This window comes from Amycolatopsis lexingtonensis, from assembly GCF_014873755.1.
Classification (GTDB): domain Bacteria; phylum Actinomycetota; class Actinomycetes; order Mycobacteriales; family Pseudonocardiaceae; genus Amycolatopsis; species Amycolatopsis lexingtonensis.
On sequence record NZ_JADBEG010000001.1, the window covers coordinates 5,238,534 to 5,350,730 of the forward strand.

The window sequence follows — 112,197 nt, forward strand, 5'->3', positions numbered from 1 at the left end:
GGCCACCAGGTCCTCCAGCGCGACGACGCTGGTCAGCTGCAGCTGACCGTAGAAGTCGCGCAGGTCGTCGAGGCCGATGCCGAGTTCGGCGGCGAGTTCCGCGTCGGTCGGGGTGCGGTGCAGGCGGGCGCCGAGGCGCTCCATCGCGCGCTCGGCCTCCTTGGCCTTGCTCCGGACCGCGCGCGGCACCCAGTCCTGTGAACGGAGGTCGTCGAGGATCGCGCCGCGGATGCGCTGCATCGCGTACGTCTCGAACCGGAGGCCGCGCTCGGGGTCGAACTTCTCGATCGCGTCGACGAGGCCGAAGATGCCCGACTGCACGAGGTCACCGACGTCGACGTGGGTGGGCAGGCCGGTGCCGACCCGGCCCGCGACGTACTTGACCAGCGGGGCGTAGTGCAGCACGAGCCGATCGCGCGACGCCTGGTCCGGGCTGTCGGCGAACTGCCGCCACAGCGCCGCGATCCCGGCGTCGACGTCGTAGCCGGCGCGGGTGTCCGCGGGCGCGGCGACCTCACCGTGAGTGGTCACTCCGGCGGTTTCGGTCACGTGCGGTCCTGCGGTCATTGCACAGTCGTTCTCGGCATGCGGCTCAGTGTCGTCTCCGTGCTCGTGCGGATGCGCGTGCGCCGCCGGGCCCGCTGCTGGCGACCCCGGCGAGACCCCCGGGGCCGCCTCAGGCCCTGGGGTGCGCTCGGTCATGGATCGCTTTCAACCGGTCGACGGTCACATGAGTGTAGAGCTGCGTCGTGGCAAGCGTAGCGTGACCAAGCAGTTCCTGAACGCTCCTGAGATCGGCGCCCCCTTCGAGCAGATGCGTCGCGGCGGAATGACGCAGGCCGTGAGGCCCCATGTCGAGCGCTCCGGGCACCGCCGAGACGGCGTCGTGCACGACTCGCCGCACCGCCCGCGGGTCGACTCGTTTGCCCCGGACACCGAGGAAAAGCGCGGGCTCGGCGCCGTCACCACCGCTTTCCGCGACGATCTTCGGCCGCCCCTCGTCGATCCAGTCCGTCAGCGCCGCCGCCGCCGGGACGCCGAACGGGACCACTCGTTCCTTCGCGCCCTTGCCGAGCACCGTCACGACACGACGGGAGAAGTCGGCCCCGCCGACGTCCAGCCCGCACAACTCGGACACGCGGATGCCGGTGGCGTAGAGCAGCTCGACGATCGCGCGATCACGCAGTGCGACCGGATCACGTTGCTCCGCACCCCCCGCCGACGCCTGCATGACCTCCCCCGCCTGCCCGGCGCGCAGCACCCCGGGCAGGGTGCGGTGCGCCCGCGGGGCGGCGAGCCGGCCACCCGGGTCGGTGGCCAGGACACCGGTCCGGTGCGCCCAGGCGGTGAACGTCCGGGCCGAAGCGGCCCGCCGCGCGAGCGTCGTGCGGCTCGCCCCGCCGGACTGCTGCGCGGCGAGCCACGCCCGCAGCCGCGCGAGGTCGAGGTCGGAGAGGCCGCCCCCGCCGTCCACGACGAAGCCCAGCAGCGACACCGCGTCGCCCACGTACGCGCGGACGGTGTGCGCGGACAGTCCCCGTTCGAGCCCGAGGTGCCGTTCGTACCCGGTGACGACGGCCCGGACGGGCTCGGGCAGCGCGGCCCGGAGCGCGCGCAGGTCGGGACGGCGGGCCCGGCCGGAGCGTGGTGACGGCATGGCTGTCACGCTGCGCGAACTACCGCCCGCGGTCAAGGATCGCCACGCGGGCCCACCGGACCGGCCGAATCCCGTCGACGATTTCTCCCGGATTTCGTGGCGTTCACGCGCTTTCCCTCCGTCGTCGCCACCCGGCCTCCCCGCGGACGGCGAATCCGTCGATCTCCAGGGCCGGCAGCAGGGCCCGCACCCGCCGCAGCGGGATGCCGGCTTCGACCGCGATCTCCGCGTCGGACCGCTCCGCGCGCACGGCCAGTGCCTCATACGTACGCAGCGCTTCGGGCCCGAGCCGGTCGGTGGACCGTTTCTGCCGGCCTGCCGCGGTGTCCTCGGCGATGCCGAAGTGGCCCACCGTTTCGAGGACCTGATCGATCGTCGAGACCAGCGTCGCCCGGGAGTCGCGGATCAGCTCGTGGCAGCCGACGGACATGGCGGACGAAACCGGCCCCGGCACCGCCATCACGATCTTGCCGAAGGCGCCGGCGGTGCTCGCGGTGTTGCGGGCGCCGCTGCGCTGCCCGGCCTCGACCACCACGGTGCCCTCGGTCAGCGCGGCGATCAGCCGGTTGCGGACGAGGAAGCGGTGCCGCGCCGGCGGGGTGCCGGGCGGGTACTCGCTGACGACCGCGCCGCCGGAGCGCACGATCCGGTTCAGCAGGCCGACGTGACCGGCCGGATAACCGGCGTCGACGGCGCAGCCGAGCACCGCGACGGTGACCCCGCCGGCGGCGAGCGCGCCGCGGTGCGCCGCGCCGTCGATGCCGTACGCCGCTCCCGAGAACACCGGCACGCCCCGGCCGGCCAGCCCGTACGCGAGTTCGGCCGCGTGGTGCTCGCCGTAGTCGGTGGCCGCGCGGGCCCCGACGACGGCGACGGCCCGATCGGTGGCTGTACCCAGCGCGACCTCGCCGGCCACCCACAACGCCAGCGGCGGCACGGCCTCGGTCACCCCGCGCCGCGCGGCTTGCTCCACGGCGAGCAGCGGCCAGCCGGGCCACTCGTCGTCCTCGGGGATCACCAGCCGGGCGCCGGCTTCGGTGGCCCGGGCGAAGTCCTGGGCGACTAGGTCGTACTCCCGCCGGGCTTCGGTCGCTTTCAGCACCTCGGGCGGGCAGTCCCCACCGCGGACCCGCTCGGCGGCCGCCACCGGCCCGTGTTCGGCCACGAAGGCGACCAGGGCCGGCGCCGGTGGTTCGGCCACTCGCAGCAGGTAGGCGCGGGCCTGGCGCACGTCGTCGGGACTCATGCCGCCACCCGCTCGCGGAAGTCCAGCGCCGCACCGACTTGTTCGGCGCCGGGGCGGGCCTCGCCGTCGAGATCCGCCAGGGTCCAGGCGATCCGCAGGCAGCGGTCGGCACCGCGGCCGCTCAGGAAGCCGCGGTCCATGGCGCGGTCCAGGAGGACCGTCGCGTCCGGGGGCAGCGCGAACTCGCGGCGCAGCGCCGGGCCGGGCACCTCGGAGTTCGAGCGCCAGCCCTGCTCCTTCCACCGGTCGGCGGCGCGGCGGCGGGCCTCTAGCACGCGCTCACGGACTCTCTCCGTCGGCTCCGCCGCGTCGGTGTCGTGGGCGCTGAGCGCGCTCAGCGGGCGCAGGCGGACGGACAGATCGACGCGGTCGAGCAGCGGTCCGGAGAGGCGGCTGAGGTAGCGGCGGCGGGCCATCGGCGTGCAGACGCAGTCGGTGTCCTTCGGCGGCGCGCACGCGCAGGGGTTGGTCGCCAGCACCAGCTGGAATCGCGCCGGGTACGTGATCGCGCCCTTGACGCGCGCGATGCGCACTTCGCCTTCTTCGAGGACCGTCCGCAGTGATTCGAGGCGCTCGCCACCGAACTCGCAGACTTCGTCGAGGAACAGCACGCCGCGGTGGGCGCGGCTGATCGCGCCCGGGGAGGCGAGACCGCTGCCGCCGCCGATGAGCGCCGCGACCGTGATCGAGTGGTGCGGGGCCACGAACGGCGGCACGGTGATCAGCGGCGACGACCTCGACAGCGAGCCGTCGACCGAGTGCACCGCGGTGACCTCCAGGGATTCCTCGGGCGACAGCCGGGGCAGCAGGCCGGGCAGGCGTTTCGCCAGCATCGTCTTGCCGACGCCCGGCGGGCCGGTGAACAGGATGTGGTGCCCGCCCGCGGCGGCCACCTCCAAGGCCCAGCGGGCTTCCGGCTGTCCGACGACGTCGGCGAGGTCCGGCACGGCCGGCGGGACGGCCGGGCCGGGTGGTTCCGGGTGCGCCAGCTCGCCTTCGCGCTTCAGCCACGCGACGAAATCCCGCAGGTGCGGCGCGCCGGCGATTTCGATGCCGTCGACGAGCGCCGCCTCGACGAGGGAGTCCGCCGGGACGACGGCGCGTTCGTAGCCGGCCGCGCGAGCCGCCAGAAGGCCGGGGAGGACGCCCCGGACCGGACGGACGCGGCCGTCGAGGGCGAGTTCGCCGAGCAGGACCGTGCCGAGCAGCCGCGTCGACGGCACCGCGCCGGTCGCGGCGAGCACCGCGGCGGCGATGCCGAGGTCGTAGGCCGAGCCGACCTTCGGCAGGTTCGCCGGGGACAGGCCGAGGGTCACCTTGCCCTCCGGCCAGGGCTGCCCGGAGTTGCGGACGGCGGAGCGGACGCGGTCCTTGGCTTCGCGCAGCCCGGCGTCGGGCAGGCCGACCAGGGTGACACGGCTGAGACCGCCGCCGAGGTCGGCTTCGATCTCGATGAGCCGGCCGTCGATCCCCAGCAGCGCGACGCTCCACGTCTTGGCGATGGGCATCAGAACGCCGCCTCGAGGTGCTGGAGGCGGGGGCTGGTGCCCGGTTCGGCGAGGATGGTGACGACGTCGTAGCGGACCGGGCACCACCTGACGCGGTACTCGCGCAGCCAGCGCTCGGCAGCTCGGCGGACGCGGCCGGCTTTCTCCTCCGTGATCGTCTCGGTCGGGAGGCCGAATTCGGTGCTGGTGCGGGTTTTCACCTCGCAGACGATGACGCGGGTGCGGTCGGTGAAGACCAGGTCCAGCTCGCCTTCGCGGCAGCGCCAGTTGCGGGCCAGCAGGACGAGGCCGCGCTCCTGCAGGTAGCGGAGGGCGAGGTCCTCGCCCCAGGCACCCAGGTCGCGGCGGTGTCTTGCGAGCTCGTCGGTGCCCGTCATCGTGTGCGCCCCCTCGTCGGTCCCGCGCCGGTCACCGGGGCGGTCCCGGCGATCACGGTGCGTGTGCGTTCGACGATGCCAGGGCGCGGAGACGGTCGGCCAGAGCCGATTCGCGGACCTGTGGACAACTGGGGTGCTGGGGACAACTGGTCCCGAGCCGGGGCGAAACGCGCCCGGATTGTCGGTGCGGTGTGCTAGGGGCCGAGGGTGCTCCAAAAGAACCGCGCCCCCTCACCCGGGTAGGTGAGGGGGCGCGGTTCTTCGGAGATCGGGGTCAGCCCGAGAACGGGCCGTCTTCGGGGAGGCGCAAGTCGGGCTTGTCGAGTTCCTCCACGTTCACGTCCTTGAACGTGATGACCCGGACGTGCTTGACGAAGCGGGCCGGGCGGTACATGTCCCAGACCCACGCGTCCGACATGCGGACCTCGAAGTACACCTCGCCGCCGCCGTCGCGGACCTGGACGTCCACTGCGTTGGCCAGGTAGAACCGCCGCTCGGTCTCCACCACGTACGAGAACTGACCCACTATGTCGCGGTACTCGCGGTACAGCGAGAGCTCCATCTCGGTCTCGTACTTCTCGAGATCCTCTGCGCTCATGAAATCCGCGCCCCTCCTCGGGATCGTGCTGCTGCTCCGCCGGCGGAGCGTTCATTGTGACCCACACCCGCGGCCGGGGCATGCAGCGGCAGGCTGAGTTGTGGCTCGAGTGCTTCGTCGAGAGCCGCGGACAAGGTCGCCGTCGTGCCGGCCTCCATGGCTTTCTCCAGGGCCGCGTACGTCAGCAGGACCGGCCTGGTGGGGCGCACGCCGTGCTTGACGGCCACCGTGGCCACGTTCGTGTACGACCAGCGGTGGACGTCGCTGGGGCCGTGTTCGCGCAGGGCCGCCAGGTGGTCCGACGTGCTGTACCCCTTGTGCACGTCGAATCCGTAGTGCGGGAGGTCGTCGTGGTAGCCCGCCATGATGCGGTCCCGCGTCACCTTCGCCAGTACCGACGCCGCCGCGATGCAGGCCACCGAGCGGTCGCCCTTGATCACCGCCGTGTTCGGGGCCGTCAGGCCCGGGACCCGGAAACCGTCGGTGAGGATGTAGCCCGGGTGCACGCGCAACGCCGACGCGGCCCGGCGCATGCCCTCGAGGTTCATCACCCGGATGCCGTAGAGGTCGACCTCGGCCGTGGGGATGACGATCACCGAATAGTCGACGGCGCGCTTGAGGATCAGGTCGTAGACCCGGTCGCGCGCCTTGGCCGTCATCAGCTTCGAGTCGGTCAGCTCGGTGAGCTTCGCGTCGCCCTGCTTGAGCACGCAGGCCGCGACCACCAGCGGCCCCGCGCACGCCCCGGCGCCGGCTTCGTCCACACCGGCGACCGGGCCGAGGCCACGGCGGTCGAGCGCGCCCTGCAGACCCCAGAAGAGGTCGCCGCGCACCACGGCCCGCGGTGGCCGGATCGGCTCGGCCGCGGTGAGGGGAACGGGAAGAGTCAAGGCAGGATCACCCGTCGGGGGTGGTTAGCGTTTCCGGCGCAGTCCGGACTTCAGCTTGCGCCCGAGGAACAGCGTCGGCCAGGCCGCCGCGATCCCGGCGCCGAGCGGGAGCCCGCTCTGCCACGCCGGCGCGCCGAGCGCCACCGGCTGCGCCGTCTCCTGCGGGTTGTGGTCGCTGATCCCGCCCCAGCGGCTCGGCGGGAGGACGATGATCCGCGCCTTGCCGATGATGTTGTCCACGGGCACCGCGCCGTTCACGCCGCCGCCGCCCTGGAACCGGGAGTCGTCGGAGTTGTTGCGGTTGTCGCCCTGGACCCAGACCATGCCGGCCGGCACCTTGACCGGCTCGAAGGTCTTCTGCTCCTGGACCGACGGGTCTTCCCAGTGGATGTACGGCTCGTCGAGCGCCTTGCCGTCCACGATCATGCGGCCCTGCGGGTCGCAGCACTGGACGGTCTGGCCGCCGACCGCGATCACCCGCTTGACGAAGTCGCGCTCGTCCGGCGGGGCGAACCCGACCAGCGAGCCGAGCCCCTGGATCGCGCGGACGACGATGTTGCCCGACTCCTGGGGCGCGATCTCGTTGTTGATCCAGGCCGGCGGGCCCTTGAACACGATCACGTCACCCGGGGAGGGCTCGGTGAAGTCGTAGGTGACCCGGTCGACGAGGATCCGGTCGCCGTGGCAGCCGGGACACCCGTGCAGCGTGGCCTCCATGGACCCCGAAGGGATCATGAAGACTTTCGCGAGGAATGTCTGGATCAGGATCGTGAGCACCAGGGCGATCACGAGCAGGATCGGCAGTTCCTTCCAGAACGACCGTTTCTTGGCGGGCTTGGCTCGCCGCCGACGGGATCCCCCGCGCTCCTCGGAACGGGACAGCCGCGGCTTGTCCTCTTCGGAGCGATCGGGGTCATCCTCGGGAGCGTTCTGGGACACGGGTTCGGCCACGTCGTCAGGCTACCGGTAACCGGGTTGTGACTCAGTTAGCCGAGGCCGTCTCGCGGTTCTCGCGGCGCTCCTTGATCTTGGCCTTCTTGCCGCGGAGGTCGCGCAGGTAGTAGAGCTTCGCGCGCCGCACGTCACCGCGCTTGTGGACCTCGACCTCGGCGATGTTCGGCGAGTGCACCGGGAAGGTGCGCTCCACGCCGACGCCGAAGGAGACCTTGCGGACGGTGAAGGTCTCCCGGATGCCGCCGCCCTGACGGCGGATCACGACGCCCTGGAAGACCTGGTTGCGCTCGCGGTTGCCCTCGATGACGCGGACGTGCACCTTGAGCGTGTCGCCCGGGCGGAAGTCCGGGATGTCGGAACGCAGCGACTGCTTGTCCAGCGCGTCCAGGGTGTTCATCGGTGGTCCGTCCTCGTCTTCGTATGGCTTGCGTACACGTCCCCGGGCGCGCAACGGTGCCGCTGCGGGCGACCCAGGGGGCTGCTGGCGGGCTCGTGAACGAGGAGGTCCACTCACGCCAACCTGTCAAGTATCGCAGACGCCGGCTCCGGTCGAGCAACCGGCCCTAAGCCTGCTCGGGGTCCAAGCCCTCCAGGACCCCGCGATCGTGCTTGTCGAGACTACCTTCCGGCAGCGCGGCCAGGAGATCGGGGCGGCGCCGGGCGGTGCGTTCGAGGGCCTGGTCGCGCCGCCAGCGGTCGATCAGCGCGTGGTTCCCGGACCGCAGCACGTCGGGCACGGCCAGCTCGCGCCACACCTCGGGGCGCGTGTAGCTGGGCCCTTCGAGGAGGCCGTCGGAGAACGAGTCCTCGGCGGCCGAACGCGCGTTGCCGAGCACGCCGGGCAGCAGCCGGACGACGGCCTCGACGATGACCAGCACCGCCGCCTCGCCGCCGACCAGGACGTAGTCGCCGATCGACACCTCGTCGACCGGCATCCGGTGGGCCGCGTCGTCGACGACCCGCTGGTCGATGCCCTCGTACCGGCCGCAGGCGAAGACCAAGTGCTTCTCTTCGGCGTACGCGTGCGCCAGCTCCTGGGTGAACGGCCTGCCCGCCGGCGTGGGCACGACGAGGCGGGTTTCCGGACCGCAGACGTCGTCCAGCGCCGGGCCCCAGATCTGGGGCTTCATGACCATGCCGGGGCCGCCGCCGTACGGGGCGTCGTCGACCGCGCGGTGCACGTCGTGGGTCCAGTCGCGCAGGTCGTGCACGCCGACCTCGATGAGGCCGCGGTCGATCGCCCGGCCCAGCAGCGCGGCGCGCAGCGGGTCGAGGTATTCGGGGAAGATCGTGACGACGTCGATGCGCATTTCAGGCGTCCAGGAGCCCTTCCGGCGGGTCGAGCACGACCCGGCCGCCCGCGACGTCCACGGTGGGGACGATCGCACGGACGAACGGCACCAGCACCGAGCGGCCTTCGACGTCCAGTTCCAGCAGCTCGCCCGCGGGCGAGTGGACGACTTCGACGACCTTGCCGACGACCGTGCCGTCGGTCAGCTCGGCCCGCAGGCCGGCCAGTTCGTGGTCGTAGAACTCGTCCGGATCCGACGTGGGCGGCAGCGTGTCGGTGTCGGCGAGCAGGAGCGCACCCCGTAGCGTCTCGGCGACGTCGCGGGTCAGCACCTCCTCGAAACGCACCAGCAGCCGCCCGCTGTGTTCGCGGGCGGCTGCGATGGTGAGTTCCCTTTTGCTGCCGTCACGCAGCTTCGTCGTCACGGCCGCACCGACGCGGAACCGCTCGTCCGGCGAGTCCGTGCGCACGTCCACCGCGAGTTCCCCGCGGATTCCGTGCGCCTTGGCGATGCGGCCGACTACGACGTCCATCCTGACCGTGCTTCCGAAATGCTCAGCGGTCGGTGTCGACGACGTCGACGCGGACGCCGCGGCCACCGATGCCGCCCATGACGGTGCGCAGGGCGGTCGCCGTGCGACCACCCCGGCCGATCACCTTGCCGAGGTCGTCGGGGTGCACGTGCACCTCGAGCGTGCGGCCACGGCGGGTGGTCAGCAGCTCGACCCGGACCTCGTCCGGGTTGTCGACGATCCCGCGCACCAGGTGCTCGAGGGAGTCAGCCAGAAAGCTCACTCGGCCTTCTCACCCTCGGCGGCTTCGGCCTTCTCGGCCTCGGCCTTCTTGGGGGCCGACTTCTTCTTCGGCGTGGTGGCCTCGGCGGAGGGCTCCTCGCCGGCCGCGGCGAGCGCGGCGTTGAACAGGTCCTGCTTCGACGGCTTCGGCTCGGCCACCTTCAGGGTGCCCTCGGCGCCCGGCAGGCCCTTGAACTTCTGCCAGTCACCGGTGATCTCCAGCAGGCGCTGGACCGGCTCGGTCGGCTGCGCGCCGACACCCAGCCAGTACTGGGCGCGCTCGGAGACGACCTCGATCAGGCTCGGCTCTTCCTTCGGGTGGTACTTGCCGATCGTCTCGATGGCCTTGCCGTCCCGGCGGGTGCGCGCGTCGGCGACGATGATGCGGTAGTACGGCGCACGGATCTTGCCGAGGCGCTGCAGCTTGATCTTGACGGCCACGGGTGTGGGTTCTCCTCGAGTCTCTCTGGTGCTGGGCTGGGCGCACGCGGGCCGAGTGGGGACACGGACGCGGGCACCCGAAGGTCAGGAGCTTTCGCACGGTGAGAGGGTCCGGCGGAAGCAGGCAGTGCACCATTCTGCCAGACGGCTCGCGCGGACCCGGAAAGAGGCTCAGAAAGACGCCACTCCGAGGGCCCCGAGCAGGATGGTCAGCGCCGGCAGGAAGTTGTTCACTTGGTGCGCCACGATACTCGCGGGCAGCCGCCCGGTGACCAGCCGGGCCAGGCCGATCGGCACCGCGATGACCAGCAGCAACGTCGTGCGCAGCGGCTCGAGGTGGCTGGCCGCGAACACCGCCGTCGACAGCAGGAACGCGGCCACGCGGCCCCAGCGCTCGCTGCGCCACTGCAGCTGCTCGGCGGCACCCCAGAGCAGGCCCCGGTAGATGACCTCCTCGCAGATCGGGCCGAGCAGCCAAAGGTAGACGAACATCACCACCGCCGCCGACACCGACATCCGGCGGTCCTCGACCAGCGCGCTGATCGCCGACGTCGCGTTCGCGTCGCCGACCAGCCGCGTCCACAGGTAGGCGGCGAGGGTCGTGAAGACGAGCCCGACGCAGCCGTAGCGGAAGCCGGTCTTGACGTCGGCCCAGCGCCACTCGATCTTGAAGTCGACGACGGGCCCGTTCCCGCGCACGTACGTGATCAGCACGGCGACGCCCGCGGCGATCATCGTCGGCAGCATGGTGCCGAGCAGCACCACGCGCATCGGCAGCGGACCGGGCCCGGTGTCCCCGACCAGCACGGACACGAACGCGGCGGTGGCCAGCAGGACGGCTTCGACCAGCAGGAAGGCCCCGAACCCCCACCGGTGCCGTGGCGCGGACGAAAGAAAGGCCGGCTCGTCCGGTTCGGGCAGGGGTGTGGCGTCGGCAGCCGGGTCCCGGGGCTGGGAAGTGGTCACGCCTTGCCCTCCGCGTCGCTCGGCTCCTGCTTCGAGCCTAGCCGCCGGGCGGTCATCACACAGTATCCGTCCGACTACTGTCCATCGATCTTCGCAACGTTCAGTGCGCGACGAACAGCAGGACGGCGGGCGGGAGGTTGTTGGCGGCGTGGGCGATCACGCCGGCGCTGACGCGGCCCGACAGGTGCCGGGCCAGGCCGATCGCGATGCCCTGGCCGATCAGCGCGAGCGTGCGCGTCGGCTCGCCGTGGAGCTGGGCGAACACCACCGACGTCAGCAGCAGCACCACCCACGGCGGGACGCGGTGGAAGGACAGCGCGTTCCAGAGCGTGCCGCGGACCAGCAGCTCCTCGGTGATCGGGGCGCCGGCGATGACGATCACCGCGGCGAGCACCAGCCACACGGTGTCGCCGTCGAAGGTGTCGGCGAGGTCGGTCAGCGGGCTGTCGGAGACGTCGTCGGCGCCGTAGACCGCGATCAGCACCAGGTTGAGCAGGTAGCCGACGACCAGCGCGAGCACCCCGCAGGCGAGGCCGATCCGGACGTCGCGCCAGGTCGGCTTGAGCCCGAAGTCGGCGCGCAGCCCGTGGCCCCACAGCCACGAGCCCGTCGCCGGACCGAGGCCGAGCAGGAGGTTGGGGACGAACGCCAGGAGCAGGAGCGGGCCGACGTCGCGCAGCTCCAGCGGGTCGAACTCGCCGACGTTGCGGTTGACCGCGGCGGCGATGATCAGGTTGGCGAGGTAGTAGCCGCCGATCCCGATGAAGAACGCCACGAAGCACCAATGCGCTCCCAGTACGCGCCGTGCGCCGTCGTCGTCCGTCACGGCCCCCACGCTAAAGTGCCGTCCCCGCAAGGAAAACGGCGGGGGTCTACGCGTAGACGACGCCGCCGAGCACGATGTGCGAGGGATGCCGCAGGACGCCCAGGTCGTCGCGCGGGTCGCTCGGGTAGACGAGCAGGTCGGCCGGGGCGCCGTCGGCGATGCCGGGCCGGCCGAGCCAGTCGCGGGCCGCCCAGGACGCGCTCGCGAGAGCCTCTTCGCGGGTCATGCCCGCGCGGTGCAGCGCCTCGATCTCGTCGACTAGCCTGCCGTGCTCGACCATGCCGCCGGCGTCACTGCCCGCGAAGACGCGTACGCCCGCTTCGATGGCCGACGCGACCATGTCGCCGACACCTGCGTGCAGCGCCCGCATGTGGTTCGCGTACGCGGGGTACTTGCCCGCCTTGTCGGCGATGCCCGGGAAGTTCTCGATGTTGATCAGCGTCGGCACCAGGGCGACGTCGTTCCGCGCGAGTTCCGCCAGCTGATCCGCGCTCAGGCCGGTGCCGTGCTCCAGGCAGTCGATGCCCGACGCGATCAGCCCGGGCAGGGCGGCTTCGCCGAACACGTGCGCGGTGACGCGGGCGCCGTTCTCGTGCGCCACCCCGACCGCCTCGGCGAGGACGTCGTCGGGCCACAGCGGGGCCAGGTCGCCGACGCCGCGGTCGATCCAGTCCCCCACGAGCTTGACCCAGCCGTCGCCGTCCCGCGCCTGCTCGGCGACCGCGTCCGGCAGCTGTGCGGGGTCGTCCAGCTCGATGCCGAGGCCGGGGATGTACCGCTTGGTGAGCGCGAGGTGCTGCCCGGCGCGGATGATCGTCGGCAGGTCGGCCCGGCGCTGCAGCGGCCGGACGTCGATCGGCAGCCCGCAGTCGCGGATCAGCAGCGTGCCCGCGGCCCGGTCCTGGAGTGCCTGCTCGGTGGCCTCTTCCAGCGAGACGGGCCCGCCGACGCCGATGCCGGGATGGCAGTGCGCGTCGACCAGGCCGGGCACGAGGAAGACGTCCCGGCCCAGCGTTTCGGCGTCCGGCACCGGCTCGAACGAGATCCGGCCGCCGGTGATCCAGAGGTCGCGGGACTCGCCGCCGGGCAGGACCACCCCGGCGGCGTGGAGCGCGGTGCTCAATTGTCCTTCGGGTTCTTCGGCAGCTTGAACTTCGACGGGTCGAAGCCCGGGACGTCGTTCATGCCGCCCAGCTGCGAGAGGTCGGGCATGCCGCCCGGCATCTGGCCGCCCGGGGGCAGCATCGGCATGCCGCCGGGGAAGCCGCCGCGGACCTTGGGCTGGGTCGGGCCGCGCCCGCCCTTCTTGCCCTTCTTGCCCTTGCGCTTGGAGCTGCCGCCCCCGCCGCCGAAGCCGAACCGGCCGGCCATCTGGGCCATCATCTTGCGGGCCTCGAAGAACCGGTTGACCAGGTCGTTGACCTCGCGGACGGTGACGCCGGAGCCGTTGGCGATGCGCAGCCGGCGCGAGCCGTTGATCAGCTTCGGGTCGTCGCGCTCGGCCGGGGTCATGCCGCGGATGATCGCCTGCAGCTTGTCCAGGTGCTTGTCGTCGACCTGGGCCAGCTGGTCCTTCATCTGGCCGGCGCCCGGGAGCATGCCGAGCAGGTTGCCGATCGGGCCCATCTTGCGGACCGCGAGCATCTGCTCGAGGAAGTCCTCGAGGGTGAGCTGGCCGCTGGACAGCTTCGCCGCGGCCTTCTCGGCCTGGTTCTGGTCGAAGGCCTGCTCGGCCTGCTCGATCAGGGTGAGGACGTCACCCATGCCGAGGATCCGCGACGCCATCCGGTCCGGGTGGAAGGTGTCGAAGTCCTCGAGCTTCTCGCCGTTCGAGGCGAAGAGGATCGGCTGGCCGGTGACCTCGCGGACGCTCAGCGCGGCGCCACCGCGGGCGTCGCCGTCGAGCTTGGTGAGCACGACGCCGCTGAAGCCGACGCCGTCGCGGAACGCCTCCGCCGTGGTCACGGCGTCCTGGCCGATCATCGCGTCGACGACGAACAGGACCTCGTCCGGCTCGACCGCGTCGCGGATGTCCGCGGCCTGCTTCATCAGCTCTTCGTCGACACCCAGGCGGCCCGCGGTGTCGACCACGACGACGTCGTGCTGCGCGTGCTTGGCCTCGGCGATGGCGCGGCGGGCGACGTCGACCGGGTCGCCGACGCCGTTGCCGGGCTCGGGCGCGAAGGTGACGACGCCGGCGCGCTCGCCGACGACCTGCAGCTGCGTGACGGCGTTCGGGCGCTGGAGGTCGCAGGCGACCAGCATCGGCGCGTGGCCCTGCTTCTTCAGCCACAGCGCGAGCTTGCCGGCCAGGGTCGTCTTACCCGCACCCTGGAGGCCCGCGAGCATGATCACGGTCGGCGGGTTCTTCGCCAGGTTCAGCCGGCGCGTCTCGCCGCCGAGGATCGCGACGAGCTCCTCGTTGACGATCTTGACGACCTGCTGCGCGGGGTTGAGCGCCTGGGAGACCTCGGCGCCCTTCGCCCGCTCCTTGATCTTCGCGATGAAGGTCTTGACCACGCCGAGGGCGACGTCGGCCTCCAGCAGCGCGATGCGGATCTCGCGCGCGGTGGCGTCGATGTCGGCGTCGGACAGCCTGCCCTTGCGCGTGAGCGTCTGCAGGGCGGCGGTGAGCCGATCGGAGAGGGTGTCGAACACGGGTGTGCACGCTCCAGCTGGGTCGAGAGTGGCGCGCCGGACGAGGCCGGCCCCTTCGAGGGTAGTCGCTCCGGCTGGTTCTCCTCGCGGGTACGCACCAGTACTACGCATGTACGTACTAAAACGAGGTCGACTTCCGGAAAAAGACTGGAACTTGGCCGCCGATTCGGTAAACATACGTGTATGACTTCCGTCCCCGTCCTCCGTGAACCGGCCACCGACGCCGACGAGCCGGTCCCGCTGCGGCGGATCGCCGGCCTGTTCCGCCCGCACCGCGGGCCCCTCACCGCGCTGTTCGCGCTGATCGTGGTGCAGGCCGGCCTCGGCGTCGTCTCGCCGTTCCTGCTGCGCGAGATCCTCGACGACGCCCTGCCGCACCGCGACACGCTGCTGATCAGCCTCCTGGCCGCGGGGATGATCGCCTGCGCGGTCGGCAGCGGCTCCCTCGGCGTGGCCACCACCGGGCTGTCCAACACGATCGGGCAGCGCGTGATGAACGAGCTGCGCGTCTCGGTCTACGGCCACCTGCAGCGGATGTCGCTCGGCTTCTTCACGCGGACGAAGAGCGGCGAAGTGCTCTCGCGGGTGTTCAACGACATCGGCGGGGTCGACAACGTCATCACCACGACCGCCGGCTCGGTGGTGCAGAACGCGACTACGACGATCGCGATCACCGCGGCGCTGATCGCCCTCGACTGGCAGCTGGCGGGACTGTCGCTGATCGTCGTGCCGCTGTTCCTGCTGTTCACGCTGCGGCTCGGCAAGAAGCGGCGGACGCTGGCCCGCGGCCGGACCCGGCGGATGGCCCGGCTGACGACGATGGTCGAGGAGTCCCTGTCCGTCACCGGCGTGCTGCTCGCCAAGACGATGGGCAACGAGCGGGCTGTGCGCGAACGGTTCGGCGCCGAGTCGCGGGAGATCGCCGCGCTCGAGCGCGCCGCCGCGCTGGCCGGGCGCTGGCAGACGGCGTCGCGCGGGATGAGCCTGACCGTCATCCCGGCGCTGGTCTACTGGATCGCCGGGCTCGCGCTGGCCGGTGGCGCATCGCCGTTCTCGCTCGGCACCGTCGTGGCGTTCACCAGCATGCTCAACCGGCTGGTCGCGCCGGCGACCGCGATGCAGACGATCGGCCAGAACGTGGCGACGTCGAAGGCGCTGTTCGGGCGCATCTTCGAGGTGCTCGACCTGCCGGTGGAGATCGCCGACAAGCCGGGGGCGCGGGAGCTCGAGGTGCGCCGTGGGGACGTGTCCATGCGCGGGGTGTCGTTCCGGTACTCGGAAGACGGGCCGCTGACGCTGCGCGAGATCGACCTCGACGTCCCGGCGGGCACCACGACGGCGCTGGTCGGCTCGACCGGGTCGGGCAAGACGACGCTCGCCTACCTGGTGGCCCGGCTGTACGAGGTGGAGTCCGGTTCGGTGCGGATCGACGGCGTCGACGTCCGCGACGTCACGCTGGCCTCGCTCGCGGCGGGCGTCGGGCTGGTGTCGCAGGAGACCTACCTGTTCCACGACACCGTGCGGGAGAACCTGCGCTTCGCGAAGCCGGACGCGACTGACGAGGAGATCGAGCTCGCGGCGAAGGCGGCGCACATCCACGACACCCTCGCCGGGCTGCCGGAGGGGTACGACACCGTCGTCGGCCAGCGCGGCTACCGGTTCTCCGGCGGCGAGAAGCAGCGGATGGCGATCGCCCGGATCCTGCTGCGCAACCCGCCGGTGCTCATCCTCGACGAGGCGACCAGCGCGCTCGACACCCGCACGGAACGCTCGGTGCAGGCCGAGCTGGACCGGCTCGCCGCGGGGCGCACGACGCTGACCATCGCGCACCGGCTGTCCACTGTGGAGCACGCGGACCAGATCGTGGTGCTGCACGAGGGCCGGATCGCCGAACGCGGGACGCACGAGGAGCTGCTGGCGCGCGACGGGCGGTATGCCCGGCTCGTGCGGGGTACCGCCTAACCTGGGGCCCATGCAGCCGGACCCCGACACCGCTTCGCGCGTGAGCGACGACGCCGAGCTCGCCGACCTCGCTTGGCGGGTCCGCGAGGGCGTCGGGCGGCTCAGCTGGCGGATGCGCGCCGAGCGCGACCCGAGCGGCCCCGGCCCGGCGGTGCTCGCGGTGCTGAGCCGGCTCTACCGGGCGGGCACGCACACGCCGACCGAGCTGGCCGAGGCGGAGCGGCTGCAGCCGCAGTCGCTGACGCGGATCCTCGCGTGGGTGTCCGAGCGCGAGCTGGTGACAAGGACGACCGACCCGGAGGACGGGCGGCGGTCGCTGATCAGCATCACGCCGGCGGGGCTGGCGGTGCTGCGGGAGTACAGCGTGCAGCGGGAACGGTGGCTGGCGGCGGCGCTGGAGTCGACGTTGTCGCCGACCGAGCGGCAGCTGTTGAAGCTGGCGGCCGATCTGCTGGTTCGGGTGGCGGACGCCTGATGGTCAGTCCGCGACGTTTGCCCTGGTCTCGACCCACTTGGACACCGCAGAGTCGCCGAGACCGGCGTACTCGGTGACGATCCGCTCGGCGGGGAAGATCCGTTTGAGGTTGCTCACGACTGCGTCGCTGTAGTCGACGGGGACGATCGTTGCGTTGGGGTTCAACTCGGTCGCGAGCATCGAGCTGACGATCAGGTCTGATGGCGGCAGGCTGAAGCCGATGATCACCAGTTCATCCGCTTGACTCAGTGCTTCGGCTGCCTGGCGCCACAACGCCCGGATCGTGTTGTTCACGTAATAGGGGCTTTTGACGGCCGCGGGCGGAACGATCATCGGCACCTTGTCAACGCTGAGCTCGTCGACACCGACGATCGGGGGTGCCGAGTCCGCCGGCCCCCACCGATCGACTCGCGTTCCATACAGCTGATCGCCCGGCGGGCTCGCCGGCCCGGAATACCACCAACCGAGTGATCCATGCAGCTTCAACAGACGAAGTCCGCCCGAGTTTCTCCTGCCGCCGTGAACGCCGCTTATGCGGATGCCCAACGGTGCAATAGGAACCGGGTACATTTCGGTCCACCTGGTACCTGGAACCTCGGCAATCAGCGCCTTCTCGACCAGAAGATCGTAATTGAAGGTGATCACAGTCGTTCCGGCATCTTGCCAATGGCGAACCAGCTGGGACAGCCAGTCAGGCGACGCACCTTCAGTAGCCCGAGCCTGAAGTGCCGACAGGACTGAATACAGGCTCCCGGCCACGTCGCTGAAGGCGCCGCGATTCCGACACTTCTGTCCCTCGGCCAGCCACGGAGGCTCCTCGATGAGGTAGCTCAGCCACTGTTCGAAATTGTCCGCCAGCGGCGACTCTTGCCCGGGAAGGGGCGGCAGTTCGCTCTCAGCCAGGTCGTTTCGGATGGCCGCCGAAAGCCCGTCCATGGTGAGCATGTGCTCGCTGATCGCGCGGCTGAAACCAGACCCGAGCAAGTAGACCGAACCCGCCACCATGCCTCCCGCAGAACCAGGCTGCCAGCGTAACTCCGCAGATGGCCGACGCCTGAAAGCCGCCGCGGAGACCCCTCGATCCCTCCACGGCGGCTTCAAGCTCCCCTCCGTCCGCGCCGCCTCCCCGCGGTGCGGACACGGGTTCCGGAGACGGGCCGCTCCTCCATCGGCCCGCTCCGGAACCCTGGTCCCCGGACGGCTCACCTCCCCAGGGGCCGTCCGGATTCCCCCCTTGCCAGCGATCCGGTATCCGCTGACAGGAACGAAGTCTGCCGCTCGCGAGGGGGCAGGTTGAGTGTGAGAACCCTCAATTACCCGTGGGTAGTAATACTCAAGACGTCTTCGCGCGCCCTCGGCCCGCGGCCCGCTTCGCCGTTGTACGCGCCTTCGCCGCCCTGGACGCGGCGGCCTTGGCCTTCACGACGGCCGCGGCGGGTTGGGCCTCCGCGGCGGTCTCCTGCAGCGCCGCCAGCAGGCGGGTGACGCCGTCCGCCTGCTCGGCGGCCGTCGGCTGGACGACCTCGGCGCCGTCGATCTTCGCCTGGATCAACGCTTGGAGCGCCTCGCGGTAACGGTCGGGTACGCGACCGGGGTCGAAGTCGCCGGTCAGCTCCTCGATGAGGTTCACCGCGCGGCGCAGCTCGCCCGGGCGGATGTCGACGTCGGCGTGCCGGAACGGGAAGTCGGGTTCGCGCACCTCGCCGGGCCACAGCATGGTTTCGAGCACGATCACCTGGTCGCGCACGCGCAGGGCGCCGAGCGTTTCGCGGCGGCGGAGCGCGACCGTCACCAGCGCGATCCGCCCCGACTGCTGCAGCGCCTCACTGAACAGCACGTACGGCTTCGTGCCCGCCGGCTCGGGTTCGAGGTAGTAGCTGCGCGCGAACCAGATCGGGTCGACGTCGGCGAGCGGGGCGAAACCGCGGATGGCGATCGTGCGCGAGGGCATCGGGAGCGACGCCAGCTCGTGGTCGGACAGCAGGACGACATCACCGCCCGGGACGGGGTAGCCGCGGACCATCTCCGCCGGCGGGACCTCTTCGCCGTCGACCTCGCACACGCGCTTGACCCGGACGCGGCCGCCGTCGGTTTCGTGGACCTGGTGGAGCGGGATCTCACGCTCTTCCGTCGCGCTGTACGCCTTCACCGGAACGGCGTAACTCCCGAACCCGATCGTGCCCGTCCAGACCGCCCGCATGCGCGCCACCTCCGCAGGTCCCAGGCTAGCCAGGCGGTCCCGCGGCCCGACAGCTACAAACGGGTGTCAGGCGCGACGGATTCGCTCACACATTCGAACGACGGCGTGACTTCGTCGAGCGCCTCGGCCGAACAGCGGGACGCGATGGCGGCCGCGCGGAGCACCTCGGTGACCACCTCGACGTCCAGCGGCGGGGCCGCGGCGAGCGCGGCCGACCCGGCCTCGACGCGGGCGGCGAGCCCGGCGAGCGCGTGCGAAATGGCTTCCTGGCCGGCGACGAGCTGGGCGACGACGTCGGTGAGCTCGGCGGTCGTCGCGCCCGGGCCGCCGCAGCGCAGGCCCGCGGCGAGCTCCTCGGCGCACGAGCGCAGGTGGGTGGCGACGACGGTCGGCGGCAGCGTCAGCCGGTCCTGCATCGCTCACCCCCTCCGGTCCGAGCAGTCATCGTGCCACCGCACGCGCCGTCACCGGAGCCGACACACCGCTGCCCGCTTATTTGACCGCTCGTTCTAGATACGGCTAAGGTTTCGATCATGTCCCGGGTCAAGGAGTTCGACGTCGACGAAGCCTGCGACGCCGCGCTCACGCTCTTCCGGCGGCAGGGGTACGAGGCGACGTCGGTCAGCGACCTCGTCGCGCACGTCGGTGTCGCCAAGGCCAGCCTGTACGCCACCTTCGGCTCGAAGCACGACTTCTACGTGACGGCGTTGAAGCGCTACGCGGACCGGACCGACGCGCGCGTGCTGGCCGAGCTGTCGAGCCCGGGCTCCGGCGTGGCCGCCGTCCGGCGGCTGTTCGACGGCTACCTGGCGGAAATCCTCGGCGACGAGACGAAGATGGGCTGCTTCGTCGTCAACTCGGCGGTCGAGCTGCTCCCCCACGACACCGAGGTCGCGCGGCTGGTGGAACGCAGCTGGGACACCCTCGAAGTCGCGCTGACCATGGCGTTGGAGCGCGCCAAGGCGCAGGGCGAACTCGCCGGCGGCAGCGAGCCGGCGGCCTTGGCGCGCTTCCTGCTCACCGTGCTCCAGGGCCTGCGGGTCCTGGGCAAGGGCACGGACGCGGCACGCCGGCTGGACGCGGCCGTTTCGCAGGCGATGCGGCTTATTCAAGACTGATCGGACCAGAAAGAAGGCACACGATGGGGGCACGTTTCGCGGGCAAGGTCGTCCTGGTGACAGGCGGCAGCTCGGGCATCGGGCGGGAGACGGCGCGGGCGTTCGCGGCCGAAGGCGCGACGGTGGTCGTCGCCGGGCGCGACGAGCAACGGCTCGCGGCCGCGGTGAAGGAGATCGGCGGGGACGCCGTCACGGTGGACGTCACGGACTCGGCGGACGTGGCGCGGATGGTCGGGACGGTCGTCGCGCGGCACGGCGGGCTGCACGTCGCGGTCAACAACGCGGGCATCCTCGGCTCGCCGGCGCCGGCGGCGGACATCGACGAGGACGGGTTCGGCGCGGTGCTGGCCACGAACGTCACCGGGACGTGGCTGTGCCTCAAGCACGAAGTCGCGCACATGCGGGCGCACGGCGGCGGCGCGATCGTCAACATCTCGTCCAACATCGGCGCGCACGGGCGGCTGCCGAACATGGCGGCCTACGCGGCGTCGAAGGCCGCGGTGAGCGCGCTGACCCGCACGGCGGCGCGCGACCACATCGCCGAGGGCGTCCGCATCAACGCGGTCAGCCCGGGCGCGACCGACACCGAAATGTCGCGGCGCCCCGGCGAGACGGACGCCGATCGCGCCGAGCGGCTCAAGGGCGCGATTCCGCTGGGCCGGGTGGGTGCCACCGCCGAGGTGGCGGCCGCGGTGCTGTGGCTCGCTTCGGAGGAAGCCGCCTTCACCGTGGGGCACGACCTGGTGGTCGACGGCGGCGCGACCGCCTGAGCGGCCCACCCGGGCCCGCGGCTCCTTCAGGACTCACGGTTGCGCATGGTGACGTTTCCCTTCTCGTGCCGGGCGGTACGGGATGCGGTGGGGTTCAGGACTCGCGGTTGCGCACGAGGCTCTCCTTCCGGGCGGCGCGGGCTGGGGTCGCTGCGGTTCAGGACTCGCGATTGCGCACGGCACAGCTCCTCTCGCGGGTGCGGACGGATGGCGGGGGGCTCAGGACTCGCGATTGCGCACGGGGCTCTCCTTCCGGGCGTGCCGACGGATGGGCTTCGGTTCAGGACTCGCGATTGCGCACAGCACGGCTCCTCTCGCGGGTGCGGACGGCTGACAGCGGCTCAGGACTCGCGGTTGCGCACGACGGCCTCCCTCCGGTGGTCCACGGCGGAAATCGGACACTGGGGCTCAGGATTCGCGGTTGCGCACGGCGGCGGCCTCCCTTCGCTGCTCCGATCGTGTGGCAATCGTCGATCGCGGCCGCCCGGTGTGGTGGGGTGGACGCGGATCGTCGGCTCACCCAGGGGAGTTGGACCGCCTTGAGTATGGACGGCGCCCGTCCGGCCGAACGGCACTCGGCCCGGATCGGAGGGGCGCTGAACCCTGCTCGCTGGACGCTCTGGCGGCAGCGCCGGCCGCTCGTCTTCTACTGCTTCCTCGTCGAGTCCGTGGCGCTCGTGGCGACCGTCTGGACGGCCGCCGTGGTGCCCGTGCGGGCGTGGGACCTGGCCGTCTTCGGGGTGCTCGCCGGGCTCGGGGTGCTGCAGGCGGAGCTGGGCCGGCAGGTCGAGCGCGTCCGGCGGCTGGTGTCGGACACCCCGCACATCAACCTGACGTCGGTCTGGACGTTCGCCGGGGTGCTGCTCCTGCCGCCGGCGCTGGTCACGGCGCTGATCGCGATCCTGTACACGCATCTGGCGACGCGCAGCCTCGCGCGGATCAAGCGCGTCCCGCCGTTCCGGACCACGCTGAACGCGACGCTGGTCGTCGTCACCTGCTACTCGGCCGTGTTCGTGCTGCACCGCCTCGGCGTGCCGGACATGTACACGGCGCTGACGTCGGGCTGGCGCGGCGTCACGGCCATCGCGCTCGCCGCGGGGGCGTACTTCCTGGTCTCGGCGATCACGATCCTTCCCGCGCTGACCATCACGACGCGCTCGGTGAAGGCGTTCTTCGGCGGCCTCGGCGACAACCTGCTCGAGGTCGCGACGCTCTGCCTGGGCCTGCTCACGGCGCTGACGCTGGCGACGCTGCCCGCGCTCGCCGTCGCGATCGTGCCGCCGCTGCTGGTGCTGCACCGGGCGGTGCTGATCAAGCAGCTGGAGATCGCGGCGACGACCGACGAGAAGACCGGCCTGTTCAACACGACCGGCTGGCACCTGCTGGCGTCACGCGAACTGGCGCGCGCCCAGCGCAACACGCGGAGCACGTTCGGCGTGCTGATGATCGACCTGGACCACTTCAAGCTGATCAACGACGAGCACGGCCACCTGGCGGGCGACGCGGTGCTGCGCTCGGTCGCGGCGACGATCAAGTCCGCGGTCCGCGACTACGACTCGGTCGGCCGCTTCGGCGGCGAGGAGTTCGTGGTCCTGCTCCCGGACATCGGCCCGGCCGCGGTCCTGGCGGTGGCCGAGCGCATCCGCTCGGCGATCGAGACCCTGAAGGTCGAGTACTTCGACGGCACCGCGTCCCGGGTGATCGGCGACCTGTCGGCGTCGATCGGCGTGGCCACGTACCCGGACGGCGGCACGGCCGTCGACCGCCTGCTGCAGGCCGCGGACAAGGCCCTGTACCGGGCCAAGGACGCGGGCCGCAACCAGGTGGTCGACGGCACGGCGCCGGCTTAGGAAGCCGCCACCTCCAGCCGCCAGAGGTCGCCGAGCACCTTCAGCAGGGTTTCCTGGCGTTCCTCGAGGACGGCCGGGGTCCAGCCGTCCGTCGCGAGCACCTGGGAGGTCAGCACGAACGGCGGCCAGCTCGTCTTCTCGAAGTACTTGGTCTTCTTCGCCTCGAACTCGAGGTTGCTCGCCGCCGAGTTCTTCCGTCGCGAAAGCAGGACGAGGTTCGCCAGCCGATGCACCCAGTAAGCCCGTTCCTGCGCGGTGAAGGTGCCGGTCCACCCGCTGCCCGCGGCCGGGGACTGCGGGAGGACGTGCTCCACGCTGATCAACGGGTAGCCGTCGTAGCCCGTTCCGCCGTCCGACAAGGCCGAGTCGAGGCGCAGCAGCACGTACAAGCGGATCCTCGTCACCGTGTAGATCTCCGAGCCCAGCTTCGCGAGGGTTTCCGCCTGTTCCTCCGCGGAAAGCTGCAGCGGGGACTCCGGGGCGTAGAGGTCGAGGCCCTTCTCCATCCAGTCCAGGACGCGGCCGTACCGCTCGACCCGGCGGGTGATGTCCACCCGGCGGACGAGCATGCCGGCGGCGAGCCGTTCGAGGTCGACGAGGAAACGCAGCAATGACGCGGAGTCGGCGGTCGGCCGGCTGAAGTAGCTGATCGCCGGCGGAACCCAGTCCGTGTTGTCCAGCTGTTTCAACCAGCCGAGGAGCCGGTTGATCTCCTCGGCGCCCGGTCCCCCGGCGTAGCTGGCGCGCGTGACCACCTCGAAAGCGTCCGAGTAGGGAACCAGCACGTCGTCGATGAACTTTTTGCCGTCGGGCACCCGGTGCAGCACCGACGCCCGGAATTCCTTCAGGATCGACTCCCGGGCTTTCGTCTTCGCGTACACCATCCGGATGTGGGAGAAGAGGTCGCCGAAGTCGCTGCGGCCGAGGTCGTCCTCTTCGTGCGACCACTTGTTCGTGTAGGCGTCCTGGTCGGCCTCCGGGATGTTGCCGATGATCTCCGACTTCAGGATGTCGGTGTGGGTGAGGTCCAGGCCGCGCTCGTTGAGCACCGAGAAGATCCGGTAGGCGGACTCGAAGTCGACAGTCGCCACGACGACGAGGTAGGTGTACCCGTCGATGAACGAAACCAGCCGTTCGCACTCCGAGATTTCCAGAGCGCTCAACCGGTCCTTGAGCAGGAGTGCGTTCTCGACCAGCCGGAGGCGGCTGTCCGGCTTCACGTCCTGGAGCGCGGACAGCAAGTCGTTGCCCGAACGCTCCTGGATGTACTTCTCGAAGAATCCCTGGTCCTGATCCCGGAGCCGGAGGCGTGGCTGATCGGCGGTGCCCTTGATCGGATCGCCCTTCTGGAAGATGCGCTTTTCCAGGGACACGGCGAAGCCCGGCGAAACGTAGTCGCGGAGGACGCTGAGGAGCACTGTCAAGGTCGTGAGGCGTTGCTGACCGTCGACCACGTCCGCGAGTGGCTGCTTCTCGGCTTTGACGAGGACGATGCTCCCCAGGAAGTACGGATCCGACTCGGACAACGAGTCTTTCGCCTGGGAGGCGGCGAGGAGATCGTCGAACATCTCCCCGGCCTGCTCCGTCGTCCAAGCGTAGGGACGCTGGTAGCGAGGGATGGTGAACTGGTAGGCGTCGTCGAAGATCTCGCCGACGGGGTGCTCCGCTGCTTGGATTTTGGTCCCGGCCATGCGGGAGATCTCGGTGCGCGGGCACCGGTTGTTACAGCCGTTACCGCATCGTTCGGAGCCGCGAGTCGCGCCTGCGGCTCCGAACAACGCGTTTAGGAAGCCGCCGCCAGGACGGCTTGCTCCACCTCTCGGCGCCAGCCCGGTTCGATGCGGCCGCTTCGCGGGGTCACCGCGAACGAGTCCACCACCGCGCCGCCCAGGGTCGATGCCTTGGCCCAGCGGACCTCCGCGTCGCACCTCCGCAGCGCGCCCGCTACCCGGAACAGCAGGCCGATGCGGTCGGCCGCGCGCAGTTCCAGGACCACTGTGTCCGGGCCGCTCGTCTCGTCGTCGAACCACAGCACCTTCGGGGCGACCGGGGCCGGTGAGCCGTAGTCGCGTTCCTTCGCCGCCAGGCGCTGGGTCAGCGGGAGCGTGCCCGCGACCGCCCGGGCGAACTGCTCGCGCAGCAGCGTCGCGTCCGGCAGGGAGCCGAACTTCGGGGACGCCGTGAACACACCGGCTCGGCCGCCGTCGTGGCCGCGCAGGACCGCCGAGTGGACCTCCATCGAGTTCAGCGCCAGCACGCCCGCCGCCGGGGCCAGGAGTTCCGCGCGAGCCGGGACCGCCAGCAGGACCGTGACGACCTTGCCCTGGGAGCTGATCCGGATTTCGCCGGTGCCCGAGGCCACCGCCGCCGCGACCAGCTCGCGCTGGTCGTCGTCCATCGGTTCCGGGGCGGTGAAGCCCTTGCCGTGCAGGACTTCTTCGCAGCCGGAGACCAGTTCGGCGAGCAGGCGCGCCTTCCAGTCCGTCCAGACGCCCGGTCCGGTGGCCAGCGAATCGGCCTGGGTGAGCGCGTGCAGCAGCTCGACCAGGACCAGGTCGCTGTCCAGCGTCTTCACCACCCGTGCCACGGTGGCCGGCTCGCTGATGTCGCGCCGGGTCGCCGTGTGCGGCAGCAGGAGGTGGTGGCGGACCATCGACGACACCGTCGCGGCGTCGGCCGGGCTCAGCCCGAGCCGGGTCGCGACCTGGGCGGAGATCTTCGCGCCCAGTTCCGAGTGGTCGGCGTCGCGGCCCTTGCCGATGTCGTGCAGCAGCGCGCCGATCAGCAGCAGGTCCGGCCGCGCCACCGTGGTGGTCAGCTTGGCCGCCTCGACGCAGGTGCGCACGAGGTGCCGGTCGACCGTCCACTGGTGCACCGGCGAGCGCGGCGGCAGGTCGCGGACCGCGCCCCACTCGGGGAACAGCCGGGACCACAGGCCGGTCCGGTCGAGCGACTCGACCGCGTCGACCAGGCCCTCCCCCGCGCCCAGCAGCTCGACCAGCGCGTTCAGCGCCTCCGACGGCCACGGCGCGCGTAGTTCCGGCGCCGTTTCCGCCAGTGCCTTGAGCGTGCCGAGCGCGATCGGCTTCCCGGTGCGCGCCGACGCCGCGGCGACCCGCAGCAGCAGCGCCGGGTCCTTCGCCGGGACGGCGTCGCGGGCCAGCGCGACCTCGTTCCCGTGCAGCACCACGTTTTCCGCGAGCGGCGTCCGCGAAGGACGGCGCCCGAAGCGCGTCTTCGGCGGGTCCACAGTGGACCGGAGCGCGACGTCCAGCGCGTACGCGATGGTGCGGCCCGCGCCGGAAAGCTTGCGCGCCAGCGTGAACCGGTCGCCGAAGCCGAGTTCGGCAGCCACCAGCTCGGCCTCCGGCGCGGCCAGGACGTCCCGTTCGCGCCGGATTTCGCGCCGCAGCTCGGTGCGGACGTCGAGCAGGAGTTCCTTGGCCTCCAACAGCTCTTCGCCCGGACGCGCGGTCAGCTGCGCCGCGGCCAGCGCTTCCAGGACGGCGAAGTCCCGCAGCCCGCCCCGCCCGTGCTTGAGGTCGGGTTCGGCGGACTGCGCGATCTCGCCGCTGCGGGCCCAGCGCTGCCGGACCGACGCCGTCATGTCCGGGATCTGCTTGCGCGCGGTGCGGCGCCACTGGTCGCGCGCCGCGGAAACCAGCCGCCCGCTCAGCTCGGCGTCCCCGGCGAGGTGCCGGGCGTCGAGCAGGCCCATGGCCACGCGAAGGTCCTCCGAAGCGACCTTCAGCGCTTCGCCGGGCGTGCGGACCGAGTGGTCCAGCCCGACTTTCGCGTCCCACAAGGGATACCAGAGCGCGTCCGCGATCTCGCCGATGCCGCTGTTGCCGTTGTGCACCAGCAGCAGGTCGAGATCGGAGAACGGCACCAGTTCCCGGCGGCCGAGCCCGCCCACGGCGACCAGCGCGACACCCGGTTCCGCGGTGTCGACGCCGGCCGCCGAGGCTCCCCTGCCCAGCCAGAATTCATAGAGGTCGACCAGGGCCGCCCGCAGTGCGGACGCCCCCAGCCTCCCGTGCCTGCCCTCGAGCAAGCGCTCGGTGGCCTTGACCAGTTCGCCCCCGTCGGCCATCCCAGACGCCTATAGCGCGTCCGTGCCGCGCTCGCCGGTCCGTACCCGGATGACGGTCTCCACGGGCGTCACCCACAGCTTGCCGTCGCCGATCTTGCCGGTGTGCGCCGCCGTGGTGATGGCCTCGAGGACCTTCTCCACGTTCGTGTCGTCGGTCACGACCTCGATCTTCAGCTTGGCCACGAAGTCCACCGAGTACTCCGCGCCGCGGTAGACCTCGGTGTGGCCCTTCTGCCGGCCGTAACCCTGGACCTCGCTGACCGTCATGCCCAGCACGCCCAGCTGTTCCAGCGCGGAGCGGACGTCGTCGAGCGTGAACGGCTTCACAATCGCCGTGATGAGCTTCATGCCTTGCTCTCCTCGAGTTTCGCGGCCGGGGTGGACTTGACCGGAAGGGTGGACGGGGCGCCACCGCCGGACAACCCGGTGAAGTCGTAGGCGCTCTCCGCGTGCTGGGCTTCGTCGATGCCGCTGACCTCGTCCTCGGTGCTGACGCGGAAGCCGCCGGCCTTCTTGATCACGAAGCCGATGATGAAGGACAGCACGAAGGAGTACGCGAGCACCGCACCGGCGGCCGCGGCCTGGCGACCCAGCTGGGTGAACCCGCCGCCGTAGAAGAGGCCGTCCGCGCCGAGGGAGTTGACGCTGGTGGTGCCGAAGAAGCCGATCAGCAGCGTGCCGACGATGCCGCCGACCAGGTGGACGCCCACGACGTCGAGCGAGTCGTCGAAGCCGAACTTGAACTTGAGCGAGATGGCGAGCGCGCAGAGCACGCCGGCGATGAGGCCGATCGCGATGGCCCCGAGCGGGCTCACGAAACCACACGCCGGGGTGATGGCGACCAGGCCGGCGACCGCGCCGGAAGCCGCGCCGAGGGTGGTCGGCTTGCCGAACTTCAGCTGCTCCACGACCAGCCAGCCGAGGACGGCGGCGGCGGTGGCGACGGTGGTGTTGGTGAACGCGACGGCGGCGAGGTCGTTGGCGGCCAGCGCCGAACCGGCGTTGAAGCCGTACCAGCCGAACCACAGCAGCGAAGCGCCGAGGAGCACGAACGGCACGTTGTGCGGGCGGCCGGTGTCCTTCGGCCAGCCCTTGCGCTTGCCCAGCACGATGGCGAGGGCGAGACCCGCGGCACCGGCGTTGATGTGGACCGCCGTACCACCGGCGAAGTCGAGTGCCTTCAAGTTGTTGGCGATCCAGCCGCCGACGGCGTTCTCGCCGACGAAGCCGTTGAAGGAGAACACCCAGTGCGCGACCGGGAAGTACACGACCGTCACCCAGATGACGACGAACAGCGTCCAGCCCCAGAACTTCGCGCGGTCGGCGATGGCGCCGGAGATCAGCGCGGGGGTGATGATCGCGAACATCAGCTGGAACATGACGAAGGCGAGGACGGGCAGGCCGTCCGAGCCCGGCCACGCGACGGCGGGGCTGGTGTCGGTGGCGGCCGTCGCGAACCCGGCGAGCTTGCCGAAGGTGTTCTCGAGGCCGGCGAAGTGGAAGTTACCGAGCAAACCGCCGAAGGCGTCGTCGCCGAAGGACATCGAGAAGCCGTACAGGGCCCACAGCACCCCCACGACGGCCAGCGCGATGAAGTTCATCATCAGCATGTTCAAAACGCTCTTCGCGCGGACCATGCCGCCATAGAAGAACGCCAGTCCTGGGGTCATGAGCATGACCAGCGCGGCGCTGGCCAGTACCCATGCGGTGTCTCCTGCGTTCAGCACATCGTCCTCCCGTGCCCTGGGTTGGTGCGTTGGCAGTTTTGGCGCGCGGTGTTTCACGGGGCGGCGCGTGAGGTTTCACCCGCGTGAACTGTCCGCGCCGAGTTGTTACGGGGAGGTTTCCGGAGACCTGTGCTGAAGTGTCCGGTTGCTTTACGCCGTGGTCGAATAGCCCCATGAGTGCGAGCGGCCACGGGAATGACCCACTGCCACCCCGAGTCGTGGAGGCATTGCGGTGTTCGGTGTGCGGTGACCCGATCGGACTAGCCGATCGCACGCTGCGTTGCGGGAACCGCCACTCTTTCGATCTAGCGCGACAGGGTTACGTGAACTTGTTGCACGCGCGAATCCCATCCGGCACGGCGGACACCGCGGACATGGTCGCGGCGCGCGCCGACTTCCTCGCGTCGGGTGCGTACCGCGGGCTCGCCGACGAGCTGGCGCGGGTGTGCGCGGAGGCCGACGACCTCGTCATCGACGCGGGCGCGGGCACCGGCTACTACCTCGCGCGGGTGCTCGACGCGTCCGGGGCCTTCGGCCTCGCGCTGGACGTCTCGGCGGTGGCCTTGAAGCGGGCCGCCCGCGCCCACGCCCGGCTGGGCGCGGCGGTGTGGAACCTGTGGGAGCCGTGGCCGGTCGGCGACGAGGTGGCGTCGGTCGTGCTGAACGTCTTCGCGCCGCGCAACGGGCCGGAGTTCCACCGCGTCCTGCGCCCCGGCGGCCTGCTGGTCGTGGCGGCCCCGGCCCCGGACCACCTGCGCGAGCTGGGCGACCTCGTGCTGGCGGTGGACGAGCGCAAGGACGAACGCCTGGACGGCACCCTCGGCGAGTACTTCGGCCGGACGGGCCGCACGGAGGTCCGCCAGGAGGTCGAGCTGTCGCCCCAGCAGGTGCGCCAGGTGGTCGGAATGGGGCCTGCGGCGTTCCACCTGGACCGGGGCGACCGCCGGGCGCGGCTGGACGCGCTGAGCGAGCCGCAGGTGGTGACGGTGTCGTTCACGGTGTCCACCTACCGGCGTCTGGGAGGGTGAAGGGGTGAAGCCCGACTGGACCGCCCCCGCGACCCGGCTCGCGGACGCGGAGTGGGTCCGGGCCCGCATCGGCGGCGCGGCCAAGCTGTACGGCTGCGCGCGGCCGGAGGTGCTGGGCACGATCTGGTGGTACTCGCTCTCGTCGGTGCTGGTGGCGCCCGCGGTGGAAGGCCTGGTCGCGGGCAGGCTCGCCGACCCGTCGCTGGACGCGGTCGAGATCGACCTCGTCGCCGACGGCCGGTTTCTCGGTGCCCGGTCCACCCGCGCGCTCGACGGCGGGCTGCCCGAGCTGGGCGCGGCCCTGAAGACGGCGCTCGGCACCGCCATCGGCACCATCGCGGCCGTCAGCGGGGCCCGGGAGCGCGCGCTGGGCGCCATCGCGACCGACTCCATCGGCAACCGCCTGCTCTGGACGCCCGAGCCGGAGCGGGCGCTCGCCCTGGCCGAACCGCTGGTCGCGGCGATCGGGCTCGACCTCCCGAAACCGCGGTTCGTGCGCGTCGGGCGCACTCCCGCCGTGCGGCGGGCGTCGTGCTGCCTGATCTACGAGGTGGGCAACCCCAAGTGCGTGAGCTGCCCACGGCAGACGCCGGCCGAGCGCGACGCCCGCCTTCGCGCCGCGCTCAGTCCATGACCGCCAGCTCGAGCTTCGCCAGCCGCTCGGGGTCGGCGATGACCTCGATGCCCGCGATCCGGTCGTCCTCGACGCGGAACGCCAGGACCACCGCGAGCCGTCCCTCGCGGACCATGAGCAGGCCGGGCGCGCCGTCGACGAGGGCGAGTTCGCTCGCGCGGGCCCGTTCGGACGCCAGCACCGCGCCGCGGCGGACGCTCTCGACCCCGCGCAGCACGATCGGCGCCGGGCTCGGCCCGACGAACCGGTCGGCGTGCAGGACGACGTCCGGGTCGAGCAGGGCGAGCAGCGCCTCGAAGTCCCCGCCGCGCGACGCCGCCAGGAACGCTTCAACGACCTTGCGCCGCCGGGGCAGGGTCGCGTCGGCCGCGGTCCCGCCCTTGACGCGGCGACGGGCGCGGCTCGCGAGCTGCCGGGTCGCGGCCGGCGTCTTGCCGAGCATCGGCGCGATCTCGTCGAACGGCACCGCGAACATGTCGTGCAGCACGAACGCGACCCGCTCGGCCGGGGCCAGCGCGTCGAGGACGACCAGCAGCGCCAGCCCGACCTCGTCGGCCAGCTCGGCCTCCTGCGCGGGATCGCGGCGCTCGTCGTCCGGCTCGGGCTGCCCGTCGAGAGGCTCCTCGGGGTGGTTGCGGCGCGCCCGCAGCGCCGAGAGGCACACGCGCGCGACCACGGTCGTCAGCCACGCGGGAACGTTGTCGATCTCGGCGGCGCCGGTGCGATCGAACCGCAGCCAGGCCTCCTGGAGGGCGTCGTCGGCTTCGGCGGCCGAACCCAGCATCCGGTAGGCGACCGCGCGCAACCGCGGCCGCTCCCGCTCGAACCGCTCGGTCAGCGCGTCCACTTCGTTCCTCTCGCCCGGGTATTCAAGGAGTAGACCCCGGCGCGGCCGGCGATGTGACCGGAATGAGCGTGATCCGGGTCATCCCCGGCGGTGGACGGCCCGCCGTGGCTCGTACCAGGTCTCGCCCACGGGCTCGCCGGCCATGTTCCAGCTCCACGAGACGCGCGGCGTGACGCGGGCGTAGTGGCCCGGCCCGACCAGGCCGGTGCGCTCGACGGGTTCGTCCGCCTCGCCGTACACGCGGATGGCGCGGGCGATGAACGGCTGCATCGAGACCAGGTCGTCCACCAGCAGGGCGACCCTCCGGCGGCCGGCGCCGACGTTGCGGAACTTGCGGGTCGCCAGCACCGCGGCCCCGACGCCGCCGACCCAGAAGGCCTCGCCGTCGAACTCGAACGCCAGCGGGACGAGGTCGGGCTGCCCGCCGGCACCGAGGGTGGCGACGCGGGCGAGCGGCTGGGAACGCAGGTAGGCGATCTCTTCCGCGGTGAACGACATGGCGGCTCCTTCGTGGTCGGGTCCCCCCGGCTACACGAACGGCGCCGGCCCGGATCGACAGCTCACAGCACGCAGAACTCGTTGCCCTCGGGATCCGCCAGCACGAAGTGGTCCGGACGGCCGTCCAGGGTGTGCTCCTGCAGCACCGTCGCACCCGCCGCGGTGAGGCGGGCGATCGCTTCGACGACCCGTTCCCAGCGCCGCTCCCAGGGGACCTCGCGGCCGCCGCCGGCCTGGACGTCCAGGTGGAGGCGGTTCTTCGCGGTCTTGCCCTCGGGGACTTTGAGGAAGCTCAGGTTCGGCAGGACGCCCTCGGGGTCGCTCAGGTACGCGCCGTCGTCCCACTCCGGCTCGGGTACGCCCTGCTGCTCGAACCACGCTTCCCAGCTCGCGAACCCCGGTGGGGGCGGGCGCTCGATGTAGCCGAGGGCCACCGCCCAGAACTTCGCCAGCTCGCGGGGTTCCGCGCAGTCGATCGTCAGGCTCCAGCGCACCGTCACGCACGAAGAGTAGCCTCGCCCACGCGCTGGGAAACTTGACCGGCCGGCCGAACCTGCGATTACGGTGAGCACCGATGAGCGAACGCACCTGGGGCTTCCGCACCCGCGCCCTGCACGCCGGCGGCACTCCCGATCCGGCGACCGGCGCGCGGGCCGTGCCGATCTACCAGACCACCAGTTTCGTCTTCGAGGACGCGGCCGACGCCGCCAGCCTCTTCGCGCTCCAGAAGTACGGGAACGTCTACAGCCGGATCGGGAACCCGACCGTCGCCGCGTTCGAGGAGCGGGTCGCCAGTCTCGAAGGGGCCATCGGCGGGGTCGCGACCGCGAGCGGGCAGGCCGCGGAGTTCCTCACGTTCAGCGCGCTCACCGAGGCCGGCGACCACATCGTGTCCGCGAGCGGGCTCTACGGCGGGACCGTCACCCAGCTCACCGGGACGCTCCGGCGCTTCGGCGTCGAGACGACGTTCGTCAGCGGCGGGATCGACGACTACGCCGCCGCGATCACCGACCGGACGCGGCTGCTCTACACCGAGGTCATCGGCAACCCCGGCGGCGGCATCGCCGATCTCGCCGCACTGGCCGATCTCGCGCACGCCCACGACATCCCGCTGGTCGTCGACGCCACGCTGGCCACGCCGTACCTGTGCCGCCCGATCGAGCACGGTGCCGACATCGTGCTGCACTCGGCGACGAAGTTCCTCGGCGGCCACGGGACGACGCTCGGCGGGATCGTCGTCGAGTCCGGGAAGTTCGACTGGGGCAACGGGAAGTTCCCGCGGATGACCGAGACCGTCGACAGCTACGGCGGCCTCCGCTACTGGGAGAACTTCGGCGAGTACGCCTTCTGCACCCGGCTGCGGGCCGAGCAGCTGCGGGACATCGGCGCGGTGCTCTCGCCGCACTCGGCTTTCCTGCTGCTGCAAGGGATCGAGACGCTGCCGCAGCGGATGGACGCGCACGTCGCCAACGCCCACGCGATCGCCGCGCACCTCGATGCCGACCCGCGCGTGGCCTGGGTGTCCTACGCCGGACTGCCGTCGCACCCGCACCACGAGCTGGCGAAGAAGTACCTGCCCGCCGGGCCGGGCGCGGTGTTCTCCTTCGGCATCGACGGCGGCCGCTCGGCGGGCGAGAAGTTCGTCGAATCGGTGGAGCTGCTGTCGCACCTGGCGAACGTCGGGGACGCGCGGTCGCTCGTCATCCACCCGGCGTCGACGACGCACGCGCAGCTGTCGGAAGAGCAGCTCGCGGCCGCGGGCGTCGGGCCCGACCTGATCCGGCTGTCCATCGGCCTGGAGGACACCGACGACATCCTCTGGGACCTCGACCAGGCGCTGGGCAAGGCGGTGGCCGGATGAGCTACGACGTCGGCGCGGTCGAGCGGCGCGCGATCCTCAACCGGACGAAGTCGGTGACGCTGGTCGGCGCGTCCGCCAACCCGGCGCGGCCCAGCTACTTCGTCGCGACCTACCTGCTCTCCTCGACGCGCTACGAGGTCAACTTCGTCAACCCGCGGCTGGACACGCTGTTCGGGAAGCCGGTGTACGCCTCGCTCAAGGACGTCCCGGGCGAACTGGACCTGATCAGCGTGTTCCGCAAGCACGACGACCTGCCGCAGGTGGCCGAGGAGGTCGTCGACGCCGGCGCGCGGACGTTGTGGCTGCAACTCGGGTTGTGGCACGAGCCGGCGGCCGACCGGGCGCGCGAAGCCGGCCTCGACGTCGTGATGAACCGGTGCGTCAAGATCGAGCACGCCCGGTTCGCCGGCGGGCTGCACCTGGCCGGGTTCAACACCGGCGTGATCAGCTCGCGGCGGCAGTCGGCACCCTAGGCGCCGCGGGAAGAGAACGGGCGTTCCCGCTGTTGGCCCGGATATGACTCTGGGGATCACGTTTTCCGGCGGCCCGACCGCCCTGCTGGAGCTGGGCGGCGTCCGGCTGCTCACCGACCCGACCTTCGACGCGCCCGGCGACCACCCGGTCGGCGAGCGCGTGCTGGTCAAGACCGAGGACTCGGTGCTCTCCGAGGACGCGGTCGGCGTGGTGGACGCCGTGCTGCTGTCCCACGACCAGCACCCCGACAACCTCGACGACCGCGGCCGCGCGTACCTCGCGACGGTGCCGCTCACGCTGATCACGCCCGCCGGCGCCGCGCGGCTCGGCGGGACGGCGAAGGGCCTGGCGCCGTGGGAAGAGACGCGCGTCGGCCCGTTGACCGTGACCGCCGTCCCGGCGCTCCACGGGCCCGAAGGCGCTTCGCGGCTCACCGGCGACGTGACGGGGTTCATCCTGACCGGCGACGGCCTCCCGACGGTGTACGTCAGCGGCGACAACGCCTCGGTCGACCTCGTGCGCGAGATCGCCGCGCGCTTCCGCGTCGACGTCGCGGTGCTCTTCGCCGGCGCCGCCCGGACGGTCTTCTTCGACGGCGCTCCCCTGACGCTGACCAGCGAGAACGCCGTCGAAGCCGCGAAGGTGCTCGACGCGGCGAAGATCGTCCCGCTGCACTTCCGCGGCTGGCAGCACTTCAGCGAGGGCCCGGACGTGCTCCGGAAGGAGTTCGAGGCGGCCGGCCTGGCCGACCGGCTGGTGCTCCTCGAACCCGGGCAGCACGCGGACGTCTGAGCAGGCCGTGAGAGGCTGGCGGCATGGCCAAGCCGACCCCGCTCCAGTTCCGCAACCTCCTCGTCGCCCTCCTGGCGGCGGCGGGCTTCGTCTGGAGCGTCGTGACCGGCCTGCCGTGGTGGGTCAGCGCGATCGTGGGCTGCGCGTGCGTCCTGTCGCTGGCCTCGGCCTACCTCAACCGCCCGGGCGCGAACGGCTAGCGCGTCTTCGCGAACCGCGCCTTGAGGTTCGTGCGGCCCGCCTCCGTGAGCCGTCCGAAAAGGCGCAACCGCGCGAGGCCGCCGTCCGGGTAGATGTCCAGGCGGGCTTCGGTCACCTCCGGGCCGTCCTTGAGGGCGAAGCGGTGGCGGGTGTCCGGCTGCAGGCGGGTCTTCGGGAGCAGGTCGACCCACTCGCCGTAGGTGTCGCGGCCGCTGACCGAGGCCCAGCCCGGGGCGTTGCCCTTCAGGTTGCTCGTGTCCAGCTCCGCGAACCGGACGTGGCCGGCGCCGGCCAGGCGCAGCGTCACCCAGTCGTTGCCGTCGTCGCGGCGGCGGGCCGTCTCCCAGCCCTCCGCCTGGTGCGCCGCCAAACCCGGGGACAGCAGGTTGTTCGGGGATGAGTAGAACTTGTTGCTGCAACCGGTGACGACGGCGCCGTTCTCCAGCGCCGCCAGGTCGAGCGCGTCGAGGTCCAGCAGGTCGGGGTCCGGGATCGGCAGCCCGTGGACGCGCAGGCGGGCGACGCCGCCGTCCGGGTGCTGCGTCAGCCGGACGTGCGTGTAGCGGCGGGAACCGTTGACCGCGTAGAAGTTCTCCGTGTGGCCCGCCGCGGGGGCGCGGTCGACCAGGACGTCCCAGTCGGCCGACGCCAGCTCGGCCGCCGACGGGTAGCCCGGGACCGACGTCGCTTCGACCGAGACGAACGGCGGGTAGTTGCCCTTGAAGAACGCCGTGTCGACGATGACGCCGGTGACCGTGCCCGCCAGGCCGAGCCGCAGCACGGCCTGGTCGTCGCCCGGTTCGCGGTGGCGGCGGGTTTCCCAGCCGTCGTAGACCTGGCCCTTGGGTCCGAACGTCTCCGCGCGGTGCGCCGGGACCCACGGGTTGACCAGGTTCTCCTTCTCGGCGAACAGCTCGTCGGTCGCCCACATCACGGTCCCGCCGAAGCGCCGGGAAGCGAGATCGGGCAGTTCTGTCCACTCAGGACGGTCGGACACCACAGCCTCCATTTCAGCAGTTCCCCCGGGTCAGCAGCTCGCCGTGCGGCGCGTCGCCGGTGATTTCGGTGCCCCGCAGCCACGTCGAGCGCACGACGCCGGCCAGCGGGCGGCGGTCGTAGGCGCTCACCGGGTTGCGGTGCTTCAGTTTCGCGACGTCGACGACGAACGCCTCGTCCGGCGCGAACACGCAGAAGTCAGCGTCGTACCCCACCGCCAGGTGGCCCTTGCGCCGCATCCCGGCCTGCGCCGCGGGGCGCTCGGCCATCCAGCGGACGACGTCGGTGAGCGCGAACCCGCGCTGGCGCGCCTGCGTCCAGATCGCCGGCAGGCCCAGCTGCAGGCTGGAAATGCCGCCCCACGCCTCGCCGAAGTCCCCGCTGTCGAAGCGTTTCAGCTCCGGCGTGCACGGCGAGTGGTCGCTGACGATCGTGTCGATCACGCCGTCGGCGAGCCCCTGCCAGAGCTGCTCGCGGTTGGCCGCCTCGCGGATCGGCGGGCAGCACTTGAACTGCGTCGCGCCGTCGCGGATCTCCTCGGCGACGAAGCTCAGGTAGTGCGGGCAGGTTTCCGCCGTCAGCGCCACGCCGTCACGCCGGGCCGCGGCGATCAGCGGCAAGGCGTCCGAAGAGGACAGGTGCAGGATGTGCGCCCGCGCGGAGTTGCGGCGGGCCGCGTCGATCACGTGCGTGATCGCGAGGTTCTCCGCCTGCCGCGGCCGCGAATGCAGGAAGTCGACATAGCGACCGCCGTGCGGTTCCGGCGCCGAGTCGATCTCGTGCGCGTCTTCGGCGTGGACGATCATCAGCGCGTCGAAGGAACTCAGCTCCCGCAACGCTTCGTCGAGCCCGGCCGGGTCGAGCGGCGGGAACTCGTCGACGCCCGAGTGCAGCAGGAAGCACTTGAACCCGAACACGCCGGCGTCGTGCAGCCCGCGCAGGTCGCCGGCGTTGCCCGGGATCGCGCCGCCCCAGAAGCCGACGTCGACGTGCACCCGGCCCGTTGCCGCCTTGCGCTTGACCTCCAGCGCCGCGACGTCGACGGTCGGCGGCAGGCTGTTCAGCGGCATGTCCACGATCGTGGTCACCCCGCCCGCGGCGGCCGCGCGGGTGGCCGTCTCGAAGCCCTCCCACTCGGCGCGGCCGGGGTCGTTGACGTGGACGTGCGTGTCGACGAGTCCGGGCAGCAGCACGACATCGCCGCCGAGGTCGACGACGCGGTCGCCGGAGAGCGAAGCGCCGCCGGGTTCGACCGCGACGATCCGGCCGCCGTCGACGCCGAGCGTCACCGGGACTTCGCCGTCGGCCGTCACGGCCCGGGCGGCGCGCACCACAAGATCCATCCGAAAGCCCTTCGCCGGGAGGATGAGCACCATCGATTCCACAGAACGGAAAGACGGTTTCGCACAACGACAGTAACCACGGCGCGCGCCGCTCGTCAACGACAGACGTCGCACGTCGCCGATCGGGCCGAAAGCAGGCGGAGACGGACAGGTACCAGCCGGCTCACCGGCACCCGTTCCGCCGTGACTGCCGGTCGGATCGGCGACAGCGACACAGTACGGTCATCCTTGTGCGGCTTGAAGCGGAGTTCACCAGCGAACCGTTCCACGGCGAAGGTTCGCCGCCCGAGCACGCGCTCGCCGCGCGGGACGCCGCCGCGGAAGCGGGACTGGAGACCGACTTCGGGCCGCTCGGCACCCTCGCCAGGGGCGAGGCGAAGGAGCTGTACGACGCGCTCCCGGCGATCGCGAAAGCCGCGCTGGAGGGCGGCGCCACCCGCGTCACGCTGCAGCTGCGCCGGGCCGACGACGAGCGGAGCGCGCCCACGGTCGAGCTGAACGACGCGCTGGCCCGGCTGATCGCCGACGTCGAACGCGAACTGGGCGCCAAGCTCGGCGAACTCGACCGCGCCGGCAAGCAGCGCGCGGTCCGGCTCCTGCGCGAACGCGGTGCCTTCGGCCTGCGGAAATCGGTCTCTTCGGTGGCCGACGCGCTGGGGGTCACGCGGTTCACGGTCTACAACTACCTCAACCGGGAAGCGGACTGACCAACGCTTTCAACAAAATGTTGACGGAACTCCGGGGTCGACGTACGGTCAGGCCGTGCTGCTCACCGAGTTCAACACCACCGACGTCCGCCCGCTGCTGACGGAGTGCCTCGCCGTGCCCCGGTGGGTCGACGCCGTGCTGGCCGGGCGCCCGTACGCCGACCTGGACGCGCTCAAAGCTGCCGCCGACTTGCCGCTGAGCAGCGACGAGATCCGGCAGGCGATGGCCGCGCACCCGCGGATCGGGGAAAAGCCGGCGGGCGGCTTCGCGCGCTCCGAACAGTCCGGTGTGGACAACGCCGAGGACTTCGCCGCCGCGAACGCCGAGTACGAAGCCAAGTTCGGGCACGTCTACCTCGTCTGCGCGAGCGGCCGCAGCGGCGAAGAGCTGCTGGAAATCCTCCGCGCCAGGCTGGCCAACGATTCCGCGACCGAACTGGCCGTCGCCGGGCGCGAACTCCTCAAGATCGCCGAACTCCGAGTCGCGAAAGCGGTGACCGCGTGAGCCTCGTGACGACCCATGTTCTCGACACGGCGAAGGGGCGGCCAGCGTCCGGGATCGCCGTCCGCTTCGAGACCGCCGACGGGAAGCCGATCGCCGACGGCCGCACCGACGACGACGGCCGCATCCGCGACCTCGGCCCGGAAACCCTCGAGCCCGGCGTCTACCGGCTGGTCTTCGACACCGGCACCTACCTGGGCCCGGACGCGTTCTTCCCGGAGGTCACCTTGACCTTCCGGATTCTCGACGGCACCGCGCACCACCACGTGCCGCTCCTGCTCAGCCCGTTCGCCCATTCGACCTACCGAGGGAGCTGACCGTGGCCATCACCCTGGGCCCCAACCAGTACGGCAAGGCGGAGGTCCGCCTGGTCACGGTGCGCCGCGACGGCCCCGTGCACCACCTGAAGGACCTCACCGTTTCGACGTCGCTGCGCGGCGAGCTGGCCGCGACGCACCTGACCGGCGACAACGCCGGCGTGCTCGCGACCGACACGCAGAAGAACACCGTGTACGCCTTCGCGAAGGAGGCGCCGGTCGGCGAGATCGAGGACTTCGGCCTGCGGCTGGCGCGCCACTTCGTCGGCACGCAGGAGAACATCACCGGCGCGCGCGTCAAGCTCGACGAGCACGGCTGGGACCGGATCGCGGTCGGCGGCGCGCCGCACGACCACGCGTTCAGCCGCTCCGGAGACGAACGGCGCACGACCGCCGTGACGGTCCAGGGCGAGCGCGCGTGGGTGGTGTCCGGCATCGACGGCCTGACCCTGCTCAAGTCCACGGGTTCGGAGTTCCACGGCTTCCCGCGCGACCACTACACGACCCTCGCCGAGACCGGCGACCGCATCCTCGCGACCGCCGTCACGGCGAAGTGGCGCTACCAGGGCGTGGACGTCGACTGGGCCGAGAGCCACCGCGAAATCCGCCGCCTGATGCTGGAGACGTTCGCGACGAAGCACAGCCTTTCGCTGCAGCAGACGCTGTACGCGATGGGGGAAGCGGTGCTGGAAGCCCGCGAAGAGGTCGCCGAAGTCCGGCTTTCGCTGCCGAACAAGCACCACTTCCTGGTGGACCTGAGCCCGTTCGGGCTGAAGAACGACAACGAGGTGTTCTACGCCGCGGACCGGCCGTACGGGCTGATCGAGGGCACGATCCTGCGCGACGACGCCGAGGACCCGGGCCCGGCCTGGGACCTCCACTGACCGTCGCTTTCACGTGAAAGCTACGCCCGTAGCTTTCACGTGAAAGCGACTGGATAGATCGCTCTATCATGGGGTTGTGGCAGGGACCAAGGAACGCATCATGGCCGCCGGCGCGGAGTTGTTCCGGCGCAACGGCTACACCGGCACCGGGCTCAAGCAGATCGTCTCGGAGGCCAACGCGCCGTTCGGGTCGCTCTACCACTTCTTCCCCGGCGGCAAGGAGCAGCTCGGCGCCGAGGTCATCCGTACGTCCGGGCTCGCCTACATCCAGCTCTTCGACCTCTTCATCGCACCCGCCCCCGACCTGATCAGCGGGATCGAGTCCTTCTTCGCCGCCGGGATCGCGACCCTCGAAGCGACCGACTACGTCGAGGGCTGCCCGATCGCGACCGTCGCACTGGAAGTCGCGAGCACCAACGAGCCGCTGCGGCAGGCCACCGCCGAGGTCTTCACCGCGTGGATCGACGCCGGCACCGAGAAGTTCGCGAAGTTCGGCATCGGCCGTGCAGCGGCCCGGACGCTGACGATCACCGCCGTCAACAACCTCGAAGGCGCGTTCGTGCTCTGCCGCGCGCTGCGCGACACCGAAGCGATGGCCGTCGCCGGGGCCGCGACCGTCGACGTCGCCCGTCGGCTCCTCAACGAGAACGCACAACTTTAGTCGGGAATCCAACACGAATACTCAAGATGGCGCTTGACCGCACAGCAAGGGACACGGAAGCTGCTCTTCTCCTCCCCCAACGCCGTCGGTTGGAGCTGCCATGCGCCGTGCCCTCGCCGTCCTCGCCACCGCCGTAGCCGCCCTCGGGCTCGTGTCCCCACCCGCCGACGCCCTCGAAAACGGGCTCTTGCGCACGCCGCCGATGGGCTGGAACACCTGGAACACCTTCGAGTGCAACATCAACGAGACGCTGGTCAAGCAGACCACCGACCTGATGGTCAGCTCCGGGATGCGCGACCGCGGCTACACCTACGTCAACCTCGACGACTGCTGGATGACGCGCAGCCGTGACGGCGCGGGCAACCTCGTCGCCGACCCCGCCAAGTTCCCCAGCGGCATGAAGGCCCTCGGCGACTACATCCACGCGCGCGGGATGAAGTTCGGCATCTACGAGAGCGCGGGGACCGAAACCTGCCAGCACTACCCCGGCAGCCTCGGGCACGAGCAGACCGACGCGAACAGCTTCGCGGGCTGGGGCGTCGACTACCTCAAGTACGACAACTGCGGCAGTCCCGCCGGCGAGACCCAGCAGGACTACGTCCGCCGCTACTCCGCGATGCGCGACGCGCTCAAGGCCACCGGCCGCCCGATCGCCTACAGCATCTGCGAATGGGGCAACTTCAGCCCGTCGACGTGGGCGCCGGACGTCGGCAACCTCTGGCGCACCACCGGCGACATCACCAACAACTGGGGCAGCATCGACTCGATCTACCGCCAGAACGTCGGCCTCGCGTCCGCCGCGAAACCCGGCGCCTGGAACGACCCGGACATGCTCGAAGTCGGCGACGGCATGGACTTCCAGGAGGACCGCGCCCACTTCACGCTCTGGGCCGCGATGGCCGCGCCGCTGATCGCCGGCGCCGACCTCCGCAGCGCCAGCGTCGCCACCTTCTCGACGTACCTCAACTCCGACGTCATCGCCGTCGACCAGGACTCCCTCGGCAAGCAGGCCAAGCGGATCTCGTCGTCCGGTGGCCTGGACGTCCTGGCGAAGCCGCTGTCCGACGGCGACGTGGCCGTGGTGCTGTTCAACGAAAACAGCACGATGAAGACCGTCTCGACGACGGCGGCCGCGGCCGGGCTGCCCGCCGCGTCGAGCTACCGGCTGACCAACCTGTGGTCGAAGGAGCAGACCACGAGCACCGGCGCGATCAGCGCCGCCGTGCCCTCGCACGGCACCGTGATCTACCGCGTCAAGCCGAACGCGAGCGGTAGCAGCACCGCCCGGCCGCTGCAGGGCGCGTCGTCGGCACGCTGCATCGACATCAACGGCGGCGCCACGTCCGGCGCGAAGGTCGACATCTGGGACTGCGACGGCGGCGCCAACCAGTCGTGGACGTTCACGAGCGCCGGTGAGCTGCAGGCCGGCGGCCTCTGCCTCGACGCCAGCGAAGGCGGCACCACCGCAGGGACCAAGCTCATCGCCTGGACCTGCCACGGCGGCGCGAACCAGAAGTTCAAGCTCAACCCCGACGGCTCGATCACCGGCACGCAGACCGGCCTGTGCGTCGACGTCACCGGCGGGGACAAGCCCGCCGGCAACGTCAACGGCACTCAGCTCGAACTGTGGGGCTGCAACGACGACGCCAACCAGAACTGGCAGCTCAGGTAGCGGTCAGGTGCTCCGGCCGGACCGGGACGCGGGTGAGCGCGAGCCCGGTCGCGGCCCGGATCGCCGCCACGATCGCCGGAGTGGACGAGATCGTCGGCGGCTCGCCCACCCCGCGCAGGCCGTACGGCGCGTGCGGGTCCGGGCGTTCCAGGACGTCGATGCTCATCGGCGGCATGTCCAGGACCGTCGGGATCAGGTAGTCGGTGAAGGAGGGGTTCCGGATCTTCCCGCCGGAGGTCTGGATCTCCTCCATCACCGCGAGCCCGAGGCCCTGCGCCGACCCGCCCTGGATCTGGCCCAGCACGGCCTGCGGGTTGAGCGCCTTGCCGACGTCCTGGGCGCAGTCGAGCGCGACCACCTTCACCAGGCCCAGCTCGGTGTCGACGTCGACGACCGCCCGGTGCGCGGCGAACGCGTACTGCACGTGCGCGGTGCCCTGCCCGGTTTCCGGGTCCAGCGCGGACGTCGGCCGGTGCCGCCACTCCACGGTCTCGTCGTAGACGTCGTCGCCGAGGACGTCCGCCAGGCCGGCGAGCACCTGGCCGTCGGCCGCGACGAGCTTGCCGCCGGCGATGCGCGTCTTCCGGTCGAACCGCGACAGCAGCTTCGCCCGCACCGCGCCGCAGGCGGCCTGGACCGCGCCGCCGGTGACGTAGGTCTGGCGCGACGCCGACGTCGAGCCGCCGTTGCCGATCGAGGTGTCCATCGGCAGGATCGTCACCTGCTCGACGCCCAGCTCGGTCCGGACGATCTGCTGCATGATCGTCACCAGGCCCTGGCCGACCTCGCAGGCCGCGGTGTGCACGGTCGCCGCCGGCTCACCGCCGACCAGCTGCAGGCGCACGCGCGCGGTCGAGTAGTCGTCGAAACCCTCGGAGAAGCAGACGTTCTTGATCCCGACGGCGTACCCGACCCCGCGGACGACGCCTTCGCCGTGCGTCGTGTTGGAGACGCCACCGGGCATGTGCCGCAGGTCGAAGGGCCGCTCGGGCGGCATCGGCTTGTCCCGCACCAGTCTCAGCAGCTCGGCGACCGGGGCGGCGGAGTCGACGGCCTGGCCGGTCGGCATCAGGTCGCCTTCGCTCATCGCGTTGCGGACGCGGATCTCCACCGGGTCCAGGCCGCAGGCGTCCGCGAGCTTGTCCATCTGGGACTCGTAGCCGAACGCTGCCTGCACCGCGCCGAACCCGCGCATCGCGCCGCACGGCGGGTTGTTCGTGTACGTGCCCCAGCAGTCGACGGCCACACTGTCCACTTTGTACGGACCGACGCCGAGGGTCGCCGCGTTCGCCACCACCGCGCCCGTGGAGGAGGCGTACGCGCCGCCGTCGAGGCACAGCCGCGTGCGGACGTACACCAGCCGGCCGTCGCGGGTGGCGCCGTGCTCGTAGTACATCTTCGCCGGGTGGCGGTGCACGTGGCCGTAGAAGGATTCTTCGCGGTTGTAGACCATCTTCACCGGCTTGCCGGTGTGCAGGGCCAGCAGGCACGCGTGCACCTGCATCGACAGGTCTTCGCGGCCGCCGAACGCCCCGCCGACGCCGCCGAGCGTGAGCCGTACCTTCTCCACCGGCAGGCCCAGCGCGGCGACGATCTGCTGCTGGTCGACGTGCAGCCACTGCGTCGCGACGTACAGGTCGACGCCGCCTTCGGTGTCCGGCACGGCGAGCCCGGACTCCGGGCCGAGGAAGGCCTGGTCCTGCATGCCGACCTCGTAGACACCCGAGACGACGACGTCGGCCGGGACGTCCTGGGGCCCGCGGCGGATCTTCACGTGCCGCACGACGTTGCCGCCGTCATGCAGCGAAGGTCCTTCGCCCGCGACGGCCGCTTCGGAGTCCGTGACGGGCTCCAGTTCCTCGTAGGAAACGACGATCCGCTTCATCGCGCGGCGTGCGGTCTCCGGGTGGTCGGCGGCGACGAGCGCGACCGGTTCCCCCTGGTACCGCACGACTTCGGCCGCGAGCACCGGCTGGTCGGCGTGCTCCAGGCCGTACCGGTTGAGGCCCGGGACGTCCTCGTGCGTGAGCACGGCGTAGACGCCCGGCACGGTGAGGGCGTCGGTGATGTCGATCGCGGTGATCCGCGCGTACGGGTGCGGGCTGCGCAGCGTCACGCCCCACACCATGTCCTCGTGCCACAGGTCCGAGGAGTACGCGAACTCGCCGCGGACCTTGACCGTGCCGTCGGGGCGGCGCGGGGACGTGCCGACGCCGTCGACCGCCTGCGTGCTGACGGTGGTGGTCATCTGGTCTCCCTCAACCGGGCGCTCGCGGCCGCCAGCTCGCGGGCGATGGCGGACTCGTCGGCTTCGCGCAGGGTGCCGTCCTCGACCACGGCCTTGCCGCCGACGAACAGCCGGCGCAGCGGCGGGGTCGTGCCGAGTACCAGGGCCGCGACCGGGTCGGTGATGCCCGCGTAGTTCAGGCCGGTCAGGTCCCAGACGGCGAGGTCGGCGAGCTTGCCGGGCTCGATCGAGCCCAGGTCGTCGGCGCGGCCCAGGCAGCGGGCGCCGCCCAGCGTGCCCATCCACAGCGCTTCCCGCGTGGTCAGGCCGCGGGGCCCGCCGCGCTGGCGGGCCTGCAGGAGCGACTGGTGCAGCTCTTCGCCGAGCCCGCCGGATTCGTTGGACGCGGCCCCGTCGGCACCCAGCCCGACCGGGACCCCGGCGTCGAGGAGGTCGCGGACCGGCGCGATGCCGGCGCCGATGCGGCCGTTGGACGTCGGGCAGTGCGCCGAGCCGGTACCGGTCGCGCCGAACCGGCGGATCGCGTCGGGCGCGAGGTGGATGGTGTGCGCGAGCCAGACGTCGTCGGCGAGCCAGCCGAGCTTGTCGGCGTACTCGGCGGGCGTGCAGCCGGCTTCGGCGAGGCACTGCTTCTCCTCGTCGAGCGTCTCGGCGAGGTGGGTGTGCAGCCGGACGCCCTTGCGGCGGGCGAGCTCGGCCGCGCCGGACATCAGCCGCTCGGTGACCGAGAACGGCGAGCACGGGCCCGCGGCGATCTGCAGGTGGGCTTCCGGCGAGGCGTCGTGGAAGCGGTCGATCGCCGCCTCGGTGCCGGTCAGCGCGTCTTCGGTCGCCTCGACGAGGTTGTCCGGCGGCAGGCCGCCGTCGGATTCGCCGCGGTCCATCGACCCGCGCACGACGTGCAGCCGGACGCCGATCCGCTGGCGGGCCGCGGCCAGCGCCGCGACCTGGTCGCCGCCGTCGCGCGGGAAGACGTAGTGGTGGTCGGCGACGGTCGTGCAGCCGGTCAGCGCCAGCCGGGCCATCCCGGCGGTGCCTGCGGTGTGGGTGATCTCGTCGTCGAGGCGGCCCCAGACCGGGTAGAGCGCGACCAGCCACTCGAAGAGCGTGTGGTCGGCGGCCATGCCCCGGGTCGCCCACTGGTAGAGGTGGTGGTGGGTGTTGACCAGGCCGGGCGTGACCAGGCAGCCTTCCGCTTCGACGCGCTCGTCGAACTCGCCGGTGTAGACGCCTTCGCCGACTTCCGCGATCCGGTCGTTCTCGACGACGACGTAGCCGGACGCGTGCTCGGGGCCGCTGACGGTGGCGATCGCCGCGTTCGCGATGAGGGTCTTCACGCGACACCGCCCTTCGCGACCGCGCGGACCGCGTCGAGGATCTTCTCGTAGCCGGTGCAGCGGCAGAGGTTGCCGGCGAGCGCTTCGCGGATCTCCTCGTCGGACGGGTCGGGGACGCGGTTCAGCAGGTCGTGCGCGGCAACGACCAGGCCGGGCGTGCAGAACCCGCACTGGACCGCGCCCGCGTCCACAAAGGACTGCTGGACCGGGTCGAGGGTGTCGCCGTCGGCCAGTCCCTCGACCGTGCGGACCACGCGGCCCTCAGCCTGCCCGGCCGCGACCAGGCAGGCGCACACCGGGACCTCGTCGAGGTAGACCGTGCAGGAGCCGCATTCGCCCTGCTCGCAAGCGTTTTTCGAGCCCGGGAGGCCGAGCCGCTCGCGCAGGACGTAGAGCAGGCTTTCCCCTTCCCAGACGTCGTCCGCCTCGCGGTGCTCACCGTTGATCGTGACATTCAGGCGCATGCGCGCTCCCCCGTCCGGTGTTCGTCCCAGGCCCAAGTCAACGTACGCCGCGCTAGTACCCCCAACGCGTGCTTCCGATACGCGGCGCTGCCGCGGACGTCGTCGATCGGCGAGGTCGCTTCGGCCACGAGGTCGCCGAAGCGGCGTTTCAGCGAGTCGGGCAGCGCGTCGGGCAGCGCGTCGGACGAGCCCCACGGCAGCTCGGCGGCCAGGAACTCTTCGGCTTCGCGGGCGCGGCGCGGGGTCGGCGCGGCGGACCCGATCGCGGCGCCCACCCGCCCCTCGCCCAGGGACAGCGCGAAGGAGCAGACCGCGATGACCATGGCGTTGCGCGTCCCGACCTTGGCGAACTGCTGCGGCCCTGCGTGCGCGGGCAGGTGGACGGCGGTGATCAGCTCGTCCGGGGCCAGCGCGTGGCGTTTCACGCCGACGTAGAAATCCTCCGCGCGGAGGATCCGGGTCCCCCGCGCGGAGGCCGCCTCGATCCGCGCGTCCAGGGCGAGCAGCACCGGGTGGGTGTCGCCGGCCGGGGACGCGGCGCCGAGGTTGCCGCCGACCGTGCCGCGGTTGCGGATCTGGGGCGAGCCGACCGTGCGGGACGCCATGGCCAGCGCGGGGACGGATTCACCCACTTCGGCGATCACACGGGTGTACGGGACGCCGGCGCCGAGCCGGACGGTGCCGTCCGATGTGGACCACTCCGTCAGCTCGGGGACCGTGGTCAGGTCCAGCAGCGCTTCGGGGCGCCGGTGGTCGAAGTTCAGCTCGACCATGACGTCGGTGCCGCCGGCGATCGGCACGGCGTCCGGCCGCTCCGCCTTGAGGGCGAGGGCCTCGGCGAGCGTCGTGGGACGCAGGAACTCCACTGGCGGCTCCTTCGTGGGGCGATAGACCAGTAGACGCCGAAGGAGGCACGAGCGGCAACGGCACGGCGCATGAAACGCACAGCAGCGAAACCGGGGGCGTTTGTGCTTTCCTACAAGCCTGATGACGACCGTGAAAACTCTGCTGGGCCTCCCCGGCCTGCGGCTGCGCCCGCGAGCGGGAGCCGACCTGCTCGACCGGCCCGTGACGCGCATCTACGTCACGGAGCTGCCCGACCCCGGACGGTACCTGTCGGCGGGCGAGCTGGTGCTCTCCGGCCTGCTCTGGTGGCGGCGCCCCGGGGACGCCGAGCCGTTCGTGGCCGCGCTGGCCCGCTCGGGCGCGGCGGCGCTGGCCGCGTCCGGCGCCGATTCCGGCGGGATCCCGGCCGACGTGGTCGAGGCCTGCGAGCGGCACCGGATCCCGCTGCTCGAAGTGCCGGCGGACCTGTCGTTCTCGGTGATCACCGAGCAGGTGGTGCTGGCGCTGGCCGCCGCGTCCGACAGCGCGCGCAAACGTTTGCAGGCCGCCGCGGACGCCCCGGTCGAGACCCTGCTGGAGCGCGCTTCGGCGGAGCTCGGGCTGCCGTGCTGGGTGCTCTCGGGGCTCGGCCGGGTGATCGCCGGGACCGCACCGCTGCCGCTGCCCGCCGCCGACGTCGTCCGGCGGCACGCGGCGCGCGAGTCCGGGCCGCTGACGGTGATCCCGGTCGAGGGGCGGCACGCGGTGCCGTGGCTGATCGCCGCCGGTGGCCCGCTGAGCACCGCGCAGACCGAGCTGGCCGAGGAACTGGCGGGGCTCATCGGCGTCACGCGAGCGCGGTCCTTGCCGGTCGCGGCCGAGTTGCCCGGCGACGCCCGCGTCGTCGCACTGCGGACCGAGGGCAGCGACGAGAGCCGGGACGTCCTGCGGGAGCTGCTGCCGGACGGGCTCCTGCTGGAGTCCACCGGGGACACCGCGTACGCGGCGACGACAGCTCAGCCGTCCACAGTGGAGTTGTCCACTGTGGAGCCGCTGCTCCGGGCGACGCGGATCCTCTGCGGGGTCGGCGATCCGGCTCCGCGGGCCGAGGCGTGGGAGACCGCGCGGTACGCGCTGGGGGTGGCGGCCCGGCGTCCGGGCCGGGTGGTGGTCGTCCCGGCCGCCGAGGTGGCGGCGCACCGGCTGCTGCTCGCCGGGGCTCCGGACGGGCTGCGCGCGGCGTTGCGGCGCCGGGTGCTCGGGCCGCTGCTGGCCTACGACGCCGAGCAGCACACGGACCTGGTGCACACGGTGCGGGTGTTCCTGGAGTGCTCGGGCTCGCCGACGCGGGCGGCGAAGGCCCTGCACGTCCACGTCAACACGCTGCGCTACCGCATCGGCCGGGCGGGCGAGCTGCTCGGCGCGGACCTGACCGAGTTCACCGACCAGCTCGACGTCTACCTCGCGTTGTGCACGGAGGAGTGAAGTGGAGATCACGTCGGCCGAGCAGGCCGGGCACGACCCGCGGATCCTGGCCTTCGGACGGCTGCAGGGCGCGGCGAACCGCCTCGAGTACCTGCTCGGGCGGGCGCTGGAGCGGGAATGCGGGATCACGCACCTGATGTACGAGGTGCTGCTGATCGTCGGCCGCGCGGGCCCGGACGGGCTGACGATGCGCTCGATCGCGCAGGAGCAGGTCCTGACCACGGGCGGGGCGACCCGGCTGGTCGACCGGATGGCCGCGCTCGGCCTGGTGACCCGCACGCCGTCCCCGCGCGACGGCCGCGTCCAGCTGGTCCGGCTGACACCGCTGGGCGAGGAGACGACGGTGCGGGCGAGCCGGGTGCACGTGGAGAACATCGAGCGGTTCTTCTTCCGGCCGGTGCCGCCCGAGCACCGGGAGCGCTTCGCCGAGGACCTGCGGGCACTGAGCCAAGCCGCCCGCGACGCCCTCCCCCGCCTGCGCTGAAGCGCCCCAATGTGGCGTTCGGTGCGTCCAGCGCACCCAATGTGGCGTTCGGTGCGTCAGACGCAACCAACGCCACATTGGGACGCTCGGGGCCCGGCGGACCGCTGCGGCACACTCCCAGCGTGGGCAAGAAGAACCGCCGTCAGCGCGCGGCCGTCGAGGAAGCCGTCCCGTGGGCCGGGGCGTCGCCGACGGCCGAGGAGGCACGCGACACGCTGCTCGCCGCCGGCTACGAGACCGCGCGGGGTGTCCCGGGCGCGGCCAAGAAGCACGCGAAGAGGCTCGCGCCCGGCCTCGAACTGACCGCCGAACTGGCCAGCGGCGCGCACCAGGCCGGGCAGCAGCTCATCGCCCGGGTCTGCCGGGGCGGCTGGCTGCCCGAGGACATCGACCAGGCGGCCCGCCGGCACGTCGACGAGTTCGCCCGGTCCTACGTGCTCGACACCCTCGCCGCCCACGTCGAGCGGTTCGCGCCGGAGACGGTGCACCCGCGCTGGCGGGAGCAGCTCGCCGAGGTGGGCGCCACGCACTGGTGGCCGGAGCCGCACCTGACGCAGTGGGCGGCCAAGCACATCCTCACTCCGGCCGAGGCGCTGACGACGGTGATCGAAGCCCTCGGCTTCCTGCTGCCCCTGCCGGAGGTCACCCTCGTCCTGCCCGTGCCGGGCACCGCGAGCCCTGGGCGGCCCGCGCCCCACGCCGTCGACGAAAAGAAGCTCGGCCGGGTGCGCGCGCTGCTGGCGAAGGCCGAGTCCAGCTCGTTCCCGGAGGAGGCCGAAGCCCTCTCGGCGAAGGCGCAGGAACTGATGACGCGGTACGCCCTCGACCGCGTGCTGGTCGAGGCCGGCGAGGCCGCGCCCGACGTGCCCGCCGCCCGCCGGATCTGGCTCGACACGCCGTACGTCGACGCCAAGTCGCTGCTGGTCCACGTCGTCGCGAAGGCCGACCGCTGCCGCGCAATCTTCGACCCGCGCTGGGGGTTCGTCACCGTCGTCGGCGACGAGGCGGACCTGGACTCCGTCGAGCTGATGACGACGTCGCTGCTCGTCCAGGCGACGCGGGCGATGATCGCCGACCCGGCGGGCCGGTCGCGGGCGTTCCGGAAGTCGTTCCTCGTCGCCTACGCCACCCGGATCGGCGAGCGGCTCGACCAGGCCGCCGCGACGGCGGTCGCGGAGTCGCCGGACGCGGCCCGGCTGCTGCCGGTGCTGGCGTCGCACGAGCTGAAGGTGGAGTCGGCCTTCACCACGCGGTTCCCCGAGGTGGTGCACAAATCGGTGACCGTGCGCAGCCACGAGGGCTGGGGCGCGGGCCGCGAGGCCGCCGACCGCGCCCGGCTCGGTGAGTGACCTTCAGACTTCGCGCCGCGCGTACTTCTCCAGTTCCGGCCGCCCGAACGACAACTCGCCTTCGTCGAGCGCGCCGCAGTCGAGCCCCCGCAGCAGGTACACCGCCAGTGCCTGCGCCGTGGCCGGTTCGTCGAGCACGCCGCCGGCTTTCTTGTCGGCGTACGCGCGCAACCGGTCCACTGCCGCGGGGAAGCCCGACCGGTAGAACGTGTACGTCGCCGCGAACCGCGTCGGGAGCTGGTGCGGGTGCAGGTCCCAGCCCTGGTAGAAGCCGCGCTCCAGCGATCGCCGCACCAGGCGCAGGTGTTCGGCCCACGCCGACGGCAGCGCGTCGCCGACCGGGAGCTTGTTCGTCGAGCCGTCCGACAACCGGACGCCGGTGCCCGCCGCCGAGACCTGCATCAGGCCCTTGGCGAGGTCCGCGACCGGGTGCTCCATGCTCTGGTACGCCGCCGCGATGCCGAGGCCCGCGCTGTAGTCGTAGGTCCCGTAGTGCAGCCCCGAGCACCGGCCCTCGGCCGCCTGCACGATCCGCGGCACCGCGAGCGTCCCGTCGAGGTCCACAATGGACTGGGACGTCTCGATCTGGACCTCGAAGCGCAGTGTGTGCTCAGGCAGGTCATACGCGGATTCCAGGCGGGCCAGCACTTCCGCCGCCACCGAGACCTGCTCGATCGCCGTCACCTTGGGCAGCGTGACGACGAACCCGGGCGGCAGCGGCCCGTTGTCCAGCAACGACCCCAGGAACAGGTCCAGGGTGCGGATCCCGCGCCGGCGCGTCGCCGCTTCGAAGCTCTTGAACCGGATGCCGCAGAACGGCGTCCCGCCGGTGGTGGCCAGCGTCTGCCCGGCCGCCAGCGCGGCGGCGTCCTCGACGTCGTCGGGGACGCGGCCGTAGCCGTCCTCGAAGTCGATTCGCAGGTCCTCGATCGGCTCGGTGAGCAGCTTGGCGCGCACGCGTTCGTACTCGTCCGGGGCCAGGCCGAGCAGGTCTTCGTGCTCGACGAACACGCGCATCGCCTGCTTGCCCCAGTCGGCGACCAGGCGCGTCCGGTACTGCGACGCCGGCACGTACACCGTGTGCACGGGCTGGCGTCCCGGCCGCTCCCCCGGGTACGCCGCCGCGACGCGCGCGTCGGCCGGAGCCAGGCGCGCGTCGGCGGCGGCGTAGACGTCTTCGGGAAGACGCACCTACTTGATCCGCTCGTAAGCGGGCAGCGTCAGGAAGTCCGGGAACTCGTCGGCCAGCGCGACCTGCTCGAACAGCTCCACGGCGGGCTCCAGCAGCTCCGGCTTGAGCTCGCCGGCCAGCTCGCCGCGGACGTCCGCCAGCACGCCCCGCACCAGCTCCGAGGTGACGGTGTCGCCGGTGTCCAAAGTGGTCCCGTTCTTGACCCACTGCCAGATCTGCGAGCGCGAGATCTCGGCGGTGGCGGCGTCTTCCATCAGGTTGTGGATGGCCGCCGCGCCGTTGCCGCCGAGCCAGGACGCGATGTAGCGGACGCCGACGTCGACCGCGGCGCGCAGGCCGGCCGCCGTCGCGCCACCCGGCGTCGAAGCGACGTCGAGCAGCTGGTCGGCGGTGACGCTGACCTCGTCGCGGGTGCGCCCGAGCTGGTTGGGCTGGTCGCCGAGGACCTTGTCGAACTCCTCCTTGCAGAGCTCGACCATGCCCGGGTGCGCGACCCACGAGCCGTCGAAGCCGTCGCCGGCCTCGCGGGACTTGTCCGCGTGCACCTTGTCGAAGGCGCCCTTGTTGGTCTCGGGGTCCTTGCTCGGGATGAACGCGGCCATGCCGCCGATCGCGAACGCGCCGCGCTTGTGGCAGGTGCGCACGAGCAGCTCGGTGTAGGCGCGCATGAACGGCGCGGTCATGGTGACGGAGTTGCGGTCCGGCAGCACGAACTTCTCGCCCGCGTCGCGGAAGTACTTGATCACGCTGAACAGGTAGTCCCAGCGGCCGGCGTTGAGGCCCGAGGCGTGCTCGCGCAGCTCGTAGAGGATCTCTTCCATCTCGAACGCGGCCGGGATGGTCTCGATCAGCACGGTCGCGCGGACGGTGCCGTGCTCGATGCCGAGCGCCTTCTCGGCGTGGGTGAAGACGTCGTTCCAGAGCCGCGCTTCGAGGTGGCTCTCCATCTTCGGGAGGTAGTAGTACGGGCCCTTGCCGCGCTTGAGCAGCTCGGCCGCGTTGTGGAAGAAGTGCAGGCCGAAGTCGACGAGCGCGCCGACGCCCTCGCGGCCGCCGAACTTCAGGTGGCTTTCGGGCAGGTGCCAGCCGCGCGGGCGGACCACGATCGTGGCGTGCTCGACGTCGTCCTTGAGCGCGTAGCTCTTGCCGCCGCTCTCCAGCGTGATCGTCTCGCGGATGGCGTCGTACAGGTTCACCTGACCGGACACGACGTTCACCCAGTGCGGGGTGTTGGCGTCCTCGAGGTCGGCGAGCCACACCTTGGCGCCGGAGTTGAGCGCGTTGATGGTCATCTTGCGGTCGGTCGGCCCGGTGATCTCGACGCGGCGGTCGCGCAGCGCGGCGGGCGCGCCGGCGACCTGCCAGTCGCCTTCGCGGATCTCCTTGGTCTCCGGCAGGAAGTCGAGCCTGCCGGTGGTCCGGGCCTCCTCGCGACGCTTGCCGCGCGCCTGGAGCAGCTCGTCGCGGCGGCCGGCGAAGGCGTCGTGGAGACCGGCGAGGAAGGCGAGCGCCTCCGGCGTGAGGATCTCGTCGCCGCGCTCGACCGGGTCGCCCAGCACCTGGACTTCAGAAGACATGGGGAAACACCTCGAGGGTTCGGATCTTTGGATAACGGCCCTACGGTTTTCTACCAGCCGGACTATAGTTTCTGCATAGCGGAAGCTCAACGCCGACGTAAGGAGGGCCACCGTGCCGGCGGAGAAGAACGGTCGCGACGGCGGCGTCCAGTCCCTGCAGCGTGCCTTCGAGCTGCTGGAACACCTCGCGGACACCGGCGGCGAAGCCAGCCTGTCGGAGCTGGCGACGCTGTCCGGGCTGCCGATGCCGACGATCCACCGGCTGATCCGCACCCTGGTCGACCTGGGGTACGTCCGCCAGAACACGAACCGCCGCTACGCGCTGGGCGCCCGGCTCATCCGGCTGGGTGAGAACGCGAGCATGCAGTTCGGCGCGTGGGCGCGGCCGCTGCTGGCGGAGCTGGTCGAGGAGGTCGGCGAGACGGCGAACCTGGCGGTCCTGGAGCGCGACGAGGTCGTGTACGTGGCGCAGGTGCCCTCGAAGCATTCGATGCGAATGTTCACCGAGGTCGGGCGGCGGTTGCTGCCGCACGGGACCGGGGTCGGGAAGGCGATGCTCGCGCACCTGCCTGCTTCAGACGTCCGGGAGCTGCTTTCGCGGACCGGGATGCCGGCGTACACGGAGCACACGTTCACGGACGCGGACGCGCTGGCGGTCGAGCTTTCGCGGATCGCTTCGCAGGGGTACGCGCTGGACGAGGCGGAGCAGGAGCTGGGGGTCAGGTGTGTGGCGGTGGCGGTCCCGGGGGCACCGGTGCCGGCGGCGGTGTCGGTTTCGGGCCCGTCGGGGCGGCTGACCGCCGAGGCGGTGGCACACATCGCCCCGGCGGTACAACGGGTGGCGGACGCCCTGGGAGCGAGCCTCTCCCAGGCCCCACTATCAGTGTGACAGAAAGTGATATTCAGTGACTGAAAGTGACCCCGCCGCGGAGGGCTCGAACCCCGCCGGTAAGATCGACGACATGGCAAGACTCGAAGATCTCGAAGCCCGCGTGACCGCTTTGGAAGAGCAGGTGCGGTCAACTCGACAGGACGCCGCGGCCGCACGCATTCTCGCGGGGACGGCGGATCGGGATGTCTCCGACTTCAAGCAGACCTTGAACGGCCACACCAAGGTGCAGAACGCGATGCGCGAGACGCAGATCGAGCATGGTCAGCGGCTCGACGCGATCGAGTCCAAGATCGACAGCGGGTTCACCAAGATCAATGTCGGCATGGAGCAGATGAGCCGGTTGCTTCAGCAGGTCATCGACAAGGACTGACTCCTCACTTCAGTTCCCCCGCCAGCAGGTCCATCAGCAGGCCGTCGTGCCAGCTGCCGTCCGCCGCCCGCTCGTACCGGCGCAGCACGCCGACCGGCCGGAACCCCACCTTCGCGTACACCCGGATCGCCGGCTCGTTGGCCGCCGCCGGGTCGATCGTCAGGCGGTGGTGGCCCTGGGCGAACAGGTGTCTCGCCAGGGCGCGGAGGGCGTCCGTGCCGAGGCCGCGGCCGTGGAAGCCCGGGTCGATCGCGATGTCGATGCCCGCGCTGCGGTACTGCGGGTCGAGCTCCTCGCAGCTCTGGATCAGCCCGACGACGGCGCCGTCCGCTTCGATCACGTAGCAGCGGAAGCCGTCCTCGACGGTGTAGATGCTTTCGGTTTCCGACTCCGGCTCGCCCCACCAGCGGGCGACCTCCGGAGTGGCCAGGATCTGGTGCGCGCGGGCGCGGTCGGCTGGGCCGATCGGGCGCAGCAGCACCCGTTCGCCGTGAATGGCGGTCATGATGGGTCCTCTCTCGTAGCGAATGACGGCTTCGGGACGTCTGTACGAGGAGGGGCACGAGCGGAAGTGCGTCAACCGGGCATACCGGGAGTGTGCGCCGCCGCGCGGGAGCCCGTCATCCGAATATCGCCGGAGGCCTCATGGACGTGCACACCGGCGCGCTGACCTGGCTCGCCCAGGGCGCCGCTTCGAACCTGGTGGACCGGCTGGTCGACCGCGCGCTCGACGGCTCACCGCAGGCACCGGCGTGGCCGCGGCCCGGCGGGATGCCCGCGGGCACCGTCGAGATCTCCGTGCGCCACTACACGACCGCGAAGGTCCGCACGCCGGTGATCCTCACGCTGCAGGAGGACGGCAGCCGAACGGGCACGGCCTTTTCCCTGGTCCTGGGCCACACGGCCCGCATCGCGGTCCCGGGCGGCGCCTACTTCGGCGCGGCGATGGTCGTCGACCCAACCCGCCGCACCCTGCAGGGCATCGGCTGGTCGCGGCTCACGGTCGCGGCCCGCCGGACGTCGCCGTGCCTCATCCCGGCGAGACGCCCGTCGGCGCCGGTGATCCTGCAGCTGGGGTTGCGGAAGGCGGACGGGACACCGTTGTTCCGGCTCTAGCCCAGCAGGGCGTCCACGAACGCGCCGGGCTCGAACGGCGCCAGGTCGTCCGGCCCTTCGCCGAGCCCGACCAGCTTCACCGGGACGCCCAGCTCGCGCTGGACCTGGAACACGATGCCGCCCTTGGCGGTGCCGTCCAGCTTCGTCAGCACGATGCCCGTCACGTCGATGACCTCCGCGAACACCCGGGCCTGCATCAGCCCGTTCTGGCCGGTCGTCGCGTCCAGCACGAGGAGCACCTCGTCGACCTTCGCCTGCTTCTCCACGACGCGCTTGACCTTGCCCAGCTCGTCCATCAGGCCCGTCTTCGTGTGCAGCCGGCCCGCGGTGTCGACCAGGACCGCGTCGACGCCGGTGTCCACGCCGCGCTTGACCGCGTCGAACGCGACCGCCGCCGGGTCCGCGCCTTCCTTGCCGCGGACGACCTCCGCGCCGACGCGTTCGGCCCACGTCTGGAGCTGGTCGGCCGCCGCCGCGCGGAAGGTGTCCGCCGCGCCCAGGAGCACCGTCTTGTCCTGGGCGACCAGGACGCGGGCGAGCTTGCCCGTGGTCGTCGTCTTGCCCGTGCCGTTGACGCCGGCCACCAGGACCACCGCGGGCTGCTTCTTGCCGTCGACGATGTGCGGCAGCGCCCGCACCGCGCGCTCGCTGTCGGTGGACAGCTGGGCGGTCAGGACCTCATGCAGCACCTCGCGGGCCTCGGCCGACGAGCGGATCGCGCGCCGCGAAAGCTCGTCGCGCAGGCGCTCGACGATCTGGGTCGTGGTGGCCGCGCCGAGGTCGGCCATCAGCAGCGTGTCTTCGACGTCCTGCCAGGAGTCCTCGTCGAGGTCGCCCGCGCCGAGCAGGCCGAGCAGGCTCGTGCCGAACACCGAACGCGACTTCGACAGCCGGCCGCGCAGCCGCTCCATGCGGCCCGTCGCCGGCTCGATCTCTTCGACGATCGGAGCGGCCTCCGAAGGCGCTTCGGGCAGCTTGACGTCGCGGACCGTGCGCTGCGCCGAATCGCGCGGCACGGCGGCGTCGTCGCCGACCGCGGGCTGGCCGTCGGTCTCCGGCCGGTCTTCGACCGGGTGCTCGACCGCGGGAGCCTCGCCGCCGGGCGCGAGCGCGATGCCCCCGCTGGCCGCGTAGGAGCCGCCCTTCGGTTTCTCCTCGACCTCGCGCTTGGCGTCCAGGCTGATCCGGCGCTTGCGCGCGACCAGCAGGCCGGTCACCAGGAGGGCGACCAGCACGACGACGGCGAGGACTACGAACAGGAACCAGGTGCTCGACACGGGACCCATCCTTTCATCCGCACCCGCGCCCGCCGGACACCCCGTCCACACAGGCAATTCGCAACAACGTGGATCCCGATTGGGCCAAGACTTCACCAAGTGGGTTGCGTCACACGCCGGACCTGCACTAAACCCCTCCGGATGGGGATTCGCGCCAGCCACGGCTTCCGGGTGATCGGCCTGATTTCGGGCACGTCGGTCGACGGCATCGACGTGGCCGCCGCCGACCTGCACGCCGAAGACGACGCCGTGGTGCTGACGCCGCTCGGCGAGCTCGACGTCCCGTACCCGGAACCGCTGCGCGAAGCCCTGCTCGCCGCCCTGCCCCCGAACCCGTGCACGGCCGGCGAGCTGACCCGGCTCGACACCGGCGTCGGGCAGGCGTTCGCCGACGCGGCCGCCCGCGGCGCCGAAGAACTGGCCGGGGGCAGCGCCGACCTCGTCGCGTCGCTCGGCCAGACGGTGTTCCACTGGGTCGAGGACGGTCACGTCCGCGGCACCCTGCAGCTCGGCCAGCCCGCCTGGATCGCCGAGCGGACCGGGCTGCCGGTGCTCGCCGACCTGCGGGCCCGCGACGTCGCCGCGGGCGGCCACGGCGCTCCCCTGGCGAGCACGCTCGACCAGCTGTGGCTGCGCGGCCTCGCGCAGGACACCGGGCGCCCGGTCGCCGCGCTCAACCTGGGCGGCATCGCGAACATCACCGTCGTCGCCGACGGGGAACCGGCCGTCGCCTACGACACCGGGCCCGCCAACGCCCTGCTCGACGTCGCCGCCTACCGCGTCACCGGGCGCCGCAGCGACGTCGACGGGCGGCTCGCGCTCGCCGGCTCGGTGCGCTCCGACCTGCTCGTCCGGCTGCTCGCCGACCCCTACTTCGCCGCCGCGCCGCCGAAGTCGACCGGTAAGGAGCACTTCAACGAGACCTACCTCGACGCCGCGCTGGCCGGCGTCGGCCCGGTCGACCCCGCCGACCTGCTCGCGACACTGACCGAGCTGACCGCCGTGACCGTGGCCGACCAGTGCCTGCGCCACGGCGTCACGATCGTCATCGCCTCCGGCGGCGGCATCCGGAACCCGGCCCTCATGACGGCGCTGGCGCGGAACCTGCCGTCCGCGGTGCTCAAGACCAGCGACGACCTCGGGCTGCCCGGCGCCGGCAAGGAGGCGTACCTGACCGCGCTGCTGGGCTGGCTCACCTGGTGCGGCGTGCCGGGTACGGTGCCGTCGGCGACCGGTGCGCGCGGGCCGCGCCTGCTCGGGTCGCTCGTCCCGGGTGCCGGGCCACTGATCCTTCCCGCCCCGCTGGGGGGCACCGTGACGCGGTTGCGAGTCGCGGAGAAGGCCGGATGACAGTAGGAGAACTCCATGCGCGGTGTTGACCTCGCGATCATCGTGATCTATCTGGCGGCGATGCCGCTGATAGGCGTGCTCGTCGGCCGGAAGCAACGGTCGGCGGCCGACTACTTCGTCGGCGAGCGCAGCCTGCCGTGGGGCGCGGTGATGCTGTCCGTGGTGGCCACGGAGACCTCGACGCTGACCGTGATCAGCACGCCGGGCCTCGTCTTCGGCAACGCGTTCCTGTTCCTGCAGCTGGCCTTCGGCTACATCATCGGCCGGACGGTCGCCGCGTTCGTGCTGCTGCCGCGGTACTTCCGCGGCAACCTCGTGAGCGCGTACGCGTTCCTGGGCAAGCGGTTCGGCTCGGGGCTGCAGGGCACGGCGTCGGTGACGTTCGTGATCACCCGGCTGCTCGCCGAGGGCGTGCGCCTGTTCGCCGGTGCCATCCCGATCAAGGTGATCCTCGGGCACTACAACGTCCACCTGGACTACTGGGTGATCGTGGTCATCCTGACCGCGCTCACGCTGATCTACGCCTACATCGGCGGGATCAAGGCGGTCGTCTGGGTCGACGTCATCCAGCTGTCGCTGTACCTCGGCGGCGCGGCGGTGGCCGCGATCGTGCTGCTGAACAAGCTGCCCGCCGACTGGGCCACGCAGGCGTCCGCGGACGGCAAGTTCATGCTCGTCGACTTCACGAAGAACCTGCTGACCAGCCCGTACGCGTTCATCACGGCGGTGCTCGGCGGCGCGGCGCTGTCGATGGCCTCGCACGGTGCCGACCAGCTGATCGCGCAGCGGCTGATGGCCACGCGCAGCCTGCGCGACGGCCAGAAGGCGCTGATCGGCAGCGGCATCATCGTCACCATCCAGTTCGCGCTGTTCCTGCTGGTCGGGGCGATGCTGTGGGTGTTCAACGGCCGCAAGTCCGTGGCACAGCTGGGGCTGCAGAGCCCGGACGACGTGTTCTCGCGGTTCATCATCGACGACCTGCCGGTCGGGGTGTCCGGGCTGCTCATCGCGGGTGTGCTCGCCTCGACCATGGGCGCGCTGGCGTCGGCGCTCAACGCGCTCTCGACGTCCACTGTGGCCGATCTCTACCAGCGTTTCACCAAGCGCTCGCCCGAGGATTCGAAGCTGCTCCAGCACGGTCGCATGTGGACACTCATCTGGGCCGTCGTGTTCGCGGTGTTCGCCTCGCTGTTCTCCACCACGAAGAACTCGGTCATCGAGCTGGGCCTGGCCATCACCGGTTACACCTACGGCGCGCTGCTCGGGTCGTTCCTGCTCGGCCTGCTGATCAAGAAGGCGCGTCAGGTGGACGCGATCATCGCGTTCGTGGCCACGGTCGTCGTGATGGCGTTCGTGATCCTCGGGGTGAAGTTCAGCGCGAAGACCGGCGGGTTCATCGGGATCGACTTCAGCAAGGCGGCCGGGGACAAGGTCGCGCTCGCCTACCCGTGGTACACGCTGCTCGGCGTGGTGATCACGCTGGTCGTGGGCGGGTTGCTGGCGCTGCGGCACCGCACGCCGGACCCGAAGGCGGCCGAAGCCGAGGCCGTGGGCGAGAGCGAAGAAGTCACCGCCGCCTGATCCTTTTGAACCGTTTCCGGCGGGCGCCCGTGTCGGTCAGCGGGAGCCCGCCGAGAAGCGGCGGGAGGACATCGAAGGTGGACTTCATGAAGCGGATGACGGTGGCGCTCGCGATCGGCGCCCTGCTCGTGGGCGGCGCGGCGACGGCTTCGGCCACCCCGGCGGCCCCGAAGGTGCCGGACGCCATCAAGGTCCCGGACGGCAACCGGGCGCTGGCCTCGTACCCCGCCGAGGGCGTGCAGATCTACGGGTGCACCGCCGGCGCGTGGACGCTGATCCAGCCCGCGGCGGTGCTGTCGAAACACGGCAAGCCGGTGGCGCTGCACAGCAAGGGCCCGGTCTGGACGTCCATCGTGGACGGCAGCACGGTCGGCGCTTCGGCGCAGGCCAACTCCCCGCGCGAGGGCGCGATCCCGGAACTGCTGCTGAAGGCGAACCTGAACACCGGTGACGGGATCTTCGGCAAGGTCACCTACGTCCAGCGGCTGAACACCCGGGGCGGGGTTGCCCCGGCGGGGACCTGCACGGACGGTACGCAGACCGCGGTGCGCTACTCGGCGGACTACGCGTTCTGGGTCGCTGGATAAGTGGCTGTGAAAGCCCCCTCCCGCTCCCGTAGCCTGGGCGTGGGAGGGGCTTTCACATGGGGTTCTTGATCGGAATCGGTGCCGTGCTCGCCGTGGTCCTAGTCATCGCGCTGGTCATGGACCGCGCCGACCGCAAGCGCGGGGTCAAGCACGGCATGCTCCGGCCGCGGGGACGCCGGCCGCAGCTGGGCGACGCCGGCAGCATCGGCAACGACTTGCGCCACTACGAACCGCGGGTGCGCGGCGAAGACCGCCGCGCGCCGCGCGAGGACGAGATGTGAGCCGGGTCAGCTGACCGGGACCGGCTCCTCCTCGGCCGTGCGCAGGCGCTGCGAGATCACCTTTGTGATGCCGTCGCCCTGCATGCTCACGCCGTAGAGCGCGTCGGCGATCTCCATCGTCGGCTTCTGGTGGGTGATGATGATCAGCTGCGACGAGTCGCGCAGCTGCTCCAGCAGGCCGATCAGGCGGCGCATGTTGGTGTCGTCGAGCGCCGCCTCGACCTCGTCCATGACGTAGAAGGGTGAGGGGCGGGCGCGGAAGATCGCGACCAGCATGCCCACCGCGACCAGCGACTTCTCGCCACCGGACAACAGCGACAGCCGCTTGACCTTCTTGCCCGGCGGGCGCGCCTCGACGTCGACGCCGGTGCTGAGCAGGTCGTCCGGCTCGGTGAGGACCATCCGGCCCTCGCCGCCCGGGAAGAGCACGCTGAACACCGTCTCGAACTCGCGGGCGACGTCCGCGTAGGCCCCGGCGAAGACCTCGAGGATCTTCTCGTCGACCTGCTTGATGACGGCTTCGAGGTCCTTGCGGGTGTCCTTGAGGTCTTCCAGCTGCGTGGAAAGGAACTTGTACCGCTCCTCCAGCGCCGCGAACTCCTCGAGGGCGAGCGGGTTCACCTTGCCCAGCAACGACAAGTCCTTCTCGGCGCGCTTGGCGCGGCGGGCCTGGGTGTCGCGGTCGTAGGGCATGGGCGGCGGCGGGGTGACGTCCTCGCCGCGCTCCTTGGCCGCCTCGTACTCGGCCATCTCGCCCGCGCTCGGCGGGACCGGGACGTCCGGGCCGTACTCCTGCACCAGATCCGTGAGGCCGATGCCGAAGTCCTCGGCGATCTTCGCTTCGAGGGTCTCCAGCCGCAGCCGCTGCTCGGCGCGCAGGACCTCGTCGCGGTGGACGGCGTCGGTCAGCTTCTCCAGCTCGCCGGTCAGTTCGCGGACCTTGGCGCGGACGCCGGTCAGCGCCTGCTCGCGGGTCTGGCGGCGGGCCTGGACCTCGTCGCGTTCGGTGGCCGCGCGCTGGACGGAGTGCTCGATGCGCTCGAGGGCCAGCTCGCCGCCGTTGACGACGGCGTTGGCGATCTCGGCGCCACGCTTGCGGGCCGCGGCGGCGCGCTCGGCGCGTTCGCGGGCCTGCTGCTCGGCGTGCGCGGCGCGGCGGAGCCCTTCGGCCTTGCCGGCGATGCTGCGCGCCCGCTCTTCGGAGGTGCGCTGCGCGAGCCGCGCCTCCATCTCCTCCTGCCGGACGACGGCCAGTTCCTCGACGGCGGCGTCGCGCTCGGCGGTGTCCGGGTCGTCCTCGACGGGCTGCTCGGCGACGGCGGCGAGCCGTTCCTCCAGCTCGGCGAGCTGGGCCAGGGCCTGGACGCGGCTCTGCTCGACCTTCGCGCGCTGCCCGGAGACGCGCTCGACCTCGGCCTGGGCCTGGCGGGCGGCCTGCTGCATCCGGTTGAGCCGCTCCGACGAACGCGCCTTGCGGACCTTCGCCTCGCCGAGCGCGTCCTTGGCCTGGGAGACCTCTTCGCGGCGCGCCTGCTGCTCGGCGCGGGCGCCTTCCAGTTCGGCCGCGTACCGCTCCAGCGAGCGTTCGGCCAGCCGGAGCCGCTCGGCCGCCTCGTCGACGGCGGCCTGGACCTCGATCACGCTCTCGCGCTTGCCGGAGCCGCCGATCGCCCAGCGGGCGCCGAAGACGTCGCCCTCGGCGGTGACCGCGCGGACCTCCGGGTGCACCGCCACCAGCTGACGGGCGGCGTCGAGGTCGCGGACGATCGCCAGCTTGTCGAGGGCCTGCTCGACGGCGGGCCGCAGCTGCGCGGGCGCCGTGACGACCTCGCGGGCCCAGCGGGCGCCTTCCGGCAGCGACGGCCAGGAGTAGGTGTCCACAGTGGACTCGGGGCCGCCGAGCAGGATGCCCGCGCGGCCGGAGTCCGTTTCCTTCAAGTACTTCAGCGCGCGCAATGCGTCTTCGCCGCCCGCGACGGCGATCGCGTCCGCGACCGGGCCGAGCGCCGCGGCCAGCGCGACCTCGTAGCCGGGCTCGACGGTGAGCAGCGCGGCGACCGAGCCGAGCAGGCCCGGCAGCTCGTGGGACGCGCCGAGCAGCGCGCCCGCGCCGTCCTTGCGCTTGAGGCCCATGGACAGCGCCTCGACGCGCGCCTTCTCGGACGCGATCTCGCGCTCGGCCGCACGTTCGGCCTTGACCAGCTCTTCGACGCGGGCCTTGGCGGCGTTGTTGGCCTCGACCGCACGGTCGTGACGGTCCATCAGGCCGGCGTCGTCGGACTCCTCGACGCCGCCCTCGGCCTTGGCCATTTCGAGTTCTTCGACGGCGAGTTCGGCGCGCTCGGCGGCCTCTTCGAGGGAGACGCTGAGGCGGTCGATCTCGTCGGAGGTGGCGCCGTTCTTGCTGCGCAGCGCCTCGACCTGGCCGGTCAGCTTGGCCATGCCCTCGCGGCGGTCGGCGATGGCGCGGACGGCGGCCCAGTGCGCGCGCTCGGCGGCCTGAACGCGCTGTTCGAGGTCTTCGCGGCGCAGCACGGTCTCGGCGAGCAGCTCCCGGGCCTCCATGACGGCCTCGTTGAGCTCCTCTTCCTGCTCGGCGACGCGCTCGGCCTCTTCGAGCAGCTCTTCGGGGTCGCGGCCGCCGGTCGACGTCGAGACGTCGGCCGAGAGGTGCCGCTGGCGCTCGACGGCGAGACGGACGGTGCCGCGGAGGCGTTCGGCCAGCGCGGAAAGCTTGTACCAGGTCTCCTGCGCGGTCTGCAGCAGCGGAGCGTCTTCGGCCAGCGAAGCCTCCAGCTCGGCTTCTTCGGCGGAGACGATCTCGAGGTGCTGCTCGACCTCGGCGCGGCGCTGGCGGGCGGTCTTCTCGTCGGCTTCTTCGCGCGCGATCGCGTCGCGCTGGGTGACCAGGTCGTCGGCGAGCAGGCGCAGGCGGGAGTCGCGCAGCTCGGACTGGACCGACTGGGCCTTGCGGGCGATCTCGGCCTGCTTGCCCAGCGGCTTGAGCTGGCGGCGCAGCTCGGTCGTCAGGTCGCCGAGGCGGTCGAGGTTGCCCTGCATGTTGGCCAGCTTGCGCAGGGTCTGTTCCTTGCGCTTGCGGTGCTTGAGGACGCCGGCGGCCTCTTCGATGAAGGCGCGGCGCTCTTCGGGCTTGGACTCGAGGATCGCCGAGAGCTGGCCCTGCCCGACGATGACGTGCATCTCGCGGCCGATACCGGAGTCCGACAGCAGTTCCTGGACGTCCATCAGGCGGCAGCGGTCGCCGTTGATCTCATACTCGCTCGCGCCGTCGCGGAACATCCGGCGGGTGATCGACACCTCGGAGTACTCGATGGGCAGCGCGCCGTCGGCGTTGTCGATGGTGAGGGTGACCTCGGCGCGGCCGAGCGGGGCGCGGCCCGCGGTGCCGGCGAAGATGACGTCTTCCATCTTGCCGCCGCGCAGGTCCTTGGCGCCCTGGGTGCCCATGACCCAGCGCAGCGCGTCCAGCACGTTCGACTTGCCCGAGCCGTTCGGGCCGACCACGCAGGTGATGCCCGGCTCGAAGCGCAGCGTGGTGGCCGAGGCGAAGGACTTGAAGCCCTTCAGCGTCAAGCTTTTCAGGTGCACTGGGTGCTGACCCCTCTGGCTGCCGGTACTGGCGTTTCAATCGTCCCAGGCTACCTGGGGGCCTCCGGGGTCCGCCGGACGCGCCCCCTCGTCGGCGCGCCCTAGCACATCCGACGTGGTCGCAGCAACCTCATGAGCCACACCCGTCACCGCTCGACGAAGCCGTCGAGTCCCCCTTTCGGGTCAGACCAGCGCTCGGCGACGTGCTCCACACTTCCGGGTGATTCTCCCGACCGCAGCACCTCCAGCAGCCGCGCACAGTGGTCACGGCTACCCTCCGCTATGACCTCGACACGGCCGTCGGCCAGGTTGCTCGCACTCCCGACCAGGCCGAGTTCGAGCGCACGGCTGCGCGTCCACCAGCGGAAACCGACACCCTGGACCCGGCCGCGCACCCACGCCGTCAAGCGCGTGTTCGTTTCTTGCTCACTCACGCTGTTCCTCCCTTCCGGGTCAACCGACAGCGCACAGTAACGGATCAAGCCCACTACCTGGGCGAATACCCGCACGCCGGTGATAACCTCCCGGCCGAGGTCGCTCCCCCGCCGTCGGGCTTCACGCCCGGTTCACGACCTCGCCCGCGCCTCCCCGAAATCCCCAAGGAGCCTGTATGCCCCGCCCCGACGGGCCGGATTCGAGCTCTCGGATCACCAGGATCGACACCGCGCCGCCCAAGAGCAGCAAACCGAACCGCACCGGGTACGTCGTGCTCGGGGTCGCCGGCCTGGTGGTCGCGACCGCGTTCGCCGCCGTGGCGGAGCTGGCGGGCCCCGGCCCGGCCACGACCGCGGGCGGCCCCGGCGGCATCGGCGGCCAGGGCACCTCGCAGGCCGGCCTGCAGACCGCGCCGAACACCCCGTCTCCGTCCGGCCCGTCGACCGTCGGCGCCCCGACGACCGAATCGGCCGCGACGTCCTCCTCGAGCGCCCCGACCACGGTCGTGTCGGTCAGCCCCGACGGCAAGACCACGACGACGCTGGTGACCCAGCCCCCGCCGCCTCCGCGCAGCGACACGGGCGACAACCCACCGCCGCAGACGACGACGCCGAAGCCCCCGACGACCACCCCGAAGCCGCCGTCGACGACGCCCACGACGCCGCCGACGACCACGCCGACCACGGACCCGACGACGCCGACCTCCGGCGGCGGCACGAGCACCGGCGGCGCCCCGACCTCGGCGCCGACCGACACGTCGTCCGGCGTCACCGGCAGTACCACTCGCGCTCAGTAGCAAATCCGTGAAGGCCTCCTTCCCGGCGGAAAACGCCGGTAAGGAGGCCTTCACGGCGTTCAGTCCAGGATCGCGGTGACGACCGCGTCGCGGAGGAAGTCGCCGTAGCGGGCCGGGGGCCAGCCGCGTTCCAGGCAGAGCAGCTCGTACTGCTCCGGGCCGTGGTAGGTCCACAGGATGTCCCGGACGTCGACGTCGGTCAGGCCCGGGCGGACCTGGCCGGTCAGCATCAGGTCCGACGCGAAGTACGTCATCGCCGTCAGCATCTCGGCGCGCATCTGGGCCCAGACCTCGGCCGCCGCCGGGTCGGCCGCCGCCGCGTCGCGGGCCAGGAGCTGGACCGGGACGACCGCCGGGGAGACCGAGGCGAGGTGGCCGAAGTACAGCGCGATCTTGCGCGCCGCGTCGGGCTCGGCCTGGATCTCCGCGATGAAGTCGCGGCCGGCCATCGGCACGTCTTCGTCGTCGCCGGCGAGGGTCACGTCGAAGACCGCCTTGAGCAAGGTCGCCTTGTTGGCGAACGCCTTGTAGACCGTCTGCACCGCCACGCCCGCCGCCTTCGCAACCTCCGGCATCGACGTGGCCGCGTACCCCTTCTCCCGGAAGAGCCCCGACGCCGCCGCCAGGATCCGGCGGCGGTTCTCCCGCGCCTGCTCCTGGCGCCGGGACGTGTCGTAGCGGCGCTTGACAGGGTCGGCCATTTAGGTAGAGACTCCTCTATCCAATAGATGTCCAGCTATCATGACACCCTGAGGGGGCGCTGACCATGATGGGACAAGCCACCACCGACGCCGTGACCGCCGCGCGGGAGATCGCGCCCGAGCTGAGCGCCCGCGCCACCGAGGCCGAGGAGCTCAAGACCCTGCCCCGCGACCTCGTCGAGCGGGCCCGCGCCGCCGGGCTCTTCCGGCTCGCGACGCCGCGGTCGCTCGGCGGGCTGGAGCTGCCGCCCGCCGAAGTCGTCGAAGTGGTCGAAGAACTCTGCCGCGCGGACGGCTCCGCGGGCTGGACGATCATGATCGGCAACGGCTCGGCGTTCCTCGCCTGGCTCGACCCGGCCGCCGCGGCGGACCTGCTCGCGGCCGCCCCGGACCCGATCGGCGGCGGCGTGTTCGCCCCGATGGGCCGGCTGACCGGCGACGGCGCCGGCAAGTTCGCCCTCACCGGCCGCTGGGCGTTCTGCAGCGGCAGCCCGCACGCGGACCTCTTCTTCGGCGGCGCCTTCGCCGACGGCGACCCCCGCGACTGGCGGCTGGCGTTCGTCCCCGCCGCGGAGGTCCGGGTGCTCGACAACTGGGACGTCACCGGCCTGCGCGGCACCGGCAGCCACGACGTCGAGATCGAGGCGGTGGTGCGCGCGGAGCACACCGCGTCCCCCTTCACGAACCCGGCGCGCCACGACGGCCCGCAGTGGCGGTTCCCGTTCTTCACGCTGGTGGGCACGATGATGGCGGGCGTCCCGCTCGGCATCGCGCGCCGGGCGCTCGACGAGTTCACGACGTTCGCCCCGGCGAAGTTCCGCCCGCCGGGCCCGGGGCCGATCGCGGAGGACGGCGACGTCCAGATCGCCCTGACCCGCGCGGAGGGACAGCTGCGCTCGGCCCGCGCGTTCGTCTTCGACGCCCTCGGCGAGCTGTGGGAGACGGCGTGCGCGGGCGACGTCCCGGATGCGGCCCGGCGCGGGCAGTTCCTGCTGGCGACCCAGCAGGCGATGCGAGCGGCACTGAGCGCGGTGGACACCGCGTTCGGCTTCGCGGGCGCGGGAGCGCTGCACGCGGACCAGCCGATCCAGCGCTGCTTCCGCGACCTCCACGCGGCGTCCCAGCACATCTACTTCTCGACGGCGGCTTCGAAGCGGTACGCGAAGCTGCGGTTCGGGATCGAGCAGCCGACCTTCTGGTTCTAGCCGCGGGATCGCCGCCGCAGCGACGCCGCGGCGGCGGCCCCGAGCACCAAGGCGGCCCCGAGGAGGCCACGGACCCACGGATCTCCGAGACCGAACACGGCCGCCACGCCCACACCCCCGAGGTAACCGAGGGCCACCGGGACGAGCAGCCCCAGCGGCCGCGCCGTCCGGCCGCGCCGCCGCGATTCCGGCCCGGTCAACCCCGGCTCCGGGCGTACCGGAACCAGTAGCACGCGGCCAGGACCAGCCAGGCCACCGCGACGACGGCCTGCAGTGCGCGCCGCCACCCGGCCACTCCCTCGCCGAAGACGAAGGCGAGCAGGCCGGTACCGAGCGCGCACCCGGTCAACACGATCGCCAGTCCCAGGGCGGCCTTCGCGGGCAGACGGCCGCTGGGAACCCACTTTCCCCAAGCCATCCCGATCAGCCGCCGCGGCGCAGGCGGTGGGCGAACAGCCGCCACAGGTAGACCGTGAGGAGGACTCCGGCCGCCGCCGCCGCGACGCGCAGCCACCTCGTCCCGCCGGCCGCATCACCGGCGAAGGCCGTCAAGATCAGACCGAACGATCCGAACGTCGCGCCGACGGCCAGCGTCAGCACGATCACCGCCGGAATGCGCTCACCGCCGAGCAGCCACGTCTTCGACCCGTCCATGCCGGGTTGGGTACCCAGCCGCTCAGACCTCGAAGCGGTAACCCATACCCGGTTCGGTGAGCAGGTGCCGGGGCCGGGAGGGCTCCGGCTCCAGCTTGCGCCGCAGCTGGGCCAGGTACACGCGCAGGTAGTGGGATTCCGTCTCGTACGACGGGCCCCACACCTCGTGCAACAGCTGCTTCTGCGCCACCAGCCGGCCGCGGTTGCGGACCAGCAGCTCCAGCACGCCCCACTCCGTCTTCGTCAGGTGCACCTCCGAGCCGTCGGCGAGGCGGACGCGCTTGGCCGCGAGGTCCACGCTGAACGACGACGTGTCCACCACCGCATCGGCGCCGTCCGCGCCGGCCACCGCCGAGCGGCGGACCGCCGCCCGCAGCCGCGCCAGCAGCTCGTCCATGCCGAACGGCTTCGTGACGTAGTCGTCCGCGCCCGCGTCGAGGGCCTGGACCTTGTCCGCCGAGTCGCCGCGGGCGGACAGGACGATGATCGGGACAGTCGTCCAGCCGCGCAGGCCCGCGATGACCTCCGTGCCGTCGAGGTCCGGCAGGCCGAGGTCCAGCACCACCACGTCCGGCTTGGTCTCGGCCACCGCCTTCAACGCGGCCGTGCCGTCGTGCGCGGTGATCACCTTGTACCCGCGGGCGTTGAGGTTGATCCGCAGTGCACGCACGATCTGCGGCTCGTCGTCCACCACCAGCACGGTGGCACCCGGGTCGCTCATCGCACCCCCTCTTCCTGGAACTCGACGGTGAACGCGGGCAAGGAGACCACGATCGTGAGGCCGCCGCCCGGGGTGTCCTCCGCGCGGATGGTGCCGCCCATCGCCTCGGTGAAGCCCTTCGCCACCGACAGCCCGAGGCCGACGCCCGGGGTCGCGTCGCGGTCGCCGCCCAGGCGCTGGAACGGCGCGAACGCCGAGGCCGCCGCGCCCTTGCGCAGGCCCTTGCCGTGGTCGGTGATCCGCAGCTCGACCTGGCCGGAGTGCGCCGACGCGCGCGCGGACACCGGTGCGCCGCCGTGCCGGAGCGCGTTGTCCAGCACGTTCGCCACCACCCGTTCCAGGAGACCGGGGTCGGCGAGCACCGCCGGGAGCTGGTCGTCCACCGCGACCCGCACCGCGTCCGAGGCGTCCACATTGGACAAGGCGTGCGCGACGACCTCGTCGTACCCCACCGGACGCAGGTGCGGCTTCACCGCGCCGGTGGCCAGCCGCGACGAATCGAGGAGGTTGTCGATCAGGCCGGCGAGCCGGTCGGCGGACAGCTCGATGGCCTCCATCAGCTCGGCGGTGTCCTCTTCGGACAACTGCAGGTCGGGCGCGCGCAGGCTGCCGATGGACGCCTTGATCGACGTCAGCGGCGTCCGCAGGTCGTGCCCGACGGCCGAAAGCAACGTCGTGCGCAGCTCGGTCGCCTCGGCCTTGCGTTCGGCGCGGGCCGCCGCGGCCGCCGTGCGCTGCTGGCGCAGGGCGAGCAATGCCTGGCCGGCCACGGCTTCCAGCACCCGCCGGTCGGCCGCCGGCAGCGCGCGCCCGCGCAGGGTCAGGTGCACGTCCGCGGTGACGGCGATGTCGACGTCGGCCTCGTCCGGGTCCGCGCACGGGTGCTCCCCCGCGCACGCCACCGCCCGCCACTCGCCTTCCTGCTTCTCCAGCAACGTCACCGACGTCAGCCCGAAGTTCTCGCGGACCTTCTCCAGCAGCCGCTCGATCGGGTTCGCGTGGGTCAGCACGGTCCGGGCGTACGACGCCAGCAGCGCCGCTTCCGTCCGCGCCCGCGCCGCCTGCGTGGCCCGGCGCGCCGCCTGGTCGACGACCAGCGCGACCAGCACCGCGACCACGACCATCGCGATCAGCGTCACGAGGTTCTGCGGCGTGTGCACGTTGAGCGTGTACAGCGGCGGGGTGAAGAAGAAGTTGAGCAGCCCGGCGCCGAGCACGGCCGCGACGAGCGCCGGGCCGAGGCCGCCGACCAGCGCCACGACGACCGTGGCCAGCACGTAGGAGATCACGTCGGTGGCGAAGTCGAGGCCCGTCGGGACGAAGATCCCGACGACGGTGACCAGCACCGGCAGCACGACGCTCAGCACCCAGCCCGCGACCAGCCGCGAGAACCCCAGCGGGCTCGCCCCGAGCCGGGCCCGCAGCCGTCCGCCTGCCTCGGAGTGGGTGACCATGTGCACGTCGATCGGCCCCGACCGCTGGACGACCGACGCGCCGATCCCCTCGTCGAACAGCCGCGCCACGCGGGAGCGCCGCGAGGTGCCGATCACCAGCTGGGTCGCGTTGACCCCGCGGGCGAAGTCCAGCAGCGCGGCCGGGACGTCGTCGCCGACGACGGTGTGGAAGGTCGCGCCGACCTCCTCGGCCAGGGTGCGGCAGCGGGCCATCGCGGTCGGGCCGATGCCGGACAGGCCGTCGCCGCGCAGGATGTGCAGCACCTGCAGCTCGGCGCCGGCGCGGGTGGCGATCCGGCTGGCGCGGCGGATCAGCGTCTCGCTCTCCGGCCCGCCGGTGATGGAGACGACGACGCGTTCGCGCGCCTCCCACGTGTCGGTGATCCGCTGCTCGGCGCGGTAGCGCTGCAGGGCGACGTCGACCTGGTCGGCCACCCAGAGCAGCGCCAGCTCGCGCAACGCCGTGAGGTTGCCGGGGCGGAAGTAGTTGCCGAGCGCGGCGTCGATCCGCTCGGCCGGGTAGACGTTGCCGTGCGCGAGGCGCCGCCGCAGGGCCTCGGGCGTGATGTCGACCAGCTCGAGCTGTTCGGCGCGGCGGACGACCTCGTCGGGCACGGTCTCCTGCTGGGTGACGCCGGTGATCCGCTCGACGACGTCGTTGAGGCTCTGCAGGTGCTGCACGTTGACCGTGGACAGCACGTCGATGCCGGCTTCCAGGAGCTCCTCGACGTCCTGCCAGCGCTTGGCGTTGCGCGAACCCGGCACGTTCGTGTGGGCCAGCTCGTCGACGACGGCGACCTCGGGCGCGCGGGCGAGGACGGCGTCGACGTCCATCTCGTCGAACGCGCGGCCGCGGTGGTCCGCGTGCCGCCGCGGGACGATCTCGAGGCCGTCGAGCAGCACCGCGGTCTTCTCGCGGCCGTGCGTCTCGACCAGCCCGACGACGACGTCGGTGCCGCGGTCGAGCCGCCGCCGCGCTTCGCCGAGCATGGCGAAGGTCTTGCCGACGCCCGGAGCCGCGCCGAGGTAGATCCTCAGTTCTCCCCGGCGCGGCTTCGAAGGCGTGTTTTCGGTGGTCACGCTGTCAGTGTGCCCCTCCGGCCGCGGCTTGCACGGCCAAGTTGAGCGGGAGCACATTCACGCCGGGGACGCCGATCCCCGCGCCGCTCGTGTTCTGGTCGATCAGCTGCTTCACCCGGTCGAGGGGCAGCCCCGTGTTCTTCGCGACCCGCTGTGCCTGGAGGTCGGCGTAGGCGACGCTGATCGCCGGGTCGAGGCCGGAAGCGGACGCGGTGACGGCGTCCGGCGGCACCTGGCCGGGTGACACGCCTTCGCGCTGCGCGATGGCGGCCCGCCGCTCCTGGATGGTCTTCACGAGGTCCTCGTTGTACGGGCCCTTGTTGGACGCGCCGGACGGCATCTCGGGGGTGGCCGCCGACGGCCGGGTGTGGAACCACGGGTCGCGCGCCGGGTCGGCGGGCACCGGGTCGACGCCGATGAGCGACGACCCGACCGCTTGACCGTGCTGCGTGACGATCGAGCCTTCGGCGTTCGACTCCAGGCCGGGGATGCGGGCGATGGCCCACACGGCGAGGGGGTAGAGGATCCCGAGCAGGACCGTCATCACGATGAGGACGCGCAGCCCCGCCCAGGTCTGCTTGACGAGCGTGGTCACTTTCGTTCACCCAATTCCGGGGATGAGGCGCACGAGCAGGTCGATCAGCCAGATCCCGAGGAAGGGGCTGACGATCCCGCCGAGGCCGTAGACGAGCAGGTTGCGGCGCAGCAGGGCCGAGGCCGACGACGGCTTGTACCGCACGCCGCGCAGGGCCAGCGGGATGAGCACGACGATGATCAGCGCGTTGAAGATGACCGCCGACAGGATCGCCGACTTCGGCGTGGCCAGGTGCATGATGTTCAGCCCGCCCAGCTGGGCGTAGATCCCGGTGAACATCGCGGGCAGGATCGCGAAGTACTTGGCCAGGTCGTTGGCGACGCTGAACGTGGTCAGCGCGCCGCGGGTGATCAGCAGCTGCTTGCCGATCTCGACGATCTCGATCAGCTTCGTCGGGTCGCTGTCGAGGTCGACCATGTTCCCGGCTTCCTTGGCCGCCGAGGTGCCGGTGTTCATCGCGACGCCGACGTCGGCCTGCGCGAGCGCGGGGGCGTCGTTGGTGCCGTCGCCGGTCATCGCGACCAGCCGGCCGCCTTCCTGCTCCTTCTTGATGAGCGCCATCTTGTCTTCGGGCTTGGCTTCGGCGAGGAAGTCGTCGACGCCCGCGTCCGCGGCGATGGCCTTGGCGGTGAGCGGGTTGTCGCCGGTGATCATCACCGTCTTGATGCCCATCGCGCGCAGCTCGTCGAAGCGCTCCTTCATGCCCGGCTTGACGACGTCGGACAGCCGGATCACCCCGCGCACCACGGCGTCCTCGGCGACGACGAGCGGCGTGCCGCCCTGGGCGCTGATCTCGTCGACCACGCGCTCGGTCTCGTCGGGGAAGTCACCGCCGTTGTCGCGCACCCACGCGCGGACCGCGGACGCGGCGCCCTTGCGGATCCGCCGGGTGCCGATGTCGATACCGCTCATCCGCGTCTGGGCGGTGAACGGGACGAACTCGCCGTGCTCGTCCTGGGCCGCGTAACCCGACGTCAGCTCGACGACGCTGCGGCCCTCGGGGGTCTCGTCGGCGAGACTGGCCAGCCGGGCGGCCCGCGCGAGTTCGTCCGGTGTGGACGTTCCGACCGGGATCAGTTCGGTCGCGCGGCGGTTGCCGAAGGTGATCGCGCCGGTCTTGTCGAGCAGCAACGTCGAGACGTCGCCCGCCGCTTCGACCGCGCGGCCCGACGTCGCCAGGACGTTGCGCTGCACCAGGCGGTCCATGCCCGCGATGCCGATCGCGGACAGCAGCGCGCCGATCGTCGTCGGGATCAGGCAGACGAGCAGGGCGGTCAGCACGATCACCGACTGCTCGGAACCCGAGTAGCGGGCCATCGGCTGCAGCGCGACGACGGCGAGCAGGAAGATGATCGTCAACGTCGAGAGCAGGATCGTCAGCGCGATCTCGTTCGGCGTCTTCTGCCGCGAAGCGCCTTCCACCAACGCAATCATCCGATCCACAAAGGACTCGCCCGGTTTCGTGGTGATGCGCACGACGATCCGGTCGCTCAGCACCGTCGTGCCACCGGTGACGGCGCTTCGGTCGCCGCCGGACTCGCGGATGACCGGCGCGGACTCGCCGGTGATGGCCGACTCGTCGACGGTGGCGATGCCCTCGACGACGTCGCCGTCACCGGGGATCACCTCGCCCGCTTCGACGACGACCAGGTCGCCGATCGTCAGCTCGACGCCGGGCACCTGCTCCTCCGAGCCGGTCGCGGTGAGGCGGCGCGCGACCGTCTCCTTCTTCGACCGCCGCAGGGATTCCGCCTGCGCCTTGCCGCGCCCTTCGGCGACGGCTTCGGCGAGGTTGGCGAACAGGACCGTGAACCACAGCCAGACGGCGATCAGGATGGTGAACACGCTCGGGTCGGTGACCGCGAAGACCGTGGTGAGCGCGGATCCCACCCACACCACGAACATCACCGGGTTCCCGAGCTGGTGCTTCGGGTTCAGCTTCCGGAACGCCTCCGGCAGCGACGTCCAGAGCTGGCGGGGGCTGAAGATCCCGGCGCCGACCCGGCTCGTGGTTTCGACAGGTGTCACCTGGGGTCGTTCTTCGGTGACGGTCATGCGAGTGCCTCCGCGATGGGCCCGAGCGCGAGCGCCGGGATGAACGTGAGGGCCGCGACGAGCACCACCGTGCCGGTGAGCATGGTGGCGAACAGCGGCCCGGTGGTGGGCAGCGTGCCCGCGGTTTCGGGCACCTTGCGCTGCGCGGCCAGGGAACCGGCCAGGCAGAGCACGGCGAGGATCGGCACGAACCGGCCGAGCGCCATCGCGACGCCGAACGAGGACTGGAACCAGTCGCTCGTCGCGGTCAGGCCGCCGAACGCGCTGCCGTTGTTGTTGCCGGTGGACGCGTAGCCGTAGAGGATCTCGGACAGGCCGTGCGCGCCGCCGTTGCCGAGCGCGCCCGCCGTGTCCGGCAGCAGCAACGCGATCCCCGAGCCGAGCAGCACCACGGTCGGCATGGCCAGCATCGCGATGGCCGCGCAGGTGACCTCGCGCTTGCCGAGCTTCTTGCCCAGGTACTCCGGCGTGCGCCCGACCATCAGGCCGGCCAGGAACATCGCGATGATCGCCATGACGAGGATGCCGTAGAGGCCGGTGCCGACGCCGCCGGGCGAGATCTCGCCGTAGAGCATGTTCAGCAGCGGTCCCCCGCCGCCGAGGCCCGAGAGGCTGTCGTGCGCGCCGTTGACCGCGCCGGTCGAGGTGCCGGTGGTGGTGTCGGCGAAGATCGACGTCAACCCGATGCCGAACCGCTGTTCCTTGCCCTCCATGCTCGCGCCCGCGGCCAGGGCCGCCGGGTTGCTCGCGTTGGCTTCGGAGAACCAGATGATGGCCAGCGAAGCCGCCCACAGCAGGCCCATCACGCCGAGCAGGACGTACCCCTGCTTGGGCTTGCCGACGAGCTTGCCGAACGCGCGGGTCAGGCTGACCGGGATCACCAGGATGAGGAACAGCTCGATCAGGTTGGTCCAGGCGTTCGGGTTCTCGAACGGGTGCGCGGAGTTGGCGTTGAGGATGCCGCCGCCGTTCGTGCCCAGCTCCTTGATCGCCTCCTGGCTCGCCGCGGGAGCCAGGGCGATGGTGCTCTGGCTGCCGTCCGGGTTGGTGACGGCGACGCCGGCCTTGAGGCTCTGCACCACACCGAGCGCGACCAGCACGATCGCGAAGACGAACGCCATCGGCAGCAGGACGCGGATCGTGCCGCGCGTGAGGTCCACCCAGAAGTTGCCGAGCCGGTCGGTCTTCGCGCGGACGAACCCGCGCGTCACGGCGATCGCCACGGCCAGGCCGACGCCCGCCGACAGGAAGTTCTGCACGGTCAGCCCGGCCATCTGCACGAAGTGGCCCATCGTCGTCTCGGGGACGTAGGACTGCCAGTTCGTGTTGGTGACGAAGGAGATCGCCGTGTTGAACGCGACGCCGGGGCTCACCGAACCGCGGCCGAGGTTCCACGGCAGGACCGGCTGCAGCCGCTGCAGCAGGTAGAGCAGGACGACCGAGACGAACGAGAACCCGAGCACGCCGGCGGCGTAGGTCGGCCAGCGCTGTTCGGAGTCGGGGTTGACCCGGAAGAGCTTGTAGAGGCCCTTTTCGAGCTTCAGGTGCTTCTCGGTGGAGAAGACGCGCGCCAGGTAGTCGCCGAGCGGTTTGTAGACCGCGGCGAGGGCGGCGAGGAGCAGGCCGAGCTGGATGAGCCCGGCCGTCGTGTCGGACATCAGAATTTCTCCGGCTTGATCAGCGCGACGAAGAGGTAGACGAGCAGGCCGAGCGCCAGCAGCCCGCCGATGACGTTGGCTACGGTTCCCGCGCCGCTCACAGCTTCTCCAGTCCGCGCAGCGCCAGCGCGAGCACCACGAACACGCCGATCAGCAGGACGGCGTAGAGCAAGTCGGCCACAGGCACCTCTCAAGACGGGTCACCGGGTTCGGTGACCGGACGCGTTCACTCTGCGGCTCGGGGACCACGTCCCGACCTGCGGCTGACGGCGCCTTGATGCGTTCCTGACACGCATTTACGCCGTCTTTATGGCTGGTGGCGGCCATCACGCAAACGTTTGCCGATTAATCACGCAATGCAGTTGGTCAGTGACTCGCGACACAACGCGTGACGGAACAAGTGCGGAACGTGCAATTCGGGCAGACAAGATCTACAGCCCGTGTTACACCTGTGTTACCGATAGTTGTATCGGCTAAGCAAATCTTGGGAGAGGGGATCACCTATGTGCGGTATCGCCGGCTGGGTTTCCTACGACGCCGACCTCACCCGCCGCCAGGAAGTGGTCGACGCGATGACCGCGACCATGTCCTGCCGTGGCCCGGACGACGTGGGCACCTGGGTGCGCCGCAACGTCGCGCTCGGCCACCGGCGGCTGGCCATCATCGACCTGCCCGGCGGCCGGCAGCCGATGTCGGTGCACACGCCGAACGGCGACGTCGCGATGGTCTACAGCGGTGAGGCCTACAACTTCACCGAGCTGAAGGAAGAGCTGACCAAGCTCGGCCACCAGTGGGAGACCGACAGCGACACCGAGGTCGTGCTGCACGGCTACCTCCAGTGGGGCGACGCGGTCGTCGACCACCTCAACGGCATGTACGCCTTCGCGATCTGGGACGAGCGCGACGACCGGCTCGTGATGATCCGCGACCGGATGGGCATCAAGCCGTTCTACTACTACCCGACGCGCGACGGCGTCCTGTTCGGGTCGGAGCCGAAGGCCATCCTGGCGAACCCGCTCGCGAAGAAGGTCGTCGACCTCGACGGCTTCCGCGAGCTGGCCGGCTTCACCAAGCGGCCGGGCTGGTCGCTGTGGAAGGACATGGAAGAGGTCCAGCCGGGCACGATCGTCACCGTGTCCCGCGAGGGCATCAAGACCCGCACCTACTGGAAGCTGGACGCGAAGAAGCACACCGACGACCAGGAGACGACGGTCGCCCGCGTGCGCGAGCTGATGACCGACATCGTCAACCGCCAGCTCGTCGCCGACGTCCCCCGTTGCGTGCTGCTTTCCGGCGGGCTCGACTCGAGCGCCGTCACCGGCCTCGCCGCCGCGCGGCTGGCCGAACAGGGCGAGCAGCTGCGGACGTTCTCCGTCGACTTCTTCGGCCAGGAGGAGAACTTCAAGCCGGACGAGATGCGCGACACCGCGGACTCGCCGTTCGTGCGGGACGTCGCTCAGCTGGTCAACTCCGCGCACGAAGACGTCATGCTCAACCCGGGCGACCTGACCGACCCCGAGGTCCGGCGCGCGGTGCTGCGGGCCCGCGACATCCCGGCCGGCCTCGGCGACATGGACACGTCGCTGTACCTGCTGTTCAAGGCGATCCGCGGCCAGTCGACGGTGGCGCTGTCGGGCGAGTCGGCCGACGAGGTGTTCGGCGGCTACCGCTGGTTCCACGACGAGAAGGCCGTCAACGCGGACACGTTCCCGTGGCTGGCGTTCCGGACGTCGATGATGGACGAGCGGGCGTCGCTGTACACGCCGGAGCTGGTGAAGAGCCTCGACGTCGAGTCCTACGTCGCCGATCAGTACGCTTCGGCCGTTTCCGCGGTCGAGCACCTCGACGGCGAGTCCGAGCGCGAGGCGCGCATGCGGACGATCTGCAACCTGCACTTGACCCGGTTCGTGCGGATGCTGCTCGACCGCAAGGACCGCGCGTCGATGGCGGTGGGCCTGGAGGTCCGGGTGCCGTTCTGCGACCACCGGCTGGTCGAGTACGTCTACAACACGCCGTGGTCGCTGAAGACGTTCGACGGGCGGGAGAAGAGCCTGCTGCGGCACGCTACTTCTCATGTCCTGCCGGAGTCGGTGGCCCAGCGGGTGAAGAGCCCGTACCCGTCGACGCAGGACCCGGGCTACGCGGCGGCGCTGCAGCAGCAGGTCAAGGAGGTACTGGCCGAGCCGAAGCACGACGTGTTCGGCCTGGTCGACCGCGCGTGGGCGCACCGGGCGTCCGAAGTGGACCCGGCGACCATGGACCCGGCCATGCGCATCGGCCTGGACCGGGTGCTCGACTTCTACCACTGGATCGAGATGTACTCCCCCACGCTCGAACTGTCTTGAAGTCCGTGAAGGCCTCCTTACCGGCTTTTTTGCCCGGTAAGGAGGCCTTCACGGCACTTGACCTCAGGTGCGCTTGAGGTGTGAGGCTCGGGGCATGAAGGTGCTGCTGTTCGGCCGCAACCCGGCCACGGTCTCGAGGGTGACGGCGGCGCTGTCCGCGGCGGGTCTCGCCGCGGACGGCGTCGTCTCGGAGGAGTCGGCGCTCTCCTGGCTCGGTGTGGTGGACGCCCTGGTGCTGGGCGCGGGGGTGGTGGGCCCGCTGCGGGAACGGGTGACGGCCGCCGCGGTCCGGCACGGGGTGGTGTGGGTGCAGGGGCCGCACATCCTGCCGGAGCGGGACGCGCTCGAGTACGTGCGGACGGAGATCCTGCCGAAGCTGCGGTCAGCTCAGCGGTAGTTCCGCCCGCACCTCGTCGCCCTCGGTGGTGAGGTGCGCGCCCAGCCCGGCCAGCAGCGACCGGGCTCCCGCGTTGCCCGCCGTGGTCGACCCGATCATGCGGGCTGCTCCGGTCGTGCGGGCTTCGGCCAAGAGCAGCTTCATCACCTCGCGGCCGATGCCGCGGCCCCGGACGTCCCGGCTGAGCCAGATCCCCGCCTCCACGGCGTCGCCGTGGTGTTCCAGGCGGGCCGCTCCCACCGCGGTGCCGTCCGCGTCGACCACCCACGTGCGCTCCACCGCCGTGGCCGGATCGAGGCAGCGGCCGCGGTGGAACTCGAGAAACGCCGCCCGGCGCGCGGGTATCCAGCCCGGTGGGCCCTCGACCGGAGGCATGACGTCCAGGGGGTCGGCTCCGGCGACGGCGGCGTCGAGCAGCCGCGCGAGGGCGCCCTCGTCGAGCCCGGTCAGGGCGATCATGCCCGGAGTCTGCCCGCCGGGCGCCCGGGTGCGCGACCGGGTTTCAGCGCCGGACCTCCGCCAGCTTCACCGGACGCCGTTCGCGGCGGGAGACCTCGCACGCCTCCGCGATGTAGAACGCCTCCAGCGCGTCCGCCGCCACGCACGGCGATGGCGCCCGGCCCGCGACGACGTCCAGGAACGCGCGCAACTCGGTCGTGTACGCCGGGCGGAACCGCTCCATGAAGCCCGGGTACGCCGGGCCCGGCAGTGGTGCCACGCCCGGCTCCACCGAACGCAGCGGGGACCGGTCGTCCAGGCCGACTACCACGCCGGACACCGAACCCAGCACGTCCAGGCGCACGTCGTAGCCCGCGCCGTTGTAGCGGGTCAGGGACACCGTCGCCAGGGTGCCGTCGTCCAGGGTGAGCGTCGCCGCCGCCGTGTCGACGTCGCCCGCGTCGGCGAAGAACCGCTCGCCGCGGTTGGCGCCGATCGCGTACACCTCTTCGACCTCGCGGCCGCTCACCCAGCGGATGACGTCGAAGTCGTGGACGCCGCAGTCACGGAACAGGCCGCCCGAGTGGGCGACGTACTCCGCCGGCGGGGGCGCCGGGTCGAACGTCGTCGCGCGCAGCGTGTGCAGCCAGCCCAGTTCGCCCGACGCGACCGCCGCCCGCGCCGCCGCGTAGCCCGCGTCGAAGCGGCGCTGGAAGCCGATCTGCACCGGGACGTCGGAAGCGCCGATGCGGTCGATGACGGCCAGTGTGCCGGGGATGTCCGCGGCCACCGGCTTTTCGCAGAACACCGGGATGCCCGCGTCGACCGCCGCGATGATCAGGCCCGGGTGCGCGTCCGTCGCCGCCGTGACGACCAGGCCGTCGATCCCCGCGGTGAACAGGTCGTCGAGGGCAGCCGTCTCGACGCCCAGCTTCGCGGCGGCCGCGGCAGCGCGTGCCGGGTCGACGTCGGCCACCACGACCGACTCGACCTCGTCGAAGCCCTTCAGCGTCTCCGCGTGCGCGGCGCCGATCCGGCCGGTGCCCGCCAGTCCCAACCTCATCGTGGTGCTCCTCCTGTAGCAGCGGAAACTTCGGTGGTGGTCGCGCGGACCACCAGTGACGGGTGCAGCAGGTGCCGGACCGGCTCCGTGCGCTCCCCGCGGACGCGCTCGAGCAGCGCCGCGAAGGCCAGCCTCGCCATGTCGGTGCGCGATTGGTCCACTGTGGTCAGCGAGAGGTGCCGCAGCGCGGCGAGCGACGTGTTGTCGTAGCCGACGACCGACACGTCCTCCGGCACGCGCAGCCCGGCTTCTTCGAGGGCCGAAATCGCGCCCACGGCGTTGAAGTCGTTGCCGGAGACCAGCCCCGTCGGCAGGTCGGCGCGCGAGTACGTGGCGAGCAGCTCCCGCACGGCGGTCTCGCCCCCGATGTCGGTGTGCTCGCTGCGCACGACGATCGGCTCCAGGCCGTGCTTCCGCATCGCGGCCTCGAAGCCGCGCCGCCGCTGGGCCGCGCCGGCCGCGCCGCCGCCGTCGAGGTGGGCGATGCGGCGGTGCCCGAGGCCGGCCAGGTGGTCGACCGCCAGCGCGGAGCCCGCCTCGCCGTCGTCGTTGACGGTGTCCACTGTGGACGAGCGGATCGTCCGCGAAACCAGCACGACCGGGCACTGCTTGGCCGCTCTCTGGATCGATGCCGCCGGGACGACCGGCGAAAGCAGGATGATCCCCGCCGGGCGGAAGGAAAGGAGGTTGTGCAGGGCGTTCCACTCGCGCGTGGGACTGCGGCCGCCCGTGTTGAGGATCAGGTCGAAGCCCGCGGCCTGCGCGGCGCTGTCCAGTTCCTCGACGATGTCGGCGAAGAAGGCGTTGCGCAGGTCGTTCACCATCACGCCGAGCACCGTCGACGTCCGGCTGGCGAGCGACCGCGCCATCACGTGCGGCTGGTAGCCGAGTTCCTCGGCCGCGCGCAGGACCGCCGCGCGCCGGGCGTCGGACACCTTCGGCGAATTCCGCATCACCAGGGACACCAGCGCGCGCGAAACGCCCGCCCTGGCGGCGACGTCCTCCATCGTCGGACGCACGTGACACCCCCTGATCTCGGAAAACTCGGCCTTGACTTGCTGTGACCGACGCTACAAGATTAGAGCGCTCTAATCAATAGAGCGCTCCAACGGACCAACGGAGGCCCCTTGTGACAGCGACGATCCGAGTAGCCGCCGCGCCGATCTCCTGGGGTGTCTGCGAAGTCCCGGGCTGGGGCCGGGTGCTGGACGCGGGAACCGTGCTCGGTGAGATGGCGGCGCTCGGCGTCCAGGCGACCGAGCTGGGCCCGCCCGGGTACCTCCCGCGCGACCCGGCGGAGCTGCGGGAACTGCTCGGGCGGTACGACTTGACGCTCGTCGGCGGCTTCCTCGCCGTCGTCCTGCACGAGAACCAGGAAAACGCACTGAAGGAAGCCGAAGAGTCGGCCGCGCTGTTCGCTGCGTGCGGGGGCGACGTCCTGGTGCTCGCCGCCGCGACCGGGCTCGACGGCTACGACGAACGCCCGAAGCTCACCGACGCCGAATGGGCGACGCTCGTCGAAACCGCGAGCAAGATCCACGACATCGCCGCCGCCCACGGCCTGCACACCGTGCTGCACCCGCACGTCGGGACGCACGTGGAGCAGCAGGCCGAGGTCGAGCGGTTCCTCGCCGATTCCGATCTGGGCTTGTGCCTCGACACCGGGCACTTGATGATCGGCGGGACGGATCCGGTGGAGCTGGCGAAGCGGTATCCCGAACGGGTGGGGCACGTGCATCTCAAGGACGTCCGGGCGGACCTGGCGGCCGAAGTCCGCGCGGGGCGGCTCGGCTACACCGACGCGGTCGGGCGGGGCATCTACACCCCGCTCGGCGAGGGGGACGTGGACGTGGCGTCGATGGTGCGCTCCGTCCAGGCGGCCGGCTACGACGGCTGGTACGTCCTCGAACAGGACACCGCCCTCGGCGCGGAGAGCCCCGACGACGTACCCCGGCGGGACACCGAGCGCAGCCTGGCCCACCTCGCGAAGATCCTCGACTCCCTGTAATCCCTGGTCCCAAAGGAGTGACTGTGTTCTCAATCAAGAAGCTGGCCGGCGTGGCGGCGATCGCCGCCGCCGGGCTGGTCCTGTCCGCCTGCAGCGGCCCGTCCGCCGACAACTCGTCGAGCGGCAGCCCGAGTTCCCAAGCCGCGGCGCCGAGTTCGGGCGGCCCGCTGAAGGTCGCCGTGGTCACCCACGGCACCGCCGGCGACGCCTTCTGGAACGTCGTCAAGAACGGCGCCGAGCAGGCGGGCAAGGACCTGAACGTCGGCGTCGACTACTTCGCCGACGGCGACCCCGGCAACCAGGCCAAGCTGATCGACAACGCGGTCGCGCAGAAGGTCAGCGGCCTGGTGGTTTCGATGGCGAACCCGCAGGCCCTGCAGACGTCGATCCAGAACGCGGTCAAGGCCGGCATCCCGGTCGTCACCATCAACTCCGGCGAGGACTCCAGCGCCGCCTTCGGCGCGATCGCGCACGTCGGCCAGAGCGAGGGCCTCGCGGGCCAGGGTGCCGGGCAGCGGCTCAAGGCGGCCGGCAAGACGAAGCTGCTGTGCGTCATCCACGAGGCCGGCAACATCGGCCAGAACCAGCGCTGCGACGGCGCGAAGCAGACCTTCGGCAACGTCTCCACACTGCAGGTCGACATCTCCAACCCGACCGACGCGCAGGCCCGGATCCGCGGCGCGCTGCAGTCCGACCCGTCGATCGACGCCGTGCTGGCGCTGAACTCGCAGGTCGCGGCGCGCGCGGTGGACGCGGCCAAGGAGGCGAGCTCCAAGGCGCAGGTGGCGACCTTCGACCTGAACGCCGACGTCGTCGCGGCCATCAAGGCGGGCACGATCCTCTTCGCCGTCGACCAGCAGCAGTACGAGCAGGGCTACCTGCCGATCGTGTTCCTCAAGCTGTACAAGGAAAACGGCAACACCATCGGCGGCGGCAAGCCGGTCCAGACCGGCCCGGGCTTCGTCGACAAGACCAACATCGACACCGTGGCCCCGTACGCGGAGCGCGGCACGCGATGACCGCGGCGATCCAAGCCCAGCCCGACGAGCGCGTCGGGAAGAAAAGCTTGACCGATCGGCTGGTGGTCCGCCCGGAGATCGGCGCGCTGCTCGGCGCCGTGCTGGTGTTCGTCTTCTTCTCCGTCGTCACCGGCCAGTTCCTCAGCCCGCTGGGCGTGGCGACCTGGCTCGACGACTCCTCGACGCTGGGCATCATGGCCGTCGTGGTCGCGCTGCTCATGGTCGGCGGCGAGTTCGACCTCTCGGCCGGCGTCATGACGGCGTCGACGTCGCTGGTCACGGCGATCCTGGCGACGCAGGCAGGCTGGAACGTCTGGCTCGCGCTGGCGGTTTCGCTCGTTTTCGCGCTCGGCGTCGGGGCGTTCAACGGCTGGCTGGTGATGAAGACCGGGCTGCCGAGCTTCATCGTCACGCTCGGGTCGTTTCTGGCGCTGCAGGGGCTCAACCTCGGTGTGACGCGGCTGGTCACCAACACCGTGCAGGTGTCGGGGATGCGCTCGACCAGCGGCTACGAGTCGGCGGGCGCGCTGTTCGCGTCCACCTTCGCCGTCGGCGGCACCGAGTTCCAGTCGTCGATCATCTGGTGGATCGTCGTCACGGTGATCGCGGCGGTGCTGCTCGTGCGCACCCGCTTCGGCAACTGGATCTTCGCGGTCGGCGGGTCGCAGGTGTCGGCCCGCTCGGTCGGCGTGCCGGTGGTGCGCACGAAGATCCTGCTGTTCATGGGCACCGCGCTCGGCGCGTGGCTGGTCGGCTCGATCAACATCCTGCGCTTCGCGAGCGTGCAGGCGAACCAGGGCATCGGGCTGGAGTTCCAGTACATCATCGCGGCGGTGATCGGCGGCTGCCTGCTCACCGGCGGGTTCGGCTCGGCGGTGGGCGCGGCGATCGGCGCGCTGATCTTCGGCATGGCGCGCCAGGGCATCGTGTTCGCGCAGTGGAACAGCGACTGGTTCATGCTGTTCCTCGGCATCATGCTGCTGGCCGCGGTCCTGGTGAACAACGCCTTCCGGCGCCGCGCGGAAAGGGTACGCCGATGAGCCTGCTGGAAGTACGCGACATCGGGAAGACCTACGGCAGCGTGATCGCGCTGCGCGAGGTGTCCACTGTGGTCAACGCGGGCGAGGTCACCTGCGTGCTCGGCGACAACGGCGCCGGGAAGTCCACGCTGATCAAGATCCTGGCCGGGGTGCACCAGCACGACCAGGGCGAGTTCCTCGTGGAAGGCGAGCCCGTGCGGTTCGCCTCGCCGCGAGAGGCGCTGGACCGCGGCATCGCGACCGTGTACCAGGACCTCGCCGTGGTGCCGCTGATGAGCGTCTGGCGGAACTTCTTCCTCGGTTCCGAGCCGACGACGGGATTCGGGCCGTTCCGGTTCCTCGACCGGAAGAAGGGCCGCGAGACGACCAAGAAGGCGTTGTCCGACATGGGCATCGACCTGCGGGACGTCGAACAGCCGGTCGGGACGCTCTCCGGTGGCGAACGCCAGTGCGTCGCGATCGCGCGGGCGGTGTACTTCGGCGCGAAGGTGCTGATCCTCGACGAGCCGACCGCCGCGCTCGGCGTCAAGCAGGCCGGGGTGGTGCTCAAGTACGTCGCCCAGGCCCGGGACCGCGGGCTCGGCGTCGTGCTGATCACGCACAACCCGCACCACGCCTACCCGGTCGCCGACCGGTTCCTGCTGCTCAAGCGGGGTGCGCCGCTCGGGTCGTACGAAAAGGCGGAGATCGGCATCAACGAGCTGACCCGGCAGATGGCGGGCGGCGCGGAACTGGAAGCCCTCGAACACGAACTGCGGCAGGTGGAGAAGGCGTGAGTCTCGAAGCGCTGACGATCGGGCGGGTGGGTGTCGACCTCTACCCGGAGCAGAGCGGCGTCCCCCTGGCCGGCGTCAGCACTTTCGCCAAGTCGCTCGGCGGCACCGCGACCAACGTCGCGGTCGCCGCCGCGCGGCTCGGCCGGCGCACGGCGGTGCTGACCAAGGTCGGGCCGGACGGCTTCGGCGACTACGTCCGGCAGGCCCTCGACGGCTTCGGCGTCTCACCGGCCTTCGTGGGCACTTCGCCGGAGCTGCAGACGCCGGTAGTGTTCTGCGAGCTGAACCCGCCCGCGGACCCGCCGCTGCTGTTCTACCGCTCCCCCATCGCCCCCGACCTCACGCTGACCGACGACGACGTGCCGTGGGACGTCGTCGAGTCGGTCCCGCTGCTGTGGGTCACCGGTACCGGCGTCTCCGCCGAGCCCGCGCGAGCCACCCAGCGGAAGATCCTCGAAGCCCGTGGCCGCCGTGCGCACACCGTCCTGGACCTCGACTACCGGCCGATGTTCTGGCCCGACGTCGAAAGCGCGCGGACCGAGATCGGCGGGATGCTCGACCACGTCACCGTCGCGGTCGGCAACCGCGCCGAGGTCGAGGTCGCCGTCGGCACCGCGGATCCCGACACCGCCGCCGATCGCTTGCTGGAGCGCGGGCTGCACCTGGCCGTGATCAAGAAGGGCGCCGAGGGTGTCCTGGTGGCGACGCCGGAGGGGCGGTCGACCGTGCCGCCGCAACGCGTCGAGGTCGTCTGCGGGCTCGGTGCCGGTGACGGCTTCGGCGGGGCGCTGATCCACGGGCTGCTCTCCGGCTGGGACCCGGTGCGCATCGCGGAGTACGCGAACGCGGCGGGCGCGCTGGTGGCGTCCCGGCTCGCCTGCGCCGACGCCATGCCGACCGCGGCCGAAATCGAGGAGCTGCTGTGATCCTCACCGACGACCGCTGGCGCGAACTCCTGCACACCCGCGCCACCGACCCGGGCGCGGTCCGGCAGGCCTACGCGACCCGCAAACGCCGGGCGAAACTGCTGTCCGACAGCGGAACCCTGTTCCTCGTCGCGGCCGACCACCCGGCCCGCGGGGCACTGGGCGTCGGCGAGGATCCGCTCGCCATGGCCGACCGGCGGACGCTGCTGGAGCGGCTGCTCGTGGCGCTGGCCAACCCGGCCGTCGACGGCATCCTCGGCACCCCCGACGTCGTCGAGGAGCTCCTCCTGCTCGGCGCGCTGCACGACAAGGTCGTCTTCGGCTCGATGAACCGCGGCGGCCTCGCCGGCGCGGACTGGGAGATCGACGACCGGTTCACCGGCTACGACGCCCGCACGCTCGTCGACTGCGGGCTCGACGGCGGCAAGATGCTGCTGCGGCTGGTCGACGCCGACCCGGGCACCATCCCGACGTTGCAGGCCTGCGCCGACGCCGTCACCGAGCTGGCCGCGTACGGCCTGGTGGCGATGGTCGAGCCGCTCCCCTACCGCCGGGACGGCGGGAACCTGGTGCTGCAGAAGGATCCCGTGTCCCTGGCCCGGGCGGTCACCGTCGCTTCCGGCCTCGGCGCGACGTCGGCGCACACCTGGCTCAAGCTGCCCTCGACCGACTCGCCCGAGGTCCTCGGCGCGACGACGCTGCCGGTGGTCGTGCTCGGCGGCGTGCCGTCCGGCGATCCAGCCGCCGACCTGGCCTCCTGGGGCCGGACGCTGCGCCACGACGTCGTCCGCGGCCTGGTCGTCGGCCGCACCCTGCTCTACCCGCCCGGCGGCGACGTCGGTGCGGCCGTCGAAGCCGCCGCGAAAGTACTGGAGGCCGCGAAGTGAGCAAGCTCCACCGTCCACTCGGGACACTGTCCGACGATACCGACCCGGTCCGGCTCACCCCGGACAGCGCGGGCTGGACCTACACCGGGCTGCGGGTCCTGACCCTGGCACCCGGCGAGACACGGATCCTGCACACCGGCGAGTTCGAGGCCTTCGTGCTGCCGCTGGCGGGGTCCGCGACCGTCCGCGTCGACGGGCAGGTCTTCGAGCTGCGGGGCCGCGAGTCCGTCTTCACCCGCGTGACGGACTTCGCCTACGTACCCCGCGAAGCCGAAGTCGAGTTGTCGACCGCGGACGGTCTCACGGTCGCGCTGCCGATGGCCCGCTGCACCCGCCGCCTCTCCGCGAAGTACGGGCCGGCCGAGGACGTGCCGGTCGAGGTCCGCGGGGCCGGGCAGGCGACCCGGCAGGTGACCAACTTCGGCGTGCCCGGGGTCTGGGACCACGCCGACAAGCTCAACGCGTGCGAGCTGATCACGCCGGGCGGGAACTGGTCGTCGTACCCGCCGCACAAGCACGACGAAGCGTCCGAGTGCGAAGTGGTCAACGAGGAGATCTACTACTTCCGCATCGCCGGGCGTGATGGCGTCACGCCGTCGCGCGAGGGCTTCGGCCTGCACCGGACCTACACCGCCGACGGCGAGCTGGACGAGGACGTCGCCGTGCGCGACCACGACGTCTTCCTGATCCCGCGCGGCTACCACGGGCCGTGCGTGGCCGCGCCCGGCTACCCGATGTACTACCTGAACGTCCTGGCCGGACCGGCCGAAGAGCGGTCCATGGCGTTCTGCGACGACCCCGCGCACGGCTGGGTCCGCGACACCTGGGCGGCGCAGGAGCTCGACCCGCGCTGCCCCGTCACGAGTCACGAAGGGCTTGTCCAGTGAAGCTGACGACGGCTCAGGCGCTGGTCCGCTGGCTCCTCTCCCAGCGCTCGGAAACCCTGGACGGCGCGGAAGTCCCGCTCTTCCCCGGGGTCTTCGCGATCTTCGGGCACGGGAACGTGCTCGGCCTCGGCACGGCGCTGGAGGAGCACCGCGGCGAGATCCCGGTGTGGCGCGGGCACACCGAGCAGGGCATGGCGCTGGCCGCGGTCGGGCTGGCGAAGGCCACGCACCGGCGGCAGGTCGGCGTCGCGACGTCGTCGATCGGACCGGGCGCGCTGAACATGGTCACCGCCGCCGGGGTCGCGCACGCGAACCGGCTGCCGGTGCTGCTGCTGCCGGGCGACACGTTCACCGGCCGCGCGCCGGACCCGGTGCTGCAGCAGATCGAGCCCTTCGGCGACGCGACCGCGACGGTGAACGACGCCTTCCGCGCGGTCTCGCGCTACTTCGACCGGATCAGCAGGCCCGAGCAGCTGATCTCGACGTTGCCGCAGGTGACGCGAGTGCTCACGGACCCGGCGGACAGCGGGCCGGTGGTACTGGCGCTGCCGCAGGACGTCCAGGCGGAGACGTACGACTTCCCGGACGCGCTGTTCGCGCCGGTGACGCACCGCCCGCCGCGCCCGCGCCCGGACCGGCGTTCGGTCACCGAGGCGGCGGGTGTCCTGCGGGCGTCCCACCGCCCGCTGCTGGTGCTCGGCGGCGGGGTCCGGTACTCGGGTGCCGCGCGCCGCGCCCTCGACTTCGCCGAACGGCACGGGATCCCGGTCGTGGAGACGACGGCGGGCCGCACGCTCGTGCCCCACGACCACCCGCTGCACGCGGGGCCGCTGGGCGTCACGGGCTCGTCGTCGGCGAACGTCCTCGCGGCCGAGGCGGACGTGGTCCTGGCCGTGGGGACGCGGCTGCAGGACTTCACGACGGCGTCCTGGACGGTGTTCTCGCCCGACGTCCGCCTGGTGTCGCTCAACGCGGCCCGCTTCGACGCGGTCAAGCACGGCGCCCTGTCCGTGACCGGGGACGCCGACGCGGGCCTGGCCGACCTGTCCGCCCAGCTCGAAAGCTGGCGGGTGGACCCGGCGTGGACATCGCGGGCTTCGACTGAACGGGCTTCTTGGGACGCGCACATCGAGACGCTGCGTTCTTCCGCTGCGGAGGTTCCTTCCTATGCGCAGGTCGTCGGGGTCGTGAACGACCTGTCGGCGGCGGACGACTACGTCATGACGGCGTCGGGTGGGCTGCCGGGTGAGCTGATCGGCGGCTGGCGCGGGGCCGGCGCGGTGTCGATGGACGTCGAGTACGGGTTCTCGTGCATGGGGTACGAGCTGTCCGGCGCGTGGGGCGCGGCGATCGCGTGGCCCGGCCTGGTGACGACGCTGCTGGGTGACGGCTCGTACCTGATGCTCAACTCCGAGCTGTTCTCGGCGGCGTTCGCGGGGCACCCGTTCGTCGCGGTCGTGTGCGACAACGACGGGTACGCGGTGATCGCGCGGCTCCAGGAGGGGCAGGGCGGGAAGCCGTTCAACAACTTCTACGCCGACTGCACGACTTCGCACGCTTCGCCGCCACGGGTGGACTTCGCGCGGCACGCGGAGTCGCTGGGCTGCCTGGTGTTCGATGCGTCCACAGTGGACTCACTGCGGACGGCGTACGCGAACGCCCGCAAGGCCGCCGTGGCCGAGCGGCGCCCGGCGGTCGTCGTGGTGAAGACGCAGCCGTCGGCGTGGACGGAAGCCGGAGCGTGGTGGGAGGTCGGGGTGCCGGAGCACCTGGCCGGCCGGGACGAGTTCGAGCGGGTCAAGCCGGGGCAGGTGCGCTATCTGAAGTCCTGAGCCGGACCCGGGGACGCAGGGTGAAGCCGCTCGGCTTGAGCGTCAGCGACTCCACGATCTTCAGCCGGTACGCCGGGTCGACGTCGAAGTCGTAGCGCTGCAGCACCACGCCCAGCGCCAGCACGGCTTCGTGCAGCGCGAACTGGCGGCCGATGCAGGCGCGCTCGCCCGTGCCGAACGGCTTGTACGCCTGCGCCGGCCGCTTCTTCACCGCCGCGGGCTCGAACCGGTCCGGGTCGAACGCCTCCGGGTCCGGACCCCAGGCCGCGGGGTCGCGGTGCACCAGCGGGAGCGGGACGATCACCCAGTCGCCCTTGCGCATCCGGTACTTGCCGCCGAGCACGACGTCTTCGCGCGCTTCGCGGGAGTAGCCGGGCGCGGTCGGCCAGAGCCGCATCGCCTCGTCGAGCACGCGGCGGACGTACCGCAGCTTCGCGACGTCGGCGAACGCCGGCTCGCGATCGCCCCACACCGCGTCGACCTCGGCGCGGGCCTTCGCCAGCAGCTCGGGGTGGCGGGTCAGGTAGTACAGCGCGAACGACAGCGCGCCGGACGTCGTTTCGTGGCCGGCCACGACGAACGTGATCGCCTGGTTGCGGATGTTCACCGGGTCCAGGCGCTCCCCCGTCACCGGGTGGCCCTCGGTGAGCATCAGGCCGAGCAGGTCGCGGCGGTCCTCACCGCTGCCGCGCCGTTCGGCGATGACCTCGTCGACCAGGTCCGTCATCACCGCGATGTCGGCCCGGTTCTGCTCCGGCGTCCCGGCGAAGGCGCGCCGGACGAACGGCAGCTTGACGTTCTGCAGCTGCGCGTACCGCAGCGCGCGGATCATCGCCGTGACGAACGGGTGCGGTTCGGCGCGCTCGAACGAGCCGAACCGGTAGCCGAAGCCGGCCCGGCCGATGGTCTCCAGGGTCAGCCGGGTCATGTCGGCGGAAACGTCGACCGGGCCGGTCGCCGCGTCCCACGCCGCCACCAGCTCGCGGGCGACGTCGAGCATGATCGGGTGGTAGCGGCGCATCGCCTCGGCGGAGAACGCCGGCTGCAGGATGTCGTGCGCCAGCCGCCAGTTCGGCTCGTGGGTGTGCGCGGTGAACAGGCCGTCGCCGCCGAGGGCGCGCAGGTTCTCCACGCCCATGGCGACGTGCTTGCCGAACTTCGTCTCGTCGTTCAGCTCGGTGACCAGGTCGACGCCGCCGACGAGGACGAGCTCGAAGCCGAACACCTTGCGCGTGAAGATCGGCCCGAGCCGCTTGCCGATGCGCACGGTGTCCTGCAACGGCGTGCGCGGGTTCGCGCCGATCAGGTCGCCGATCACCGGCAGGCGACCCGGCCGGTGCGGAATCCCGCTGGTGTCCACGGCTGCTCCTTGTTGAACCCGGATCCAATAAGCTCACGATCCCCCGCTACTGAACCCGTGTCAAGTAAGCTCGGGGGATGCGGACCAGGCTCAGCACGCAGCAGCGGCGGGAACAGCTGCTGGCCATCGGCGCCGGGCTGTTCGCGAAGCGGCCGTACGACGAGGTGTGGATCGAGGAGGTCGCCGAGATCGCGCAGGTCTCGCGCGGCCTGCTGTACCACTACTTCCCGACGAAGAAGGAGTTCTTCGCGGAGATCGTCCGCAGCCAGCGCGACCAGCTGCTGACGATGAGCGAGCCCGACCCGGCGCTGCCCGTCGCGGAGCAGCTGCGGGCCGGGCTCGACGTCTACCTCGAGTTCGCGCGCACGCACCCCGACGGCTACCGCGTCGTGCACCGCGCCGCCGCGGGCGCCGACCGGGAGATCCTGCGGATCCGGGAAGCCGGGATGGCCGCGAACGCCGAGCGCATCCTGACCGCGCTCGGCGCGCTGACCACCGTCACCGAGACGACCCGGGTGGCCGTCCGCGGCTGGCTGGCGTTCGTCGCCACCGTCATCCTCGACTGGCTCGACCAGCCGAAGATCACCCAGGCCGAGCTGCGCGACCTCTGCGTCCGGACGCTGTTCGCGGCGGTGGACGTCACCCCGTGACGGCGGGCGACGCGGCGCCGCCGACCAGCTGCCGCGGGGCGCCCGAGCCGTCCGCCGGGACCGCCCAGACCGCGTTTTCGAGGCCGTAGAGCACGGTGTGGTCGTCCTGCCAGAGCGCCTGGTCGTCGACGCTGCGGGTTTCGGCGAGTTCGGTCTCCGCCAGGCTCGCGAGGTCGAGCACCGACAGCCGCCAGGCGCCTTCGCCGACCTTCTTCTTGAACGCCACGCGCTTGCCGTCCGGCGACAGCGACGGGCATTCGACGTTCTCCCGGAGCGCCTTCCCGCGATACCGCCCGTAGTCGGCTTCGACGAGGTACGTCTTGCCCTTGCTGCCCAGCGTGGCGTAGAAGCGGTTGCCGTCGGGGGCGAACGTGATGCCCCAGTAGTTGACGTCGGCCGCGAAGTAGCGCTTGCCGTCGACGAAGACGGGCAGCTCCTCGATCGTCTTGACCAGCCGCCCACTGTCCACTTCGTACAGTCCCGCGCGGGTGGAGAAGCCGGTCTGCGCGTAGGAATCGCCGGTGACGAACACCGTCCAGTAGACGCGCTTGCCGTCCGGGGAGACCCGCGCACGGCTCGGGGTGCCGGGCAGGGTTTCGGTGTGGCGGACGCCGAGCCGGCCGTCGAGGACGAGGACGTCGGTGACCGCCGGGAGTGTCCCCGGCTTGACGGCCAGGCACACCGCCGTCTGCCCCGCGACCGCGAACCGGTCGCACTTCAGGCCGCTGAGCTGGGGTTTCGCGCCCGGGTCGGCGAGCGGGACGGCTCCGACGCGGCCGGTGGCCGTGTCGCGGTAGAACAACTGCCCGGGGGCGAGCGTGAGCTGCGCGGCCGGCCCTGCTTCGGCGGTGTCGTGCCGCGAGCTGACCGTGTAGGCGACGGCGGCGGCGACCAGGAGCGCGGTCCCGGCGAGGGCGAGAACGAGTTTCTTCACGGGCGCACCGGTTTCACGAGGGCGGCGGCGAGGGCGACGGCGGCCAGGCAGCCCGCGGCGGCGAGCACCGCGGGCCGCAGGTCCCAGAGCGTCCACGCCAGTCCGAAGAGGACGGACGAAAGCATCCGGGCGGCGGCCTGCCCGGTCTGCACGACGGCCATCCCGGTGGCCCGCAGGTCACGCGGGATGAGCGGCCCGGCGGCGGCCATCAGGACGCCGTCGGTGGCCGCGTAGAACACGCCGTGCAGGCCGAGCGCGACCACCGCGAGCCAGATCCCGGCCTGGGGACCGCAAAGCAGCACCAGCGCCAGGCACAGCGCGGCGTGCCCGCCGAGGAAGACGGGCCAGCGCCCGATCCGGTCGGCGAGCTTGCCCAGCGGCACGGCCAGCACGAGGTAGACCCCGGCGGTGCCGAGCGGCAGCAGCGGGAACCACGTCGCCGCGATCTCCCACCGCCGTTGCAGGACGAGGTAGACGAACGAGTCCCCGACCGTCACCAGGCCCAGCAGCGCCGCCCAGAGCGCGACGCGCCGGAAGTCCTGCTGCCGCAGGAGACCGAGCGCGGCGCGCAGCGAGACGGCGGCCCGGTCGACCGCGCCGGGCCGGTCGTGGACGAACAGGGCGAGCAGCAGCACCGCGATGGCGGCGACGCAGAAACTGGTGAAGAAGACGCTCGTGTAACTGCCCAGGCTCAGAGCCAGTACGGCCATGGCCACCAGCGGGCCGAGGAACGCGCCCACGGTGTCCATCGCCCGGTGCACCCCGAACGACCGGCCGAGCGTCTCCGGCTCGCTGGAGAGCGAGATCAGCGCGTCGCGCGGGCCGGTGCGCAGCCCCTTGCCGGTGCGGTCGGCGGCGAGGACGACGCCGATCGCGGCGACCGACGAGCCGGCCGCGACCAGCCCGAGCTTGCACACCGCGGACAAGCCGTACCCGAACCCGGCGACCGCCTTGAGCCGCCGCCACCGGTCGGCGAGGTGCCCGCCGAGCACCCGCACGACCGCGGTGGCACCCGCGTAGAGCCCGTCGAGCAGCCCGAACTGCAGCGGGTTCAGGCCGAGGCCGAGCACCAGGTAGAGCGGGAGGACGGCGGTCACCATCTCCGAGGAGACGTCGGTGACCAGGCTGACCGCGCCGAGGGCGACGACGTTGGCCGACACCCGTTTCAGCGCGGGCTTCCGGTCGGTGCCCGCCGCCAGGTCCGAGGTCCGGCTTGCCGCGATGTACATGCTCGTCCCCCCTAGTGGCAGGTGTAGGTCGGGCTGCTGTCCAGGACCTTGCCGTCGACGCCGATCAGCTGCGACTGGAAGCTGGTGTCGGTCATGGACAGCTTGAGCACGCCGTAGGTCTTGAGCAGCTTGGCGGTCGTGGCGTGCGGCGAGCTGAGGTTGTAGAGGCTGGCCCCGCCCGAACCGCCGACGATCTCGACCGGGCCGTTCGCGTCGGCCTTGCCGTCGGCGTTCTGCGGGACGAACCTTTCGTAGTCGTGGTCGTGGCCGTTGAGGACCAGGTCGACCTTGCTGGCCGCCATCAGGTTCCACAGCTCGATGCTGTCGGGGTTGTCGCCGTGGTCACCGGAGCTCCACCGCGGGTGGTGCCAGTAGGCGGCGACGCAGCCCTTCGTGTTGTTCGCGAGATCCTGCTTCAGCCACGTCATCTGCTCGTCCGGGCCGAACTCGTGGGTGGCGAAGTCGTTGGAGTCCAGGGCGATGAAGTGCCAGTTGCCCATTTCCCAGCTGTAGTACCGCTTGCCGTTCGGCTTCGCGATGGCGCCGAAGTACTCGTCGTACCCCTTGTACGGCGTGTCGTCGTAGGTCTCGTGGTTGCCCGGGATCGGGTGGGTCTTGCTCTTGAACTTGCCCCAGGTCGTGTTGTAGTAGGAGTTGAAGTCCGACAGGTGGGCGTCGTCGTACTGGTTGTCGCCCATGGTGATCACGGCCGCGGGGTTCATGGTTTCCACGAGCTTCGCGGTTTTGACGTGGGCGCAGCTGGAACTGCTGGCGGTGCACCGCTCGGCGATGTCGCCGGCCGCGGCGAGGACGAATCCCGCGCTCCCGGCCGCGGTTTTCACCGTGACCGGCGCGCTGGCGGCCGAGACGTTGCCCGCGTTGTCGCGCGCGCGGACGGCGTAGGTGTAGCTGGTGTCCGGCGTGAGCCCGGTGTCGGTATACGACGTCGTCGCGCTGGTGGCGACGGCGGTGCCGTTGCGCAGGACGTCGTACCCGGCGACGCCGGTGTTGTCGGTGGCGGCGCTCCAGGTGAGCGGGACGCTCGTCGCGGTCGCGGTCCCGGCGGCGAGCCCGGCCGGGACGGTCGGGGGCTGGGTGTCGCCGGCGGAGTCGGTGCTGCCGAAGACCTGCATTTCCCAGAAGGAGTACCCGTAACTGGTGGCGCGGGTGAGGCCGACGAAGCGCACGAACCGGCCGTGGGCGGCCAGGCCGGTCAGGTCGTCGGTCTTGCCGTCACCGGTGTCGACGGCGGCCGCGGTGGTGAACGTCGTGCCGTCGTCGGAGACTTCGATGCGGTACTTCTTGGCGTACGCGGCTTCCCAGTTGAGCAGGACGCGGTGGATGGTGGCGGGCTGGCCGAGGTCGATCCGCAGCCACTGCGGGTCGGACCCTTCGGCGCTGGCCCACCGGGTGGTGGCACTGCCGTCGACGGCTTTGGCCCCGGTGTAGGAGGAGCTTTCAACGGTCGAGGTGGCCACGGGTTTGCCCTGCGAGAGCAGCACATCGGCGGCCTCGGTGGTGGCGGCCGCGGCAATGGCGGAGGGCAGCAGGACCACGGCGGCGAGCACCGGGGCGAGCCGGGCGAGGGGGCGTAATCGGGTGGACGGCACGTCGCACTCCTTAAGGGCCTTGGCGGTGGCTTGACGGGGCTGCGGCGTCGGTTCAAACAGTTAGGAAAGTTTCCTAACTAAGCGGACTTTAACGAGGAGTAGGTTCGGCTGACAAGACTTGTCTTGTCGTTGAATCGGTCAAGAGGGTGAGTTTTCGACCGTTTCCGCTGATCAGCGGATGTTTCGCTGACCGGGATACTGCCCCGTGCGGCGGGATGCGGCTCTTCTGGTCCGCCCGGCGGCGGCTTCGCCGACGTCTTGAATGACTCATTCAGGTCTCCGGAGGTCCTGAATGACTCATTCAAGACACCCGGCTCAGCTCGCCAGCAGCTTCCGGATCTCGCTCACCGCTGCCCGGCCCGCCCGGTTGGCCCCGACCGTGCTCGCCGACGGCCCGTACCCCACCAGGTGCAGCCGCGGCTCGGCCACCACCCGCGTTCCGTCCACCCGGATCCCGCCGCCCGGCTCGCGCAGGTGCAACTGGGCGAGGTGGTCGATCGCCGCGCGGAAGCCCGTGGCCCAGAGGATCACGTCGGCATCGAAGCGCGTGCCGTCCGCCCACTCGACGCCCGAGGGCACGATCCGGGCGAACATCGGCCGGCGGTCCAGGATCCCGGCCGCGCGGGCGGCCCGCACTTCCGGCGTCACGGCCAGGTCGGTCACGCTGACCACGCTCTCCGGCGGCAGCCCGGCCCGCACCCGCTCGTCGACCTTCGCGACGGCGGCGCGGCCCCAGTTCTCGCTGAACGGCTCGTCGCGCCAGACCGGCGGACGGCGCGTCACCCAGGCCGTCGCGCGGGCGAGCGGGGCGAACTCCATCAGCAGCTGCACGGCCGACGCCCCGCCGCCGACGACGACCACCCGCGCGCCGCGGAAGTCTTCGGGTCCGAGGTAGTCGGCGGTGTGCACCTGACGGCCGGCGAAGGTCTCCTGGCCGGGGTAGTGCGGCCAGAACGGCCGGTCCCAGGTGCCGGTCGCGCTGATCACGGCCCGCGCCGACCAGGACTCCGCCGGGCTCGACACCACGAGCCGCTCCCCCGCCCGCGTCACCGACTGGACGTCGACGGGCCGCAGCACCGGGAGGTCGTACACGCTCTCGAAGCGCGCGAAGTATTCGGAGACGACTTCGGAAGCCGGGCGCGTCACGTCCGGCGAGCCGAAGGCCATCCCGGGCAGGTCGTGGATGCCGTGCACCTTGCCGAGCACCAGCGACGGCCAGCGGTACTGCCACGCTCCCCCGGCGCGCTTCCCGTGGTCCAGCACGACGAAACCGGTCCGGTTGGCGAACCCGGCGCGCCGCAGGTGGTACGCCGCGGACAGGCCCGCCTGGCCCGCCCCGATCACCACCACGTCCGTCTCGTGATCCGCGCCGCTCATATGGGGTTCAACGGCCTGCCGGAGCGGCTATTTCGCGCCGTTCGTCACACGGCGACGCGGTTGCGGCCGGCTTCCTTCGCCCGGTAGAGCGCCGCGTCGGCCGAGCGCAGCACGTCGTCGAGCGTCAGCCCGGTGCCGGGGTGGCGCGCGACCCCGATCGACACCGACAGGCCGCTCACCCGGACCGTCCCGCTCCCGGTCGAGATGACCACGTTCAGCTCGCCCACCGCCGCCCGCACCCGCTCGGCGATGGCGAGCACGTCGGCGTCGCCGATGCCCGGCAGCAGCACCACGAACTCCTCGCCGCCGAACCGCCCGACCGTGTCGCCTTGGCGCACCGAGCCGGTGATCGCCACCGCGACGGCGGCCAGGACGTCGTCTCCGGTCAGGTGCCCGTAGGTGTCGTTGATCTTCTTGAAGTGGTCGAGGTCGATCATCAGCACCGCGAAGCCGTCGCCGCGGCGCACCGCGCGGGCGTGCTCCCGGACCGCGGAGTCGTGCCAGCCGGCGGTGTTGAGCAGCCCCGTCTTCTCGTCGGTGACCGCCGCGACCTGCAGCTGCTGCTTCAAGAGCAGGTACCGGTGCAGCAGCAGCAACGGCGCGATCACGAACACCACCAGCACCGGCTGCTCGACCAGCGCCAGCGCGGCCAGCCCGCCGAGGCAGAGGGTCGCCAGCTCGAAGGCGTTGTCCTCCCACGTGCCGATCAGGTCGGCCGCCGAGCGCTGGCTCGTGTAGAGGTAGATGCCGGCGGCCACGAGACCGATGTTCACCAGCTCGAACACCACGGCCGCGAGGCAGAGCGCGAACAGCCCGCGCGGTGTCTGCAACGGCGTCCCGTGCAGCCCCAGCACGGCGAGCACGGACGAAGCCGCGAAGCAGGAGAGCATCGCCCACGCCGTGCTCGCGACGAAGCGGTGCGCGGGCCGCGTGCGCACCTGACGCCACACCCGCACCCACAGGTGGGCGTAGAGCACGAGGGCGAGCAGCGCCACCCACGCGGGCGGCAGCAGGACGACGCCGGCGAGGTACCAGACCGAGGTGACGTTGATGTGCGTCTGCCCGCTCATCCACCGCCGCAGCCGTTCGATGCGGCGGGACATCTCGGCCTGCGCGACGCCGAGCGCGACCAGCACCGCGAACCAGACCGGGCGCACCGGCTCCCCGAACCCGGTGCCCAGCGCCACCGCGGTCGCGCCGACGGCGACCAGCTCACAGCCGAGGGCGTAGGCGATCCACCGTGCTTTCGCCCCGGCCCACATCTCCCACCGCGCGGGCCACCCCGGCCAGTCGGAAAGCGCTTCCCGGCGCACGGCGGCCTGGGCTCTCAAGAGCCGAAGCCACGGGTGTGACGAACCGGCATCGTGACGTACCCCTTGCGCGAAGTTCGGCCGACCAGGTAGCCCAGCGTAGCCGTTCGGACGAGCCACGTCGCCGGTCCGGACGAATTGCCCGCGCCGGTTTGCCCGAACACCCGCGCAGAGTAGATCACCGGACATGCCGAAGGGGACTTTCCTCTCGTCTCATGAGAAGAAAGTCCCCTTCAGACCACGGCTACTTCCGCAGCGCGCGGACGATCGCGACCACGCCGGCCACCACGGCGAGGCCGATCAGCACCGGCGCCAGCCGCTTGAGGACCGACTGCCCCGCGTAGTCGAGCAGGTCGATCGCTTCGGTTTCCGGCGCGGCCGGGACGCTCCGCAGCGGCGGGCGGTCCGACGGCGGTGCCGAGGGCCGGGGTTCGGTGTTGATCTCCGCGGTCGTCGGCGCGGGCTTGACCGCCGGTTCGGGCGCAGCGGCGGGCGCGGGCTCCGGTTCCGGGGCGGCGGCGGGCTCCGGGGCGAGCTTTCCCGACAGGCAGCCCGCGAACGTGTCCAGGATCTTGCCGCCCACCTCGCTGATCAGGCCCCGCCCGAACTGGGCCGGCTTGCCGGTGATCGCCAGGTCGGTCGCCACCGCGCCGTGCGTTCCGCCGTCGCTTTCGGTCAACGTCAAGGTCACCGTCGCGGACGCCGTGCCGGCACCCCGCGCATCCTTGCCCGAAGCCTTGATCGTGACCTTGTGCGCGGCGTCGTCCTTTTCGAGGAACTCGCCGTGCCCCTTGTACAACAGCGAAATCGGCCCGAGCTTGACCTTCACCGTCCCGCTGAAGGCGTCCCCTTCGACCTTGGTCAGGGTGGCACCCGGCATGCACGGGGCGACGCGCTCGGGGTCGACGACCGCCTGCCAGACCTCGCCGATCGGGGCCGGGACGGTGAATTCGTGGTCGAGCCGCACGGGCCGACCTCCTCTCTCTGCCAGACCTGGGTGTCCGGTGCCCACCCTAGCCGCCGCAGCCGCGGCGGCCGGGTGGGCGAGCGGAGTCGTCAGGCCCCGGCGGCCGCCGCGATGGCGCGGCCCGTGAGCACCTTCGCCAGGTGGCGGCGGTATTCGACGTCGGCATTGCCGTCGACCGGCGGATTCGTGCCCTCGGCCGCGTGCTCCGCCGCCGCGCGGATGGAGTCCGCCGAGGCCTGGACGCCGACCAGTGCCGCTTCGACGCCCGAAGCGCGGACCGGCGTGGAGCCCATGTTCGTCAGCGCGACCCTGGCCTCCTCGATGACCCCCGCTTCGGTGCGGACGGTGACCGCGACCGCGACCATCGACCACGCCTGGGCGACCCGGTTGAACTTCTCGTAGTGCGCCCGCCACCCGGTGTGCTTGGGCACGCGGACCTCGACGAGCAGTTCGTCCGGCGCGAGCGCCGTGGTGAACAGGTCCTGGAAGAACTCCGCGGCCGGCACCGTCCGGCGGCCCGAAGGCCCGGCCACCACCAGCGAAGCTTCCAGCGCGAGCACCGGCGCCAGCAGGTCGCCCGCCGGGTCGGCGTGGGCGATTGCGCCGCCGAGCGTGCCGCGGTGGCGGATCTGCGGGTCGGCGACGGTGTCGGTCGCCGCCTTGAGCAACGCCGCGTGCTCGGCGACCAGCGGGTCGCGCTGGACGTCGTAGTGCGTCGTCATCGAGCCGATCACCAGCGTGTCGCCGTCCTCGCGCACGCCGCGCAGTTCGGCGACGCGCCCGAGGTCGATCAGCGTCGTCGGCGCGGCGAGGCGCATCCGCAGCACCGGCAGCAGGCTCTGCCCGCCCGCCAGCACCTTGGCGTCCTCGCCGGCCGCCGCCAGCGCCTGCACCGCTTCGTCCACTGTGGACGGGCGGGCGTACTCGAAGGGAGCCGGGATCACTGCGCACCTCCGGAGGCGTCGATCGAACCGAGTCCGCCACCGGCTTCGTCGCGGCCGGGGCCGCCCGCGTCGGTGGTGCCGTGCCGCATCGCGTGCCAGACGCGCATCGGCGTCAGCGGCATCTCGATGTCGTTCACCCCGAAGTGGCGCACGGCGTCGATCACCGCGTTGACCACCGCCGGGGTCGAGGCGATGGTGCCCGCCTCGCCGACGCCCTTGGCGCCGAGCGGGTTGGTCGTCGACGGTGTTTCCGTGCGGTCGGTGGTGAACGAGGGCAGGTCGGCCGCCGACGGCAGCAGGTAGTCGGCGAACGTGCCGGTGGTGAGCGTGCCGCTCTCGTCGTGCTCGGTTCCCTCGAACAGCGCCTGCGCGATGCCCTGCGCGAGCCCGCCGTGCACCTGGCCCTCGACGATCAGCGGGTTCACCGCGACGCCGACGTCGTCGACGCAGACGTAGGACCGCAGCTTGATCCGGCCCGTTTCGGTGTCCACCTCGGCGGCGCACAGGTGCGTGCCGTGCGGGTAGGAGAAGTTCTCCGGGTCGAACGTCGCGTCCGAGTCGAGCGACGGCTCGACCCCGTCGGGCAGGTTGTGCGCCGCGAACACCGCGAGCGCGATGTCGGCGATGCCCGTCGAGGAATCGGTGCCCTTCACCGTGAACTTGCCGTTCGCGAACTCCAGGTCGTCCTCGGCGCATTCGAGCAGGTGCGCCGCGATCGGCTTGGCCTTCGCGACCACCTTCTCCGCCGCCTTGACGATGGCGATCCCGCCGACGACCAGCGACCGCGAGCCGTAGGTGTCCATGCCCTTGTGCGAGGACTGGGTGTCGCCGTGGATGATCTCGACGTCTTCGAACGCGACGCCCAGCTGGTCGGCGACGATCTGGCTCCACGCCGTCTCGTGGCCCTGGCCGTGCGCGGAGGCGCCGGTGATGACCTCGACCTTGCCGGTCGGGAGCATCCGGATCGCGGCGTGCTCCCAGCCGCCGGCGCCGTAGTCGAGCGAGCCGAGCACCCGCGACGGCGCCAGCCCGCACATCTCGGTGAACGTCGAGATGCCGATGCCGAGCTGGACCTTGTCGCCGGACGCGCGGCGCTTCTCCTGCTCGGCGCGCAGGCCGTCGTAGTCGAAGAGCTGCTTGGCCTTCGCCGTCGCGGCTTCGTAGTTGCCGGAGTCGTAGGTCAGCCCGCACACCGTGGTGAACGGGAACTCCTCGTGCTTGATCCAGTTCTTCTCGCGCAGTTCCAGCGGGTCCATGCCGAGCTCGACGGCGAGCTCGTCCATGATCCGCTCGATCGCGAACGTCGCCTCCGGCCGGCCGGCGCCGCGGTAGGCGTCGGTCAGCGTCGTCGTCGTGTACACGTTGGTGCACGCGAAGTGGTACGCCGGGATCTTGTAGATCGCGTTGAACATGAACGCGCCGAGGATCGGCACGCCGGTGCCGACCAGGCCGTTGTACGCGCCGAGGTTGGCGAGCAGCTCGACCTTGAGGCCGGTGACCTGGCCGTCGCGGGTGGCCGAGATGGTGATGTCCTGGATCTGGTCGCGGCCGTGGTGCGCGGCCAGCATCGTCTCCGACCGCGATTCGTTCCACTTGACCGGCTTGCCGAGCTTCTGCGCGACCAGCAGCGACATCATCTCTTCGGGCAGGACGCCGATCTTGCCGCCGAAGCCGCCGCCGACGTCCGGGGCGATCACGCGCAGCTTGTGCTCGGGGATGCCGAGCGTCAGCGCCGACATCACGCGCAGGATGTGCGGGATCTGCGTGGCCGACCACATGGTGATCTGGGTGCCGGTCGGGTCGACGACGCAGGCGCGCGGCTCCATGAACGCGGGCACCAGGCGCTGCTGGCGGAAGCGGCGCTTGACGACGACCTCCGCCGAGCCGATGGCTTCCTCGACGTTGCCGCCGGTGCCGGCCTCGGCGGAGTCGAACTTCCAGACGGCGCTGGTGTTGCTCCCCTGGTCTTCGTGCACCAGCGGGGCACCGTCGGCGATCGCGGCTTCCATGTCGAGGATGACCGGCAGCTCGTCGTACTCGACGTCGATCTCTTCGAGCGCGTCGTGCGCTTCGGCCGACGACCGCGCGACGACGACCGCGACGCCTTCACCGGCGAAGTTGACCTGGTCGGCGGCGAGCACCGGACGGCGCGGCGCCTTCATGTCCGGCGTGATCGGCCACGCGCAGGGCATGCCGATCGAGCTGTCCGGGTCGAGGTCCTTCGCGGTGAACACGGCGACGACGCCGGGGGCGCTCTTGGCCGCCGAGGTGTCGATCGAGACGATCTTGGCGTGCGCGAACGGGCTGCGCAGGACCGCCATGTGCAGCATCCCGGGCAGCGTGATGTTGTCGGTCCAGCGGGTGCGGCCGGTGATCAGCCGCTCGTCCTCCTTGCGGCGGCGGGACTTCCCGACCTCCGGCTCGAGCGTCGCGGTCATCAGTCACCACCCACGCCGACGTGCTTGTTCTCGGTGATGCGTTCCGCTTCGGGTCCCGCGCCGGGACTCATGTTCTGCGCGGCGTCGCGGACCGCGCGGACGATGTTCTGGTAGCCGGTGCAGCGGCAGAGGTTGCCTTCGAGGCCTTCGCGGACGGCCTGCTCGTCGGGGTCCGGGTTGTCGGCCAGGAGGTCGATCGACTGCATGATCATGCCGGGCGTGCAGAACCCGCACTGCAGGGCGTGGTTGTCGTGGAAGGCTTTCTGCACCGGGTGCAGCTGCCCGTCGCGGGCGAGCCCTTCGATGGTGGTGACCTCGCAGCCGTCGGCTTGCACGGCCAGCACGGAGCAGGACTTCACGCTGTGCCCGTCGAGGTGGACGGTGCACGCGCCGCAGTTGCTGGTGTCGCAGCCGACGACGGTGCCGACCTTGCCGAGTTTTTCGCGCAGGTGGTGCACGAGCAGCGTGCGGGGCTCGACTTCGTCGGTGTACTTCGTCCCGTCGACGGTGACGGTGATGCGCATCAGGCCTCCAAAAGCCGGTTCGGGAACGGCCTGCCCGACCGTGATCGGGCTCACAAACCCCGAGCGTGCTACGCGACCTTGGCGCGGACAAGCCCTGATGTCACACGTTCAACTACTCGTTCCGCAGCTGCGCCTCGAAGCCCGGCGCAACTCCGTATGTGCGGAGATCCGGATGGGTGAACTTTTGTGGGCCACCCGGAGTAGTCAGCCGTGGATACGTCCCGACAGCTCCGCCAGCCGCTTGCCGCCGCCACCCCACCGCAGCGCGATGATCTCCGCGGCGATCGAAACGGCCGTTTCCTCCGGCGTGCGCGCGCCGAGGTCGAGGCCGATCGGCGAAGACAGCCGTTCCAGCTCCGCCTCGGTGATCCCGGCTTCGCGAAGGCGGGCGAAGCGGTCGTCGTGGGTCTTGCGGGAGCCCATCGCCCCGACGTAGCCGACGTCCAGGCGCAGCGCGATCTCCAGCAGCGGGACGTCGAACTTGGGGTCGTGGGTCAGCACCGCGATCGCCGTGCGCTGGTCGATCCGGCCCGCGTCGGCTTCGGCCTTGAGGTAGCGGTGCGGCCAGTCGACGACGACGTCGTGCGCGTCCGGGAAACGGCTGCTCGTGGCGAAGACCGGGCGCGCGTCGCACACCGTGACCTGGTAGCCGAGGTAGGCGCCCATGCGGGCCATCGCGGCGGCGAAGTCGATCGCGCCGAAGACCAGCAACCGGGGCGGCGGCTCGAAGGAGTTGACGAACACGGCCATGCCCTCGCCGCGGCGCTGGCCGTCCGGGCCGTAGTGCAGGGTGCCGGTGCGGCCGCTGGCCAGCAGGCCGCGCGCGTCGTCGGCCACCGCGTCGTCCATCCGGGACGAGCCGAGCGAGCCCGCCGTCCGGTCCGGCCACACGATCATGTGCTCGCCGACCAGGCCTTCGCGTTCGTGCTCGATGATCGTGACGACCGCGACCGGCTCGCCGCCGCGCACCGAAGCGACGACGTCGCCGAGTTCCGGCATCGACTCGCGGTCGACGTGCTCGACGTAGATGTCGATGATCCCGCCGCAGGTCAGGCCGACCGCGAACGCGTCGTCGTCGGTGACCCCGTAGCGCTGCAGCACCGGCTTGCGCTCGGCGACGACCTCTTGCGCGAGCTCGTAGACCGCGCCTTCGACGCAGCCGCCGGACACGCTGCCGGCGACCGTGCCGTCGGGGGCGACGACCATCGCGGCGCCGGGCGCGCGCGGCGCCGACGAGAAGGTGGCGACCACGGTGCCGAGTCCGACGGTCTCGCCTTCGGACCAGCGGCGGAACACGTCGTCCAGTACGTCACGCATCGGCAATCTCCCGGAGCAGTCGTTCCAAAGTGGCCAGGGTGTGCCCGGCCAGCAGCCGGTCGATGTGGGGCAGCGCGGCCACGATGCCCGACTGGACCGGAGCGTACCCCGCCCTCCCGGCGTGGGGATTCACCCAGAATACGGCGTGCGCGAGCCGGCGCAGGTGTGCGAGCTGCTCGCCGAGCAGGCCGGTGTCGCCGCGTTCCCAGCCGTCGGAGAAGACGGTGACGACCGCGCGGCGGGCCACGCCGCGACGGCCCCAGCGGTCGAGGAACGCCTGCAGCGTCTCGCCGAGCCGGGTGCCGCCGGCGAAGTCGGGCACCGCCGAACCCGCCGCGAGCATGGCGCGTTCGGGATCGCGCTGGCGCAGCTGGCGCGACACCCGCGTGAGACGCGTGCCGAGGGTGAAGACCTCGACGGCCTGCGGCGCGGACCGCGTCAGGACGTGGGCGAACCGCAGCAGCGCGTCGGCGTACGGGCTCATCGAGCCGGAGACGTCGATGAGCAGCACCACCCGGCGCGGGCGCGTGCCGCGGCGGGCGTGCACGAGGGTGAGGGGCTCGCCGCCGCTGGCCAGCATGGCGCGCAGCGTGCGCGACGGGTCGAGCTGGCCGCGCCGCGACGGCGTCCGCCGGGCGGCCGGGCGCTTCGGCAGCACCGGATGGAGAGTGGCCAGCAGTTCGCGGAGGTGTTCGCGCTCGGCCGTGGTCAGGGCGGCGAGGTCGCGGTGGCGCAGGACCTCCTGCGCGCTCGCGGCGACTTTCAGCCGGTCCTGGCCTTCGCCACCCTCGGCGTCCCCGCCTTCGGCGTCCACGAGCGGCGCGATCCGGGCCTGCTTCGGCACGGCCGTCTTCGCCCGCTGCGGGGTCGGCGTCTCGATGGAAAACCACTGGCTGAAGGCTTCTTCGTAGCTCGGCAGGTCGTCCGGGCTCGAACACAGCGTCAGCCGCCCGGCCCAGTACAGCTGCGTGGGCTCGGCGACGTCGATCTCGGCGACGGCCGCCAGGTAGGCCTGCACGCGGTGGGCGTCGCAGGCGACCCCGGCTTCGCGCAGCGCGGCGGCGAACCCGGCGTACCCGGCGACGGGGTCGGCGGCGGTGGTCATGGCTCCATTGTGCGCCTGTTTCGGGGTGCACTGCCTGTGTCCCGGCGAGGAGTCGAACCTCGGACCTCGGCGTTCGTAGCGCCGCGCTCTGTCCTGCTGAGCTACCGGGACGGGGCGGTCCGCGCACCCGTCCCTCCCCGGATGGGCGCGCAGACCGCGCTCTTCGCCGCGGCCGACCCAAGGTAGCGGCGGGTGGGCGCGAAGAGCTTTTCGGAAAGAATTCAGCGAACGGCTCGGGAGATCGTGCCGCAGTGGTCGAGTTGTCGGGTCACGATCTCCTCCTCTCGGTGGCGGTTCCGGCTGTGGTGGGAAAAGAATGCCGCACGCGCGCGGGCGGGGCAACGCAATTAAAAACGCCCGCCCGGTCCTTTGTGGACCGAGCGGGCGTTTTGGGCTCCGTGTCAGGAAACCTTCATGCCGGGCTGGATGTTGGCGCAGCCGCGCAGGCCGGCGGTCTTGTTCAGCTCCAGGATCGGCGGCAGCGTCTTCTGCGCGTAGGCCTGCAGTTCCGCGAGCTTCGCCGGGTCGACCAGGTCGCGCCGGACGTGGTAGCTGACCCAGTTGCGCGAGTCGACGGTCATGTTCCCGATCGGGTTGTTGACGAAGATCGTCACGTAGTCCTGGTCGAACCGCGGGTCCTTGTCGAACTGCAGCGTCGTGATCCACGAGCCGATGAACGTGATCAGTTCCGGCTTGGCCTGCGTGAAGACGTAGTCCCGCAGCCCCTGCATGTCCGCGCGGTGCAGGTAGTCGGCGATCGGCTTGTCGCCGAGGCCGGCCAGGTCGAGCACCCGGATGCGGCTGCCCAGCGACGTCCCGCCGAGGTCGATCAGCCCGACCTGGGCGGTGTCCGGCAGCTTGAGGATGTCCGCGAAGCCGTTGACGGCCTGGGCGTCGCGCTCGGCGACGATGCAGAACGCGGTCTTGACGTTGGCGCGGTAGGTCGTGCCCTGGGTGTAGAACCCGCTCACCGAGCTGACCGCGGCCACGACCAGCAGGCAGGCGAGCACGATCCGGCCGCGCAGCCGGGCCGCGGACAGCGCCTCGACGACCACGACCGCGGCGCCGAACGCGCCGAGCGTCCAGACCGGGGTGGCGAAGCGCAGCTGCCCCATCCAGTCGTACTCGAGGACGATGTAGGCGACGACGGTCAGCCCGAACGGCGCCAGCAGCGCGATCAGGCCGGTGCGCAGCTTCGACGGCCGGATCATCAGCATCACCAGGCACGCGACGGCGATCGCGACGACCAGCCAGCCGACGTAGGAGACGATCTCACCGGGCCGCGCGAGGTCGTCGAGGGTCGGCGGCTCCTGCCCCTTCGCGACGGCGGTGTTGGGCACCAGCCGGCCGAACTCGAACCAGCGGAAGACGACGTAAGCGCCGTACGGCACGGCGAACCCGGCGACGGACACGACCACCGCGCGGACGCTGCGGCCGAGCAGCTCCCGCTTCAGGAAGAGCAGCACGACGATCGGGTAAGCGCCGGCGTAGATGACGCCGTCCGGCCGGGTCAGCGCGGCGAGCATGGCGATCAGCCCGGTGCCGACCGCGACCTGAGTGTCGAGGAGCCGGCCGCCTTGGACCGCGCGCAGGATCAGCACCGCGAGCGCGGCGACGGTCAGCGCGTAGAAGGAGTTCTCCAGCCCGGAGAAGCACCAGATCACGAACGACGGGATCGCGGCGAGCACGGCCCCGGTCAGGAAGGTGACCAGCGCCGGGCGGCGGGTGAGCGTCTTGGCGCCGAAGTAGAACAGGACGAGCACGCCCAGGCAGCACGCCAGCGCGAGCGCCTTCGGGAAGAGGATCTGGTCGTTGACCCCGAACAGCGTCCCGTGGTCGAAGAGGCCGACGAGCTTGCCGAGGGCGAGCAGCACCATCCAGGTCGGGTTGGAGTACCCCTCGACCGGCGAGGCGCCCGGCTGCAGGACCGGCCCGAAGCCGTCGGCGACGTTGCGCGAGTAGGCGAAGGTGATGGCGGCGTCGTCGATCAGCCAGTGCCCGTAGAAGGAGGCGTGCACGGCGATCAGCGCGGTCCCCCCGAGCACCGCGAACACGGCGGCGAGCTTGCCCCGCCAGGTGCTCGTCCCTGTGGTAGTCCCGACCGGCTCGGGCCGGTCCGGCGCTGTGTCCGCCGGCGGTCTCGTTTCGGTCGTCTCCGCCACGCTCATCCGCAGGATCTCCCCCGTCTCGGGCCCTCGGGTCAGGCGAACAGGGCGTCGAGTTTCGCCCGTACCCGGTCGAGGTCTTCGCTGTACTTCAGGACGGCCCCGAGCGTCCGCGCCGCGGTGGCCGCGTCCAGCTCGTCGCGCTCAAGAGTCATCAAGGCTCTCGCCCAATCGAGTGACTCAGCTACTCCGGGTGGCTTAAGCAGATCCATCTCGCGGAGTCGATGCACCGCTTCAGCGATCTGCCGAGCCAAAACTTCACCTATTCGAGGGATCCTACGACGCAGGATCATGACCTCCCGAACCAGGTCCGGGTGTTCCAGCCAGTGGTAGAGGCACCGGCGCTTGAGCGCGTCGTGCACCTCCCGCGTCCGGTTGGAGGTGAGCACCACGAGCGGCGGCTGCTCGGCGCGGACCTCGCCGTACTCGGGAATGGTGACGGCGTTCTCGTCGAGGAGCTGGAGCAGGAAGGCTTCGAACTCGTCGTCGGCGCGGTCGATCTCGTCGACGAGCAGCACGCACGGCGCCTTGAGGGCCTGCAGGAGCGGCCGGGCGAGCAGGAACCGTTCGGTGTAGAGCGACCGCTCGGCGGCCTCGACATCGAGCGTGCCGGCGGCTTCGAGCGCGCGGAGGTGCAGGAGCTGGCGGGGGAAGTCCCACTCGTAGAGCGCCTGGGCGGCGTCGATGCCCTCGTGGCACTGGAGGCGCACGAGCGGCCGCCCGAGCGCGGCGGCGAGCGCGAGGGCGAGCGAGGTCTTGCCGGTGCCGGGTTCGCCTTCGCAGAAGAGCGGCCGCCCCATCTTGAGGGCGAGGAACCCGGCGGTGGCCAGCCCGTCATCGGCGAGGTAACCGGTCCCGTCGAGCGCGACGGCAAGTTCTTCAGGAGAAGCGAGCAAGTCGGTCACGCTGTCGATCGTAGGCGGCGGGAGGGAGGGGTGCGGGGTGTGCGAGGGGGTGGGCACGGATGGATGACCCGGGGTCGGGTTCGCGGACGGCTCGACTGTGGTGGACCGGGCGAGGTGTGACGAGCGACCGGTCCGCCAGGACCGGGACGGCCAGGTCGCGGCCACAGCTGTCCGAGGCGGGCGCGACTTGCGTTATACGGGCCGACGCGTGTGCGGCTGGGCGGCTGCGGGCTTGAGGGTCAGTGGGGCGGTGGGCTCGGGAGGTCGGCGGGGCGGTCCACGTCGCGGCCGCTGCCGAGGTCGGCGCACTCGATCAGGTTCAGGTCCTCGCGGGTGGCCAGCCAGTCGCGGGCGCCTCGGTCGCCGCGGGCGGATTGAACGATCTCCGGCCACCAGTGGCGGCCCAGGAGGACTGGGTGGCCTGGGGTTCCGTCGTAGGCCGCGCGGGCGATCGTTCGCGGGGTTGCCTCCGCCATGACCCTCGCGAGGATCTCGGGGCCCACCCACGGGAGGTCGACCAGGTGGACCAGCGCGGCCACCGGGCCGTCGCTTTCGGTCAGTGCGGTCAGGCCCGCGCGGAGAGAGGCACCCATGCCGGTTTGCCAGTCCTCGGCGAACACCGCCGCCTCGGGGTCCGGCAGGAGGGGGCGGACCTGGTCGGCCGCCGCGCCCAGTACTACTCGGATCGGGGTGCAGCCGGCTGCCGTCAGGGTGCGCAGGGCTCGGCGGACCAGGGGCTCGCCGTCGAGTTCGGCCAGGGCTTTCGGGCCGCCGAAGCGGCGGCCCGCGCCCGCTGCCAGCAGGAGGCCGGCGACTTGGGGGCCGGTGGCGGGTGGGTGGTCAGCCATGGGCCCGGCCCGGGGCTCCGATCGCCAGGTCCGCTTCGATCGCGCGGGCCGTCTCCAGCAGCGGGGGGACCAGGTTCTCCCGCACCGACTCCGCCGTCGTGCGGCTGGCGTGGGTGGACAGGTTGACCGCCGCCACCGTGCGGCCCTTGCGGTCGCGGATCGGGGCCGCCACCGAGCGGAGGCCTTCCTCCAGCTCCTGGTCGACCATCGCCCAGCCCTGGTCGGCGACCTTCGCCAGCTCGCTGCGCAGGGGGTCGGGCGAGGTGACCGTGTGGTCGGTCAGGCGGTCGAGGCTCGCCACCAGGAAGTACGCCTCCAGCTCCGCCTTGCTGAGCCCGGCCAGCAGGACGTGGCCCATCGAGGTCGCGTACGCCGGGAAGCGGGTGCCCACGTTGATGCTGACCGTCATGATCCGCGACACCGCCACCCGCGCCACGTAGACGATGTCCGTTCCCTCGAGCACCGAGACCGAGCTCGACTCGTGGACCGTCGCGGACAGGCTCTCGAGGTGCGGCTGCGCCACTTCGGGCAGCGTCATGCTCGACAGGTACGCGTACCCCAGCTCCAGCACGCGGGCCGTCAGGGAGAAGTACTTGCCGTCGGTGCGGACGTAGCCGAGGTCGGTCAAGGTCAGCAGGAACCTGCGCGCCGCGGCGCGGGTGAGGCCGGTCGAGCGGGCGACGTCGCTCAGGGTCAGCTCCGCCGCGCCCGCGTGGAAGGCCTTGATCACGGCCAGGCCGCGCTCCAGCGACTGCACGTGGTGGGCACCACGGTGCGCCGGCTCGCTGTCCAGCTCGGCTTCGATGGGCCTCCCCGCGTCCATGACCGGCACCCTATCCGGCGTCGGACGGCCGGGCGCCCGGCTCGCCGAGCTCGGCGAGGGTGCGCTGCGCGATGGCGAACGCCGCGTTCGCCGCCGGTGCGCCCGCGTAGACGGCCGTGTGCAGCAGGACCTCGCTGATCTCCGCCGCCGTCAGGCCGTTGCGGACCGCCGCGCGGACGTGCATCGCCAGCTCGTTGTGCGCCTGCAACGCCGTCAGCGCCGCCAGCGTCACGCAGCTGCGCGTCCGGCGGTCGAGGCCGTCGCGGGCCCACACCGAACCCCACGCGCCCTCGGTGATGTAGTCCTGGAACGGGCGGCTGAAGTCCGTCGTGCCCGCGACCGCGCGGTCGACGTGCTCGTCGCCGAGCACCTCGCGCCGCACCTTCATGCCCTGTTCGTGGCGGTCCGTCACGCTCGCTCCAAGTGGTCGAGGATCAGCCGGGTGAACTCGTCCGGCCGTTCGTAGCTGCCCAGGTGCGCCGCGTCCGCGACCACCTCCAGCCGCGCGCCCGGGATGCCGTCGGCGATCGGGCGCGCGTGCTCCTCCGGCGGGGTCGCCGGGTCGTCCGCGCCCGCGATCACCAGTGTCGGCGCGGTGATCTTCGGCAGCGCGTCGAGCTGGTCCATCCGCTCGATCACGCCGCAGCAGGCCGCGTAGCCCTCGGCCGGGACCCCGGCGATCATCGACCGCAGGTACGCGGCGCGGTCCGGGTGCCGCTCGGCGTAGCCCGGGGTGAGCCAGCGGGCGACGCCCGCCGCCGCGACCGCGGCGGTGCCTTCGGCGCGGACCTTGGCGGCCCGCTCCGCCCACATCTCCGGCGGGCCGAGCTTCGCGGAGGTGCAGCACAGCACCAGGCTCGCCACCCGGCCGGGCGCGTGGACGCCGAGCCACATGCCGACCATCGCCCCGAGCGAAAGCCCCACCAGGTGCGCCCGCTCGACTTCGAGGTCGTCGAGCAGCGCGAGGACGTCGGCGCCCAGGTCGCCGAGTTCGTACGGGCCCGGCGGCACCGGCGAGGCGCCGTGGCCCCTGGTGTCGTAGCGGACCACCCGGAAGCCGCGTTCGAGCAGCGGCACCACCTGCGGCTCCCACATCCGGAGGTCGCTGCCGAGCGACCCGCCGAACACCACCACCGGCCCGTCCTCCGGGCCTTCCACGACCCGGTGCACCTGCACGGCGCTCACGCTGCCACCTCCGTTCATACCGCGAAGAACACCGTCTCGCCGTCGCCCTGCAAGCGCACGTCGAAGCGGTAGCCGTCGTCGGTCTTGGCCGCGATCAGGGTGCCGCGCCGCTCCGCCGGGACGGTCGCCAGCACCGGGTCCGCGGAGTTGGCCTGGTCCTCGAAGTAGATCCGCGTGACGACCCGGTTGAGCAGGCCGCGCGCGAACACCGACACGTCGATGTGGCGGGCCTGCGTGGTGCCGTGCTCTCCGGGCACCACGCCGGGCAGCAGCGTCAGGATCCCGTACGTGCCATCGGTTTCCGTCGGGCAGCGGCCGAAGCCGCGGAACTCGCCGTTCGTCGCGCCGCGCGGGTCGTCCGGGTGGCAGAAGCCGCCCTCCGGGTCGGCCTGCCAGGTCTCGATCATCGCGTCCGGGACCGGGTCGCCGTTGCCGTCGCGGACGGTGCCGCGGATCCAGAACGCGCCGGGCGTTCCCTCGGGCACGACGTACGGGCCGTCCGGCCAGGGCAGCCCGATCGACAGGTAGGGACCGACCGTCTGCGAGGGGGTGGGGAGCAGCCTGGTCATTCGTCCTCGTCCTCTTCCTCTTCGAACACCGACGCGTCGCGCCCGCGCAGCACGATGTCGAACTGGAACCCGAGCGCCCATTCGGACTGGGTGATCTCGTGGTCGTAGCGCGAGACCATCCGCTGCCGGGCCTTTTCGTCCGGGATGGAGTTGAAGATCGGGTCCTGGAAGAACAGCGGGTCGTCCGGGAAGTACATCTGGGTGACCAGCCGCTGGGTGAACGCCGAGCCGAACACCGAGAAGTGGATGTGCGCGGGGCGCCAGGCGTTGTCGTGGTTCTTCCACGGGTACGCGCCGGGCTTGATGGTGGTGAAGGTGTAGCGGCCGTCGCTGTCGGTCAGGGTGCGCCCGACGCCGTCGAAGTTCGGGTCGAGCGGGGACGGCCAGCGGTCGCCGGTGTGCCGGTAGCGGCCACCCGCGTTCGCCTGCCAGATCTCGATGAGCGAGTCGCGCACCGGACGGCCGTCGCCGTCGAGGAGCCGGCCGGTGACGATGATCCGCTGGCCCTGCGGTTCGCCCTCGTGCTGGCGGGTGAGGTCGTTGTCGAGCTCGTTGAGCCGGCCCGGGCCGAGCAGCGGGCCGGTGACCTCGGTCAGCATCTGCGGGAGCAGCACCAGGTCCTGCTTGGGGTGCCGCAGGGCCGTGGAGCGGTAGCCGGTGAAGCCGAGTGGTGGGTGGGTGCCTTCGGGGTCCTGCCCGTAGCGCGGCAGTCTGAGTTCGGTCGGAGTGGCCACGTCTCTTCTCCTTCTACCGGCCTTCGAGGACGACGGCCAGGCCCTGGCCGACGCCGATGCAGATGGCGGCCAGGCCCCAGCCCCCGCCGCGGCGGTGCAGGTCGTGGGCCAGGGTGCCGAGGATGCGGCCGCCCGACGCGCCGAGCGGGTGGCCGATGGCGATCGCGCCGCCGTGGGTGTTCACGATCTCCGGGTCGAGGTCCTTCCAGTCGCGCAGGCAGGCCAGCGACTGGGCGGCGAAGGCCTCGTTGAGCTCGACCGCGGCCAGGTCGTCCCAGCCGATGCCGGCGCGCTCGAGCGCGATCTCGGCCGCGCGGACCGGGCCGATGCCGAAGACGTCCGGGTCGACGCCCGCCGCGCCCCGGCCGGCGATGCGGGCCAGCGGTGCT

General features: G+C 71.5%; 113 protein-coding genes and 1 tRNA gene (2 of these 114 running past the window's edge). 40 read left to right on the top strand and 74 right to left on the bottom strand.

Features of this window, described 5'->3' with window-relative positions:
• The 17 genes from H4696_RS23440 to ffh form a co-directional block, all read right to left on the bottom strand.
• On the bottom strand, positions 1-567 hold the 5' portion of the coding sequence (locus H4696_RS23440; protein WP_086855887.1) for a FliA/WhiG family RNA polymerase sigma factor. It extends 282 nt beyond the left edge of the window; 567 of the gene's 849 nt are visible here — the first part of the coding sequence; the start codon lies at positions 565-567; its stop codon lies off the left edge, out of view.
• A 109-nt stretch (positions 568-676) separates the two neighbouring features.
• A complete protein-coding gene (locus H4696_RS23445; RefSeq protein ID WP_086855886.1) occupies positions 677-1,657 on the bottom strand; it encodes a tyrosine recombinase XerC in 981 nt (326 codons plus the stop codon).
• 103 nt (positions 1,658-1,760) lie between these two features.
• Positions 1,761-2,903, bottom strand: coding sequence for a DNA-processing protein DprA (gene dprA, locus H4696_RS23450; RefSeq protein WP_192782496.1), 1,143 nt, complete (start codon positions 2,901-2,903; stop codon positions 1,761-1,763).
• The gene (locus H4696_RS23455; protein WP_086855885.1) at positions 2,900-4,411 is read right to left on the bottom strand and encodes a YifB family Mg chelatase-like AAA ATPase; all 1,512 of its coding nucleotides are present in this window, start codon (positions 4,409-4,411) and stop codon (positions 2,900-2,902) included. The genes dprA and H4696_RS23455 overlap by 4 nt, the downstream gene beginning before the upstream one ends.
• On the bottom strand, positions 4,411-4,788 hold the full coding sequence (locus H4696_RS23460) for a YraN family protein (protein ID WP_086855884.1): 378 nt from the start codon (positions 4,786-4,788) through the stop codon (positions 4,411-4,413). The genes H4696_RS23455 and H4696_RS23460 overlap by 1 nt, the downstream gene beginning before the upstream one ends.
• A gap of 274 nt (positions 4,789-5,062) precedes the next feature.
• Entirely contained in the window at positions 5,063-5,386 is a 324-nt protein-coding gene (locus H4696_RS23465) for a DUF2469 domain-containing protein (protein ID WP_003096226.1), read from the bottom strand.
• The gene (locus tag H4696_RS23470) at positions 5,383-6,222 is read right to left on the bottom strand and encodes a ribonuclease HII (RefSeq protein ID WP_086855883.1); all 840 of its coding nucleotides are present in this window, start codon (positions 6,220-6,222) and stop codon (positions 5,383-5,385) included. The genes H4696_RS23465 and H4696_RS23470 overlap by 4 nt, the downstream gene beginning before the upstream one ends.
• Positions 6,223-6,300: 78 nt before the next feature.
• On the bottom strand, positions 6,301-7,227 hold the full coding sequence (lepB, locus tag H4696_RS23475) for a signal peptidase I (protein ID WP_086855882.1): 927 nt from the start codon (positions 7,225-7,227) through the stop codon (positions 6,301-6,303).
• A gap of 31 nt (positions 7,228-7,258) precedes the next feature.
• Positions 7,259-7,627, bottom strand: a complete 369-nt coding sequence (rplS, locus tag H4696_RS23480; RefSeq protein ID WP_086855881.1) for a 50S ribosomal protein L19 — start codon at positions 7,625-7,627, stop codon at positions 7,259-7,261.
• A gap of 166 nt (positions 7,628-7,793) precedes the next feature.
• A complete protein-coding gene (gene trmD / locus H4696_RS23485) occupies positions 7,794-8,540 on the bottom strand; it encodes a tRNA (guanosine(37)-N1)-methyltransferase TrmD (protein WP_086855880.1) in 747 nt (248 codons plus the stop codon).
• A gap of 1 nt (position 8,541) precedes the next feature.
• Entirely contained in the window at positions 8,542-9,054 is a 513-nt protein-coding gene (rimM, locus tag H4696_RS23490) for a ribosome maturation factor RimM (RefSeq protein ID WP_086855879.1), read from the bottom strand.
• A gap of 22 nt (positions 9,055-9,076) precedes the next feature.
• Complete coding sequence (locus H4696_RS23495; RefSeq protein WP_003103110.1) at positions 9,077-9,316, bottom strand: RNA-binding protein; 240 nt, start codon at positions 9,314-9,316, stop codon at positions 9,077-9,079.
• Positions 9,313-9,756: a 30S ribosomal protein S16 gene (gene rpsP / locus H4696_RS23500; RefSeq protein ID WP_086855878.1), complete on the bottom strand. Its 444-nt coding sequence runs from the start codon at positions 9,754-9,756 to the stop codon at positions 9,313-9,315. Before rpsP ends, H4696_RS23495 begins: the two co-directional genes overlap by 4 nt.
• A 171-nt stretch (positions 9,757-9,927) precedes the next feature.
• The gene (locus H4696_RS23505) at positions 9,928-10,722 is read right to left on the bottom strand and encodes a CPBP family intramembrane glutamic endopeptidase (RefSeq protein ID WP_086855877.1); all 795 of its coding nucleotides are present in this window, start codon (positions 10,720-10,722) and stop codon (positions 9,928-9,930) included.
• Positions 10,723-10,822: 100 nt separating this feature from the next.
• Positions 10,823-11,548, bottom strand: a complete 726-nt coding sequence (locus tag H4696_RS23510) for a CPBP family intramembrane glutamic endopeptidase (RefSeq protein ID WP_086855876.1) — start codon at positions 11,546-11,548, stop codon at positions 10,823-10,825.
• Between the two features lie 46 nt (positions 11,549-11,594).
• Positions 11,595-12,671 (bottom strand): amidohydrolase family protein, encoded by a 1,077-nt coding sequence (locus tag H4696_RS23515; RefSeq protein WP_086855875.1) that lies wholly within the window; start codon positions 12,669-12,671, stop codon positions 11,595-11,597.
• Entirely contained in the window at positions 12,668-14,206 is a 1,539-nt protein-coding gene (gene ffh, locus H4696_RS23520) for a signal recognition particle protein (RefSeq protein WP_086855874.1), read from the bottom strand. Before ffh ends, H4696_RS23515 begins: the two co-directional genes overlap by 4 nt.
• 183 nt (positions 14,207-14,389) lie before the next feature.
• Between ffh and H4696_RS23525 the strand changes: the two genes are divergently transcribed.
• Both H4696_RS23525 and H4696_RS23530 read left to right on the top strand, forming a co-directional pair.
• Positions 14,390-16,168, top strand: a complete 1,779-nt coding sequence (locus H4696_RS23525; protein ID WP_086855873.1) for an ABC transporter ATP-binding protein — start codon at positions 14,390-14,392, stop codon at positions 16,166-16,168.
• 10 nt (positions 16,169-16,178) lie between these two features.
• Positions 16,179-16,643 (top strand): MarR family winged helix-turn-helix transcriptional regulator, encoded by a 465-nt coding sequence (locus tag H4696_RS23530; RefSeq protein ID WP_086855872.1) that lies wholly within the window; start codon positions 16,179-16,181, stop codon positions 16,641-16,643.
• A gap of 3 nt (positions 16,644-16,646) precedes the next feature.
• Here H4696_RS23530 and H4696_RS23535 read toward each other — a convergent pair whose 3' ends face one another.
• The 3 genes from H4696_RS23535 to H4696_RS23545 form a co-directional block, all read right to left on the bottom strand.
• Positions 16,647-17,645: an SIR2 family protein gene (locus tag H4696_RS23535; protein WP_143264897.1), complete on the bottom strand. Its 999-nt coding sequence runs from the start codon at positions 17,643-17,645 to the stop codon at positions 16,647-16,649.
• A 331-nt stretch (positions 17,646-17,976) separates the two neighbouring features.
• Entirely contained in the window at positions 17,977-18,843 is an 867-nt protein-coding gene (gene ku, locus H4696_RS23540; RefSeq protein WP_086855870.1) for a non-homologous end joining protein Ku, read from the bottom strand.
• 53 nt (positions 18,844-18,896) lie between these two features.
• Entirely contained in the window at positions 18,897-19,259 is a 363-nt protein-coding gene (locus H4696_RS23545; protein ID WP_086855869.1) for a hypothetical protein, read from the bottom strand.
• A gap of 117 nt (positions 19,260-19,376) precedes the next feature.
• Between H4696_RS23545 and H4696_RS23550 the strand changes: the two genes are divergently transcribed.
• From H4696_RS23550 to H4696_RS23560, 3 genes are all read left to right on the top strand, one after another.
• Entirely contained in the window at positions 19,377-19,961 is a 585-nt protein-coding gene (locus tag H4696_RS23550; protein ID WP_086855868.1) for a TetR/AcrR family transcriptional regulator, read from the top strand.
• A gap of 23 nt (positions 19,962-19,984) precedes the next feature.
• The gene (locus tag H4696_RS23555; protein ID WP_086855867.1) at positions 19,985-20,731 is read left to right on the top strand and encodes a glucose 1-dehydrogenase; all 747 of its coding nucleotides are present in this window, start codon (positions 19,985-19,987) and stop codon (positions 20,729-20,731) included.
• 545 nt (positions 20,732-21,276) lie between these two features.
• Positions 21,277-22,581 (top strand): GGDEF domain-containing protein, encoded by a 1,305-nt coding sequence (locus H4696_RS23560; protein WP_086855866.1) that lies wholly within the window; start codon positions 21,277-21,279, stop codon positions 22,579-22,581.
• On the opposite strand, the gene H4696_RS23565 is transcribed toward H4696_RS23560, so the two are convergent.
• The 4 genes from H4696_RS23565 to H4696_RS23580 all read right to left on the bottom strand — a co-directional run bounded on the left by H4696_RS23565 (position 22,578) and on the right by H4696_RS23580 (position 28,401).
• On the bottom strand, positions 22,578-24,272 hold the full coding sequence (locus H4696_RS23565) for a DUF262 domain-containing protein (protein WP_086855865.1): 1,695 nt from the start codon (positions 24,270-24,272) through the stop codon (positions 22,578-22,580). The genes H4696_RS23560 and H4696_RS23565 overlap by 4 nt on opposite strands.
• Before the next feature lie 92 nt (positions 24,273-24,364).
• On the bottom strand, positions 24,365-26,674 hold the full coding sequence (locus tag H4696_RS23570) for a [protein-PII] uridylyltransferase (RefSeq protein ID WP_086855864.1): 2,310 nt from the start codon (positions 26,672-26,674) through the stop codon (positions 24,365-24,367).
• 9 nt (positions 26,675-26,683) lie between these two features.
• Positions 26,684-27,022 (bottom strand): P-II family nitrogen regulator, encoded by a 339-nt coding sequence (locus H4696_RS23575; RefSeq protein WP_086855863.1) that lies wholly within the window; start codon positions 27,020-27,022, stop codon positions 26,684-26,686.
• The gene (locus tag H4696_RS23580) at positions 27,019-28,401 is read right to left on the bottom strand and encodes an ammonium transporter (RefSeq protein ID WP_169734783.1); all 1,383 of its coding nucleotides are present in this window, start codon (positions 28,399-28,401) and stop codon (positions 27,019-27,021) included. The genes H4696_RS23575 and H4696_RS23580 overlap by 4 nt, the downstream gene beginning before the upstream one ends.
• Before the next feature lie 173 nt (positions 28,402-28,574).
• Here H4696_RS23580 and H4696_RS23585 point away from each other — a divergent pair, with 173 nt between their 5' ends.
• Together H4696_RS23585 and H4696_RS23590 are read left to right on the top strand one after the other, a co-directional pair.
• The gene (locus H4696_RS23585) at positions 28,575-29,429 is read left to right on the top strand and encodes a putative RNA methyltransferase (RefSeq protein WP_225955788.1); all 855 of its coding nucleotides are present in this window, start codon (positions 28,575-28,577) and stop codon (positions 29,427-29,429) included.
• Between the two features lie 4 nt (positions 29,430-29,433).
• Positions 29,434-30,063 (top strand): (2Fe-2S)-binding protein, encoded by a 630-nt coding sequence (locus tag H4696_RS23590; protein WP_086865688.1) that lies wholly within the window; start codon positions 29,434-29,436, stop codon positions 30,061-30,063.
• On the opposite strand, the gene H4696_RS23595 is transcribed toward H4696_RS23590, so the two are convergent.
• From H4696_RS23595 to H4696_RS23605, 3 genes are all read right to left on the bottom strand, one after another.
• Positions 30,053-30,910, bottom strand: a complete 858-nt coding sequence (locus H4696_RS23595) for a sigma-70 family RNA polymerase sigma factor (protein WP_086865687.1) — start codon at positions 30,908-30,910, stop codon at positions 30,053-30,055. The two genes, H4696_RS23590 and H4696_RS23595, sit on opposite strands and share 11 nt — an antisense overlap.
• A 78-nt stretch (positions 30,911-30,988) precedes the next feature.
• Positions 30,989-31,408, bottom strand: coding sequence for a PPOX class F420-dependent oxidoreductase (locus H4696_RS23600; protein ID WP_192782498.1), 420 nt, complete (start codon positions 31,406-31,408; stop codon positions 30,989-30,991).
• A 62-nt stretch (positions 31,409-31,470) separates the two neighbouring features.
• Positions 31,471-31,908 carry a VOC family protein gene (locus H4696_RS23605; protein ID WP_169735211.1) on the bottom strand — a complete coding sequence of 146 codons (438 nt, stop codon included), beginning with the start codon at positions 31,906-31,908 and terminating at the stop codon, positions 31,471-31,473.
• Between the two features lie 74 nt (positions 31,909-31,982).
• Here H4696_RS23605 and H4696_RS23610 point away from each other — a divergent pair, with 74 nt between their 5' ends.
• From H4696_RS23610 to H4696_RS23625, 4 genes are read left to right on the top strand one after another with little or no spacing between them, the layout of a single operon-like run.
• Positions 31,983-33,269: an O-acetylhomoserine aminocarboxypropyltransferase/cysteine synthase family protein gene (locus H4696_RS23610; protein WP_086865135.1), complete on the top strand. Its 1,287-nt coding sequence runs from the start codon at positions 31,983-31,985 to the stop codon at positions 33,267-33,269.
• A complete protein-coding gene (locus tag H4696_RS23615; protein WP_086865134.1) occupies positions 33,266-33,742 on the top strand; it encodes a CoA-binding protein in 477 nt (158 codons plus the stop codon). Before H4696_RS23610 ends, H4696_RS23615 begins: the two co-directional genes overlap by 4 nt.
• Positions 33,743-33,785: 43 nt before the next feature.
• Positions 33,786-34,535, top strand: coding sequence for an MBL fold metallo-hydrolase (locus H4696_RS23620; RefSeq protein WP_086865133.1), 750 nt, complete (start codon positions 33,786-33,788; stop codon positions 34,533-34,535).
• A 23-nt stretch (positions 34,536-34,558) separates the two neighbouring features.
• Positions 34,559-34,735: a hypothetical protein gene (locus H4696_RS23625; protein ID WP_169735210.1), complete on the top strand. Its 177-nt coding sequence runs from the start codon at positions 34,559-34,561 to the stop codon at positions 34,733-34,735.
• Here the strand turns inward: H4696_RS23625 and alc are convergent.
• Both alc and allB read right to left on the bottom strand, forming a co-directional pair.
• The gene (gene alc / locus H4696_RS23630; protein WP_192782499.1) at positions 34,732-35,745 is read right to left on the bottom strand and encodes an allantoicase; all 1,014 of its coding nucleotides are present in this window, start codon (positions 35,743-35,745) and stop codon (positions 34,732-34,734) included. The genes H4696_RS23625 and alc overlap by 4 nt on opposite strands.
• 1 nt (position 35,746) lies before the next feature.
• The gene (gene allB, locus H4696_RS23635) at positions 35,747-37,075 is read right to left on the bottom strand and encodes an allantoinase AllB (protein ID WP_086857301.1); all 1,329 of its coding nucleotides are present in this window, start codon (positions 37,073-37,075) and stop codon (positions 35,747-35,749) included.
• 230 nt (positions 37,076-37,305) lie between these two features.
• Here allB and H4696_RS23640 point away from each other — a divergent pair, with 230 nt between their 5' ends.
• From H4696_RS23640 to H4696_RS23665, 6 genes are all read left to right on the top strand, one after another.
• Positions 37,306-37,782, top strand: coding sequence for a helix-turn-helix domain-containing protein (locus tag H4696_RS23640; protein ID WP_086857250.1), 477 nt, complete (start codon positions 37,306-37,308; stop codon positions 37,780-37,782).
• Between the two features lie 55 nt (positions 37,783-37,837).
• On the top strand, positions 37,838-38,287 hold the full coding sequence (gene uraD / locus H4696_RS23645; protein WP_086857251.1) for a 2-oxo-4-hydroxy-4-carboxy-5-ureidoimidazoline decarboxylase: 450 nt from the start codon (positions 37,838-37,840) through the stop codon (positions 38,285-38,287).
• Positions 38,284-38,601: a hydroxyisourate hydrolase gene (gene uraH, locus H4696_RS23650; protein ID WP_086857252.1), complete on the top strand. Its 318-nt coding sequence runs from the start codon at positions 38,284-38,286 to the stop codon at positions 38,599-38,601. The genes uraD and uraH overlap by 4 nt, the downstream gene beginning before the upstream one ends.
• Before the next feature lie 2 nt (positions 38,602-38,603).
• Entirely contained in the window at positions 38,604-39,485 is an 882-nt protein-coding gene (gene pucL / locus H4696_RS23655; protein WP_086857253.1) for a factor-independent urate hydroxylase, read from the top strand.
• Positions 39,486-39,561: 76 nt separating this feature from the next.
• Positions 39,562-40,146 (top strand): TetR/AcrR family transcriptional regulator, encoded by a 585-nt coding sequence (locus H4696_RS23660; RefSeq protein ID WP_476693074.1) that lies wholly within the window; start codon positions 39,562-39,564, stop codon positions 40,144-40,146.
• Positions 40,147-40,246: 100 nt separating this feature from the next.
• Complete coding sequence (locus H4696_RS23665) at positions 40,247-41,818, top strand: glycoside hydrolase family 27 protein (protein WP_086857255.1); 1,572 nt, start codon at positions 40,247-40,249, stop codon at positions 41,816-41,818.
• On the opposite strand, the gene pucD is transcribed toward H4696_RS23665, so the two are convergent.
• The 4 genes from pucD to H4696_RS23685 are packed head-to-tail and all read right to left on the bottom strand — an operon-like array spanning position 41,811 to position 46,733.
• Positions 41,811-44,066 carry a xanthine dehydrogenase subunit D gene (gene pucD, locus H4696_RS23670; RefSeq protein WP_086857256.1) on the bottom strand — a complete coding sequence of 752 codons (2,256 nt, stop codon included), beginning with the start codon at positions 44,064-44,066 and terminating at the stop codon, positions 41,811-41,813. The two genes, H4696_RS23665 and pucD, sit on opposite strands and share 8 nt — an antisense overlap.
• A complete protein-coding gene (locus tag H4696_RS23675) occupies positions 44,063-45,403 on the bottom strand; it encodes an 8-oxoguanine deaminase (RefSeq protein WP_086857257.1) in 1,341 nt (446 codons plus the stop codon). The genes pucD and H4696_RS23675 overlap by 4 nt, the downstream gene beginning before the upstream one ends.
• Complete coding sequence (locus H4696_RS23680; protein ID WP_086857258.1) at positions 45,400-45,867, bottom strand: (2Fe-2S)-binding protein; 468 nt, start codon at positions 45,865-45,867, stop codon at positions 45,400-45,402. The genes H4696_RS23675 and H4696_RS23680 overlap by 4 nt, the downstream gene beginning before the upstream one ends.
• Positions 45,858-46,733: an FAD binding domain-containing protein gene (locus tag H4696_RS23685; protein WP_086857259.1), complete on the bottom strand. Its 876-nt coding sequence runs from the start codon at positions 46,731-46,733 to the stop codon at positions 45,858-45,860. The genes H4696_RS23680 and H4696_RS23685 overlap by 10 nt, the downstream gene beginning before the upstream one ends.
• A 121-nt stretch (positions 46,734-46,854) precedes the next feature.
• Here H4696_RS23685 and H4696_RS23690 point away from each other — a divergent pair, with 121 nt between their 5' ends.
• The 3 genes from H4696_RS23690 (at position 46,855) to H4696_RS23700 (ending at position 50,010) form a co-directional block, all read left to right on the top strand.
• Positions 46,855-48,177, top strand: coding sequence for a PucR family transcriptional regulator (locus tag H4696_RS23690; RefSeq protein WP_086857260.1), 1,323 nt, complete (start codon positions 46,855-46,857; stop codon positions 48,175-48,177).
• Between the two features lies 1 nt (position 48,178).
• Positions 48,179-48,661 carry a MarR family winged helix-turn-helix transcriptional regulator gene (locus tag H4696_RS23695; RefSeq protein ID WP_086857261.1) on the top strand — a complete coding sequence of 161 codons (483 nt, stop codon included), beginning with the start codon at positions 48,179-48,181 and terminating at the stop codon, positions 48,659-48,661.
• Between the two features lie 122 nt (positions 48,662-48,783).
• Positions 48,784-50,010, top strand: coding sequence for a DUF2786 domain-containing protein (locus tag H4696_RS23700; protein WP_249026883.1), 1,227 nt, complete (start codon positions 48,784-48,786; stop codon positions 50,008-50,010).
• Between the two features lie 3 nt (positions 50,011-50,013).
• Here H4696_RS23700 and H4696_RS23705 read toward each other — a convergent pair whose 3' ends face one another.
• Both H4696_RS23705 and aceB read right to left on the bottom strand, forming a co-directional pair.
• Positions 50,014-51,201: a DUF6986 family protein gene (locus tag H4696_RS23705; protein ID WP_086857262.1), complete on the bottom strand. Its 1,188-nt coding sequence runs from the start codon at positions 51,199-51,201 to the stop codon at positions 50,014-50,016.
• Positions 51,202-52,779 carry a malate synthase A gene (aceB, locus tag H4696_RS23710; RefSeq protein ID WP_086857263.1) on the bottom strand — a complete coding sequence of 526 codons (1,578 nt, stop codon included), beginning with the start codon at positions 52,777-52,779 and terminating at the stop codon, positions 51,202-51,204. It lies immediately after the preceding gene.
• Between the two features lie 112 nt (positions 52,780-52,891).
• Here aceB and H4696_RS23715 point away from each other — a divergent pair, with 112 nt between their 5' ends.
• Entirely contained in the window at positions 52,892-53,668 is a 777-nt protein-coding gene (locus H4696_RS23715) for an IclR family transcriptional regulator (RefSeq protein WP_086857264.1), read from the top strand.
• 73 nt (positions 53,669-53,741) lie between these two features.
• Positions 53,742-54,041, top strand: a complete 300-nt coding sequence (locus H4696_RS23720) for a hypothetical protein (protein WP_086857303.1) — start codon at positions 53,742-53,744, stop codon at positions 54,039-54,041.
• A 4-nt stretch (positions 54,042-54,045) separates the two neighbouring features.
• Here H4696_RS23720 and H4696_RS23725 read toward each other — a convergent pair whose 3' ends face one another.
• The gene (locus tag H4696_RS23725; protein ID WP_086857265.1) at positions 54,046-54,546 is read right to left on the bottom strand and encodes a GNAT family N-acetyltransferase; all 501 of its coding nucleotides are present in this window, start codon (positions 54,544-54,546) and stop codon (positions 54,046-54,048) included.
• Positions 54,547-54,686: 140 nt separating this feature from the next.
• On the opposite strand from H4696_RS23725, the gene H4696_RS23730 reads away from it, so the two are divergent.
• Positions 54,687-55,157: a hypothetical protein gene (locus H4696_RS23730; RefSeq protein ID WP_086857266.1), complete on the top strand. Its 471-nt coding sequence runs from the start codon at positions 54,687-54,689 to the stop codon at positions 55,155-55,157.
• Here H4696_RS23730 and ftsY read toward each other — a convergent pair.
• Complete coding sequence (gene ftsY / locus H4696_RS23735) at positions 55,154-56,434, bottom strand: signal recognition particle-docking protein FtsY (protein ID WP_086857267.1); 1,281 nt, start codon at positions 56,432-56,434, stop codon at positions 55,154-55,156. The genes H4696_RS23730 and ftsY overlap by 4 nt on opposite strands.
• Positions 56,435-56,575: 141 nt before the next feature.
• Between ftsY and H4696_RS23740 the strand changes: the two genes are divergently transcribed.
• The 4 genes from H4696_RS23740 to H4696_RS23755 all read left to right on the top strand — a co-directional run bounded on the left by H4696_RS23740 (position 56,576) and on the right by H4696_RS23755 (position 60,233).
• Entirely contained in the window at positions 56,576-57,784 is a 1,209-nt protein-coding gene (locus H4696_RS23740) for an anhydro-N-acetylmuramic acid kinase (protein WP_169734859.1), read from the top strand.
• 15 nt (positions 57,785-57,799) lie between these two features.
• The gene (locus tag H4696_RS23745; protein WP_086857268.1) at positions 57,800-59,365 is read left to right on the top strand and encodes a sodium:solute symporter; all 1,566 of its coding nucleotides are present in this window, start codon (positions 57,800-57,802) and stop codon (positions 59,363-59,365) included.
• An 86-nt stretch (positions 59,366-59,451) separates the two neighbouring features.
• Entirely contained in the window at positions 59,452-59,952 is a 501-nt protein-coding gene (locus tag H4696_RS23750; protein ID WP_086857305.1) for a DUF3455 domain-containing protein, read from the top strand.
• Positions 59,953-60,008: 56 nt separating this feature from the next.
• Positions 60,009-60,233, top strand: coding sequence for a hypothetical protein (locus H4696_RS23755; protein WP_086857269.1), 225 nt, complete (start codon positions 60,009-60,011; stop codon positions 60,231-60,233).
• Positions 60,234-60,239: 6 nt separating this feature from the next.
• On the opposite strand, the gene smc is transcribed toward H4696_RS23755, so the two are convergent.
• Complete coding sequence (gene smc, locus H4696_RS23760) at positions 60,240-63,842, bottom strand: chromosome segregation protein SMC (protein ID WP_086857270.1); 3,603 nt, start codon at positions 63,840-63,842, stop codon at positions 60,240-60,242.
• 146 nt (positions 63,843-63,988) lie between these two features.
• On the bottom strand, positions 63,989-64,276 hold the full coding sequence (locus H4696_RS23765) for an acylphosphatase (RefSeq protein WP_086857271.1): 288 nt from the start codon (positions 64,274-64,276) through the stop codon (positions 63,989-63,991).
• Between the two features lie 176 nt (positions 64,277-64,452).
• On the opposite strand from H4696_RS23765, the gene H4696_RS23770 reads away from it, so the two are divergent.
• Positions 64,453-65,073, top strand: a complete 621-nt coding sequence (locus H4696_RS23770) for a hypothetical protein (RefSeq protein ID WP_169734860.1) — start codon at positions 64,453-64,455, stop codon at positions 65,071-65,073.
• A gap of 59 nt (positions 65,074-65,132) precedes the next feature.
• On the opposite strand, the gene H4696_RS23775 is transcribed toward H4696_RS23770, so the two are convergent.
• Positions 65,133-65,774 (bottom strand): TetR/AcrR family transcriptional regulator, encoded by a 642-nt coding sequence (locus H4696_RS23775; RefSeq protein WP_086857272.1) that lies wholly within the window; start codon positions 65,772-65,774, stop codon positions 65,133-65,135.
• Between the two features lie 65 nt (positions 65,775-65,839).
• On the opposite strand from H4696_RS23775, the gene H4696_RS23780 reads away from it, so the two are divergent.
• Positions 65,840-66,979, top strand: coding sequence for an acyl-CoA dehydrogenase family protein (locus tag H4696_RS23780; protein WP_086857273.1), 1,140 nt, complete (start codon positions 65,840-65,842; stop codon positions 66,977-66,979).
• Here H4696_RS23780 and H4696_RS23785 read toward each other — a convergent pair.
• Genes H4696_RS23785 through kdpF form a run of 9 tightly spaced genes read right to left on the bottom strand, consistent with a single transcriptional unit; the run spans position 66,976 to position 75,297 of the window.
• Positions 66,976-67,179 carry a hypothetical protein gene (locus H4696_RS23785; RefSeq protein WP_086857274.1) on the bottom strand — a complete coding sequence of 68 codons (204 nt, stop codon included), beginning with the start codon at positions 67,177-67,179 and terminating at the stop codon, positions 66,976-66,978. The genes H4696_RS23780 and H4696_RS23785 overlap by 4 nt on opposite strands.
• On the bottom strand, positions 67,176-67,397 hold the full coding sequence (locus H4696_RS23790) for a hypothetical protein (protein WP_143264966.1): 222 nt from the start codon (positions 67,395-67,397) through the stop codon (positions 67,176-67,178). Before H4696_RS23790 ends, H4696_RS23785 begins: the two co-directional genes overlap by 4 nt.
• A gap of 5 nt (positions 67,398-67,402) precedes the next feature.
• Positions 67,403-67,633, bottom strand: coding sequence for a hypothetical protein (locus tag H4696_RS23795; RefSeq protein ID WP_086857275.1), 231 nt, complete (start codon positions 67,631-67,633; stop codon positions 67,403-67,405).
• Between the two features lie 22 nt (positions 67,634-67,655).
• Positions 67,656-68,354: a response regulator gene (locus H4696_RS23800; protein ID WP_086857276.1), complete on the bottom strand. Its 699-nt coding sequence runs from the start codon at positions 68,352-68,354 to the stop codon at positions 67,656-67,658.
• On the bottom strand, positions 68,351-70,888 hold the full coding sequence (locus H4696_RS23805) for a sensor histidine kinase (RefSeq protein WP_086857277.1): 2,538 nt from the start codon (positions 70,886-70,888) through the stop codon (positions 68,351-68,353). The genes H4696_RS23800 and H4696_RS23805 overlap by 4 nt, the downstream gene beginning before the upstream one ends.
• A 4-nt stretch (positions 70,889-70,892) precedes the next feature.
• Positions 70,893-71,483, bottom strand: coding sequence for a potassium-transporting ATPase subunit C (locus H4696_RS23810; protein ID WP_086857278.1), 591 nt, complete (start codon positions 71,481-71,483; stop codon positions 70,893-70,895).
• A gap of 6 nt (positions 71,484-71,489) precedes the next feature.
• Entirely contained in the window at positions 71,490-73,538 is a 2,049-nt protein-coding gene (gene kdpB / locus H4696_RS23815; RefSeq protein ID WP_086857279.1) for a potassium-transporting ATPase subunit KdpB, read from the bottom strand.
• Positions 73,535-75,196, bottom strand: a complete 1,662-nt coding sequence (kdpA, locus tag H4696_RS23820; RefSeq protein WP_086857280.1) for a potassium-transporting ATPase subunit KdpA — start codon at positions 75,194-75,196, stop codon at positions 73,535-73,537. Before kdpA ends, kdpB begins: the two co-directional genes overlap by 4 nt.
• Positions 75,196-75,297, bottom strand: a complete 102-nt coding sequence (gene kdpF / locus H4696_RS23825; RefSeq protein ID WP_086857281.1) for a K(+)-transporting ATPase subunit F — start codon at positions 75,295-75,297, stop codon at positions 75,196-75,198. Before kdpF ends, kdpA begins: the two co-directional genes overlap by 1 nt.
• A 402-nt stretch (positions 75,298-75,699) precedes the next feature.
• On the opposite strand from kdpF, the gene asnB reads away from it, so the two are divergent.
• Both asnB and H4696_RS23835 read left to right on the top strand, forming a co-directional pair.
• Positions 75,700-77,541: an asparagine synthase (glutamine-hydrolyzing) gene (gene asnB, locus H4696_RS23830; protein WP_086857282.1), complete on the top strand. Its 1,842-nt coding sequence runs from the start codon at positions 75,700-75,702 to the stop codon at positions 77,539-77,541.
• Positions 77,542-77,635: 94 nt separating this feature from the next.
• The gene (locus H4696_RS23835) at positions 77,636-77,938 is read left to right on the top strand and encodes a hypothetical protein (protein WP_086857283.1); all 303 of its coding nucleotides are present in this window, start codon (positions 77,636-77,638) and stop codon (positions 77,936-77,938) included.
• On the opposite strand, the gene H4696_RS23840 is transcribed toward H4696_RS23835, so the two are convergent.
• Genes H4696_RS23840 through H4696_RS23850 form a run of 3 tightly spaced genes read right to left on the bottom strand, consistent with a single transcriptional unit; the run spans position 77,924 to position 80,446 of the window.
• On the bottom strand, positions 77,924-78,397 hold the full coding sequence (locus H4696_RS23840; protein WP_086857284.1) for a GNAT family N-acetyltransferase: 474 nt from the start codon (positions 78,395-78,397) through the stop codon (positions 77,924-77,926). The two genes, H4696_RS23835 and H4696_RS23840, sit on opposite strands and share 15 nt — an antisense overlap.
• A 43-nt stretch (positions 78,398-78,440) precedes the next feature.
• The gene (locus H4696_RS23845) at positions 78,441-79,439 is read right to left on the bottom strand and encodes a Gfo/Idh/MocA family protein (RefSeq protein ID WP_192782500.1); all 999 of its coding nucleotides are present in this window, start codon (positions 79,437-79,439) and stop codon (positions 78,441-78,443) included.
• Positions 79,436-80,446, bottom strand: a complete 1,011-nt coding sequence (locus H4696_RS23850; protein ID WP_086857285.1) for a LacI family DNA-binding transcriptional regulator — start codon at positions 80,444-80,446, stop codon at positions 79,436-79,438. The genes H4696_RS23845 and H4696_RS23850 overlap by 4 nt, the downstream gene beginning before the upstream one ends.
• Positions 80,447-80,568: 122 nt before the next feature.
• Between H4696_RS23850 and H4696_RS23855 the strand changes: the two genes are divergently transcribed.
• The 8 genes from H4696_RS23855 to iolD are packed head-to-tail and all read left to right on the top strand — an operon-like array spanning position 80,569 to position 88,814.
• Positions 80,569-81,447 (top strand): TIM barrel protein, encoded by an 879-nt coding sequence (locus H4696_RS23855; RefSeq protein WP_086857286.1) that lies wholly within the window; start codon positions 80,569-80,571, stop codon positions 81,445-81,447.
• 23 nt (positions 81,448-81,470) lie between these two features.
• The gene (locus H4696_RS23860; RefSeq protein ID WP_086857287.1) at positions 81,471-82,466 is read left to right on the top strand and encodes a sugar ABC transporter substrate-binding protein; all 996 of its coding nucleotides are present in this window, start codon (positions 81,471-81,473) and stop codon (positions 82,464-82,466) included.
• On the top strand, positions 82,463-83,506 hold the full coding sequence (locus H4696_RS23865; RefSeq protein WP_086857288.1) for an ABC transporter permease: 1,044 nt from the start codon (positions 82,463-82,465) through the stop codon (positions 83,504-83,506). The genes H4696_RS23860 and H4696_RS23865 overlap by 4 nt, the downstream gene beginning before the upstream one ends.
• Positions 83,503-84,282 carry an ATP-binding cassette domain-containing protein gene (locus tag H4696_RS23870; protein WP_086857289.1) on the top strand — a complete coding sequence of 260 codons (780 nt, stop codon included), beginning with the start codon at positions 83,503-83,505 and terminating at the stop codon, positions 84,280-84,282. Before H4696_RS23865 ends, H4696_RS23870 begins: the two co-directional genes overlap by 4 nt.
• On the top strand, positions 84,279-85,208 hold the full coding sequence (iolC, locus tag H4696_RS23875) for a 5-dehydro-2-deoxygluconokinase (protein WP_086857290.1): 930 nt from the start codon (positions 84,279-84,281) through the stop codon (positions 85,206-85,208). Before H4696_RS23870 ends, iolC begins: the two co-directional genes overlap by 4 nt.
• The gene (locus H4696_RS23880) at positions 85,205-86,095 is read left to right on the top strand and encodes a Cgl0159 family (beta/alpha)8-fold protein (protein ID WP_086857291.1); all 891 of its coding nucleotides are present in this window, start codon (positions 85,205-85,207) and stop codon (positions 86,093-86,095) included. Before iolC ends, H4696_RS23880 begins: the two co-directional genes overlap by 4 nt.
• A complete protein-coding gene (gene iolB / locus H4696_RS23885) occupies positions 86,092-86,982 on the top strand; it encodes a 5-deoxy-glucuronate isomerase (protein ID WP_086857292.1) in 891 nt (296 codons plus the stop codon). Before H4696_RS23880 ends, iolB begins: the two co-directional genes overlap by 4 nt.
• The gene (iolD, locus tag H4696_RS23890) at positions 86,979-88,814 is read left to right on the top strand and encodes a 3D-(3,5/4)-trihydroxycyclohexane-1,2-dione acylhydrolase (decyclizing) (RefSeq protein ID WP_086857293.1); all 1,836 of its coding nucleotides are present in this window, start codon (positions 86,979-86,981) and stop codon (positions 88,812-88,814) included. The genes iolB and iolD overlap by 4 nt, the downstream gene beginning before the upstream one ends.
• On the opposite strand, the gene H4696_RS23895 is transcribed toward iolD, so the two are convergent.
• Complete coding sequence (locus tag H4696_RS23895) at positions 88,780-90,174, bottom strand: cytochrome P450 (protein WP_086857294.1); 1,395 nt, start codon at positions 90,172-90,174, stop codon at positions 88,780-88,782. The two genes, iolD and H4696_RS23895, sit on opposite strands and share 35 nt — an antisense overlap.
• Positions 90,175-90,251: 77 nt before the next feature.
• Between H4696_RS23895 and H4696_RS23900 the strand changes: the two genes are divergently transcribed.
• Complete coding sequence (locus H4696_RS23900; protein WP_086857295.1) at positions 90,252-90,824, top strand: TetR/AcrR family transcriptional regulator; 573 nt, start codon at positions 90,252-90,254, stop codon at positions 90,822-90,824.
• On the opposite strand, the gene H4696_RS23905 is transcribed toward H4696_RS23900, so the two are convergent.
• The 21 genes from H4696_RS23905 to H4696_RS24005 form a co-directional block, all read right to left on the bottom strand.
• Complete coding sequence (locus H4696_RS23905) at positions 90,814-91,758, bottom strand: TolB family protein (RefSeq protein ID WP_086857296.1); 945 nt, start codon at positions 91,756-91,758, stop codon at positions 90,814-90,816. The two genes, H4696_RS23900 and H4696_RS23905, sit on opposite strands and share 11 nt — an antisense overlap.
• Positions 91,755-92,987: an MFS transporter gene (locus H4696_RS23910; protein ID WP_086857297.1), complete on the bottom strand. Its 1,233-nt coding sequence runs from the start codon at positions 92,985-92,987 to the stop codon at positions 91,755-91,757. The genes H4696_RS23905 and H4696_RS23910 overlap by 4 nt, the downstream gene beginning before the upstream one ends.
• A gap of 11 nt (positions 92,988-92,998) precedes the next feature.
• On the bottom strand, positions 92,999-94,555 hold the full coding sequence (locus H4696_RS23915) for a discoidin domain-containing protein (protein WP_086857298.1): 1,557 nt from the start codon (positions 94,553-94,555) through the stop codon (positions 92,999-93,001).
• 357 nt (positions 94,556-94,912) lie between these two features.
• Positions 94,913-95,974, bottom strand: a complete 1,062-nt coding sequence (locus tag H4696_RS23920) for an NAD(P)-binding domain-containing protein (protein WP_086857299.1) — start codon at positions 95,972-95,974, stop codon at positions 94,913-94,915.
• A 44-nt stretch (positions 95,975-96,018) separates the two neighbouring features.
• Complete coding sequence (locus H4696_RS23925; protein ID WP_086857307.1) at positions 96,019-97,236, bottom strand: GGDEF domain-containing protein; 1,218 nt, start codon at positions 97,234-97,236, stop codon at positions 96,019-96,021.
• Between the two features lie 292 nt (positions 97,237-97,528).
• Positions 97,529-98,251, bottom strand: coding sequence for an SRPBCC family protein (locus tag H4696_RS23930; RefSeq protein WP_086857300.1), 723 nt, complete (start codon positions 98,249-98,251; stop codon positions 97,529-97,531).
• 89 nt (positions 98,252-98,340) lie between these two features.
• Positions 98,341-99,195 carry an FAD binding domain-containing protein gene (locus tag H4696_RS23935; RefSeq protein WP_192782501.1) on the bottom strand — a complete coding sequence of 285 codons (855 nt, stop codon included), beginning with the start codon at positions 99,193-99,195 and terminating at the stop codon, positions 98,341-98,343.
• On the bottom strand, positions 99,192-101,633 hold the full coding sequence (locus H4696_RS23940) for a xanthine dehydrogenase family protein molybdopterin-binding subunit (protein WP_192782502.1): 2,442 nt from the start codon (positions 101,631-101,633) through the stop codon (positions 99,192-99,194). The genes H4696_RS23935 and H4696_RS23940 overlap by 4 nt, the downstream gene beginning before the upstream one ends.
• Positions 101,633-102,157 (bottom strand): (2Fe-2S)-binding protein, encoded by a 525-nt coding sequence (locus tag H4696_RS23945; RefSeq protein WP_086865549.1) that lies wholly within the window; start codon positions 102,155-102,157, stop codon positions 101,633-101,635. Before H4696_RS23945 ends, H4696_RS23940 begins: the two co-directional genes overlap by 1 nt.
• Positions 102,158-102,361: 204 nt before the next feature.
• Complete coding sequence (locus H4696_RS23950; protein WP_192782503.1) at positions 102,362-103,474, bottom strand: XdhC family protein; 1,113 nt, start codon at positions 103,472-103,474, stop codon at positions 102,362-102,364.
• Positions 103,467-104,579, bottom strand: coding sequence for a vWA domain-containing protein (locus H4696_RS23955; protein ID WP_086865517.1), 1,113 nt, complete (start codon positions 104,577-104,579; stop codon positions 103,467-103,469). The genes H4696_RS23950 and H4696_RS23955 overlap by 8 nt, the downstream gene beginning before the upstream one ends.
• A gap of 37 nt (positions 104,580-104,616) precedes the next feature.
• Positions 104,617-104,690, bottom strand: a tRNA-Arg gene (locus H4696_RS23960).
• A gap of 290 nt (positions 104,691-104,980) precedes the next feature.
• Positions 104,981-106,747: a hypothetical protein gene (locus H4696_RS23965; RefSeq protein WP_086865516.1), complete on the bottom strand. Its 1,767-nt coding sequence runs from the start codon at positions 106,745-106,747 to the stop codon at positions 104,981-104,983.
• A gap of 32 nt (positions 106,748-106,779) precedes the next feature.
• Positions 106,780-107,649, bottom strand: coding sequence for an AAA family ATPase (locus H4696_RS23970; RefSeq protein ID WP_192782504.1), 870 nt, complete (start codon positions 107,647-107,649; stop codon positions 106,780-106,782).
• Between the two features lie 239 nt (positions 107,650-107,888).
• On the bottom strand, positions 107,889-108,497 hold the full coding sequence (locus H4696_RS23975; protein WP_192782505.1) for a nucleotidyltransferase family protein: 609 nt from the start codon (positions 108,495-108,497) through the stop codon (positions 107,889-107,891).
• Positions 108,490-109,320 (bottom strand): IclR family transcriptional regulator domain-containing protein, encoded by an 831-nt coding sequence (locus H4696_RS23980; protein WP_086863169.1) that lies wholly within the window; start codon positions 109,318-109,320, stop codon positions 108,490-108,492. Before H4696_RS23980 ends, H4696_RS23975 begins: the two co-directional genes overlap by 8 nt.
• A 10-nt stretch (positions 109,321-109,330) precedes the next feature.
• Positions 109,331-109,732, bottom strand: coding sequence for a 4-carboxymuconolactone decarboxylase (gene pcaC / locus H4696_RS23985; protein WP_086863168.1), 402 nt, complete (start codon positions 109,730-109,732; stop codon positions 109,331-109,333).
• Positions 109,729-110,523 carry a 3-oxoadipate enol-lactonase gene (pcaD, locus tag H4696_RS23990; protein ID WP_086863167.1) on the bottom strand — a complete coding sequence of 265 codons (795 nt, stop codon included), beginning with the start codon at positions 110,521-110,523 and terminating at the stop codon, positions 109,729-109,731. The genes pcaC and pcaD overlap by 4 nt, the downstream gene beginning before the upstream one ends.
• Complete coding sequence (gene pcaG / locus H4696_RS23995; RefSeq protein ID WP_086863166.1) at positions 110,520-111,074, bottom strand: protocatechuate 3,4-dioxygenase subunit alpha; 555 nt, start codon at positions 111,072-111,074, stop codon at positions 110,520-110,522. The genes pcaD and pcaG overlap by 4 nt, the downstream gene beginning before the upstream one ends.
• Complete coding sequence (gene pcaH / locus H4696_RS24000) at positions 111,071-111,808, bottom strand: protocatechuate 3,4-dioxygenase subunit beta (RefSeq protein ID WP_086863165.1); 738 nt, start codon at positions 111,806-111,808, stop codon at positions 111,071-111,073. Before pcaH ends, pcaG begins: the two co-directional genes overlap by 4 nt.
• A 13-nt stretch (positions 111,809-111,821) precedes the next feature.
• Positions 111,822-112,197, bottom strand: partial view of a thiolase family protein gene (locus H4696_RS24005; RefSeq protein ID WP_086863164.1) — the 3' portion only. The gene runs 806 nt beyond the window's last position; only the last 376 of its 1,182 coding nucleotides appear in the window; its start codon lies beyond the right edge, outside the window; its stop codon occupies positions 111,822-111,824.

Coding starts and splice junctions, on each gene's coding strand:
- H4696_RS23585 (WP_225955788.1), top strand. CDS start 28,575: ATGAGTGCGAGCGGCCACGGGAATGACCCACTGCCACCCCGAGTCGTG.
- H4696_RS23975 (WP_192782505.1), bottom strand. CDS start 108,497: ATGGCTGACCACCCACCCGCCACCGGCCCCCAAGTCGCCGGCCTCCTG.
- H4696_RS23600 (WP_192782498.1), bottom strand. CDS start 31,408: ATGTCGTTCACCGCGGAAGAGATCGCCTACCTGCGTTCCCAGCCGCTC.
- H4696_RS23740 (WP_169734859.1), top strand. CDS start 56,576: ATGGGGATTCGCGCCAGCCACGGCTTCCGGGTGATCGGCCTGATTTCG.
- H4696_RS23925 (WP_086857307.1), bottom strand. CDS start 97,236: ATGTGGGCCGGGGCGAAAGCACGGTGGATCGCCTACGCCCTCGGCTGT.
- allB (WP_086857301.1), bottom strand. CDS start 37,075: ATGGATCTTGTGGTGCGCGCCGCCCGGGCCGTGACGGCCGACGGCGAA.
- H4696_RS23665 (WP_086857255.1), top strand. CDS start 40,247: ATGCGCCGTGCCCTCGCCGTCCTCGCCACCGCCGTAGCCGCCCTCGGG.
- H4696_RS23940 (WP_192782502.1), bottom strand. CDS start 101,633: ATGACCGCGACGCTCGAGCCGGAGGTCGGGAAGTCCCGCCGCCGCAAG.
- H4696_RS23560 (WP_086855866.1), top strand. CDS start 21,277: ATGGACGGCGCCCGTCCGGCCGAACGGCACTCGGCCCGGATCGGAGGG.
- trmD (WP_086855880.1), bottom strand. CDS start 8,540: ATGCGCATCGACGTCGTCACGATCTTCCCCGAATACCTCGACCCGCTG.
- H4696_RS23750 (WP_086857305.1), top strand. CDS start 59,452: ATGAAGCGGATGACGGTGGCGCTCGCGATCGGCGCCCTGCTCGTGGGC.
- H4696_RS23570 (WP_086855864.1), bottom strand. CDS start 26,674: ATGGCCGACGGGGGCGAACTGGTCAAGGCCACCGAGCGCTTGCTCGAG.
- H4696_RS23790 (WP_143264966.1), bottom strand. CDS start 67,397: ATGGCTTGGGGAAAGTGGGTTCCCAGCGGCCGTCTGCCCGCGAAGGCC.
- alc (WP_192782499.1), bottom strand. CDS start 35,745: ATGGAGGCTGTGGTGTCCGACCGTCCTGAGTGGACAGAACTGCCCGAT.
- H4696_RS23545 (WP_086855869.1), bottom strand. CDS start 19,259: ATGCAGGACCGGCTGACGCTGCCGCCGACCGTCGTCGCCACCCACCTG.
- H4696_RS23755 (WP_086857269.1), top strand. CDS start 60,009: ATGGGGTTCTTGATCGGAATCGGTGCCGTGCTCGCCGTGGTCCTAGTC.
- H4696_RS23615 (WP_086865134.1), top strand. CDS start 33,266: ATGAGCTACGACGTCGGCGCGGTCGAGCGGCGCGCGATCCTCAACCGG.
- H4696_RS23850 (WP_086857285.1), bottom strand. CDS start 80,446: ATGGAGGACGTCGCCGCCAGGGCGGGCGTTTCGCGCGCGCTGGTGTCC.
- H4696_RS23530 (WP_086855872.1), top strand. CDS start 16,179: ATGCAGCCGGACCCCGACACCGCTTCGCGCGTGAGCGACGACGCCGAG.
- H4696_RS23465 (WP_003096226.1), bottom strand. CDS start 5,386: ATGAGCGCAGAGGATCTCGAGAAGTACGAGACCGAGATGGAGCTCTCG.
- H4696_RS23620 (WP_086865133.1), top strand. CDS start 33,786: ATGACTCTGGGGATCACGTTTTCCGGCGGCCCGACCGCCCTGCTGGAG.
- H4696_RS23775 (WP_086857272.1), bottom strand. CDS start 65,774: ATGGCCGACCCTGTCAAGCGCCGCTACGACACGTCCCGGCGCCAGGAG.
- H4696_RS23955 (WP_086865517.1), bottom strand. CDS start 104,579: ATGACCACCGCCGCCGACCCCGTCGCCGGGTACGCCGGGTTCGCCGCC.
- H4696_RS23680 (WP_086857258.1), bottom strand. CDS start 45,867: ATGCGCCTGAATGTCACGATCAACGGTGAGCACCGCGAGGCGGACGAC.
- kdpA (WP_086857280.1), bottom strand. CDS start 75,196: ATGTCCGACACGACGGCCGGGCTCATCCAGCTCGGCCTGCTCCTCGCC.
- H4696_RS23945 (WP_086865549.1), bottom strand. CDS start 102,157: ATGCGCATCACCGTCACCGTCGACGGGACGAAGTACACCGACGAAGTC.
- H4696_RS23980 (WP_086863169.1), bottom strand. CDS start 109,320: ATGGACGCGGGGAGGCCCATCGAAGCCGAGCTGGACAGCGAGCCGGCG.
- H4696_RS23795 (WP_086857275.1), bottom strand. CDS start 67,633: ATGGACGGGTCGAAGACGTGGCTGCTCGGCGGTGAGCGCATTCCGGCG.
- H4696_RS23625 (WP_169735210.1), top strand. CDS start 34,559: ATGGCCAAGCCGACCCCGCTCCAGTTCCGCAACCTCCTCGTCGCCCTC.
- H4696_RS23460 (WP_086855884.1), bottom strand. CDS start 4,788: ATGACGGGCACCGACGAGCTCGCAAGACACCGCCGCGACCTGGGTGCC.
- H4696_RS23690 (WP_086857260.1), top strand. CDS start 46,855: ATGACGACCGTGAAAACTCTGCTGGGCCTCCCCGGCCTGCGGCTGCGC.
- dprA (WP_192782496.1), bottom strand. CDS start 2,903: ATGAGTCCCGACGACGTGCGCCAGGCCCGCGCCTACCTGCTGCGAGTG.
- H4696_RS23770 (WP_169734860.1), top strand. CDS start 64,453: ATGCCCCGCCCCGACGGGCCGGATTCGAGCTCTCGGATCACCAGGATC.
- asnB (WP_086857282.1), top strand. CDS start 75,700: ATGTGCGGTATCGCCGGCTGGGTTTCCTACGACGCCGACCTCACCCGC.
- H4696_RS23800 (WP_086857276.1), bottom strand. CDS start 68,354: ATGAGCGACCCGGGTGCCACCGTGCTGGTGGTGGACGACGAGCCGCAG.
- H4696_RS23835 (WP_086857283.1), top strand. CDS start 77,636: ATGAAGGTGCTGCTGTTCGGCCGCAACCCGGCCACGGTCTCGAGGGTG.
- H4696_RS23525 (WP_086855873.1), top strand. CDS start 14,390: ATGACTTCCGTCCCCGTCCTCCGTGAACCGGCCACCGACGCCGACGAG.
- H4696_RS23550 (WP_086855868.1), top strand. CDS start 19,377: ATGTCCCGGGTCAAGGAGTTCGACGTCGACGAAGCCTGCGACGCCGCG.
- H4696_RS23555 (WP_086855867.1), top strand. CDS start 19,985: ATGGGGGCACGTTTCGCGGGCAAGGTCGTCCTGGTGACAGGCGGCAGC.
- H4696_RS23575 (WP_086855863.1), bottom strand. CDS start 27,022: ATGAAGCTCATCACGGCGATTGTGAAGCCGTTCACGCTCGACGACGTC.
- H4696_RS23730 (WP_086857266.1), top strand. CDS start 54,687: ATGGACGTGCACACCGGCGCGCTGACCTGGCTCGCCCAGGGCGCCGCT.
- H4696_RS23870 (WP_086857289.1), top strand. CDS start 83,503: ATGAGCCTGCTGGAAGTACGCGACATCGGGAAGACCTACGGCAGCGTG.
- H4696_RS23745 (WP_086857268.1), top strand. CDS start 57,800: ATGCGCGGTGTTGACCTCGCGATCATCGTGATCTATCTGGCGGCGATG.
- H4696_RS23910 (WP_086857297.1), bottom strand. CDS start 92,987: ATGTACATCGCGGCAAGCCGGACCTCGGACCTGGCGGCGGGCACCGAC.
- pucD (WP_086857256.1), bottom strand. CDS start 44,066: ATGACCACCACCGTCAGCACGCAGGCGGTCGACGGCGTCGGCACGTCC.
- H4696_RS23610 (WP_086865135.1), top strand. CDS start 31,983: ATGAGCGAACGCACCTGGGGCTTCCGCACCCGCGCCCTGCACGCCGGC.
- rimM (WP_086855879.1), bottom strand. CDS start 9,054: ATGGACGTCGTAGTCGGCCGCATCGCCAAGGCGCACGGAATCCGCGGG.
- H4696_RS23965 (WP_086865516.1), bottom strand. CDS start 106,747: ATGAGCGTGGCGGAGACGACCGAAACGAGACCGCCGGCGGACACAGCG.
- aceB (WP_086857263.1), bottom strand. CDS start 52,779: ATGTCTTCTGAAGTCCAGGTGCTGGGCGACCCGGTCGAGCGCGGCGAC.
- H4696_RS23780 (WP_086857273.1), top strand. CDS start 65,840: ATGATGGGACAAGCCACCACCGACGCCGTGACCGCCGCGCGGGAGATC.
- H4696_RS23900 (WP_086857295.1), top strand. CDS start 90,252: ATGCGGACCAGGCTCAGCACGCAGCAGCGGCGGGAACAGCTGCTGGCC.
- H4696_RS23565 (WP_086855865.1), bottom strand. CDS start 24,272: ATGGCCGGGACCAAAATCCAAGCAGCGGAGCACCCCGTCGGCGAGATC.
- H4696_RS23950 (WP_192782503.1), bottom strand. CDS start 103,474: ATGCGTGACGTACTGGACGACGTGTTCCGCCGCTGGTCCGAAGGCGAG.
- H4696_RS23725 (WP_086857265.1), bottom strand. CDS start 54,546: ATGACCGCCATTCACGGCGAACGGGTGCTGCTGCGCCCGATCGGCCCA.
- H4696_RS23920 (WP_086857299.1), bottom strand. CDS start 95,974: ATGAGCGGCGCGGATCACGAGACGGACGTGGTGGTGATCGGGGCGGGC.
- kdpB (WP_086857279.1), bottom strand. CDS start 73,538: ATGACCGTCACCGAAGAACGACCCCAGGTGACACCTGTCGAAACCACG.
- H4696_RS23455 (WP_086855885.1), bottom strand. CDS start 4,411: ATGCCCATCGCCAAGACGTGGAGCGTCGCGCTGCTGGGGATCGACGGC.
- pcaD (WP_086863167.1), bottom strand. CDS start 110,523: ATGAACGGAGGTGGCAGCGTGAGCGCCGTGCAGGTGCACCGGGTCGTG.
- pcaG (WP_086863166.1), bottom strand. CDS start 111,074: ATGACCAGGCTGCTCCCCACCCCCTCGCAGACGGTCGGTCCCTACCTG.
- H4696_RS23445 (WP_086855886.1), bottom strand. CDS start 1,657: ATGCCGTCACCACGCTCCGGCCGGGCCCGCCGTCCCGACCTGCGCGCG.
- rplS (WP_086855881.1), bottom strand. CDS start 7,627: ATGAACACCCTGGACGCGCTGGACAAGCAGTCGCTGCGTTCCGACATC.
- H4696_RS23865 (WP_086857288.1), top strand. CDS start 82,463: ATGACCGCGGCGATCCAAGCCCAGCCCGACGAGCGCGTCGGGAAGAAA.
- H4696_RS23845 (WP_192782500.1), bottom strand. CDS start 79,439: ATGAGGTTGGGACTGGCGGGCACCGGCCGGATCGGCGCCGCGCACGCG.
- ku (WP_086855870.1), bottom strand. CDS start 18,843: ATGCGGGCGGTCTGGACGGGCACGATCGGGTTCGGGAGTTACGCCGTT.
- H4696_RS23720 (WP_086857303.1), top strand. CDS start 53,742: ATGGCAAGACTCGAAGATCTCGAAGCCCGCGTGACCGCTTTGGAAGAG.
- H4696_RS23840 (WP_086857284.1), bottom strand. CDS start 78,397: ATGATCGCCCTGACCGGGCTCGACGAGGGCGCCCTCGCGCGGCTGCTC.